Consider the following 113299-nt stretch of genomic DNA (forward strand, 5'->3'; position numbering starts at 1 on the left):
TGGGCCACCCCAGGTGAGAAGATGACCCAGCTCCTGGGTGTTGCAACCACCGGTTGAGCCCGCCGCGCTAACGGAAAGTGTCCAAGATCTGCGGGAGTTCCCATCCCGTTCGCGCCAACCCGGGTGCCAGCGCATCCCGTCACTCCGCCTGACTCGGACGCCCCGCAGCGGTCAAGCTGATCGAGGAGGCGTGCGGGGAGCGGATCGCCCTGGTCGAGCACCGCTCCGACCTCACCTACTGGACCGCGCACGTCCGCCCCACCGACTGAGATGGGTCGTCACGCGTCGTAGTCGACGGTGAGCTTGTCGGTGGTCGGGCTGGACTGGCAGGTCAGCACATAGCCGGCCGCCAGCTCGTCGGGCTCCAGCGCGTAGTTGCGGGCCATCGTGACAGCGCCGTCGACGACCTTTGCCTTGCAGGTCGAACAGACGCCACCCTTGCAGGCGTAGGGCAGCTCGCCCCGCACCTTCAGCGCGGCGTCCAGCACCCGTTCCTCGCGACCCATCGTGAAGCTCGACGACCGGCCGTCCAGCACGATCGTCACCTCCGCCCCGGCGCCCGCCTGGTCGACGGGTCGGCGCACCGGCTCCGGCGGCGTGTCGACGTGGAACAGCTCGGTGTGCACCGCCGACTCGGGCAGCCCGCGTGCGGTCAGCACGTCCCGAACGTCGACCACCATGCCGTACGGGCCGCAGAGGAACCACTCCTCGATCAGGTCGCCCGGCACGATGGTGCCCAGCAACCGGCCCAGCCGCTCGGCGTCGATCCGACCAGAAAGCAGCGGCGACTCGCTCTGCTCTCGGGAGAGGACGTGCACCAGGTGCAGCCGGGTGGGGTGGCGGTCCTTCAGGTCGGCCAACTCCTCGGCGAACATCACCGTGTTCGCCGTGCGGTTGCCGTACACCAGCGTGAAGGTGCTGGCCGGCTCGACGGCCAGGGCGGTCGCGACCAGCCCGAGCACCGGGGTGATGCCGGAGCCGGCGACGACCGCGCCGTAGTGCCGCACCCGGTCCGGCGCGAACGCCGTGGTGAAGGTGCCCAGCGGCGGCAGCACCTCGACGGTGTCGCCACCGCGCAGCGCCCCGCAGGCGAACGCCGAGAAGGCGCCGCCGGGGATCTCGCGCACCCCGATCCGCAACCGGCCGTGCCGGGCCAGGTCGTCGGGGGTGGAGCAGATCGAGTACGACCGGCGCACGTCCGCGCCGTCCGCACCAGCTGAGCTGGTAGGCCCGGCTCCGCCGGGAAGACGGACCGTGAGGTGCTGGCCGGCGCGGAACGCGAAGGTCTCCCGCAGTTCCTCGGGTACGGCGAAGGTCACCGCCACGGAGTCGTCGGTGAGCCGGTCGACGGCGGCGACGGACAACGGGTGGAAGACCGGCCGGCGGCGAACCGGGCGGGTGATGGTGACAGTCACAGCGCCTTCAGGTGGTCGAAGGGTTCGGAGCAGGAACGGCACCGCCACAGGGCCTTGCACGCTGTGGAGCCGAACCGGCTGACCTGCTCGGTCTCCGGCGAGCCGCACTGCGGGCAGCGGACCGCGAGCGTCAGCGACACGACGCCGGCGGCGGGCACCGGGGCCGGCGGGGCGATCCCGGCGGCGGCGAGCTTGGCCCGCCCACCCTCGGAGATCCAGTCGGTGCTCCACGGTGGGCTGTAGACGGTCCGGACTTCCGCCTCCGGGTGGCCGGCGGCGGTGAGCGCGCGGCGGATGTCGGCCCGGATCACGTCCATCGCCGGGCAGCCGGTGTAGGTCGGGGTGATGGTGACGGTGACCCGGCCGCTGGCCGGATCCTCCTCGACCGCCCGCAGGATGCCCAGCTCGTCGATGGTGATGACCCGGATCTCCGGGTCCACGACGCTCGCGGCGGCCTCCCTCGCGTCACTCACCAGTGCGCTCCGGGGTGGGCGCGGTGCAGCACCTGCATCTCGGCGAGCAGGTAGGCCAGGTGCTCGGTGTGCACACCGGCCCGCCCACCAGCGGGGGCCCAGGCGCCCTCCGGCTGGGTGAGCGTCGCCTCGGCCAGCACCGGGCCGACGACCTCGTCGAACGCCGGCCGCAGGGCGGCCGGGTCGACCGGCGCCGCCGGGTCCGCGGCGAACAGCTCGTGGGTGTACGGCCACACCTGGTCGACGGCCGCCTGCATCCGGCGGTGCGACTCCTCGGTGCCGTCACCGAGCCGCTTCACCCACAGCGCGCCGTGGTCCAGGTGGTACGCCGACTCCTTGCGCGCCTTCGCGCCGATCGCGGCCAACCGCTCGTCCGCGCAGCCGACCAGCGCCGTGTACAACGGCAGTTGGTACGCCGACAGGAAGAACAGCTTCGCCATCGTCACCGCGAAGTCGTCGTTGGGCAGCTCGACCAGTAGCGCGTTGCGGAACTCGCGGTCGTCGCGCAGGTACGCCAGCGCGTCCTCGTCGCGGCCGGCGCTCTCCAGCTCGCCCGCGTACGACAGCAGCAGGCGCGCCGCGCCGAGCTGGTCGAGGGCGATGTTGGCCAGCGCGATGTCCTCTTCCATCTCCGGCGCGCGGGTGGTCCACTCGGCCAGCCGCTGGGCCGCGATCAACGCGTCGTCGGCGAGAGCGAGGGTGAAGTCGAAGGGCCCGTTCACGCTGTCACCCCGCTGCGCTCGGCGGCGGCGCGAAGCGCCACGTTGCTGTGCTGGCTGGTTCGCTCGCTCACAGGTGGGCCACCCCGTCCGGCACCTCGTAGAAGGTGGGGTGGCGGTAGACCTTGTCGGCGGCCGGGTCGAAGAAGGCGTCCTTCTCGTCCGGGCTTGACGCGGTGATCGCACCGGCCGGCACCACCCAGATCGACACGCCCTCCTGGCGGCGGGTGTAGAGGTCGCGGGCGTTACGCAGGGCAAGCTCGGCGTCGGGGGCGTGCAGGCTGCCGACGTGGGTGTGCGACAGCCCGCGCCGGGCCCGCACGAAGACCTCCCACAGAGGCGAAGGATTCGTCCTGCTGGGTTGCTCGGCTTGCTCGCTGTGCTCGCTCACGCTGCGACCGTCTCCTTCTGTCCCGCACGCTTCGCGGCGTACGCCGCAGCGGCCTCGCGTACCCAGTTGCCGTCGGCGTGCGCGGCACGGCGGTGGGCCATCCGCTCCCGGTTGCACGGCCCGTTGCCGGAGATCACCTGCATCAGCTCGTCATAGTCCGGCTGGGTGTAGTCGTACGCCTGCCGCTCGTCGTTCCAGCTCAGGTCCTCGTCGGGGATGCGCAGCCCGAGGATCTCGGCCTGCTGGACGCACATGTCGACGAAGCGTTGACGCAGGTCATCGTTCGAGAAGCGCTTGATCTTCCAGGCCATCGACTGGGCGGAGTGCGTGGAGTCGCCGTCCGGCGGGCCGAACATGGCCAGCGACGGGTACCACCAGCGGTCCACAGCGTCCTGGGCCATCGCCTGCTGCGCGGGGGTGCCGTGCGCCAGGGTGTGCAGGATCTCGTAACCCTGCCGCTGGTGGAACGACTCCTCCTTGCAGACCCGGATCATCGCGCGGGCGTACGGGCCGTAGGAGCAGCGGCAGAGCGGCACCTGGTTGACGATCGCCGCGCCGTCCACCAGCCAGCCGATGGCACCAACGTCGGCCCAGCTCAGGGTGGGGTAGTTGAAGATGGAGCTGTACTTCTGGCGGCCGTCGAGCAGCAGTTGGACCAGTTCGTCGCGGCTGATGCCGAGGGTCTCGGCGGCGGCGTAGAGGTAGAGGCCGTGACCCGCCTCGTCCTGCACCTTGGCCAGCAGGATCGCCTTGCGCTTGAGCGACGGCGCCCGACTGATCCAGTTGCCTTCCGGCTGCATGCCGATGATCTCGGAGTGGGCGTGCTGGGCGATCTGCCGGATCAGCGTCCGCCGGTACGCGTCGGGCATCCAGTCGCGGGGCTCGATCTTCTGCTCGGCGTCGACCACCTCGGTGAAGTACGCCGCCAGGTCCTCGTCCGGCGCGGGGCCGCCACGCCGCCCGCGCGCTGCCGCTGCCCGCAGCTCGGCCTCGGCGGCCTCGACCTCGCCCAGCAAACCGCCGGGCGCCTCGTCGGGAGCGCCGTTCGGGGCGGAGAAGTCGTTGCCATACATGAGGCTAAGTGTTACAGCTTGCGCCGCGTTGCACCAGGGGGTGTAACAGGAATCCGAGCATCCCATCTGTGAGCGGATGAGCGCTTTGCGCTACCTGGGCGCCGTTATATCGCCGTGACTTAGGCCACGAAACAAAGGTGAATCACTGCAAAAACCTCATACCGGCCCCATATCCCGCCTTTATCGCAGGTTGCCTGGTGTCGAACCCTGGCGGTCTCCCGGTCCGGACGTAGACTTCTGCCGGACAACCGATCGGCTGCCGACATCGACATCTCCACAGAGGCCACCTCCCCCGGCCTCGGCGATCGCACCCGATTCGTCCCGACGACAAGCCGGTCCCCCCGGCCCTGACACCTGGAGTTCACCCACTCATGCGATCTCGCGTGACCCTGGTGCTCGCCGTCACGGCGGTCGTGCTCGGCGGCGTCCTACTGGTCCCCACCGCGTACGCCCGACTCGCCAGCGACGACAGCGGCGGAGGCGGCGGAGTAGGCACGTCGAGCGTCGCCGCTCCCGCGCCCACCCCACCACCGCCGCCCACCCTGGCCGACGGCCCGGTGTCGGTGAGCTTCCAGGGTGAGTTCTTCTCGTGGGCTCTGCTGGACCGGAAGACGGGCACGATCTCCGGGTCGCCGAACATGACAGCGACCAGCTCCACCGAATCGATGATCAAGGCATGGATCGTCTCCGACTACCTGCGACAGCTCGGCGCCAAGGAGCCGTCCGCAGCAATGAAGGAGATGGCTCGACTCGCCATCGTCGACAGCAACGACGGGGCGGCCAACAAGGTCTACGCCGCCGCGGGTGGCTCCTACAAGGCCTCGACCAGCAGCATCCCCGACCCGGTGATCCAGCGGGCGATCAAGATCTGCGGGCTGACCGACACCAAGCGCGGCAACGTCAAGCCGTACACCGGCTTCTGGAGCTTCACCCGGATGTCCCCCCGCGACGCGGTCCGGGTCGGCGACTGCATCGCCGACGGTAAGGCCGCCGGCCCGAAGTGGACCAAGTGGGTGCTGGACCAGATGAGCAAGGTCAAGGGCACCACCGCGGCCAAGGACCAGCGGCCCTCGTCCGGCGGCGGCCGCTGGGGGATCATCGACGGCCTACCGAAGTCGATCACCGCTCAGGGCCCGGTCAGCATCAAGAACGGTTGGACCCCCATCTACGGCGACGGCGACTGGCACGTCAACTGCCTCGCCGTCACCAGCAAGTGGAGCCTCGCGGTGATGCTGCGCTACCCGATCAGGACCGGTCTGGACTACGGCGCGAAGGTCTGCGCCAGTGTGGCCACCCAACTGGTCACCCCGCAGCCGGGCGCCGCGCTGAAGGTGCCGCAGCAGCCGGTCGGAAAGCTCTGATGGCCGGCAACCGTCGGGTCGTCCGGCGCAACGGCGGCGAGGCCTCACCGGTTCGGCTGATCGCCGTCGCGGTCATCCTCATCGGGTTGGTCCTGGTGTCGCTGCGGCTGCTGCCCGGGTCGCCGTTCGAGTCGGCCGCCGCGGCCAAGTGGGGTGACGCGGGCTCCAGCGCCAGCGACCGCCCCACCGGCGCCGGCACCGACCGCAGCGCCCGCAAGCCGTCCTCGCCGTCACCGAGCCCCAGCCCGTCGCTGGAGCCGCTGCCCTTCGTGGCCAAGGATCTCAATCTGGACATCGAGGGCTGGTACTCCTGGAGCGTCCTCGACCGCCGAACCGGGAAGATCATCGGTTCGAAGAACATGGGCGAGACCAGCACGACCGCCTCGATGATCAAGGCCTGGATCGTCGCCGACTACCTGCGTCGCGCGGCCGACGCCGGCCAGACCCCGAGCGACGCGAAGCTCGCCGACGCTACGCGGATCATCCGGGACAGCGACAACACCCGGGCCGAACAGTTCTACAACCAGGTTGACCGGGACGCCTCGATCAAGCGGCTCATCTCCATGTGCAAGCTGACCGACAGCAGCGTCGCCCCCGACGGCGGCTGGAGCCGGACGGCTCTCTCCCCCCGGGACACCGCCCGGATGGGCAACTGCATCGTCACCGGCACCGCCGCCGGGCCGAAGTGGACCAAGTGGCTGCTCAACGAGATGAAGCAGGTTCGCGGTGCTGGCGACTTCGGTATCCGCAAGGCCTTCCCGGCCGCCGAGCAGAAGACGATCGCCATCAAGAACGGGTGGATCGACCGGACCAAGGAGCAGGAGATGCACATCAACTGCCTGGCCATCGGCGACACCTGGACGATGGGCGTGATGGTCAAGTACCCGATCAACATGGGCTACGACTACGGCATGAAGAACTGCGAGAAGATCACCGAAGCGCTGCTCCGCCCCGGCACCTGAGCCGGTCAGCCGGCGAAGAACTCCGGGCCGCCGTCCGGCAGCGCCGGGGCCTCGCCGATGGCGGCGGCCCGTCGGGCCCACTCGCGCAGCCCGGCGACCTGCCGGTCGCCGAGGGAGAAGTCGAGGGTCCGGAAGTACGTGGCCAGCGTCTCCGCGTCGAAGGTCTCCCAGCGGGCCGCCGCCTCGGCGACCTGGTCCAGCTCCGCCAGGCAGAGGTCCCGCGAGCGCAGGAATGCCTCGTGCACCTCCTTGACCAGGCCCGGGTGGGCGGCGGCGAAGTCCCGGCGGACCGCCCAGACGGCGAAGACCATCGGCAGCCCGGTCCACTCCCGCCACGCCTGCCCGAGGTCGGTGACAGTGAGGCCCCTCTGCGGCGCCTCGTAGTACGCCCGCAGCGCCACGTCACCGATCAGCACGGCGGCGTCGGCCTCCAGCAGCATCTGGGTCAGATCCGGCGGGCAGCGGAAGTACTCGGGCCGCACGTTGTACTGCTCGGCGAGCAGCAGCTGCGCCAGCATCACCCCGGTCCGCGAGGTCGAGCCGAGCGCCACCCGAGCGCCATCCAGCTCGGCGAGCGGCCGGGTGGAGACCATGTTGACCGAGAGCACCGGCCCGTCGCTGCCCACCGCCAGGTCCGGCAGGAGCAGCAGCTCGTCGGCGTGCTTCAGGTACTCCAACAGCGTGATCGGGCCGATGTCGAGGTCGCTGGCGACCAGCGCCGCGCTCAACCGGTCCGGCGAGTCCTTGTGCAGGTCGACGTCGAGCAGGGCCCCGGAGCGCATCAGACCCCAGTAGATCGGCAGGCAGTTCAGGAACTGGATGTGCCCGACCCGCGGGCGTGCGATGCGCTCAGCCATGGCCCGACCGTATCCCCGGCGTCCGGCGCCGGCTCGGCGGGCCGCCCCGGAGTGGCCAAGCCCGCATGTGACGACCGTCGTACCGCGCGGGTCACGACCGGCACGAAGACCAGCACCACCAGCAGCCCGACCACACCGGCACCGGCGATCAGCGGCCGAGGCGGAACGACCACGAGCAACGCCCCACCGATCAGGAAGCCCGCCATCGAGCCACCCTGCACCGCCGCGCCGTAACTGGCGTACGCCCGGGCGCGCATCGCCTCCGGCACCCGCCGCGCGGTGAGCAGGTTGGCGAAGACGTTCTCGCCACCGTTGGCCGCACCACCCACCAGCCAGAGCGGCACCAACACACCTGCCGCCGGCACCGTCGCCGCCAGCAGCACCATCAGACTGCACACGGCCAGAGTGGCCAGCACCCCACGTACCAACGCGCCGTCGTCGTCGAGTCGCCTGGCAAGTCGTACGGCGAGCCAGGTCCCCGGCAGCATGCCGGCCATCCATGCGGCACTGACCAGTCCGTACGTGGTCGCCGAGCCCCCCAACGTCTCCCGGATGAAGAAGACCTCGATCACGTTGATGCCACCGATCGCCGCGATCACCACTGCGGTACTCACCACCATGACGAGCATCAGCGGATCGCGGCGCAGCCGCCACTCGATCTCCGTACCCCCAGGGGTTGGCACGCCGCCCGAGACGGCCGGGCTGCTCGCGGCGGGCGTCTGGCTGGCGGCGGCCCCGCTGCTCGCGGCGGGCCGCCGACCGCCGCGTCGGGTCCGCAGCAGCAGGCCCGCGACCACGAGCGCCAGGTAGGTCGCGGAGTCGAGGAGCAGCGGTACGCGGGTGCCGAACTGCCCCACCAGCAGGCCGGCCAGCACCGGGCCGCCGAGCGCACCGAGCGAGACGGCGGTCTGACTGATCGCGCTGGCCCGCGGCAGGTCGGCCGGGCGGACCATCTTCGGCAGCAGCGCGGCGAGGCAGGGTTGGGTCACCGCGAGCCCGCAGGCCAGCAGGGTGACGAGCCCGATCACCAGGACCGGTTGCTCGACGACGGCGAGCAGCGCGCAGATTGCGGCCTGCGCGAACCCGACGGTCACCAGCAGGGTACGACTGTCCGTCCGGTCGGCGAGTCGGCCCGCGAGTGGGGCGAGCACCACCAGGGGCAGGGTGGCGGCCAGCAGCAGCCCCGACACGGCCAGCCCGCCGGCACCGGCACCCTGTAGGGCCAGCGCCAGCGCTGTCGCGGCGAGGAAGTCGCCGCAGATCGTGGTGCCCCGAGCGGCGGCGACGAGCCAGACGTCCGACCAGCGCGATTCGTCAGTTGTGAAGGACATACTTCGAAAATAGTCCTTCACAACTGATTCATGCAAGCCTGACTATGCCAACGGCACCGTCCGGTACTGCACCGCGACAGTGCGCGCCCCCGGCGGCGGATCACCTTGCCGCCGCCGCGGGTGATACGGCCGGAGCAGCGCCAGCACCGCCTCGTTCAACTCGGCCAGCTCCTCCGCGGTGAGCAGCACCAGAGTGTCGGTGAACAGGGCGGTCTCGTACCACTCGGCCGGCTCGTCCCCGGCGCGCCGCAACCAGTCCCGGGTCCGCTCCATGGCCCGGACCGCATGGGCCTCCACCAGCGCCTGCTCGGCCGCACGCGCCTCAGGCCCGGCATCACGGCCCGCCTCGACCAGCACGCTCACACTCGGCACGCGCCACAGCCGCTCACGCGCGTCCCCCCGGCTCGGCGCGTGCTCGACCAGGCCGAACTTCGCCAGCGCGCGCAGGTGGTAACTGGTTGCGCTCGGCGACAGCCCGACGATCTCGGCACACTCGGTGGCGGTCCCACCGCTCGTGCGACTGTTCAGGTGCTCCATGATCGCGATCCGGGCCGGATGGGCCATCGCCCGCATCACCTGGGGGTCGCTGATCGTCATCCGGCGCGAATCGGAGCGGGCCTCGGTCATAGGCCCATGATCCCGCCAGGCCCCCCAACCTGCCATCACCCCCGCGTCCCCGGTGATCGACTCGGTTCCTGGAAATCGCGGCGTCGCGCCGTCCTGGACACCGCGACCTCATGAAAATTGAGTCGATCAACGGCACCCGACCGGGCAACACGCCGTCTCGGATGGGTGGTCGCGTCGGTAATTCGCTGGATACGGCGGGTTGGGGCGCGTAGGGTTGCAGCCCGCTTGACGGCCGAGGTGAGCTGCACCGGAACGGACGTCTTCGCGCCGGGCGGGCGGCCATCCGCCCCCGGACACGCGAGCGCGCAGCAGATGTGAACGATGGGACGTCAGCATGCCCGCACTTGACCTCGACCTCGACCTCGACGCGGACCTCGACGCCGAACGCGCACACCTCACCACCTCGCGGGCAGCGCTCGGTCGGATGCGGGAGCGGGCCGAGTCTCTCTTCGCCACCGGTGACCAGGTGGCCGGCGACGCGTACGCTGCCGAGACGCTCGGCCGCACCCTGGCCCGCCGGGTCGCCGAACTGGCCGACGACCCGACCACTCCGCTCTTCTTCGGCCGCCTCGACTTCGCCGGCGCCCCGAGCGCCAGCACCACCGACAGCGGCACCACGAACAGCGGCACCACGAGCGGCAGGCACACAGCCGGCAGGCCGACGAACGACCCGGCCGCACCCGACGGGAGCGGTGATCATTACGGGCGGCGGTATCACGTGGGGCGGCGGCATGTCACCGATGAGCGTGGCGAGCCGTTGGTGCTGGACTGGCGGGCGCCGGTCTCCCGCTCGTTCTACCGGGCCAGTGTGCGGGATCCGCAGGGGGTGGCGGTTCGGCGGCGGTTCGGGTTCAGCAATGGTCTGCTGACCAGCTTCGAGGATGAGCGGCTGGATCGGGGCGAAGAGCTCGGTACGACCAGTCGGATCCTCACCGCCGAGATCGAGCGTCCGCGCGTCGGGCCGATGCGGGACATCGTCGCCACGATTCAGCCGGAGCAGGACGAGCTGGTCCGGGCTGACCTCGCCGACTCGATCTGTGTGCAGGGCGCGCCGGGTACGGGGAAGACGGCGGTGGGTCTGCACCGGGCCGCGTACCTGCTCTATCTGCATCGGGAGCGGTTGCGGCGGGCGGGTGTGTTGATCGTCGGGCCGAACCGGGCGTTCCTGTCGTACATCGCGGCGGTGCTGCCGGCGCTCGGTGAGGTCGAGGTCGAGCAGGCCACGGTGGAAGAGTTGATCTCTCGGGTGGCGGTCCGGGCGGTCGAGGCGCCGACGGTGGCCGCGCTCAAACACGACGTACGGATGGCGAGCGTGTTGCGGCGCGCGGTGCAGGCGCAGATCGGCGCCCCGACCGAGTCGATCACCGTGTCGGACGGTTCGTTCCGCTGGCGGATCGGGGTGGAGCCGTTGCACCGGATCGTCGAGGAGACCCGCCGGGAGGGGCTGCCGTACGGCACGGGTCGGGAACGTGTCCAGGCGCGGGTGGTGAGTCTGCTGCAACGGCAGGCCGAGGCGCGGCGTGCGGAGTCGCCCAGCGATGCCTGGCTGCGTCGGATGAGCCGCTGCCGGCCGGTGCTCGATTTCCTGGACGCGGTCTGGCCGGCCCTCACCCCGGAAGGGCTGGTGCACGGCCTCCTCTCCGATCCGGACCGGCTCGCCGCCGCGGCCGACGGGCTGCTCAGCGACGCCGAGCAGGCGCAGCTCGTCTGGGCCAAGCCGGCCCGCACGCCGAAGGCCACCCGCTGGACCGCCGCCGACGCGGTGCTGATCGACGAGGCGACCGGGCTGCTGGAACGGCTCTCCGGGTTCGGGCACGTGGTGGTGGACGAGGCGCAGGATCTCTCGCCGATGCAGTGTCGGGCCATCGCACGGCGCAGCGAGCACGGCTCGGTCACGCTCCTCGGTGACCTCGCCCAGGGCACCGCCCCGTGGGCGGCGACGGACTGGAGGGAATCCCTCGCCCACCTGGGCAAGCCGGACGCGGTGGTGGTGCCGTTGACAGTCGGTTTCCGGGTGCCCGCCGCAGTCGTCGCATTCGCGAACCTGCTGCTCCCGGCGCTCGCTGTGGACGTACCGCCGGCCGAGTCGCTGCGCCACGACGGCGGCCTGGACGTGCGTACGGTGACCGACCTGACCTCGGCGACGGTGGCCGAGTCGCGCGCGGCGCTCGCCCACGACGGCTCCGTCGGTGTGATCGCCGCGGACGACGTGGTCGACGGTTTGCGCGCGGCGCTGGCCGAGGCCGGTGTCGAGACCGCGACCGCCGACGACGTGGCGGCCGCGGAGCGGGTCACGGTGGTGCCGGCGACGCTGGTCAAGGGCCTTGAGTACGACCACGTGGTGGTGGTCGAGCCGGCGGCGATCGTCGCGGCCGAGCCGCGCGGGCTGCACCGGTTGTACGTGGTGCTCACCCGGGCGGTGTCCCGGCTGGCGGTGCTGCACGTGGCGCCGCTGCCTGCCCCGCTCGTCGGCGGGTCAGCCGGCTGACAGGGCCGCCGCGATCTCCCGCAGCGGGCGGCTGGAGTCGGCGAGCGGCACGTGGAACGACAGCCAGGACCCGTCGGCGAAGCCGAGCAGCAGCCGCTGGTCGGTGACCCCCAGCACGAGGTTCCGGAGGCCGGGGCCCTTCGCCGCCACGGTCAGGGCATGGTGCAGCACGGATGCCGATGAACCCGGTTCGCCTCGACCTCCGACACCGAAGAGGAGCCAGTCGACGGCGTTGTCCGCCCGACCGAAGGTGATGTTCGGTGACAGCACGGCGAGCAGGGCACCCAGGAAGCCCGGCCCACCCGTGGCGGGTGGGGCCGACGGTTGCGCGGGCGGCGCCGGGGTCAGGCCGTCGCCCGCTCGGACCTGGGCCACCGCGCGCACCTGCTCCCCGGCCACCAGCAGCCGGGTGATCCCCTCGACGTACCGTGCCCGACTCTCGTCGACAGTCATCAGCGCCCCTCGTGGTCGGTGGGCACGGACCATCCGCTGTGGCCTGTGCGACGGATCAGTCACCACGGTTGACCACCATAGGCACTGCTCGCCGCGATCGGGGGCCTGCCGCAGCCGGTGATGACGGGGTCACCCACCTCGACTTTGTGCCGTAAAGTAGTTTGCGTGGACCCCGACGATGATTCACCACCCACCGACGCCGCAGCGGCGCTCCGGCTGATCCAGGACCAACGGTCCGCGACGGCACGCCGGCTCGATCCCGACGCCCGCCTGCTCTACTGGCCGTGGGGTGTCGCCTGGCTGGTCGGGTTCGGGCTGTTCTTCCTGCGGTTTCCCCCGGGTGACCGGGCGCTGGTCGACCTGCCGAGCTGGCTGCCGCTGACCGTCCTCTTCGTGCTGCTCGCGGCTGCCGGAGCGACCCAGGCGGTGGTCAGCACGCGGGCCTACGGCCAGGTGATCGGCGACTCCGCTCGGCGTGGGCAGTGGTACGGGTACGCCTGGGCCCTCGGTTCGGTGAGCGTCTACGCGGGGCTCGGTCGAATCTCCGAGCACCTGCCGCACGACCTGGCGGCGCTGCTGTGGTCGGCGACCGCCGTCGGGTTGACCGGTGCGCTGCACATGGCCGGCGGGGCGGTCTGGCTGGATCGGGACCTGTTCCGGTTGGGCGTCTGGGTCAGCGTGATCAACCTGATCGGCGCGATCGCCGGGCCGGGCTGGCACGCGCTTGTCGTGGCGGTGGCCGGCGGCGGCGGGATCCTGGTGGTCGGCGCGCTCGCCCGGCGGCGGCAGCGACAGCGGCAGCAGCCGTGACCGAGCTGGATCCGGTCATCCACGCGCAGGCCCGGCTGCGGGTGGTCGCCAGCCTCTCGGCTCTCAACGTCGGCGACAAGATCGCGTTCCCTCGCCTGCAGGAGCTGCTCGCGATGACCGCCGGCAACCTCTCGGTGCACCTGCGCAAGCTTGAGGACGCCGGCTACGTGGAGATCAGCAAGACCCATCGTGGACGCACCCCGGCGACCCTGGTCGGGCTCAGCCGGCGAGGCCGGCTGGCGTTCGAGGAGTACACCGAGGCTATCCGCGCCCTGCTCGACCCCACCCCGTCGAAGGAGCAGTCATGACCCTCGCCCGCGCCGACCAGGCCAGCCGCCGGTACGGCGACGTCCTCGCCCTCGACCGCGTCGACCTGGAAGTCCGGGCCGGTGAGCTGGTCGGCCTGCTCGGGCCGAACGGCGCCGGCAAGAGCACCCTGATGAACCTGCTGGTGGGCCTGCGCCGCCCCAGCTCCGGGCGGGTCGAGCTGTTCGGCGGCGACCCCCGCGACCCGGCGAGCCGCCGGCAGATCGGGGTCACCCCGCAGGAGACCGGCCTGCCCGGCACGCTGCGGGTCGGCGAGGTCGTCGACTTCGTCTCCGCGCACTACCCCGACCCGGTGCCCCGGGCGGAGCTGCTTGACCGCTTCGGTCTCGCCGACCTCGTCCGACGGCAGACCGGTGGGCTCTCCGGCGGGCAGCGCCGCCGGTTGGCGGTGGCGTTGGCGTTCGTCGGCCGGCCCCGGTTGGTGCTGCTCGACGAGCCGACCACGGGCCTGGACGTGGCCGCCCGGCACACCCTGTGGGACGCGATCCGGGCATTCCACGAGGACGGCGGCACCGTGCTGTTGAGCAGCCACTACCTGGAGGAGGTGGAGGCACTCGCCCACCGGGTGGTGGTCATCGGGCAGGGCCGGGTGCTCGCCGACGACACAGTGGACGCGGTGCGCGGCATCGTGGGCGTACGCCGGGTCAGCCTGGTCGCCGACAGCCTGCCCGACCTTCCCGGGGTGGTGCGCACCGAACGGGTCGACGGTCGGCTGCACCTGCTCACCACCGACGCCGACGAGCTGGTCCGAGCGCTGGTCACGGCCCAGACCCCGTTCACCGACCTGGAGGTACGGCCGACCTCGCTGGAGGAGGCGTTCCTCGCCATCACCAGCGGAGAAGCGCCCGGCGGCGACACCGCCAGCGGGGACACGCCCAGCGGCACCGGCCGACCGACCACCGCCGCTGCCGGCGGCCGACCCACCACCGTCTGAGGAGGCCACCGTGCAGCTCGCCCTGGTCCACGCCCGCTACCAACTCCTGGAGATCATCCGGATTCCGGTGGCCGTCTTCGGCAGCGCCTTCTTCCCGGCCGCCGCCATGATCTTCTTCGTGGTGCCCTTCGCCGGTGACGACCCGGTCGGCGCCACCTACGCCACCGCGTCGATGGTCACCTTCTCGGTGATGAGCGCCAACATCTTCCAGTACGGCGTCGGCGTCGCCGAGGACCGCGACCAGCCCTGGAACCCGTACACCCGGACCCTGCCGGCCGGGCCGGCCCCGCGGTTCGCCGGCCGGGTGCTGGCCGGCCTGGCGCTGACCTACCTCTCGCTGATCCCGGTCGTGGTGATCGGCGCGACGCTGACCGCGGCCCAGGTCACCCCGGCGGCGTTCCTGCTGGCCCTCGGCACCGTGGCCGTCATCTCGGTGCCGTTCACGCTGATGGGGCTCGCCATCGGCTACTCGTTGCCGAGCAAGGCGGCGATCGTGGTGGCGCAGGTGCTCTTCCTGCCGCTGGCCTTCGGCGGCGGCCTGCTCTCCGCGCCGGGTGACGCGCCCGGGTTCATCGAGACGATCGCGCCGTACCTGCCCACCCGGGGCGCTGCCGAGCTGATGTGGGCGGCGGCGGCCGACTACGACGTGGAGCCGCTGGCAGTGATCATGCTCGGTGTCTGGGTGGTGCTGCTCGCCGCGCTCGCCGGCTGGGCGTACCGGAGGGACGAGGGTCGCCGGTTCAGCTGACGATTCGTCCGTTTCCGCCCCGGGCCGCAGCGGGACGGTGCCAGGATTCCGGCAGGGGGCCGCCGTGGCCGCCCGGGCCGAGAGGGGTCTTGACGTGAGCACCGTCCCGCCGGGTACGCCCTGCTGGGCCGACCTGGCCACCCCGGACCTGGCCGACGCGCGGCGCTTCTACCCGGAGCTGTTCGGGTGGACCGGCCAGGTCACCCCTGAGCCCGAGGCGGGCGGCTACACGGTCTTCCTGCTCGACGGTAAGCCGGTGGCCGGCGCCGGCCCGCCGGCGATCCCGGACCAGATCCCGATCTGGTCGACCTACCTCGCCACCGACGACGCCGAACTGGTCGCCGGCCGGGTCGAACGGGCCGGCGGGCAGGTCGTGGTACCACCGTTCGAGGTCTTCGACAGGGGTTGGATGGCGGTCTTCGCCGACCCGGCCGGCGCGACCTTCAGCGTCTGGCAGCCGCTGGCCATGGCCGGTGCCGAGGTGTTCAACGTGCCGGGCGCGATGAGCTGGAACGAGCTGGTCACCCCCGACCCCGAGGGCGCGAAGGTCTTCTACGAGCTGGTGTTCGGCTGGCAGCCCGACGACCAGGCGGTGGGCGCGATGACGTACACCGGGTGGCGGCTCGGGACGCAGATCGTCGCCGGGATGATGCCGCCGCTGGCCGACGACTTTCCGGCCGACCTGCCCGCGTACTGGACCGTGTACTTCGCGGTGACCGACGCGGATGCCGCCGCGGCCCGCGCGTCCGAGCTGGGCGGAACGATCCTGGTTCCGCCCCGCGACATCCCGGCGGGCCGCTTCGCCGCCCTGCGCGACCCCCAGGGCGCCCTCTTCTCCGTCATCGACCTGGGCCCCTGACCCAGCGCCTGCGTGCTTCAGGGGCGGGTGGGGCGGACGGGCACCACCAACGGGCCGTGGGCGCCGGGCACCACCCGGACGCTGGCCCGGTAGTGGGTGGCGAGCAGCTCCTCGGTCAGCACCTCGGGTGGAGTTCCGGCGGCCACCACCTGACCGGCGGCGAGCATCACCATCCGGTCGGCGTACTCGCCGGCCAGGGAGAGGTCGTGCATCGTGGCCAGGACGGTCAGGCCGTGCTCGCGGCGTAGCTGGTCGACGACTTCGAGCACGTCCTGCTGGTGGCCGATGTCGAGCGCGCTGGTCGGCTCGTCGAGCAGCAGCAGCGTCGCGCCCTGGGCGAGCGCGCGGGCGAGGAACACCCGCTGCCGTTCGCCGCCGGAGAGGGTGGCCAGTTCACGACGGTGGAAGCCGGCGAGGTCCAACCGCCCCAGCACCTCGTGCACGGCGTCGACGTCGGCTGTCGACTCCCGGCCCAGGGTCGGGATGTACGGGGTGCGGCCGAGCAGCACGTAGTCCAGCACCGACATGCCGGGAGGCACCACCGGGGACTGTGCCACAGTGGCCACTATCCGGGCGCGGTCCCGACGGCGCAGCGCGGCACTCGGCGTACCGAAGAGAGTGATCGCCTTCGGCGCGGGCAGCAGGCCGCCGACGGCGCGCAACAGCGTGGATTTGCCGGCGCCGTTCGGGCCGATCACGGTGACCCATTCGCCGACAGCGACGGTGAGGTCGACGCCGGTCAGGATCGGCGTGCCACCGAGGGCGACGTGCAGCCCGCGCACCTCGACGGCCGGCGTGCCGGCGGCGGGTTCGCGGCTCACGTGAGCATTCGCCGGGCGGTCCGCAGCACGAGGACGAAGAACGGGCCGCCCAGCAGGGCGGTCACCACTCCGATCGGCAGCTCGGACGGAGCGGCGACGGTGCGGGCCACCACGTCGGTGAGCGCCAGGAACGCGCCGCCGAACAGCAGTGACATCGGCAGGATCACCCGGTAGCTGGACCCGGCGAGCAGCCGGACGGTGTGCGGCACGATGATGCCGACGAAGCCGATCAGCCCGGTCGCGGAGACCGCCGCGGCGGTGCCCAGCGAGGCGGCGGCGATCAAGAGGTAGCGGGTGCGCTGCGGGTGCAGGCCCAGACTTCTCGCCTCGTCGTCGCCGACCGCGAGGACGTCCAGTTCGCGGCGGTGCAGCAGCACCACGACCGTGGTCAGCGCGGCGTACGGCAGCACCAGCAGCACGTCGTGCCAACCGGCGGTGGCCAGTCGGCCGAGCAGCCAGGAGTAGACCGGCTGGATGCTGTCGGCGTTTCGTTGCAGGAGGTACGTCTGCCCGGCGGAGAGGAACGCGGAGACCGCCACCCCGGCCAGGATCAGCATGGCCGGTGACCCGCGTCGCCCACCGGCGGCGCCGAGCACGTAGGTCATCGTGACGGCGAGCAGCGAACCGGCGAACGCGGCCAACGGAATGGTCATCGGCAACCCGGAGAGCGTGCCCTCCCGACCGGCGCCGCCGAGGGCGATCGCCGCGGTGACCGCGAGGCCGGCGCCGGCTGCCACACCGAGCAGGTACGGGTCGGCCAGCGGGTTGCGGAACACGCCCTGGTAGCAACCGCCGGCGAGGGCGAGCAGACCGCCGACGAGCAGGCCCAGCACCACCCGGGGCAGGCGCAGCTCGGTGACGATCGCGATCTCACGCTCGGTCAGCCCGCTGTCGAGGTGCACCCCGGGGAACAGGTTGAGCAGCTCGGCGGCGACGCTGCCCGGGGGCAGGCTCACCGGGCCGAGCGACACCCCGACGACGAGCGCGACGAGCACCGCGACCAGGCCCGCGACCAACCACCGCAGGCGCAGCCCGGCGGGCCGGGCCCCGGACGGCAGCCCGGCGGGCCGGGCCGGGGAACGTGGCTCGGCCCGCGGGGACGACGGCGGCGTCTCGGCCGACCGACCGGTTGGTGCCGGATCGGACACCTGTCGCGGCCCGGTCACCGACGGACGACGGTCACGCGGGCACCTTGGCGACCGCGTCGATGATGACCCGGAGCAGGTCCACGACCCGCGGACCCCAGCGGGAGGCGATGTCATCGTCGAGGGCGACGACCTGGTTGTTCTTCACCGCTGTGAGGCCGGCCCAGCCACTGCGTGCCTTGACGGTGTCGGCGCTCTGCTGGCAGCACTTGGCATCGGCCAGGAAGACGAAGTCCGGGTCGGCCTTGACGATGGACTCCTGGGACAGCTGCGGGTAGCCGAAGTTCTTACCGTCCGCGTCGGCCGGGTCGGCGATGTTGGTCAGGCCGACCTGGCTGTAGAGCGAGCCGATGAAGGTCTTGCTGGTGGCGCTGTACAGCTCCGGGCCCAGCTCGTGGAAGTAGGTGAGCTTCTCGGCGCGCTGCGGCAGGTCCTTGACCAGCTTGGCGATGTCGTCCTTCATCCGGGTGGCGACGTCGGTGGCCTGGTCGGCGTGCCCGGTCAGCGTGCCCAGCTCGGTGATCTGCCGGTACGAGTCGTCGAGCGTGACCGCCGCCGGGGTCCGGTACACCGGAATCTTCAGCTTGCCGAGCTGCTCGACGATCTTGTTGCGGTCGTCGGAGAGCACCACGAGGTCAGGGTTCTTGCCGGCGATCGCCTCGGCGTTCGGCTGGAAGGCGGAGAGGTCGGTCTTGGGCACGTCGGCCGGGTAGTTCGACTGGTCGTCGACGGCGGTCACCTGGGGGCCGGCACCGATCGCGAAGAGCATCTCGGTGGCGGTGGGCGACAGCACGACGATCTTCTCGGGGCGCTTGTCGAGGGTGAGCGCGCCGACGGTGACCGGGTAGGCGGCGGCAGCGGTGCCGGCGCTCGGCTTGTCGTCGGCCTTCTCGGCGCAGGCGCCGAGGGCGAGCGCGGTGACCGCGAGGGTCGCCGCGAAGAGCCGAGGGGTGTGTCTGAACATAGGGGCCTCCTGTCGGTCGAGGAGTGTGGTGCTTCGCCGACAGGGACTTTCGTACGCCCGCCCACGAGGCGCCCTTCCTCGAGAGCGCGTTTCGCGACCGATCCGTAGGCGACCTGGCTCGTCCCCACCGAGCGGTGGGGCATCACAGTTGCGGGACAGCGCCGGGATGAGCACCGGCTTCGCTGCGGACTGGTCGCTAAGACGGTAGCGCACCGCCAGGATGTGCCGGATCGATCAAGGGCCGATCAGCCTGGGTCGATCGCCAAGCCGTGGCGCACGAGGCGTTTGTCCCGGATCTGGAGGCTCAGGAGCGGTTGGTGGGGCCCCGCCGGGGCGGGACGGGGCCCCACCCGATCAGGAGGACGTGATGGTGACGTTGTCCACAGCCGCCTCCACCAGGCTGGCCCCGGACGCGTCCGCCGCCTCGACGAGTACGCGGACCGACTGGCCGGCGTACGGGGTGAGGTTCAGGTTGGCGACCGCCCAACTCCCGTTGCGGTTGCTGGCCGCGCCGGCCTGGGTGAGCAGCGCCGTTGTACCGCCGTTGTGCACGACGCTCACCCGCAGGTAGTCCGCCGACGAGGCGTTCGAACCGTGCGCCAGGTACCAGGCGAGCGAGAGGGTCAGCGTGCCGGACGACGGCAGGGTCACCGCCGGGGACCGGGCGCTGGTCACGCCGCCGTCGACGTCGTAGTCACCGGCGGCCGAACCGGCGAGCCGGCCGGTGACCAGGTCGTTGGAGCCGGCGTACGGGGTGAGCTGCTTGGCTCCGGAGGACGTGGTCGCCTGGGCGGCGCCCCGCTCGAACGCGCCGAGGGTGGCGGTGTCGGTGCCGGCCGGGTTGATGGTCCAGCCGGTGGCGGTCTCGAAGGTGTCCGACCAGACAGTGGTGCCGCCACCGCCGCCGCAGAACTGCGCCTGCTTGCCGATGGCCCGGTACGGGCAGTCGGCGTACTCGCTGAGGATCAGCACCGCCTCCCGGTTGCGCGAGGTCTGCGCTCCGATCACCTCGTCGGGCGGGTAGAAGCCGCCGCCGCCGGACGAGCCCGGGTACATCTCGAAGGTGTACGCCCAGATGTTGTGGGTGGCCCACATCCAGTCGAGGCTGTCTCCGTCGGTGATGTAGAGGTCGCTGGACTGCTCCGGGGTGTAGCCGTTGGTGGCCGCCATCTGCTGACCGATGGTGGCGAAGGTGTTGTACTGGTCCGCGTTCATCCCGGTCGCGGTGTTCGCTGTGGTGTAGCCGTACGGCCAGAGCACCAGCTGCGAGTACGTGTGGAAGTCGATGTTGGCCTTGATCTGCTGCACGCCGCCGACCACCCGGCCGTTGACGAAGTTGCGCAGCGCCTGCGTCTCGGGCGCGGAGAACGCCGACGGCCCCCGGTAGGTGTCCGACGAGGTGGTGCCGGACGAGCCGCCGCAGCATCCCCAGTTGTAGGACCAGTTGCGGTTCAGGTCGGTGCCGACGTTGGACGAGCCGCTGTTGGGCTGCCGGTTCTTGCGCCAGGACCGGTACGACCCGGTGGCGATGTCGTACTCGCTGCCGTCCGGGTTGACGGTCGGCACGATCCAGAGCTCCCGGCCGTTGACGATGTTGGTGATCCGGGAGTCGCTGCCGTAGCCGTCGGTGAAGAGATTGAGCAGGTAGATCGCCATCTCGACGGTCAGGTGCTCACGGGCGTGCTGCTGGGAGTTGAACAGGATCTCCGGCTCGTTCTCGTCGGTGCCGACGTTGTCGGAGATCTTCACCGCCATCAGGTCGCGGCCCTCGTACGACGAACCGATGCTGATCTTGCGGGCGATCGCCGGATGGTCGGCGACGACCTGGTTCACGACGGCGGTCAGTTCCGCGTAGTCGTGGTAGTTCGAGTCGGCCGGCGGGAAGGCCTGCGTGTTGAAGTCGCCGGCGCCGCGCTCGGCGTTCGGTGGCGGGGCGAGCGGTTCCAGCCGGAAGCCGAGCTTGCCGATCGCGGCGGCCTCTCCCGCGGTGGCCGAGATGTGCAGCACGCCGTGTTCGGAGTAGTCGATGGCGGCTCCGGTGCGGGCCACCGCGTTGCGGTCGGCGAGGGTCCGGGGCCCGAGCACCCGGTAGCCGGCGGCGGCCGGCTCGGCGGTGCGGTCCGGTGCCGGTCGGGCGGCGACCGGGCCGGCGGCGACGGTGACGATGCCCAGCCCGGTGACGACAGCGAGCACCAGGACACGGCGGAGGGGGATGGGCGTGCGGAGGGCCATGGACTACCTCCTCGATGGGCGGGAGATCCCGCTCGGTGAAGGACACTTCACCACCTGTCACATGGTCATATCAATATTGATCGCTGCGTTGTGCATCCCAGGCGGATCATCATGGTGGCAATGATTTTCCACCTGTCAACATCTGGCGAAACTTCCCTCCAAGCGGAAAACTGACCAGCGACGATGCCCCCTCGACACCGCGGAGCACCCATGGCCAGATCCCGCCTGCGCGCGGCCGCCCTCGCCGGCGTCACCACGCTCACACTGCTCACCAGCGCCGCGCCCGCGCTGGCGGCCCACCCGCCCGCCCCCGCCCACGACGAGCAGATCACCTACCAGGACTGGTCCGGGCCCGCCGACTGGCACCGGGGCAGCCGGGCCGGCACCCGCGTCGTGCCCGGCGCCCGAGCGGGCGTCACCCTGGCCCGCCCGGTCGGCACCATCGAGTACGCGGACCCGCACACCGGCGCCACCCGCACCTGGGAGTACGGCACCTGGACCTCGCCGGTGACCCGGGTCGGGTTCGACGCCACCGAGCTGATCGCCTCGTGGAACGCGGAGACCCCCGCCGGCACCTGGATCCAGGTGGAGATGCAGGGCAGCTACACCAGCGGCGACCAGACCCCGTGGTACGTCCTGGGTCGCTGGGCGTCCGGCGACACCGACATCAAGCGGACCAGTGTCAACCGGCAGGGCGACCCCTTCTCGACGATCTGGACCGACACCTTCAGCATCGACGACGCCGCCGCCGGGGTGCTGCTGCGGTCGTACCAGCTCAAGCTGACCCTCTACCGCGCACCCGGGCAGAGCGCCGCCCCGGTGGTCCGGATGTTGGGCGCGATGAGTTCCACAGTGCCGGACCGGTTCACAGTGCCGCCGAGCGCCGGGCACATCGCCTGGGGCCGGGAGTTGTCGGTGCCGCGCTACTCGCAGAACGTGCACTCCGGGCACTACCCCGAGTACGACGGCGGCGGCGAGGCGTGGTGCTCACCCACCTCCACCGAGATGGTGGTCGAGTACTGGGGTCGCAAGCCCTCGGCGGCCGACACCTCCTGGGTGGACCCGACCTACCCCGACCCGACCGTCAACCACGCCGCCCGGATGACCTACGACTACGCGTACGACGGTGCTGGCAACTGGCCGTTCAACACCGCGTACGCGGCCAGCTTCCCCGGGCTGGAGGGCCGGGTGACCCGGCTGCACTCGCTGGACGAGCTGGAGCGTTTCATCGCCGCCGGCATCCCCGTCGTGACCAGCCAGTCCTTCCTCGCCAGTGAGCTGGACGGGGCGAACTACGGCACCTCCGGGCACCTCTTCGTGGTGGTCGGCTTCACCGCCGACGGCGACGTGATCGTCAACGACCCGGCCTCGTCCAGCAACGACGTGGTGCGCAACGTCTACAAGCGCACGCAGTTCGAGCAGATCTGGCTGCGGACCAAGCGCACCAACGCCAGCGGTGGCGTCTCCGGCGGCTCCGGCGGCATCGCATACCTGATCAAGCCGATCTCGAAGCCCTGGCCCAGGGTCCCCGGCTCCACCAACTGGTAACCCCGGCCCCAGCCCGGCCGGCCCCACCTCCAGCGCGGATGATCATGAAGTTATGCCCGACGACTCGGCGCGTCGTGGCAATAACTTCATGATCAACGCTGGGAGTCGGGGGCCTGGGTGGGGGGGTCGGGGGTGGGGGTTTGGTCTTCGCCGGCCAGGGCGGAGCGGAGGCGTTCCTTCTCGGTGCGGCGGCGCTCGGCTGCTTCAGCGATCTCCCCGGCCATCTCGTCCCGCCAACCACGCAGCAGGAAGAAGGAGAGCGCGGCGGAGAACACCAACGCCAGCATCAGCTTCAGGAACACGTTCATGTCGACCAGCCAGAGGCCCGCCAGCACGGCGACGAACAGCCCGATCCGGCCCAGCGTGTACTTGAGCGCGGCGCTCACCTGCACCACTCCGTTCTCTCCGTCGCCCGCCACTGCCGGCGGAAGGGTCGAGCCGCCCGACGGGCGGTCGTGCTCAGCCGGTCCGGCGGGCCAGCCAGCGGACACCCGGGAACCAGAGGGCCGCGTACGCCACTGTGAACGCCCCCGCCGCCAACGCGCCGGAGAGCAGCGGCGGCAACCCCGCGCCCAGACCGGCGATCAGCAGCCCGGCGAACACCCCGACGGCAGCGGCGACCACCGCCGCCACCACCCGGGCCGCGCCGAACTCCCAGGCCCGGAAGTCGTCCCAGAACAGCCAGGCCGGCAGGATCACCGCCAGCCAACCGTTGGTGTGCCCGAAGTCGCCGGCGCCGATCGAGGCGAACGCCCAGTCGAACAGCACCAACGCGAGCACGCCGATGACCAGGCCGGCAAGGCACACCCCGAGCAGATCGCCCAGGGTACGGATGCGGCCCTCGGCGTCCCGGCGGGGAAACTTGCTCTGCTGCTCGCTCATGACGCTACGAGGGTACGCGAGCAGCAAGCCCAGGCTGCCGCAGCCGCCCCGCGCCGCCGGATCAGCCGCCCGCCCGGCTCAACCAGCGCTCGGCGGTTGCCCGCCGCCGGGCCGCCCAGCGCAGCATGACGCCGCCGCCGACCAGGACCACGCCAGCGAGGAGCAACCCGCCCAGAGCCACTCCGGTACGCGGAAGCGTGCCCCCACCACCCGCCGGGGCGCTGGTCGTGGGGTTCGTCGGCTCTAGAGTGCCGGGCGACGGCGTGGCAGTCGGCGACGGCGTGCCGGGCGTCGGCGTGGCAGTGGGCGACGGCGTGGCAGTGGGCGTCGGCGTGCTGGTCGGGGACGGACTGCCGGTTGGCTTCGGGCCGATCGACACGCCGACCCGCACCGAGACCGGAGCGCCGCCCGACGGGGCGGGCGCGGCCGCGGCGGACGCTCCGGCTGGGCTGCCCGGCCCGGACGCCAGCACGAACGCGACGGCCACCGCCATCCCGACCGACCACCAGCTAAAACCGGCGGTGCCCCCGGCCCCCCGGTTGCCGCTCATCGGGCCGCCCGCTCAGGCTCCCGCGCCGAGGCGGCCGGGTCGTCCGGCAGTTCGTCCAGCCGGCGCGCCCGCCGCAGCCAGAGCCGGTACGCCACCAGGGTCAGGATCAGCACCAGCAGCGCGACGAGCGCCCACGGCACCGCGAGGGTCGAGCCTTCGCTCTCCAACGAGGGCAGCGACTCCTTCGGGGTGTCCGCGTTGAGTACCACCGTGGCGGTCAGCGGACCGGCCGGCAGGACGTGTGCGAACTCCTCGGTCAGCCGGATCTCCGAGTCCGGCAGCACTTCCGGGACGTCGACCAGGTCACCGGTCGCCAGCCGTACCCCGAGAGGGCCGCTGACCTGGACCCGGGCCTTGCCGGAGATCCGGACGTTGCCGGTGTTGGTGATCCGGTAGGTGACCGTCATCCGTCCGCCGGGCAGCGGCACGACCGGATTGTCGTACTCGATCCGCACCGTGCCGACCTCGGCGGCGGGCCGCAGCGGGCCGGCGACCCGCAGGTAGACCCGGGCGCCGATCCGGCGCTCGACGTTCACCCGCTGACCGTCCTTGCCGACCTGTTCCTCGGTCACCGCGGCGATGATGCCGCCGACATGGTCGCCCGGTGCGGTCCCGGCCGGTACGGCCAGCCGGAACGGCATGTCCGCGCGCTTGCCCGGCGGCAGGGTGGTGGACGCCTTCGGCAACCGGATCCAGGAGCCGACCCCGCTGGGGGCCTGACTGCGGGGAAGTAGTGCGAAGCCGCCGTCCAGCGCGGTGAAGGCGTCGGTCGGATAGAGGTCGACCTTGATCGGCCGGTCGCCGAGGTTGCTCACCGAGAACCAGTCGGTGATGTCCTCCTTCGGCGACAACTCGTAGTCGAACTGCTTGCGTCCCTTGGGTCCGCTGGGGCTCGACGGCACCAGCGTCCAGGTCGGGTCGTCGGCCGCGGCGGCGGCGCGGGCCAGCGCCGGCACCGGCGTGAGTAACGCTCCGAGCAGCACGAGCCCAGCGACGACAAGCGCCCCGACGCGTCGCGCGGGGCCGGTCCAGGGTGCGGGTAGGTCGGTCATGCGTGGACTCCGGAAGTGAGGCTGGCATCGGGACGGCGGAGACATCACGGGTGGGTGCCCGCGACGCCTCCGCCGTTGCTCCTCTGGGGCGGGTACGCCCGGCGGATCGGTCAGGCCAGGGTGAGGGTCAGCGTCGCCGAATACTCACCCGGCGGCACGTCGTCCGGGATGGACAGTTTGAGGTCGGCGCCGCAGGTGAAGACGCCGGCGCTCGAGCCGGACGCGGCCGTGCAGAGGGTGCGGGTGTCACCGAGGTCGGCGCCGGCACCCGCCGTCACCGCACCCGAGCCGCTGGTCTTCGCGGCGCTCGGAGTCCAGCTGAGCTTGCTGTTGGCGATGGTGTTCGCGGCCAGCGTGAAGTCCTCGAGCTGACCGGTGAGGGTCCAGCCGACGTTGGTGCCGCGGAGGTCGGTCACCGTGGCGGCCGGCAGAGCACCGGTCGCTGTGCCACCGACGGTGCCGCCCGTCAGCGACGTGGTCGGACTCGCCACGGCGAGGCTGAACGCGCCGGGGGCGATGTCGGTGACGATCTCCACCGGAGCGGTGATGGCACCTTGCGCGGCGGTGATCTGGAAGGAGGTCGCCGTCGAGGTGGACGGCTTGTACGCGGTGGCGTCGGCGGGCGTGAACGCCGCCGACAGGGCGAACGTGCCCACCGGCAGGGCGGTGGTGGCGAAGGTGGCGCTACCGCCGCTGACCGGCGCGGTGCCGAGCACCGAACTGCCACGACGGAACTCGACCGTGCCCGTGGCGGTCGCCGGGGCGACGGTCGCGGTCAGGGCGACCTCGGTGCCCTGGGAGACCGGGCTGGCCGGGTTGACGACGAGGGAGGTGGTGGTGTTCTCCGCCACCGGCACCCGCCAGGTGCTGCCGGTGACCTGGATGGAGGTGCGGAACTCGTCGACGTTGCGACCCTCGGTGAGGCTGTAGCACTCCATGACGACCCACCACTCGCCGGCAGCCGGGGCGCCGCCGATCGCGGTGGAGAACGACCGGTTCGGGCTGATCGTGACCGGCGCCTCGTCGAAACCGCCGCCGCCGAGCGCGACGGCCAGGTTCGAGTACGGGCCACCCGGACGGCCGATACGCAGGTTGGCGTTCTCGCCGAATCCGGTGGGGCACTTGGGGCTGGTCGCGCTGGTGAAGATCGGAGTGGTGGTCACGCTGCCGCTGGTCTGCGACAGGGTGACCTCACCCAGCGAAGCTGCCTGCGCCGGAGCGCCGACCACGACGAGCAGGCCGGCGGAGAGCACGGCGGCGCCGAGGAGAGCGCCGGCGCGGGCAAGCACACGCTTGTTCATGAATCACTTCCTCTCGTGAGGGTGAAACCCGGCTCGGTCCTCGTGGACCGGCCGCGATCAGGCTCCACACGGGCCATGTCCCGGTATGCAGGCCAACGTCTCCGCCGAACGTGCGCAAAGCGAATTCTGGGTGCTCAGGCATCGTCCGAAAGGGCAGCCGGATTGCGCCTTTATCCGAAGCGGCCGTTGACGTAGTCGTGCGTACGCTCGTCCTGCGGATTTTCGAACATCGCGTCGGTCGGGCCGTGTTCGACAATTGCGCCCGGAGTGCCGTGTGAGGCCAGGAAGAATGCGCAGCGATCGGACACCCGCGCGGCCTGCTGCATGTTGTGGGTGACAATGACGATCGTCACCTCTACCGCCAACTCCGCGATCGTCTCCTCGATCCGCCGGGTCGAGGTCGGGTCCAGTGCCGAGCATGGCTCATCCATGAGCAGCACGCGCGGGCGTACTGCGAGCGAACGGGCGATGCAGAGGCGCTGCTGCTGGCCGCCGGAGAGTGCACCACCGGGCTGTCGCAGCCGGTCGCGCACCTCCTTCCACAGGCCCGCCTTGGTGAGCGTCTCCTCGACGAGCGCGTCCTTCGTGCTGCGGGAGGCACGGGTGCCGGTCAGCTTGAGACCAGCCACCACGTTGTCGTAGATCGACATCGTCGGGAACGGGTTCGGCTTCTGAAAGACCATTCCGACCTGGCGGCGAGCGTCGGTGATCCGCCGGTCCGGCGCGTACAGGTCGTGGCCGTCGAGCAGGACCTCACCGGCAAGCGACGCCGACGCGACCAGCTCGTGCATCCGGTTGAGGATGCGCAGGAAGGTGGACTTCCCGCAGCCGGACGGCCCGATCAGGGCGGTCACCTGACCGGCCGGCATGGTCAGCGAGACCCGGTCCAGCACCTTGTGGTCGCCGAACCAGGCGGAGATGGACCGGGCGTCCATTGCCGCCAGGTCGCCGGTCACCTCCCGGGGCGCGGACGCCGGGGGCAGGTCGACCAGGGTGGCTCCGGCGTGCTCCCGGTCGACCGCGCTGGTGCGGCCGAGGGTGTGTGGTGTCACGGTCCGTCCTTCCTCTACTCGTATCGGCGGGGTCACAGCAGGTTGGGCAGCAACCGGACGGCCTGGTCGGCGGTGGCCGCTCCGAGGGCCAGCAGCACGGGTACGCCGACGATCCAGCTCTGCCAACGGCCCCACCGACTCCGCAGCCAGGTGATGCCGAGCACGGCCAGCAACAGCGCCTGTCCCCAGAGCAGCACCGGCGTCCAGGCGTCCGGGTCGCTGGCCATCGCCTGCTCGGCGCCCGGCAGGGCGGCTACCCCGAACCTCCGGGCCGGGGTGGGCTGGGCCGTGCTGGCCAGGGCGGCATCCACCCGCAACACGTCGGTCGGCATGAACTCGGTGCCGAGCGCGGTGACCAGGGTGAGCCGGCCCTGCCCGGGCGCGGAGGCGGGTGCCGGGTCGCCGGTCCGACGCAGCCCGGTCACCACATAGTCGTGGGTGCCCTGGCCCGTGGTCGCACTGATCGTGTCGCCGGGCACCAGCAGGTCCAGGTCGCGGAACGGTCCCCCGTAGGCGGCCCGTCGACCCATGATCACGCTGTTGCCGGCCTGTCCCGGCAGGACGGTGTCCCGGCGGTGCCCGGGACCGGACCGCAGTACGCCGCCGTCGGTGCCCTCACGCACCACAGCACGCAGGCCGACCCGCGGCACGCTCAGCACCGCCACCGGCGAGCCCGGCTCGACCAACCGCTCCGGACCCTCGCCGCCGTCGACGAAGTTGGCGCGGAACTGGCCCACCGGCGCGGTGCCCCGGGCCAGCTCCGCCCGGAAGTCGGCGAACGCGGTCTGCTGTTCCCGCTGATAGGTCAGCTGGGAGAGCAGGAGCAGGTGGCAGACCAGGCCGAATGCGATCGCGGCGAGGATGCTCAACGCGGTCCCGGGCACCTGGAAGGCCGGGGACGTCGCCGGGCGGGTTGGCCCGGCCGGATCCGGCGCCTCCCGCGGACCGGGCGGCTCGATGGTGACCGTCGACATGCTCTCTCTCCTCGTCCTGGAACCCTTGCCGGGCGGTCCGCCCGCTCGGCGTACCGCCCGGTGGACTGTTGAGCTGTCTCAGTGCTCCGGAGTCTCGCCGTCCGGCCAGACCACCGCCGAGGGCTCGGGCCGTCGGCGGCGGGTGAACAGCACCGTGCCGCCACCGGCGCCCACCAGAGTCACGCCGGTCAACCCGATGCCGATCAGGGAAAGGCCGGTCCTCGGCAACTGCCCACCGCCGCCACCGCCGGAACCGTCACCATCGCCGGAACCGTCTCCGTCCCCGGAACCGTCTCCGTCGTTGTCGCCGTCACCGTCGTTGTCACCATCGCCGTTGCCGTTGCCGTTGCCCACCACTGAGAAGTCGAAGACGACCTCGTGGGCGGCGCCGACGAGGGTCAGCCGCGCGGCACCGTCGGGTGCGTCGGCCGGGACGGTCAGGTCGTATCGGACAGTCCCGTTGGTGGCGTTGACGGTCTTCGGCTCGGCACCGGTGAGTGTCACCGTGACGGCCTCGTTGCCGGTGAAACCGCGGGCGGTGACGGTGACCTTCTGACCTGGGCTGAGCGTCGGGTTCGTACCCAGCTTGGTGCCGTCGGCGTCGACGACCTCCAGTGCGTCGACCGGGCTCGGCACGGTGACCTCGACCGTGACGGGCTCCGACGTGGAGGTCGAGAAGTCCACCTCGCGCAGCGGGGTGAACACCGCGGTCAGCCGGTGGCTGCCGGCAACCAACTGAGTCGTCGACAGGGAGGCCGCGCCGCCGCTGACCGACTGGGCGCCGCCGAGAGCGGCCGTACCGTCGAAGAACTGCACGCTGCCCGTCGCGCCGGCCGGGGTCACCCTGGCGGTCAGCGTCCGCGCGGTGCCCTGCGGCTTCGAGCCGCCCGGCGTGACCGACAGTGCGGTCGTGGTCCTCTCCGGGGTGCCGCTCACGAAGCCTTCGCGGGCCGACTCGGCGGGCTGCCACGCGGTGCCGGCCGTGGGAGTGAAGACGGCTTTGAGGTCGTAACTGCCCGCGGGCAGGCCGGGGATGGTCACCGTCGTGACGCCCGAGGTCAGCTCGGCCGTATCGATCGTCACCGAACCGGTGGTCTGCCCGGCCGGGAAGCGGACAAAATCCACCGAACCGGTGGGCGGCTGCTCGCTGGTCGCCTGCGGGATGACCGTCGCCGTCAACGCCAACGAGGTGCCGGGCGCCTGCGGGCTCGACTTGTCGGTGGTCAGCGCGACGGTGACCGAGCCGGCGGGCACCACTGTGAGATCGGCCGGGGTCGAGGTCGAGGGCAGGAACGCGCGCGGGTCAGCGGGCTGGAACGTGGCGGTGAGCTTGTGCGCCTTCGCCGTCTCGGCGCCGGTCGGGCCGGGGAGCTCGGACGTGGTCAGCACGCCCTTGCCTCCGACGACCGGCACGCTGCCGACGTCGGCCGTCTCGGTCCCGGTGGTCCTGCGGAACAGGATCGTGCCGGCCGCCTCGGGCGACACCGTGGCGGTCAACGTGGCCGGTGCGCCCGCGTAGACGGTGCCGGTCGGCGCGACGGTCAACCTGGCGGTGGTCGTCGCGGCGGTGGGACAGGTGGTCTCCACCGTCCAGACGCTGCCGCAGACCTTGATCGGGGTGCGGAACTCGTCGGCGTAACGGCCCTCGGTGAGGCTGTAGCAGTCGACCACCACCCACCAGGCAGACTCTTCGTCGGGGGGCGTGCCCTTGTTCGCCGTGGTGAAGGACCGGTTCGGGTTGATGGTGATGGGCGCTGTGTCGTAGCCGCCGCCGCCGAGCGCGATCGCCAGGTTGGCGTACTGTCCACTGCCGGCCACGCCGATGCGCAGGTTGGCGTTCTCGCCGTACCCGCTTGGGCAGGCCGCAGTGGTCGCGCTGGTGAACATCGGGTTGTCGGTGACGCTGCCACTGGTTTGGGAGAGGGTGACCCTGCCCAACGACGCGGCCTGAGCTGGTCCGCTGAACGTCAGCACCACTCCGGCCACGATCGCGCTCACCGAGAGCACGAGTACCGATGCCGCCGCCGCCACGCGGGCGAAGCCGGGCCTGCTCATTGCGCCGTCCTCTACTGCTCGTCGGCGTCCGCTGACGCCGGTCGGATGGGTGTCGTCGGCGGCCCGGGCGCCGAAAGGCACCCGGGCCGCCGGCACGTGGCTCAGCTGCCGAAACGGAGGTTCGTGTAGCCGCAGTTGGCGTCGAGCGGGGAGATCAGGGCGGTACGGACGCCGAAGCCGAAGAGCTCCACCACCTTGCGCGGGGTGCCGCCGTCGTTGACGGTGGCGGTGCAGGTGGCCGAGGTGGCGCCGACGAACGTGGAGGCGATCGCCGGCACGGTCAGGTCAGCGGTCGGGACCACGTTGTAGACATCCCGGCGGAGCGGGAAGTTGATGTTCAACGTGCCGCCGATGACCGGTTGCTGGACCGCGCCGCCGGTCGGACGGATACCGGAGAGCGCTGCCTCACCCCGCCGGTCGGCCACCGTGACGCCGGTCAGGCTGACGATCTTCGCGGCGTTGCCCTGGGCGATGAACTGTCCGGCGGAGAACGGCACCACCCGGGTGGGGTGACCGGTCAGCGGAGCGCCGTCGTGCTCCTGGGCCCGCTCGATCAGCGGGGCGGCCCCAGTGGCCGGGTTGCCGTCGGTGTCGGCGGCGAGGCACGGGTAGTCACCGAGGTTGATCTCAACCTCGGTGATGCCCACCTTCGAGGACCAGAAGTCCCAGGTACCCGAGCCGGACTGGAGCATCACCGGGTTGACCGGGTTGCCGGCAATGGTGTTGTCGAAGCACCGGTAGACCCTCTGCACCTGGGCGAACGACACGTTGACAGGCAGGTCTCCGTTGACGTTGCGGGCCAGGGTCACCGCGTCCACCCCGAACGGGATGTAGGTGTAGTTGCCGGTGCTGGCCGGCGTGCTGCCGCCGCCGTAGCTCGACGAGCGGGCAAAGTCGACGCAGCCCACCACGTTGGCGTTGGACCAGAAGCCGGGACCGCCCTGGCCGATGTCCTCACCCTCCGAGGCCCGCAGCGCCCGACGGCCGTTGCTGGAACCGTTCGGGCGGGGGAAGTCGCAGTTCGCCGCCCGGGTCTTGACACTGCTGGTGCCCCGGGCGTCCCAGGAGGCGATGACCTTGTTGCCACCACTGGTGATCACATTGCCCAGACCGTTCGTCACGTCCTGGGTGGTGTCCGAGCCGACGCCCGCCAGGGTCCGGTACTCGGTGACGGGCGAAGGGTCGGCCGCGGCGGGCGCGGCCACCAGGCCAGAGACGACCACGGCGGCGAAGCCGACCGCGACCATCTTGCTAATGGATTTGACCTTCATGCTGCTCCCTCTCTACGGGGCATGACATTTCTGCTCACCCGACAGGTGGGCGAGCCGCAGTCATCGTCGCGGCGTCGACGCGTCGGTCGAAACCGCGCCGAGAAAAACGTTTCGGGCGCGCATCTCTCGCCAACACGTGGGCCGGATGAACAACATCCGACAATCGAATCCGATGCGATTCCCGGTCTCATTCCGCGCCGCCCGTGGGCACATTCCGACTGCCGATCCGGCGCAGCACCGGGCCGGCCACTCCGCCAACGAGGCCGATCGCGAAGAGGACGACCAGCACGTACCGGATCGCGCCGACCGGGGTGCCGGGAGTTGCATTGCCGGCCTGGATCACCGAGGGTTGCGGCGACGCTGCCCGGCCACCGGGCGACGGCGGGGCACCGGCGCTGGGCACCGCACCGGGCAGCGGCACGCCGGGCGTGGGCACCGCAGGAGCCCTGGTCGGCACGGACGCCGGCTGCCCGGCCGAGGACGAGGGCGACGGCGAGGGCAGATCCACCTCGAGCAGGGCGGCGACGGCGGCGGTCTGCTGTCGCAACGCCGTCGGCAGCGGCACGTAGCCCTCGGGGAGCATGCCCCGGGCGACGCCTGGCCGCTGCCCCTGGTCCGCGGCGTGCCGCAGCAACGCGGCGTAGTCACGCCGCATCGTGGCGGCCTCGCTGCGGTCGGCGACGGCGTAGGTCAGCAGCGACAACGGGTACGCGCCGGTGGTCGACCATGCCCTGGCCGGGTCGATCACCGACACGCCGGACACCTGGCTGGGCCCGGCCGTGCGAGCCGCCGCGCTGATCGCCTCGCCGGTCGCGCCTCGACAGTCGGCAGCCGTGTACGAGTCGTCCGCGCCCTGCACCGCCTTACAGAGCTTGGCGGTGAAGAGCCCGTACCGGGCCGCCGAGGCGGAGTCGGTGACCGACATGGTGAACCGGAATCCCGGCTGCTCGCGCGGCAGCTTCTCGAACCGCGGCGGGGTCACGTTCTGGTTGAGCGCCTGCGCGTACGCGCCGGTGTCGCCGCGCAGCGTCTGCGCCGCGCCCCGTCCGAACCCACCGGTGTACGGCCGCAGCTCCTGCGAGCAGAGCTGGTAGGTCTCGCCGCCGACCCGTTCCTCGTAGCAGGAGCGGTCGGCCTTGGGGAAGTAGTCCGGAGCCGTGCCGAACAGGCTCCGGTACGCGGGGTTGACCACCATCTCCCCGTCCTTGGCCCCGCCCAGCCACTCCTTCGCGGAGCGGTCGGAGAGGATCCACTGCCAGAGCGTGCGGGCCGCCACCGAGCTGCCGTTGGGTGCCATCAGGCCGTTGAGGGTCACCGACGCCCGCCGGTCCCAGTCGGCGAAGAGCGGGTTCAGCCCGATGAACTCCGGGTCCTGTTTGACGCTGTCGTAGTTCTTCGCCAGCGCGGGCCCACCGCCACCGGGCACGTCCCTCTTGTAGGACTGGGTGAGCAGCTTCGCCACCAGGCGCGGGGTGAGCTTCAGATCACTGAGCGCGGTGCCGCGTAGCTCGGCCACCTTGGGCGGCAGCGGCTTGTCGTCCAGGTTGACGTCGATGTTCAACGCGATGACCACGCCACTCAACGTGACCGGGGCGTGCACCACCGGCGGGTCGCTCGCTGTGGTGGGCACCGGGTCGGAGCTGTAGATCAGGCCGGGCGCGTTCGGCGAGGTGGACAGGAGCTGGCGGGCTGCCTCGTCGTCGCCGATCGGCGAGTAGCTGATCGACGGCCCACCCGCCGCCGCGCAGAGCGCCGGCCGCCAGGCGACGGCCGCCTCGGCGACCAACTCGGTGCCGGCGGTGAGCCGTTCCGCCCGGTCACTCGGGCAGTAACCGGCGACCGGCTCGAACTTCAGCGGCACCACCATCCGGTACTGCCAGTTCGGAACGATCAGCGGCGAGCCCTGGGGCGCGTCGGTGCTCGACACGTCCTCTCCGGTGTACGGGTGATGGTGCCCGCGCGGCACGATCACCAACCAACACGGCCGGGACGGCTGCGCCACACCCTGGGCATCGGTGTACGGGTCGCCGCACCCCAGGTCCGGAGCGAGCGACGAGTTCTGCACCTCGAACGAGATCCGGCCGGTACGGTTCGCCGCCGTCAACGCGTACGGGTACTCGTTCGTCACCGACTTGTTGAAGTACCCGGACAGCACCTCGTCGGCGTACGCCTCACGCTGAGCGCCGGTCTGCGGGTCCGCGATCACCGGGAACGGATGGGCGGTACTGCCGTCCGGGGTGCGGGGCCGCTCGCAGGAGCTGGCGCCGACCGCGCAGGAGACCGGCCGGAAGGGCACCATCTTGGCGTCCTCCGGCAGCGTCTCCTTCGGGTGCTTCACCGGGTAACCGGGCGAGTCGACGCGCAGCTCCCGGGAGTTGGCGTTGGCCGCCGCCGCCGCGTTGACCTCGAATGGCATGACCGGGGTGTCCAGCTTCGCGCCGAACTGGCAGGTCTCCCGAAACGCCAGGCCATCCGGGTCGTTCTTCGCGTGCGGGTCGCCGTAGCACTGCATCACCTGGAGGAAGTCCACCCCGAGCGGGCGGTTGCGTGGAGTCGGCGTGCCGCCGTCCCAGGTGACCACGACGGCCTGGTTGACCAGGGCATCGGTCTGGTTGACGGTCACCCGCAGATCGCTGAAGTCCTCCCCACCGTCCATTTTGACGCCCGCCACGGTCACCGCGGAGCCGCCGGTGTCGTCGGCGTGGGCCGGGGTGGCAGTCGGCGGCACCGGGGCGAGCACCCCGACGACCAGCAGCAGGGTGCTCGCGGCCAACCAGCGACGCGGGCTCACCGGTCGGCCCGGTGGTCGTCGTGGCGAACGCCCTGCAGGGCGTTCGACACCAGTGGTGGCCCGATCACCAGGGCGACCAGCAGCAGCGCCGCGAGGAGCATGACTGTGTGCTGGAGTCGCCAGCCACCCTCGCCCTCCAGGGACACCGGCACGGCGGCAACCTGTTCGCCGCCCGCCGCGCCGCCGTCACCCACAACCTGACCGTTGTCCGGGTCGAACTGCGGACTGGGACCTCCGTCTGGCACACCGAGGGCTCCGGTCGCTCCGGGTGAGGTGCCGCCCGGCGTCGTACCGCCGGGGGTGCCGCCGCCGGTCGTCCCGGTGCCACCGCTGGTGCTGTTTCCACCGCCGCCGCAGCGGGCGACCGGCAGCACCGGGGTGTCCTGGCGGGCACCGGCGGTGCCGGTGGTGGTCTGGGTGGCGCCCCTCCGATCGCAGGGCGACGGCTGCGGGGCGCTCTTCGCCAGCGCGTTGCCACCGTCCGCCGAGACCGTCGGGTTGTTGCACCCGCGCAGCGTCTGCGGGATGTTGCTGATCGGCTCGTGGCCGGGGACCTTCTGGACCTGCTTGAGGCCGGCCTCGACCAGGTTGATCGGCAAGGGCGAGTAGCCGAGCACCTCGGCCTGGCGCTGGCCCTCGCAGAGGAAGTAGTAGGCGAACTTGCTGAGCGTGAACCCGGCGTCGTTGGTGAGGTTGTACTCGACCTTCGTCGGAATGATCATGTACGAGTACGAGGAGAGCGGGTACGTGCGCGGATCGGTGGACCGGTAGACGCCGTCCAGGATCTGCGTGAGGTAGTCCGGTGAGGAGGCGTTGCTGTTGATCTGCGCCCGAGTCAGCGCGACCGCCACGTTGCTGGCCGTCGGCTCGACGTAGTAGCCACCGGCGTTGAGCACCTTCACCACCGGGAACTTCGCGTTGATCGCGTACGAGTACTCGACGTACGTGATCGCGCCCTCGGCGTTCTCCTGCCGGACGTAGCCGGACACCCCGTCGGAGCCGGTCGCCCCGACGAAGCTCGAGCCGGACTGGCGGGGGTAGACCGAGGTGATGCCGCACGGCGCCGGCTTGCTGAACTTCGCGCAGTAGGCGTTCCAGACGGCCGGGTGCTGCTTGCTCATCCACAGGGTGAACTGGGCGGTGGTGCCCGAGCCGTCCTGTCGGACCACCGGGACGATCGAACGCGAAGGCAGGTTCAGCCCTGGGTTGTCGGCCTTGATCGCCGGGTCGTTCCACTTCCGGATCGCACCGGTGAAGATCTTGGAGATCACCTCGCCCGAGAGTCGCAGGTTGGTGACCCGCCGGCCGCCGATCTTCAGGTTGTACATGAACGCCGTGCCACCGGCGACGATCGGCATGTACGCCGATTCCCGTGAGCCCTTGCTGTCGGTGCCACTGAAGATGTCCTTCAGCCCGTACGGAATCTCCGAGACACCGAAGTGCGCCTTGCCCTCCCGGAACTGCACCCGGCCCTGGGTGGACCCGGCGGCCTCGTACTCGACCTGGATGTTGCGGGCCTGGACGTTGCGGGCCCAGGCGCTGATCGCGTTCGCACTCCAGGTCGAGCCGATCCCGACGATCGGCACAAACCGCCCCGCCGCGGACGCGGGCGGCGCCAGGGTCAGCACCAGCGCCACAGCGGCCACAGCGGCCGCGAGCCGCGCCAGGCGGTTCGTCGGGCGGGCCGTCGGGCGGCGACGGCGGAACCGCAGTCTGGACATGTCCTACCTCTGGTTCGGTTGGTCGGGAGAGGAGCCGGTCGCGGCGAGCCGGGCTCGCTGCCGGCGGGCGAAGCGCAGCGCGTCCCGACGCGAGGCCAGCGCGCGACGACGGCGCTGACCACGGCTCAGCTGGCCGGGAGCCCGGCCACCCAGGAGCCGGGCGAGTACGAACAGGAGCAGCACCAGAGCCATCAGAACGGCGGCGGCACCGAAGCCGCGCGCGATCATCAAAGCGTCCGGGCGGCGGATCGCGTCGAACACGAACAACGGCAGGGACACCTGGTTGGCCTGCAACGGATTGACGTTGGTGAACTGGGTGAAGCCGGCCGTCAGCAGCACTGGCGAGGTCTCGCCGATGCCCCGGGCGGTGCCCAGGATGATCGCCGTCATCGCCCCGGACCGGGCCGTCGGCAGCACGATGTGCCAGATGGTCCGCCACTGCGACGCACCCAGTGCCAGGCTCGCCTCGCGCAGCGTGCCGGGCACCAGACGCAGCACCACGTCGGCCGCCCGGATGATGATCGGCAGCATCATCACGCTCAGCGCGAGCGCGGCCGCGACGCCGGACTTCTGCCGCCCGAGCGCCAGGATCACCGTGGCGTAGATGAACAGACCAGCCACGATGGACGGCAGGGCCGTCATCGCCTCGACCACGATGCGTACGAAGCGACTGAACGCGCCGGGCAGTTCACTGAGGAACACCGCGCACAGCAGTCCGAGCGGGATCGTGATGGCCAGGGCGATCGCGATCTGCTCCAGCGTGCCGATGATCGCGTGCCGGATGCCACCCGCGCTCAGCGGATCGAGCGGGCCGGCTGAGCGCATGTCCTCGGTGTAGAAGTTCAGGTAGGCCAAAGGTTCACGGCCCCGGTAGAGGGTGAACACGACGACCACGACCAGCGCCACCAGCATGGTCACCGCCAGGCTGTGCACCAGCACACCCGCCAGGCGGTCCCGGACTACCGGGCCGGACTCGTCGAGCGACACGAGGACCAGGTAGAAGCCCAGGAACAGCAGGTACGCCACGACCAGGAAACCGAGCGCGCCGTCGAACGGGGCCAGTTGCGTGAAGAGCAGCGCGGTCAGGCCGACCGCCGCGACGGCCGCGCCGAGCACCGCGAAGACATCGGTACGCCGCACGGTGCTGACCGTCCTGCGGCGCTCCCCGACCGACGGACCGTCGGGGCGTACCGGAAGGGTGGTCGGGGGTTGGGGTGGCGGTGCCGGCTCCGGCCCGGCCGGCGGCGCGGCCACCTCCTCGACGTACGCGGCAATTCTCGGCGTCACCTGCGGCTCCTCACGCGTCGCTGGCCGCGCCGGAGCGGCTGCGGTTGATGATCAAGCCGGCGCCGAAGTTGACCAGCAGGGTCATGCCGAACAGCACCAGGCCGGCGGCCATCAACCCGGCGATGCCGACCGGATTGGACTCCGCGTACCGCAGCGCGATCAGCGACGAGATCGATCCGCCGCCGATCTGCAGAATGTGCGGCTGGACGACGAAGACGAACGAGATGACCAGGTAGACACCGATCGTCTCGCCGAGGGCCCGGCCGAGACCGAGCATGGTGCCGCCGATCATCCCGCCCCGACCGAACGGAAGCACCACCGAGCGGATCATGCCCCAGCGGGTCGCACCCAGAGCGAACGCGCCCTCGCGCTCGCCGATCGGCGCTTGAGAAAAGACCTCCCGCATCACCGAGGAGGTGATGGGGGTGACCATCATCGCGACGATGATGCCGGCGATGAACGTCGAACTGGTCAGGGAGCTGTTGCTGCCCAAAGGGTCACGCGGGTCGTAGCCGTCCACCCGGAAGAACGGAAGCCAGCCGAGGTAGGTGGCGAGCCAGCGGGGCAGCCCTTCGCCGTGTTCACCGCTCACCAGCAGGTGCGGCTGGAGCAGGTACAGGCCCCAGATGCCGTACACCACGCTGGGCACCGCGGCCATCAGGTCCACCAGATTGACCAGCAGCGGGGCGATCCGCCGCGGGGCGTACTCGGAGATGTAGAGCGCGGTGCCGGTGGCCAGCGGCACCGCGATGGCGATCGCCACCGCGGCGATCAGCACGGTGCCGACGAGGACACCCGCGACGCCGAAGTTGCCGCCCACCGGGTCCCACTCCTGCGCGGTGAGGAACCGCCAGCCCATGGTCCGCAGCGCGGGTAGGGCCCGCAGGGTCAGGAAGACGCCGACCAGCAACATGACGGCCAGCACGATGCTGCCACCGCCCCGGATCACCCCACGGAACACCAGGTCGGCGGGGGTTCGGCGCTGGCGTACCCGGCGCGGGGCGACGGGCGATCCGGCATCCTGCGTCACGTCGGGCGGAGTCACGACGACGGTCATCAGCTCACGTCCCGGGACCACGGCTCAAGCCGGTACGGCGGTCGGACCGCCACCCGCGCCGGCCGGGCCAGGGGCGTGCCGAGCGCCCCGCCGGTGATCGGCGTGCTCGGCTCCGTCGGGCGCCGCCGGTCGCGGCGAACGGCACGGGTGCCGGCGACGACCTCCGCGTGCGGAAGCGCCTCAAGGAACCGACCCAGGTTGTAGTGGCACTCCCGGGCCCGCAGGTACGAGCGGCTGGACAGGGCGACGGTGACGTCCGCGATCTGGATCCGCCAGGTCCACTGGCCGCTGGCCGGAACCGTGCTCTCCTGCGACACGATCCGGTCCACGTTGGCCCGCAGTTCGAGGACCGACTCGTGGCACCGCGCGTAAACCTCGTGCTGGACCGCGCCACGGCCGAGCGGCCTGTTGTTCGGTGACACGAGCATCCACAGGATGCCGTGGATCGTCTGACCCTGGTACGGCCCGGGCATCGGCGCCGCGAGGAACACGAACCGTGAATGCTGCACCTTGACCCCCTCCTCGTTCGGCGCGTTCGCACGCGCTGGCTGCCGCTTCCCCAGGACCTCTGCGCTGCCGTGGATCAGCGTCCGCAGCATCGGTGACTCGGTACGCCGTCATCCGCTCACGCCAGACGTGCAGCACGTGAACAGCGAGTACCGAGGCATCCACCGTTCGGATACGCCGAGACGACGACGGATGGATCAGGGCCCGTCCGACGCCGATCCCGGGCACCGGAACGGCGATGGCCGGCGCACCCGTGGGGTGCGCCGGCCATCGGACGGGCGAGTGGTACGCGTCAGCGGCGGCGGCCAGTTGCCGCCGTGGTGCCCGCCCCACGGCGAGTGGTGAGCCAGGCCGTCCCGACCACACCCAGGCCGCCGAGCAGCGCGAGGATCCACCAGACGTTGGCCAGGGAGGCCCCACCGATCCCGCTGTTACCGGTCAGTCGGCGCGGCACGTCCGCCTCCCCGGGGAGTCCCGCCGTGGCGGTGGTCGTCGGGCTGGAGGGGGTGGCAGCAGCCGGCGGCGCACCAACCGGGGGCGCACCGGCCGCGCCGGTCGAGCCGGGAACCACCAACGGGCCGCCGGCGCCGGGCGTCGTCGTCGGCGCACCCGCCGGCCGGCCGGCGCGCCACTGCCGCCCGGAAACGGTGATCGGGGTGACGAAGCGGTCCGGATGAACTCCCTGCGTCTCGCTGACACACTCGACGACCACCCACCACTCGCCGTCGACCGGCGCGCCGCCCAGCGCGGTGGCGAACGACCGGTTCGGCTGGGCGGTGACCGCCGTCCTGTCGTACCCGCCGGCGGTCAACGGCCGGGCCAGGTTGCTGTACGGACCGCCCGGCGGGCCGACCCGCAGTTGTGCGTTACGCCCGAACCCCGTGGGGCAGGGTGCCGAGGCGGTGGCGCTGGCGAAGACAGGGCCGGCGTCGACGGTTCCGCTGGTCGCCGACAGGCGTACCCCGCCGAGCGGGGCGGCCTGGGCGGGCGCGGGAAGGGTGAGGCTTGCCACCAGGGCGAGCGCGGTCGCGGCGAGAGCAGACAGTTTTCGGGGCACACCGACGGTCTATGCGGACGGTGGAACCGGCCGGGCACGGTCAGCCACGCGCCGGACGGCCAGCAGGTGAACACGGGTCGGTGCGACCCGTGCCCACCCGGCGGTCAGCTCAGGCCCAGACCTGCTGCGGCTCGGCGCGCCGCTCGGCCAGCGACGGGGCCTTGTCGTACTCCCGGACCACGTTGTAACGGGTGTCCCGCTCGACGGGCTGGAAGCCGGCGTCCCAGATCAGGTGCAGCAGGTCGTCCCGGTGCATGGTGTTCGGGGTGCCGTACGAGTCGGCGTCGTGGGTGATCTTGTATTCGACGACGGAGCCGTCCAGGTCGTCCACGCCGAAGTTCAGCGAGAGCTGAGCCACCGACAGCCCGTGCATCACCCAGAAGTTCTTCAGGTGCGGCACGTTGTCGAAGAGCAGCCGGGAAACGGCGAACGTCTTCAGCGACTCGGCCGGCGAGGCCATCGTGGTGCGCGCCTGGATCCGATTACGGATCTTGCCGTCCGCCGAGTCGACGAAGTCGTGCTGGTAGCGCAGCGGGATGAAGACCGCGAAGCCGCCGGTCTCGTCCTGCAACTCGCGCAGCCGCAGCACGTGGTCGACGCGGTGCCGGGGCTCCTCGATGTGGCCGTACAGCATCGTCGCCGGGGTCTTCATGCCCTTGCTGTGCGCCAGGGCGTGGATGCGCGACCAGTCCTCCCAGTGGCAGGCGTGGTCGACGATGTGCTGCCGGACCTCCCAGTCGAAGATCTCCGCGCCACCACCGGTCAGCGACTCCAGGCCGGCGTCCATCAGCTCGTCGAGGATCTCGTCGGCGCTCAGGCCGCTGATCTTCTCGAACCACTGCACCTCGGTCGCCGTGAAGCACTTGAGCTTGACGTTCGGCAGCGCCGCCTTCAGCTCGCGCAGCACCTTCGGGTAGTAACGCCAGGGCAGCGTCGGGTGCAGGCCGTTGACGATGTGCAACTCGGTGAGCTGCTCGTCCTCCATCTCCTTGGCCTTGCGGACCGCCTCGTCGATGCGCATCGTGTACGCGTCCTTCTCGCCCGGCTTGCGCTGGAACGAGCAGTACGCACACGACGCCGAACAGACGTTGGTCAGGTTGAGGTGCCGGTTGACGTTGAACATCACCCGGTCGCCGTTCAGCTCGGTGCGCTTGTGGTGCGCCAGCCGCCCCAGCCAGGTCAGGTCGTCGCTCTCGTAGAGGGCGACCCCGTCCTCCCGGGTCAGCCGCTCACCGGCGTACACCTTCGCTTCGAGCTCACGCTTGAGTCCGGCGTCCATGGCACGTCCCTTCCACCTGCGGTCCGGATCGAGCGTACGTCGCGGCGCCGACGGGCCCGGCGGCACGGTCGCCGGCAGCGACCCACTTCACCAGACTCTCAGCCTCCCGTAACCCGGCAACGCATCGACATGAGTGGCGAGGTGCGGTAGTAACAAGGTGGGGCGGAACACACACACTGGTACCGTCCCGGCGGTCGCGCCCACCGAGCGCGGCGACGAGTGGTTGGACGGGGAGCGGCATGGTCTACAGCGGGCGCGGGCGACGGCAGCGACGACGGAGCCCGGTGATCTCGCCGGTCCTGCGTCCGAAGCTCTGGGCCGCCCTGCTCGGCGCGATCGCCGCAGCCGTGCTGGCCACTCCCGCGTACGCGGAGCCCGGCCTGCCGACCACGGTGCCGGACACCGGCTCGCGCCCGGCGGTCACCGGCTCGCTTCAGCTGCCCGGCGGCGCACCGGTCGCCGGCGTGCCCGCCCCGCCGCTGGTCAACGTCGGCAACGGCCCACTGGCCATCGCGATCTCCACCGGCGAGACTCAGGTCGGCGTGCTCGGCGAGGCGCTGCTGGTGAGCCGGCAGAAACGCGTCGACGCGCAGGCGCAGCTCGACGCGGCCGGCAAGGCGCTGGCGACAGCACAGGACGCCCTGCTCCGGGCCCAGCAGACCGCCGACACCGCCGCCGCCGAGGCCGTCAAGGAAGCCGCCGCGCTGCCGCCGGGCGACTTCGCCGAGGACATCCGTGGGCTCAGCCGCCTCCAGGCGATCACCCGCGGCGAGAAGGTCGACGGCGGCACCACAGGGGTGGCTGGGGAGCTGTCCCGGGCCCGCGCCGGCGAGCAGGCCGCGTACCAGAAGCACAGCGAGGCCAAGGTTCTGCTCACCGCCGCCGAGACGGAGTTCACCACCGGTGAGACGGCGCTCCGCACCGCCGAGGCGAGCCTGCTCAAGCTGCGCCGGGACAACGCCGCCGCGCTGGTCGAGATCGAACGTCAGCAGGAGGCCACCGAGCAGCAGATCGGCGCCGGCTACGTCTCCAACCAGAGCATCAGCGGCATGGCCGCGCACCCCCGGGCACTGGCCGCGGTCCGATACGCGCTCGCCCAGCTCGGCGACCCGTACAAGTGGTCCGAGGAGGGGCCGAACCAGTTCGACTGCTCCGGCCTGATGTGGGCCGCGTACCGGTCCCCCGGCGCCGACTACTTCGACCTGCCCCGGGTCTCCCGCGACCAGTACGCCGCCACCCGGAGCCGGACCGTGCCACAGAGCGCGCTGCTCCCCGGCGACCTGCTCTTCTTCGCCTCGGGCAGCAGCTGGACGTCGATCCACCACGTCGGCATGTACATCGGCAACGGCAAGATGGTGCAGGCGCCCACCACTGGCGACGTCGTCAAGATCTCGGTCGTCCGCTGGTCCCGGTTGTACGCGGCCACCCGGGTGATCGGCGCGGTGCCGGCACCGGTCGTGACCAACCCGACCCCGCCCGTCTCGACCCCGAAGCCCACCCCGTCGCCCACGAAGACCACCAAGCCGACGCCGACGCCGACGCCGACGAAGACCACCACGCCGACGCCGTCGCCGACGAAGACCACCACGCCGACGCCGTCGCCGACTCTGACGACCACCCCGACGCCCACCCCGACCGGCAGCACCACGCCGACGCCGTCGAGGACTCCGACGACAGTGCCCTCGGCACCGACAAACGCGCCGACCAGCGCGTCTCCGACGACCACGCCGAAGGCCAGCACGAGCGCGACGGGCAGCGGCAGCGCGACGGGCAGCCCCAGCGCCACGGGCTGATCCGCCACGACCGGCTCCGGCTGTCCGCTCGGGAAGATCTGTGGCACCGTGACAACCAGGCACATCCGGCTCGACGTCACGGGTCCGGGTGCGAGCATGGCGCGGAGGGCGGAAATGGCCGAGCAGAGAGATCCGGCGGAGACTGTCGACCCCGTGGTCGACCAGGCCGGCCCACCAGGGCCGGACACCGCCGACCCGGTGGCCGCCAGCAACGCCAGCCCGGCTGCCACCAGCTCGACAGGCAGTGACACCGGCTCGGCGGACGCCGGCTCCGCTCACAGCGACGCCGCCCCGGCTGCCAGCGCCCCGGCCGGCAGCGGCACGGCAGCGGTCGTCGCGGGCCCCTCGACTGACGCCGATGACGACGTACCCGCCGACGACGACGAGCGCCAGAGCGTGGCCGCCGCACCGGTACGCGCACGCGCCAGCGTCGTGACCGCCGGCGCTCTCCGCAGTGACCTGCCGGCCAGCGCTCCGGTCACCGCGACCACCTACCGTGCGACCGGCTCGGCCAGCCCGGCCGACGTGTCGTTGCCGGGGCAGCGGAGCGACTCCCCCGCGTCGGCCCGGGCCAGCGCCACGGTTCCGAGCAGCAGCCGGGGCACTGCCAGCGCCCTGGGCACCCCGGACCGTCGCGAGAGCGCGCCCGGCGTCTATCGAGCCGCGCCGGTGGGTGCCGAGCCGGCCCAGCCCTCGACGCCGTCGACTCCGGAACCGGAGCCGGAACCCACGCCGCCCGGCCCGGGGCCGACCCAGCCGTCGCCACCGGAACCGGAGCCCGCGCCGGCCCCGGCTCCGTACCCGCCCGGTCCGGTGCCGACGCCGGGTCCTCGACCCACGCCGCCTGGTCCGGTTCCGCCCGTTCCGGGCCCGCCCATCCCACCGCCCTCGCCGGTGCCGCCCATCCCCGGCCCGCCGACGCCGCCCGTCCCGAGCCCGCCGCTGCCTCCACCCGGTCCGCCGGTGCCGGCACCACCGGCCCCGCCCGGCCCGATGCCGGCACCGCCGTTTCCGCCGCCACCGGCGATGATCGACACGCCCGGGGTACGGGCCAGCGCGTCGGTCTCCGCGCCGCCGGCCGGGTGGCCGTCAACCGGTGGGGCGACCCGCCCGACGTCCGGCGCCGGATGGGCCGGGGCACCCGCCTCCGCGCCGCCGGTGGTGCCCGCACCAGCGCTGCCGAGCTGGCCACCGTCCACCGCCGGGGCCCGTTCGTCGACCAGCAACAGCACCGGAAACTCCCGCGTGACGGTGCCGCCGAGCGGCCCACCGGCTGGTTCGGCCGGACGGGACGCGGCCGGCGCCCGTGGTGGGCGGCACGGCAGTCACACCGACCTGGCCGGCACCGTCTACGGCAACGGCGAGGGGGCCGGCTTCACCACTGTCGCGATACCCGCCAACGCGGTGGAGACCTCCGGCTCGCTGACCGGGCACATCCTGGCCCAGGGGTGGTCCGACACGCCGGCCGAGCGGTCCAGTAACGCCCGGGTGATGATCGTCCTGGCCGCCGCTCTGGGGCTGCTGGTGGCGATCAGTGTCATGGTCGTCCTGCTGGCGGGCGACGCGCTGGACGGTCTGGTGGGCAGCGTGCTCAACGGGTGAGCCAGCGAGCGCCGGCGATGGTGAGTCCGCCCACTACGGTCGGTCAACCGGCTGGCGGCTTCGCCAGACCGCCGTACACTGGCTGAGATCACTGACCCGGCGCGCGTGGTGTGCGCCCCTGGGCGATCTTGCGGGCGATCCGGCGGTACAGCCGCGGCAGGCCATCGCGAAGATGCGCCCCGCTCGAAAGGTTTTTGTTGACCACCTCTGCTGACCCCAGCACCGTTACGTCCGTTTTCAACTCAGTCCCGGCGACCGACGCCGCCCGGGAGCAGCTCGACGTCCCCCTGAGCGAGGCCGGCACCGCGCCGGTGGCGACCGCGCAGGCCGAGCCGACCGAGACCGCCGAACCGATCAGCTTCGCCGCTCTCGGCCTGCCCGAGCCGCTGGTCCGCGCGCTGGCGCAGCAGGGCATCACCAGCCCGTTCGAGATCCAGCGGGCCACCGTTCCGGACGCGCTCGCCGGCCGCGACGTGCTGGGCCGCGGGCAGACCGGTTCGGGCAAGACGCTCGCCTTCGGGCTGCCGATGATCGCCCGGCTGGCCAACCGCAACCGGGCCCGGCCGATGCGTCCGCGCGCCCTGGTTCTGGTGCCCACCCGAGAGCTGGCCATGCAGGTCAACGACGCCCTGATGCCGCTGGGCAAGTCCGTCGGCATCTTCCTCAAGACCGCCGTCGGCGGTGTTCCGTACGACCGTCAGATCGACGCGCTGCGCCGCGGCGTGGAGATCATCGTGGCTACCCCGGGCCGGCTCGGCGACCTCATCGAGCGGGGCATCTGCCAGCTCGACGACGTCGAGGTCACGGTGCTCGACGAGGCCGACCAGATGGCCGACATGGGCTTCCTGCCCGAGGTGACCGACCTGCTGGCGAAGACGCCCGCAGGCGGTCAGCGGCTGCTCTTCTCGGCCACCCTGGACGGTGACGTCGACGCGTTGGTCAAGCGGTTCATGAACGACCCGGTCACCCACTCCACGGCGCCGTCCACCGCCTCGGTGTCCACCATGGACCACCACATGCTGTTGATCCCGCCGCACGAGAAGTTCCCGGTGGCGGCCTCGATCGCCGCCCGGGATGGCCGGACCATGGTCTTCGCCCGCACCCAGCTCGGAGTGGACCGGCTGGTCGAGCAGCTCGCGGCCGTCGGCGTACGCGCCGGTGGGCTGCACGGCGGCAAGACCCAGCGGATGCGCACCAAGACGCTCGCCGAGTTCCGTGAGGGCCGGATGAACGTGCTGGTCGCCACGGACGTGGCGGCCCGGGGCATCCACGTCGACGGGGTCACCCTGGTGCTGCACGTCGACCCGCCGAAGGACCCCAAGGACTACCTGCACCGCGCGGGGCGTACCGCTCGGGCCGGCGAGTCGGGCGCTGTCGCCACGCTGGTGCTGCCCAAGCAGCGCCGTACCACCCTGGCGATGATGGAGAAGGCCGGCGTCGCGCCGGCCGAGACCCGGGTCCGGGTCGGGGACGCGGCGTTGGCCGAGCTGGTCGGCGCCCGCGAGCCCAGTGGCGTCCCGGTCCGCGTCGAGGCCGAGCCCCGGGGCTACGGCGACCGCTCCGGCGGCCCGCGTCGGTTCGGCGACCGCACGGGCGGCGAGCGCCGCTACGGCGACCGTCCGCAGGGCGACCGGCGCTACGGCGACCGGCCCACCGGCGAGCGCCGCTACGGCGATCGCCCGCAGGGTGACCGGGGCTACGGCGACCGCCCCCAGGGTGAGCGCCGCTTCGGCGACCGGCCCACCGGCGACCGTAGCTACGGCGACCGCCCGCAGGGCGACCGGAGCTACGGTGACCGCCCGCAGGGTGAGCGTCGCTTCGGCGACCGGCAGCACAGCGACCGGCCGCAGGGCGACCGGGGGTACGGCGACCGGCCGACGGGCGAGCGGCGTTACGCCGATCGGGACACCCGGGGGTACGGCGACCGGCCGCAGGGCGAGCGTCGGTTCGGCGACCGGCCGCAGTTCGGTGACCGGGACGGTCGGGGCGACCGACCGACCGGCGAGCGGCGCTTCGGTGACCGTCCGCAGGGTGAGCGCCGCTTCGGCGACCGGGACACTCGGGGTGGTTTCCGCCCGGAGAGCCGGGTCCGTGACGACCGGCCCCGTGACGACCGGCCCCGTGACGACCGGCCCCGCGAGGACCGCCCGCGTGACGATCGGCGTGGTTTCGGCGGGCGACCGGCGGCGCGTACCCACTGATTGATCCACCGAACGCCGTCGTGAAGCCCAGGCTTCGCGGCGGCGTTCGCGCATGCCCTGCCGATGTCGGTCCGGTCGCGTAACGTCCGGCTCATGCCGACCATGCCGAAGTCAATCTTCTGGTCCCGGACGGACACCGCCGGCAGCGAGCAGGTCCTGCTCGACGACGGCCACGGGTTGGCGGCCCGAGGCACTCTGCTCGCCGTGGACCCGATCCCATGGACCGCCCGCTACCAGCTGACCACCACGCCGGACTGGGCCACCACCCGGGTCGAGGTCGAGGCCGAGGGTCTCGGCTGGCTGCGCCGAGTGAAGCTGGAGCGGGCCGCGGGCCGTTGGCGGGTGACCACCGCCGAGCAGGGCGACCTGGACGCGGCCCTGGTCGCGGCCGGTCATCGCCGGGCCGGTCTGCCGGGCACGGACGACCCGGACCGGCTGGCCGACGCGCTCGACGTCGACCTGAGCGGTTCGCCGCTGTTCAACACCCTGCCGGTCCACCGGCTTCGGATGGCGGCCGAGCCGGCCGATATGGCACACCGGATCACAGTTGCCTGGGTGCTGCTGCCCGGCCTGGAGGTGGTGCCGGCCGAGCAGATCTACACCGGGCTCGGGCCGGGTCGGGTGCGCTTCGCCAGCGGCACCTTCACGGCCGACATCGATCTGGACGACAGCGGCTACGTGGTGCGCTACCCCGGGCTGGCCGAACGGATCGACCCGCGCTGATCCGGCCCCGGGCGGCGAGGCCCCGGGGCAGGCGAGCCAGACCCCGCCGGGCGGTTCAGGCGGGCCAGGCTCCGCTGGCCAGGAAGCGGTCGATGGTGGCCAGGTGCGGGGCCAGGTCGAGGCCCTGGGCGGCCACCCAGTCGTCGGCATAGTACGTGTCGGCGTACCGGTCGCCCGGGTCGCAGATCAGGGTGACCACCGAGCCCGTCCGGCGCTCGGCGAGCATCGCGGCGATCAGGCCGAACGCGCCCCACAGGTTCGTGCCGGTGGACCCGCCCACCCGGCGGCCGAGCAGCGCCGACCCGGCGCGCATGGCGGCCAGGGACGCCGCGTCCGGCACCTGGACCATCCGGTCCACCACCGAGGGCAGGAACGACGCCTCCACTGTGGGCCGGCCGATCCCCTCGATGCGGGAGCCCTTCCCGGTCCGTACCGACCAGTCGGCGGCCAGCCAGGCCGGGTAGAACGCCGAGTTCTCCGGGTCGACCACGCAGAGCTTGGTGGCGAGCCGGCGGTACCGGGCGTAGCGGCCGATGGTCGCGCTGGTGCCCCCGGTGCCGGCGCCCACCACCACCCAGGCGGGGATCGGGTGTCGCTCCAGCTCCAACTGCGCGTAGATCGACTCAGCGATGTTGTTGTTGCCCCGCCAGTCGGTCGCCCGCTCGGCGTAGGTGAACTGGTCCATGAAGTGCCCGCCGGAGTCCTCGGCGAGCCACCGCGCCTCGACCACCACGCTCGCCGGGTCGTCCACCAGGTGGCACCGGCCGCCCTGGAACTCGATCTGCGTGATCTTCTCCGGCGAGGTGGAGGCGGGCATCACCGCGATGAACGGCAGGCCCAGCATCCGGGCGAAGTACGCCTCGGAGACCGCCGTGGAACCCGACGACGCCTCGACGATCGTGGTGCGCGGCCCGATCCAGCCGTTGCAGAGCCCGTAGAGGAACAACGAGCGGGCCAGCCGGTGCTTCAGCGAGCCGGTGGGGTGTGACGACTCGTCCTTGAGGTAGAGGTCGATCCCCCATTCCCGGGGCAGCGGGAACGGCAGCAGGTGGGTGTCGGCGGACCGGTTCGCGTCTGCCTCGACGGCGGCGATCGCCTCGGTCACCCAGGTTCGGCTGGATTCGTCGCACCTGTCGAGATGAGTCACGCTCGGAAACCTAGCAAGCGGGCCAGCTGAGGTCAGCGCCGGTCCGGCGGCGTTGACCTGCGGAGTTGGCGTCGCTGACCGGCGCGGCCGGCGGCCCGGACGAGCGGGGTCAGTGCGACGGCCAACCTGGGCAGTGCGTCCAACAGGCGCACCTGCGCTCCCCGCCAGCGGGGCAGGCTGACCACCGGACGTGGCCGGCGGGCCAGCCGAACCGCCCGGGCCGCCACCTGCTGCGCGGTCAGCATCGATCCGGTGAACGAGGCCACCGCCCCCGGGTCGTCCAGCCGGTCGTGCAGCATCGGGGTCCAGATGCCGTCCGGGCAGAGGCAGGAGACGTGCACCTGCCGGTACCCGGCCATCCGCAGGTCGGACAGGGTGCCGAGGCTGAACGCCAGCAGGGCGTGCTTGCTGGCCGCGTACACCGTCTCGCCGGGCGCGGCGACCAGCCCGGCCAGCGAGACGACGTTGAGCACGTGGCCGTGGCCCTGCTCGCGCATCAAGGACAGCGCGGCGAGGGTGCCGTTCATGGCGCCGTGGGTGTTCACGTCGAGCAGCCGGCGGCGGGTCGCGGCGTCGTGCTCCCACGACGCCCCGGTGACCAGGATGCCGGCGTTGTTGACCCAGAGGGCGAGGTCGCCCCGGCCTGCCGCGTTCGCGGCGATGGCGGCGCAGGCGTCCTCGTCCCGGACGTCCAGGGCGGCCGACCAACCGCCGAGGGGCGCCGCGGCGCTCTGCGCCGCCGCCGGGTCGAGGTCGGTGAGCAGCACCGACCAACCGTCGGCGTGCAGCGCGGTGGCGATGGCCTGGCCCAGGCCGCCGGCAGCACCGGTCACCACGGCCACGGGACGCGCCGGCGGGGTCATCGGCGCACGCTACCGCCGGCCGCCGGGGCGACACCAGGGGTACGCGGCGGTCAGGCCGCGGGCGGGCCGACCGGCTGGGGGCGGTTCTCCCACTTGGTGGAGAGCGCGATGGCGGTACGGGTGGAGGCCACCCCCGGCGTCCGGTTCAACCGCACGATCAACTGCTCCAGCTCGGCGATCGTGCCGACCCGCGCCTTGAGCAGGAACGACTCCACGCCGGCCATGAAGTAGCAGGATTCGATCTCGGGCAGCACCCGCAGCGACTCGAGCATGTCGTCGGAGTCGGCACCGGAGTCCTCGACGATGCCGATCAGCGCTGTGACACCCAGCCCGATCGACTCCGGGGCCACGTCCGCACGGTAGCCCCGGACCACGCCACTGCTCTCCAGCTTGCCGACCCGCTCGTGCACGGCCGGGGCCGAGAGGCCCACCTGTCGGGCCAACTCGGCGTACGAGAGGCGGGCGTTGCCGCGCAGTAGGTCGACGAGGCTCAGGTCGATGGCATCCACAGAGAGTGACCCTAACCGCTGACACGTAACGTGCGGCCTTCGGCACCCGTTGGACTGAGCGGTGAGTCACTGTTCATAAACCGCCGGTCAGGGCAGAGGTAGCACCAGTAACATTACTAACTCCCCACTCAGTGCATTTTTCGCGTTTGGGCGGACAGGCCATGTCCCTGGTGCTGTAATTGCCATACGTCCCTCATGACGGCTCTGGGCTACGCACCAGCCGGGGGCAGTGTGTTCAGCCGGGGGCTTCGTCGACGCGAGGAGGGGGCTGTGGACACTGGAGATCGCCTGCTGACACCGGGTGAGGTCGCCGCGCTGTTTCGGGTAGACCCGAAAACTGTGACGAGATGGGCGGCGGCCGGCCGGATAGGAAGCATCCGGACTCCAGGCGGGCATCGCCGGTTTCGGGAATCCGAGGTGCGGGCCCTGCTTGAGGGGGAGGGCATGCTGGACGAGGTGGATGAGGTCGGTAAGCCACGCAATGTGGGGCCGGCGGCATCCACGGGGCCGGGTCCGGCCAACGCCGGCATGTACTGAACTGGTGCGGACAACGCCACGCGGACCGGACACCAGTCCGGTCCGCGTCCCGCTTCGGCCGACCACCGGGCGGCAGCACCGCTCGTGCTGAGCAGCACAACCGTGCCCAGCGCGAGCGGACGGCTCAGCATGAACGGGACGGCTCAGCTTCGGGCTGCGCCGAGCTGGCCGGACCACCGCCGGAACAGGGTGTGCGGGACGCCGAGCGCGTCCAGCACCTTGCCGGCCACGAAGTCGACCAGCTGCTGCGCGCTGGCCGCCGCCCCGGCGCCGTAGAAGCCGGGGCTGGCCGGCAGCACCACAGCGCCCGCGTCGTGCAGGGCGATGAGGTGCTCCAGGTGGCTGCGGGTCACCGGTGTCTCCCGGGGGACCAGCACCACGGGACGACGTTCCTTGAGGTTGACCTCGGCGGCGCGCTGCAGGAGATCCTTGGAGAGCCCGATCGCGATGCCCGCGCAGGCGGCCGTGCTGGCCGGGACCACTGCCATCCCGCGTACCCGGTAGGAGCCGCTGCTCGGCCCGGCGGCCAGGTCACCGGCCGGCCAGTGCCGCACGTCCGCAGTGGTCAGGTCCCGGTCGAGCCAGGCGGCGAGATCCTCGGCCCAGTGCCCGTCCCGAAAGGGTCGGCCGGTCTCGTCGAGCACTGTGAGTCGTGCCGCCCGGGACACGATCAGGTCCACCGGCTCGCCCGCGTCGAGCAGGCCGCCGACGACGGCCGCCGCGTACGGCGTGCCGGAGGCACCGGAGACCCCGACCACCCATGGTTCCCGCATGCCCCCCAGCCTGCCTGGTCCGGCTGGTCCGCTGGTGGGCACCCCCGGGTTGGTCCGGTCCGACATGTCCGACGGGTACCTGCGCATCCCGCCGACCTGACATGCTGCCGCTGGCGATTCGCACCGGAACCATCTCGAAGAGGAGGCATCGGTGACGACCGGCGAGATCCTCCGGACGCTGCGTGCCGAATGTCCGATCCCACCCCGGCTTCCACCACCCCACACTGATCGTGTGCAGGCCTGGCTGCTCGGTCTGCTGCCCGAGCTCGGCCACTCACTGGACGACGCCGCGCTGCACCGGCTGTCCCGGGGCGCCTTCGCCCGGTACGCCGGGCGGCTCTACCCGGCGGCGACCGAAGCCGACCTGCGGGTGCTGGCCGCGCTGTTCACCTGGTTCTTCCTGGTCGATGACGCCTGCGACGGGCCGCACCGGTTGACGCCGGAGCAGATCCGGGCGCTGCGCAACGGCACACTGGCGCTGCTGCACGACGGCACCCGGCTGCGGCAGACCGGGCTGTCCGGCCCGCTGCGGCGACTGCTGGTGCTGGCGTGGCGGGAGCCGCGCCGCCGGATGCCGGCCCGGTGGCGGCAGCGTTTCGCCGACGCCGTGGCCCGACACCTCGACGGCACCTGGCAGGAGGCCGTCAACAAGGAGGCCGGCCACCGTCCCGGCGTGGACGAGTACGTCGCGCTACGTCGGTCGACCTCGGCGGCGGAGGTGTCGTACCCGCTGGTGGAGTTCGTCAGCGGCCGGCCGTTGCCCGACCCGGTCTACCACCACCCGCTGCTGCGTCAGATCGCCCGCACCGGCAACGACCTGCTCTCCTGGTACAACGACATGGCCTCGCTGGACGGAGACCGGGTGACCGCCGGCGGGCACAACCTGGTCCTCGCCATCGAGGCAGAGCTGGGCGTGCCGGAGGCGGAGGCGGTCGAACGGGCGGCCGAGCACTGGAGGGAGACGATGCGGCGCTTCGTCGCGTTGCGAGCCGCGGTGCCGTCGTTCGGCCCGGCCCTGGACGAGGCGGTCGCCGACCATCTCGACGGCATCGCGCACGCCGTGCGCGGGACCATCGACTGGACCTTCGAGAGCGCCCGCTACCCCGTCAGCGCCACCCCGCCTGCCTCAGGGCCGTAGGCCGAGCCGGACCCGCCCAGCCTCACGGCCGTAGGCCGAGCCGGATCACCAGGTCGAGCAGGGCGAAGAGGAACAGCGCGATGCCGACGAACCCGTTGGCGGTGAAGAACGCCCGGTTGACCTTGCTGAGGTCGGTCGGGGTGACCACCAGGTGCTGGTAGCCGAACGCCACGGCGGTCAACGCCAGCCCGATCCACCAGAGCCAGCCGAGACCGATCAACGCGCCGAACCAGATGAACAGCGCGAAGGTCACCACGTGCGCGACGGTGGAGGCGTGCAGCGCGAAGCGCCGACCGTACCGGGCCGGCACGCTGTGCACGCCGATCTCCCGGTCGATCTCGGAGTCCTGGCAGGCGTAGATCAGGTCGAAGCCGCCGATCCACAGCCCCACGGCCGCGCCGAGCAGCCAGGCCGGCCCGGAGCCGTCCAGGGTGCCGGTGACCGCCAGCCAGGCGCCGACCGGGCCGACCGCCTGGGCGATCCCGAGGATGGCGTGCGGCCAGTTGGTGAACCGCTTGGCGTAGGGGTAGACGACCAGCGGCACCACGGCGAGCGGCGCGAGCAGCAGGCAGAGCGGGTTGAGCAGGGCTGCGGCGACGAGGAAGACCACGAGTGCGACGGCCGCGCCGGTCCAGGCCGTCCGCACGCTCACCGCTCCGGTGACCAGTTCCCGACCGGCGGTACGCGGGTTCCGCGCGTCGATCTTGCGGTCGAGGATCCGGTTGGCGGCCATCGCGAACGTCCGCGCCCCGACCATCGCCGCGGTGATCAGCAGCAGGTCGAGCCACCGTACGCGCCCGCCGGAACTCTGCATCGCGGCCAGCGCCGAGAGGAACGCGAACGGCAGCGCGAAGACGGAGTGCTCGACGGCGACGAGCTTCAGGAAGGACTTGGTCCGGCCCGGCTTCACCATCGGTGCGTCGATGACGGCCATCAGATGCCGTACTCCTTCCAGCGCTTGTCGACCAGGGCGGTGACCTCCGGGCTCATGGTCATTTCCTCCGGCCAACCACGGGTGTAGCCCTCGGTGGGCAGCTTGCGGGTCGCGTCGACGCCGGCCTTACCGCCCCAGAACTGCTGGTACGACGAGTGGTCGAGGTGGTCCACAGGGCCCTCGGTGAGCAGCAGGTCACGGGCGTAGTCGACGTTGCCGAAGGCCCGGAAGGCGACCTCGTTGTAGTCGTGCACGTCGCAGTCCTCGTCGACGATCACGATCAGCTTGGTCAGCGACATCAGGTGCGCGCCCCAGATCGCGTTCATCACCTTCTGCGCGTGCTTCGGGTAGCGCTTGCGGATCGAGACGATCGCGCAGTTGTGGAAGACGCCGGCGGCCGGCAGGTCGTAGTCGACGATGTCCGGGATCATCAGCTTGAGCAACGGCTGGAAGATCCGCTCGGTGGCCTTGCCGAGGCCGTGGTCCTCCTGCGGCGGCTTCGAGGTGACGATCGAGTGGTAGACCGGCTTGCGCTGCATGGTCATCGCCTCGATGTGCAGCACGGGGAACGGCTCGACCGGCGTGTAGAAGCCGGTGTGGTCGCCGAACGGCCCCTCGGGCAGCCGCTCACCCGGCTCCAGGTAGCCCTCGAGCACGATCTGCGCGTGCGCCGGCACCTGCAACGGCACTGTGAGGCAGTCGACCATCTCCACCCGCTCGCCGCGGAGGAACCCGGCGAACAGGTACTCGTCGATGTCGCTGGGCAGCGGCGCGCTGGCCGCGTACGAGACGACCGGGTCGCAGCCGATCGCGACGGCGACCGGCAGGCGCTGCCCGAGCCGCTCGGCGACCGCGTGGTGCGCCGTCGAGTCCTTGTGGATCTGCCAGTGCATGCCCAGGGTGTTGCGGCCGTGCTGCTGGAGTCGGTACAGGCCGAGGTTGCGCTTGCCGGTCTCCGGGTGCTTGGTGTGGGTCAGCCCGTAGTTGTGGAAGATCCCGCCGTCGTCGGGCCAGACCTGCAACCCCGGCAGCCGGTTGAGGTCGACGTCCTCACCCCGGTAGACGACCTCCTGGCAGGGGGCGGTCTTCACCTTGCGCGGCGGCACCGACTTGAGCTGCATGACCTTGCCGAGGCCCTCGCGGATGCCCGACCAGCCGACCGGCAGCTCCGGCTTGATCAGCGCGCCGATCCGGGCGCCGACCTCGTCCAGTGAGTCGACGCCGAGGGCCATCGCCATCCGCTTCTCGGTGCCGAACAGGTTGATCGCCACCGGCATCTCGCCCCGGGTCGGACGCTCGAAGAGCAGCGCCGGGCCGCCGGCCCGCACCGTGCGGGTGACCACCTCGCTGATCTCCAGGGTCGGATCGACCGGGACGTCGATCCGGCGCAACTCCCCCGCGCGCTCCAGCGCCGCGATGAAGTCCTTGAGATCGGTGTACGGGAAGCCACGAGCCGCCATGTCGCCCAGTCTCCCGCACCGGCTCCCGCACGGCCCAAGCCGGGTGCTGTGACGCGCGTTTCAGGAAACCGCGGTGTCCCAGGCCTCCGGACACCGCGACTTCAAGGAAGGCGAGTGGATCACCGAACCTCGCGGGCATGGCGGGCGGTTGAGCGGGTAGCCGGGCAGGTGGCGGGCGGACGGCAGCGGGCACGGGCGGACGGGCGGACGGAGGCGGTTGTGGGCGGGGAGCGGGTTCCGGCGGGGTTCACTGAGCAACGGGCGCGGGTCGGCCAGATCACCATGAACTACGTCCGTGGGGGTGCCGGCCCGCCACTGGTGTTGCTGCACGGGTATCCGCAGTGCTGGTACATGTGGCGGCACCTGCTGCCCGAGTTGGGGCGCTCTTTCGAGGTGGTCGCCCCCGACCTGCGCGGCTTCGGGGGCAGCGACGCCCCGGACGGCGGGTACGACAAGAAGACTGTCGCCGCCGACCTGCACGGACTACTCGACCAGCTCGGCCTGGACGGTGACCTCCGGCTGGTCGGGCACGACCTGGGGACCATGGTGGCGTACGCGTACGCCGCCGCCCATCCGCAGCGGGTGAGTCGGCTGGTGCTCACCGAGGCGCCGATCCCCGACGAGAGCATCTACACGTTCCCCGCGCTCACCTCGGCCGGGCCCGGCGTGTGGAACTTCGGCTACTTCTCCCTCGGCAACGGGCTCCCGGAGGCATTGGTCGACGGGCGGGAGTCGCTCTGGGTGGACAAGTTCACCGACGCGCTGATGGTGCGCAAGGGCAGCATCGCCGCGCCCGACATCGAGGAGTTCGCCAGCCATCTGCGCGACCCGGCGCATCTGCGGGCCAGCTTCGCCTATTTCCGGGCGTTCGAGCAGGACGTCGCCGACAACGCGGCGTACCGGGGCACGAAGCTGCCCATGCCGGTGCTGGCCGTCGGGGCGGCGGCCAGCCTCGGTGGGCAGGTCGCCGAGCAGGTTCGCCGCTACGCCGACACGGTGCGCGGCGAGGTGATCGAGGACTGCGGGCACTGGCTGTACGAGGAGCGCTCGGACGAGATGCTCGCCCTGCTGCGGGACTTCCTCGGGGCGACCTGAGCCACGGCCCGCAGGCGTCTCCGGTCAGGCCCCGGGCGTCCAGGCGTGGGCGGCCAGGGCTGGGTCGAGCGGCGCCCGGGTGAGCCGGTTGGCGAAGGTGGAGATGGTGTACGCGCCGACGCCGAGCACCACGTCCAGCGCATGCCGGGGCTGGTAGCCGGCGGCCAGGAAGTCGTGCAACTCGTCGTCCGGCACTGCGCCCCGGTGGTCGAGCACGGCCAGTGTGAACCGGCGCAGCGCCTCCAGGCGCGGCTCGGGCAGCGCCGAGCTGGCACGCAGCGCGGTGATCAGCTCGGCGTTCGCTCCGAGTCGGGTGAGCGTGCCGGTGTGCAGGGCGACGCAGACGTGGCACTCGTTGGTGGTGGCGACGGCGAGGACGACCACCTCCCGCTCCAGCGGCGTGAGATCGGTCTGCTCGAAGCCCGCGTTGGCGGTGAGGAAGCCGGCGAGCAACTGCGGTGATTCGGCCATCAGCGCCACCGGGGCGGGCAACCAGCCGAACCGGCCGCGTACGCCCTCGATGGCTCGCTGGGCGGCGGCGGGCGCGGTCTCGGCGGTGTGGGTGGTGAAGACGGGCATGGGTTACCTGCTTTCCACAGCCTGGATCGGGGGACGTTACGATAATCAACGTGGTTGACGAAATAGTAAACGTGGTTGTCGAACGTGGCAACCGATGATCCCGCCCGGCCCGGCTTCCAGCTACCGCTGCTGCTGCTGGCCGGCTTCCGGACGCTGATCGACGACCTGCACGCCGAACTGGCCCGGGAGGGGCATCCGGAGCTGCGGCCGCTGCACGGGTTCGTGCTCCAGGCCGTCGGCGCGGACGGCACCACCGCCACCGAGCTGGGTCAACGGCTGGGAATCTCCAAGCAGGCCGCGGGCAAGACCGTCGACCGGTTGGTCGCCGTCGGCTACCTGGAACGGGTCGACGACCCCTCGGACGCCCGACGTCGGCTGGTCCGGGTGACAGCGCGCGGCGCCGACGGGCTACGCCGCTCGGCCGAGATCTTCGACCGGTTGCGCGCACAGTGGCTCGACACCCTGGGCCCGGAGCGAGTCACCGCCCTGGAGGACGACCTGCGCACGATGGCCTCGGCCAACTGGTTCCGGCTCGACGTGCCCGGCTGGTTCGGCGGCTGATCGCGAGGGATCGTCTGCCGCCACCACAAGATTCACTCGGGTTTCAGGAAGTCGCGGCGTTGCAGGGCGCAGGACACCCCCACTTCCTGAAAGCCGAGTGGATCAACGGCCGACCGGGCGCGGGGCACCGCCACATTGGCGCCCAGGACCGGTCAAGCCCGGCAGACACATCTCACAGTGCCTGGCCGCACGGCGGGACGCGGAAGCAGAGTGAATTCATGTCGGACGCGTACGTCGTCGGCGACCCGGACGGGTTGTCGCCCCTGCTGGTCGAGCTTCGCGACACCGTCGCTCGGGAGCTGCACGCCCAACTGGCGTTGCGCGGCGAGCGGATCGAGCTGGCTGATCTACCGGAGGTGTCCTACCAGGTCACCCGGCAGGTCGAGCGCACGTTGCGGGCCTGGCAACCCACGCGGTAGACGCGGGGCCGGTCACTGACAAATCCGTGACCGGCCCGCACCGCGTTGCCAGGGTCAGTCCAACCCGCCGTACGAGTGCAGGCCGGTGAAGAAGATGTTCACGCCGAACAGGTTCATCAGCATGGTGAGGAAGCCGAGAACCGCGATCCAGGTGGCCACGTTGCGCTTGACGCTGGGCGTCGCGCGGGCGTGCAGGTAGCCGGCGTACACCACCCAGGAGATGAACGCCCAGGTCTCCTTCGGGTCCCAGCCCCACGGCCGACCCCAGGCCGCCTCGGCCCAGATGGCACCGGCGATCACCGCGAAGGTGAAGATCGGGAACGCGAAGGCGTGCAGCGCGAAGGTCAGCCGCTCCAGGCCGACCGCGCCGGGCAGCCGCTTCGCCAGGGTGTACGGGAAACTCCGCTTGCCCTGCTCGTACCCGTTGCGCATCAGGAAGCCGACCGCCGGCACCACGCCGAGCAGGAAGATGCCGGACGCGAAGACGATCGTCGAGACGTGGATGACGAACCAGTACGAGTTCAGCGCCGGCACCAGCGGCACGATCGGCACGTACAGCACCAGCTCGGCGGTGGCGACCAGCAGCACCATCACCAGGGTGAGGAAGAGCCCGAGCTTGCGCAGCGACGGCCGCTTCCAGAGCACCACCAGCCAGGCGGCCACCCCGATGAACGTCACGGTGAGCACGAACTCGTACATGTTGCCCCAGGGCATCCGGTCCGCGGCGAGCCCACGGGTCACCAGCGCCGCCAGGTGCAGCCCGGCGGCGACCGCTGTGGCCCACACCCCGATCAGGCCCGCGAGTCGGGCCCGCCCGGCGGAACGGTCGACCGTGGGCGGCGACGGGACCGGCGCGGGCGGCGTCGGGACGACACCGCCGCCGGCGCCGACCAACTCGCGCGCCGGAGCCGCCGTGGCGACCCGGGTACGCACGTTGCCCAGCGCGTACTCGACGGCGTGGCCGATCATCGCGACCAGGTACGCCAGGATCGCGAAGGTCACCAGATTGTCGGAGAGTGCGGACATCACTCGGCTCCTTCTCGCACGCCGGCCCGATCAGCGGAGTCAGCGCCAGCACCAGCCCGTTCGGCACCGCTGACGGCGGCGACCAGCTGGGTGAACTCGTCGGCGAACCCTGGATAGTCGGTACGCGGCAACCCACCGACCTCCATCAAGCTACTACCGCTCGTCGGAGATCCTTCCCCGGGGTCGGCCGGCACCACCCGGAAGAACACCCGGCGGCGCTTCCCGAACAGCGAACCCATCAGCCCGACCAGCAGCACGCCGCAGCTGACCAGCAGCATCGTCGAGCCCGGGTCGTGCCGGATGGAGAGGGTGACGTACCGCTCGGTGCCCAGGAACTCGACTGTCGTGCCGTCGTCGAGCTTCCAGGTCTCGCCCTTGCGGAGCAGCTTGGTGCCGACCTCCTTGACCTTGCCGGCCCGCACCTGCCGCTGGTCGAGTTGGTAGACCGAGCCGGGGATGCCGGCGTCCAGGCCGAGGTTGCCCCGGTACGCGACGAGGTTCAGCGCCGGGTTGCGCTCGGTCGGGTACTGCGAGCGGACGAACGGCGCCTGCTCGGGCGCTGTGGGCAGGTAGATGCCGGTGAACGCCATCTGCTGATCCGGTGCGCGCTGCCCGGTCGCCGGGTCGACGTTCGCGTCTGGGAAGGCCGCCAGCCCCTCGCTGGTCAGGCCCATGTCGCCGGTGGTCAGGAACGGTTCGTCGCTGATCTGGCTGTTGCCGAACCGGTCGGTGTAGCGGATCACCGGTGCGTACCCGTGGCCGAGCAGGTAGACGCTCGCGTCGTTCAGGCGCAGCGGTGAGTTCACCGAGAAGTCGGCGCTGCGGGTCGGCTCGTCCGGGCCGTCGACGGTGACCGTGGCGTTGAAGAACTCCGGCTGGCCGGACGCCAGGAACCGGGCCTCGAAGTCGTCCAGCCGCAGGCAGAAGCGGGGCAGGTCGGCGCTGTTCACGCGAGGGCCGAGCTTCGCCTCGGCGTACTGCTGGCGGGTGTTGCAGAACGCGTTGTCCGCGCCGGCCACCAGCAGCCGGTTGCCGCTCCAGCCGTACCAGGAGCCCAGCGCCACCCCGATCAGCACAGCGATCAGCGAGGTGTGGAACAGCAGGTTGCCGGTCTCCTTGAGGTAGCCCTTCTCGGCGGAGACCTCGTCGCCGCGCACCTCCACACGCCAGCGGCGCTTGCGCAGCGCCTCGGCGATCGCCGCCGCCCCACCGGGCGGGGCGGGCAGCACTGTGTGCTGCGGCAGCCGGGCCATCCGCTTCGGCGCGGCCGGCGGCCGGGACCGCAGCGTGCGGACGTGGTCGCGGAGCCGGGGCGTGATGCAGCCGATCAGTGAGGTGAACAGCAGCAGGTAGATCGCGGAGAACCAGACCGACCCGAAGACCTCGAACGCGCCGATCCGGTCCAGTCGGGGGGCCCAGTCCGGGTGGTCGACGAAGTATTCGTTGACCTTCTCCGGGCTGATCCCGCGCTGCGGCAGCACCGACCCGGGGATGGCGGCGATCGCGAGCAGGAACAGCAGGATCAGCGCCGTACGCATGCTGGTGAGCTGCCGCCACGAGTTGCGCAGCAGGGCCAGCAGCCGGTTCGGCCGGCGGCGTGGCGCGGGCGCCACGGTCTCCGGTCGGTCGTCGACGACCGTCATCAGATGCTCACCTCGCCCACCCCGACGGTGGTCTGCAACCAGATCACGAAGCTCTGCCATCCGCCGGTGACCAGGGCCAGGCCGATCAGGATGAGCAGGGCGCCGCCGACCCGGGTGACCCAGCGGCTGTTGCGCCGGACGGCGCGGAAGACCCCGAGCAGGCGTTCGAAGCCCAGCCCGAAGACGATGAACGGTATCCCCAACCCCAGGCAGTACGCCACGGCGAGCACCACGGCGCGGTCGCTCTGGCCGCTGGCGGTGGCCATGCCCATGACCGCGCCGAGCGTGGGGCCGGTGCACGGCACCCAACTGAGCGCGAAGACAGCCCCGAAGACCGGTGCGCCGAGCAGCCCGGCCGACGGCAACCGGGAGATCCGGAACTCCCGTTGCAGGGCCGGGATCATCCCGAGGTAGCTCAACCCCGCCACGATGACCAGCACGCCGACGCCGATCTGCAACTCGCGCTTGTAGTCGAAGAACACCCGGCCGATGCTGGCGAAGAGGATCGCGGTGGCCACGAAGACGACTGTGAAGCCGCCGATGAAGAGCAGCGTCCCGGCGAGCACCCGACCCTTGACCGCACCGACTCGCGCGACCCGCTCCTTGACCGCGACACCTCCGCTGGCCGGCGCGGGATCGGCCGCCGGCCGGCGGCCCTCCAGGTCGGCGCCGGCCAGGCCGGTCACGTACGACAGGTAACCGGGGACGAGCGGAAGCACGCACGGGGAGAGGAAGCTGACCAGGCCGGCGAGCGCCGCCGCGCCGATGGCGAGCAGCAGCGGCCCGCCGAGGGCCAACTCCCGGAAGGTGTCGCCCATCAGTTCGGCGCCCGCTTCTCGGCGGCGATCCGTTCGACGATCGGTTGCAGGCCCTCCTGCTTGACGGCGGCCCGGATCACCGCCGCGATCCGGCCGTCGCGGTCGAGCACCACAGTCGCCGGCACGCTGTTCGGCGGGATGTCCAGGGCGAGTGCCGTCTTGCTGGACGGGTCGAACAGGCTCGGATAGGTGACCCGGCCCTTCTCGAACGCCTTGGCCTTGTCCCGCGAATCCTGGACGTTGATGCCGAGGAAGTTCACCCCGGAACCCTTGGTGGCCTGGTAGACGGCTTCCAGGTCGTCCGCCTCGGCGCGGCACGGCGCGCACCAGGAACCCCAGAAGTTGACCACCACGACCTGACCGCGCGCCTCGCTGACGTCGTAGCTGCCGCCGAGCAGCAGCTCACCGGCGACCTTCGGGGGTGCGGAGCGCTGGTCCGGTGCGCACTCGAAGATCCCGTCGGTGGTGGTCGTGCAGGTCTTCTCCTGCGCCTTCGACGACGTGCAGCCGACCAGCGCCACCGCGGCGACGGTGGCGAGCAGACCGGCGGTCCACCTCCGGGCGTTCATCACGCCCCCTTGGCCGTCCGGGCTGTCGCGGAGAGAGCGATCAGGTGCGCGGCCGGCTCGCTGTAGCCGATGCCCACCACCTTCGCGCCGTCGAAGTGCAACGAGGTGAGGCTCGCCAGCCCGCACTGCCGCTTGCGCGGATCGTGCCAGAGCCGCTTGCGCTCCACGTAACGGCGCAACGTCCAGATCGGTAGCTGGTGCGACACCAGCACCGCCTCGCGCCCCTCGGCGGCGACCCGGGCGGCCTGCACGGCGGCGAACATCCGCTCGGCGATCACCCGGTACGCCTCGCCCCAGGACGGGGTCACCGGGTCGCGCAGCACCCACCAGTTACGCGGGTCGCGGAACGACCCGTCACCCGGGGAGACCTTCTTGCCCTCGAACCAGTTGGCGCTCTCGATCAGCCGCTCGTCCACCCCGACCGGCAGCCCGAACTGGGCGGCGATCGGCTCGGCGGTCTGCTGGGCGCGCTCCAGCGGGCTGGCCACCACGTGCACGATCTCCCGCTCGGCCAGGCCCTGCGCGGCGGCCTTGGCCATCTGCACGCCCAGCTCGGAGAGGCGGAAACCGGGCAGCCGGCCGTAGAGGATCTGGTCGGGGTTGTACACCTCGCCGTGCCGAAGCACGTGCACCACCGTCTTGCTCAAGGCTGCGCCCCCTTTGTTCGCGACTGCGGGGCTCGCAAGATCGGCTCACTCCTCGCGCTCACGCTAACCCCCGTGACCAACCGCTGCTGCCGCCGCGTTCGCCGCCGTGGGCAGCGCGTCGGCGATGTGTTCCAGAGCGGCGTCGTCCAGCGCCGCCGACACGAACCACGACTCGAACGCGCTCGGCGGCAGATAGACGCCGGCGGCGAGCATCGCGTGGAAGAACGCCTTGAACGCCGGCACCTGCTGGGTGCGCGCGCTGTCGTAGTCGACCACGTCGGCGTCGGTGAAGAAGACCGAGAACATGCTGCCCGCGTACGACAGCCGGTGCGGGACCCCGGCGGCGGCCAACGCGTCGGACGCCAGCTTGCCCACGACGGCGGCCGTCTCGTCGAGGCGCTGGTACAGCGCGTCGTCGGCGAGCCGCAGCGTCGCCAGGCCGGCGGCGCAGGCGAGCGGGTTACCGGAGAGGGTGCCGGCCTGGTAGACCGGGCCGGCCGGCGCGAGTCGCGCCATGATGTCCGCGCGCCCGCCAAACGCCGCGGCGGGCAGGCCACCACCCATGACCTTGCCGTACGTCCACAGGTCGGCGTCGGAGGCGTCGAGGCCGTGCCACCCGGCGCGGGAGACCCGGAACCCGGTCATCACCTCGTCCATAACGAGCAGGGCGCCGTGTGCGTGCGCGATCCGGGCGAGCTGCTGGTTGAAGCCGTCGCGGGGGGCCACCACGCCCATGTTGCCGGCGGCGGCCTCGGTGATCACCGCGGCGATGTGCTGACCCTCGGCGGCGAACGCCTCCTCGACGGCCCGGATGTCGTTGTACGGAAGCACTATCGTCTCGCTGGCCGCCGCGCCGGTCACGCCGGGCGAGTCGGGCAGGCCCAGGGTGGCCACGCCGGAGCCGGCGGCGGCGAGCAGCGCGTCGACGTGGCCGTGGTAGCAGCCGGCGAACTTGACGATCTTCGAGCGGCCGGTGAAGCCGCGGGCCAGCCGGACCGCCGACATTGTCGCCTCGGTGCCGGAGTTGACCAGGCGAACCTGCTCGACCGGGGTCCGGGCGACGATCTCGGCGGCCAACTCCACCTCACCGGGGGTGGGCGTGCCGAAGCTGGTGCCCCGGGCGGCTGCGGCCTGGACGGCCTCCACCACCTCCGGGTGGGCGTGCCCGAGGATCAGCGGACCCCAGGAGCAGACCAGGTCGACGTAGCGGCGACCGTCGGCGTCGTACAGCCACGGGCCCTCACCACGGACCATGAAACGCGGAGTGCCGCCGACCGCCTGGAAGGCGCGCACAGGGGAGTTCACCCCGCCCGGCACGAGGGCGCGGGCGCGGGCGAACAGGGTCTCGGAGGCCGGCGCGTCGGCTGGATAGCGGCCGGACCCGGCGGGAAAGATGTCGGTCACGATGCCGCCATTGTGACAGCGCCGGACCGTCAACCAGCAGCCACCCCGTTGTGGGGTTACCCGGCTCACCCGAGACCTGCGCCGCTCAACGGCACCGACACGGGGGCCTCGCGGCCTGGACGGGGACGGCTCGCGGCCTCGACAGGCCAGGTCGGTCGGATCGCGCTAGGCTGACCGGGTGGATCGTGCCGAACTGTCCATCACGCTACACCGAACGGGCGACGAAGCAGTCCTGCGCCTGGCCGGTGAGATCGACATGCTCACGGCGGCCCAGCTCTCCACCGTCGTCAACGAGGTGCTGGCCGACCCACCCCCGAAGATCGTGCTCGACCTCGGCGGCGTCACCTTCTGCGACTCGCAGGGCCTGGGCACCCTGGTCGTGCTCAGCCGCAAGGCCAGCCACGCGCAGAGCCTGCTGATGCTGACGCACGTGGGCGACTTCCTGATCCGCGTTCTGGACATCACCGGCCTGCGCAGCGCCCTGATGATCCGCAACGACCAGCCCACCGGCTGAGCCGCCGCGCCGCGTCAGGCGGTGTTGCCCCAGCGGGCCTGTTCCAGCATTCGTACCGCCCGGTCGCGGACCTCCGGGTCGTCCGAGCGGAGCAGCGTGGTCGCCTCGTCGACAGCGTCGGTGAGCCGCCGCCACTGCGTGTCGCGCTCCCGGACCAGATCCGACTGGGCGGCCAACTGCCGGGTCTTCACCCACAGCTCGACGAAGACCGACACCTTGGCCCGGAGCACCCACGGGTCGAACGGCTTGGTGAGGTAGTCCACAGCGCCCACCTGGTAGCCCCGGAGAGCGAGCTGGGCGTCCCGATCGGCGGCGGTGAGGAAGATGATCGGCACGTGCCGGGTCCGTTCGCGGCGCTTGATGTGGCTCGCCGTCTCGAAGCCGTCCATGTCCGGCATCTGCGCGTCCAACAGGATCACCGCGAAGTCGTCCACCAGCAGCTGCTTGAGCGCCGCCTCGCCGCTCTCCACCGCCACGGACTGGACCGGCAGGCCCTGGAGGATCGCCTCCAGGGCCGTCAGATTCTGCCGCCGGTCGTCCACGAGCAGCGCCTTGGCCATCTGGGTCACGAAGTCTCCTCGGTCCGGCTGCCGTTGATCCAGGACGACATCAGTTCGATCAGGTCGTCCAGGTCGACCGGCTTGGTGATGTAGTCGCTGCCCCCGGCAGCGAGCGCCGACTCACGGTCGCCCGGCATCGCCTTCGCGGTCAGGAAGACCACCGGAAGGTCGGCGAACCGGTGGTTGCGGCGAATCTGACGGGTCGTCTCGTAACCGTCCTGGTCGGGCATCATGGCGTCCATCAGCACGATGTCCACCTCCGGGTGCTCGGCCAGCAGGCGGACACCGTCCGCCCCGTTGTCCGAGTACAGCACGGTCATCCCGTGCAGCTCCAACGCGCTGGTCAAGGCGAAGACGTTGCGGACGTCGTCGTCCACGATCAGCACCGTGGCGCCGTCCAGCTGACGGGTGACCGGTGCCTCCGGCCGGTCCGGCAGCAGTTGCAGCGGCGGCATCAGCAACGACGACGGCAGGCCGGCGCGCTGCGGCGACGGCATCTGCGGCGCGACCACGGCGTCCGGGGCCAGCACCTGCGGTACGAACAGGGTGAAGGTCGAGCCCTGACCGGGCGCGGACGAGACGGTGATGGTGCCGCCGATCAGTCGGGCCAGATCGCGGCTGATCGACAGGCCCAGGCCGGTGCCGCCGTACCGGCGACTGGTAGTGCCGTCGGCCTGCTGGAACGCCTCGAAGATGATCGACAGCTTGTCGTCGGAGATGCCGATCCCCGTGTCGATCACGGTGAACGCGATCACCTGCTGGGCGTTCGTCAGCGCCGGGACGTCGAAGACCGCGTTCTCCGCGGCCGGGGCGATCCGCAACGTCACGGCACCGTTGTCGGTGAACTTCACCGCGTTGGAGAGCAGGTTGCGCAGGATCTGCTGCAACCGCTGCGGGTCGGTCACCAACGCCGGCGGCAGATCCCTGCTCACCCGTACCTGGAAGTCCAGGTTCTTCTCCTCGGCCTGCGGCGCGAACGCCTGCTCGACGTAGCCGCGCAGCTCGGTGAAGCGGATCTCGGTCGGCTCGACGTCCATCCGACCCGCCTCGATCTTGGACAGGTCGAGGATGTCGTCGATCAGTCGCAGCAGGTCGGAGCCGGACCCGTGGATGGTCCGGGCGAACTCGATCTGCTTCGGGCTGAGGTTCTGCTCCGAGTTCTCGGCCAGCAGACGGGCCAGCAGCAGCAACGAGTTCAGCGGGGTCCGCAGCTCGTGGCTCATGTTGGCCAGGAACTCCGACTTGTACGCCGACGCCCGGGTCAGCTGCTGCGCCTTCTCCTCCAGGCCCAGCCGCGCCAGCTCGATCTCCCGGTTCTTCGTCTCGATGTTGCCCTTCTGCTCGGACAGCAGCGTGGCCTTCTCCTCCAGCTCGGCGTTGGTGCGCTGCAACTCCGCCGACTGCTCCTGCATCTCGTGCGCCAGCCGCTGCGACTGGGCCAGCAGCTCCTCCGTACGCCGGTTGGCCTGGATGGTGTTGACAGCGATGCCGATGGTGAGCACCAGCCGCTCCAGGAACGACAGGTGCAGCTCCGAGAAGGCCGACACGCTGGCGAACTCGATCACCCCGAGCAGCTCGCCCTCGAACAGGACGGGGAGCACCACCAGGTCGGACGGGGGTGTCTCGGCCAGGCCGGAGCGCACTGTGAGCCGGCTGTTCGGGGAGGCGCTGACCCGGATCGTGCGACGGGAGAGCGCGGTCTGCCCGACCAGGCCCTCACCCGGCCCGAAGGTGACGTCGTGCCCCCGCGCCACGTACCCGTACGAGGAGGTCAGCCGCAGCCGCATGCTGCCGTCGGTGTCGTCGGCCAGGAAGAAGGCGCCGAGTTGGGCGTCGACCAGCGGAGTCACCTCCGTCATGATCATGCGGCAGACCTCGCCGAGGTCGCGCTGGCCCTGCAACAGGCCGCCGATCCGGGCGAGGTTGGAGTCCAGCCAGCCCTGCTCGGCGTTCTTCTTTGTCGTCTCCCGGAGGGTGACGATCATCTGGTTGATGTTGTCCTTCAGCTCGGCGACCTCGCCCTGCGCCTTGACCGCGATCCGCTGGGTCAGGTCGCCCCGGGTCACCGAGGTGGACACCTGGGCGATGGCCCGCAACTGCGTGGTCAGCGTCGAGGCGAGCTGGTTGACGTTCTCGGTGAGGTCGCGCCAGGTGCCGGAGACGCCCTTCACCTGCGCCTGACCACCGAGCTTGCCCTCGATACCGACCTCGCGGGCCACCCGGGTCACCTCGTCGGCGAACGACGACAGCTGGTCGACCATCGTGTTGACTGTCGACTTCAACTCCAGGATCTCGCCCTGGGCGTCCACGGTGATCTTCTGCGAGAGGTCGCCCTTCGCCACGGCGGTGGTCACCGAGGCGATGTTGCGGACCTGGCTGGTCAGGTTCGACGCCATCGAGTTGACGTTGTCGGTCAGGTCCCGCCAGGTGCCGGAGACGCCCTTCACCTGCGCCTGACCACCGAGCTTGCCCTCGGTGCCCACCTCGCGGGCCACCCGGGTCACCTCGTCGGCGAACGACGACAACTGGTCCACCATCGTGTTGACTGTCGACTTCAGCTCCAGGATCTCGCCCCGCGCGTCCACCGTGATCTTCTGCGACAGGTCACCCTTCGCCACCGCCGTGGAGACCTGGGCGATGTTGCGCACCTGGGCGGTCAGGTTGGAGGCCATCGAGTTCACGTTGTCGGTCAGGTCCCGCCAGGTGCCGGCGACTCCGCGCACCTGGGCCTGGCCGCCCAACTTGCCCTCGGTGCCCACCTCACGCGCGACCCGGGTCACCTCGTCGGCGAACGACGACAACTGGTCCACCATCGTGTTGACAGTCGACTTCAACTCCAGGATCTCGCCCCGAGCGTCCACCGTGATCTTCTGCGACAGGTCACCCTTCGCCACGGCGGTGGTCACCGAGGCGATGTTGCGGACCTGACTGGTCAGGTTCGACGCCATCGAGTTGACGTTGTCGGTCAGGTCCCGCCAGGTGCCGGAAACCCCCTTCACCTGCGCCTGACCGCCCAGGTTGCCCTCGGTGCCCACCTCGCGGGCCACCCGGGTCACCTCGTCGGCGAACGACGACAACTGGTCCACCATCGTGTTGACGGTGTTCTTCAGCTCCAGGATCTCGCCCTGGGCGTCCACCGTGATCTTCTGCGACAGATCACCCTTCGCCACGGCGGTGGAGACCTGGGAGATGTTGCGGACCTGGCTGGTCAGGTTGCCGGCCAACTGGTTCACGTTCTCGGTGAGGTCCCGCCAGGTGCCGGAGACACCACGCACCTGGGCCTGGCCGCCCAACTTGCCCTCGATGCCCACCTCACGGGCCACCCGGGTCACCTCGTCGGCGAACGACGACAACTGGTCCACCATCGTGTTGACGGTGTCCTTCAGCTCCAGAATCTCGCCCTGCGCCGCCACCGTGATCTTCTGCGACAGGTCGCCGCGCGCCACCGCCGTGGAGACCTGCGCGATGTTACGGACCTGGGCGGTCAGGTTCGACGCCATCGAGTTGACGCTGTCGGTCAGGTCCTTCCAGGTGCCGGCCACGTTCGGCACCTCGGCCTGGCCGCCCAACTTGCCCTCGGTGCCCACCTCGCGGGCCACCCGCGTCACCTGCTCAGCGAACAGCCGCAGCGTGTCGGTGAGGTAGTTCATCGTGGCGGCCAGCTCGGCCACCTCACCACGCGCGCCGACCGTGATCTTCTGTGACAGGTCGCCCTTGGCCACCGCCGTCGCGACCTGCGAGATCGACCGCACCTGGCCGGTCAGGTTCGACGCCATGGTGTTCACCGAGTCGGTGAGGTCCTTCCAGGTGCCGGCGACGCCCCGCACGTCGGCCTGGCCGCCCAACTTGCCCTCGGTGCCCACCTCGCGGGCCACCCGGGTCACCTCGTTGGAGAACGACGACAGCTGGTCCACCATCGTGTTCACGGTCCGCCCGATGCGCAGGTACTCACCGCGCAGCGGCCGACCGTCGATCTCCAACGCCATGTGCTGGGACAGGTCACCGTCGGCGACCGCCACGATCACCCGGGCGATCTCGGTGGTCGGTCGACCCAGGTCGTCGATCAGCGAGTTGATCGCCCGCTGCCCCTCCGCCCAGGAGCCGTCCAGCCCCTCGTCGTCGAGCCGCTCGGTGAGCCGGCCGTCGCGACCGACGATCCGGCTGATCCGCCGCAGGTCCAGGTACTGCCGCTCCTGGAGCGAGACCACCTCGTTGAAGGCGTCGGCCACCTCGCCGGCCGCGCCGGCCCGGCGGGGAAGCCGGACCTTCAGGTCGCCGCGCCCGATCCGTCGCAGTGCCTCGGCCAACTCACCGAGGAGCGCCTCGTGGTCGGGCGCGGACGGATCCGCCACCGACTGCTTCGACGTGGTCATCATTCCTCGCTCAACTCGGGGACGCCGGTCCGTGCGGACACACCGGCACCCCATATTGTGCCCGCGCGCGCCGTGGTGCCAGGGTGCGCGACCCGCCAGGTGGCATCGATCGCGCGTCGACCCGCCCGATCGGCGTCGAGCCGGCACGGCGTGGCGGAAACCTCGCCCGGCTCCCGCACCGGTCGTTTCTACGCGTCAACCCGCGCGCTGCCACCGGTGCCGCTGACCGACGCGACAGCCCGCGATCGGTGATCGGCTTGGCACCCGGCAGTGCGACGGTGGAGGATATGGGGGTGTCAGCCGAGGCGGGGGCCGCGACGGCCGGGGCCCGGGACGGGGCCGTCCGGCGTGTCCGGCTGCCCGCCGACCGCCGTACGCCGGCCGCAGCCCGCGCCGTGGTCCGCTCGGTGTTGACCGAGTCACACCTGGACGAGCTGGCCAACGAGGCGCTGCTGCTCACCACCGAGCTGACCACCAACGCCGTCGAGCACGCCCGCACCGAGCTGGACATCGAGGTCGTCGCGGACGAGATCGGGCTGACCGTCACCGTCTCCGACTTCGCCCCCGGTTCCGGCGACGAGCTGACAGTCGGCGACCGCAACGACTCCACCGAGATCAACGAGGTCTCCGTGCGGGGCCGGGGCCTGCTGTTGGTCGACCACTTCGCCAGCCGCTGGGGCACCACGTACCTGCCCACCGGGAAGGGCGTCTGGTTCCGGCTGGACCGCCCCGGCGCCGACCAGACCTCCACTGGCGCCATCGGCGAGTCGACGCCGGCCAACGCCGGCCTCCGGACGAGCGCCGACGGGTCCGCGCCGAGCGCCAGCGCGATGAGCGAACTCATGCAGACCGCCCCCGACCTGTACGGGGACGACCCGTTGCCCGACTTCGCCACCAGCCTGCTCAACCGGGTCGGCGAGATGGTGGGCGCGGCCGGCGGCACGATCCGCCTGGACCGGGGCGACGGGCAGGGCCGCCAGGTGCTGGCCCGCTTCGGTCGGCCGGCCCGCCCCGGCAGCGAGCTGCTCCGGGTGCCACTGACTGTGCACCGCCCGTACGCCGGTGAGTTGGAGTTGGACGCCGCGCCGTCGGCGTACGCCCAACCGTTGGCGGTGCTCACCGCCGAGCGGCTGTCGCTGCACCTGGAGAACGACCGGCTGCGCCGGGCCGACGTCCGCCGACAGGTGTGGCTGACGTTCCTGGCCGAGGCGAGCGAACTGCTGGCCCAGTCGTTGGACGTCGACCTGACGATGGCGCTGGTGCCGCAGTTGGTGGTGCCGCGACTCGGTCAGTGGTGCGCTGTGCACACCACCGACGAGTGGGGCCGGCTCCGGCTGGCGGCGGCCAGCCACGCCGACGAGTCGATGCTTCCGCAGTTGCACAAGGTGCTGGCGGAGACCGGACCGGACTCGATCCAGGCCCGCCTGCACGAGGCGTCCCGCAGCGCGGCGCAGATCCCCCTGGGCGGGCCGATGGAGGGTTTCGCGGTCCCGCTGATCGCCCGCGGGCAGCGGCTCGGGACCCTGGCGGTGGGGCGGCACCAGCGGCACCGGCACGACCCCGACGAGGTGGCCGTGTTGGAGGACGTGGCCCGGCGGGCCGCGCTGGCCATCGAGAACGCCCGGATCCACGCCGAACGCCGTCGGGTGGCGCAGACGCTCCAACAGTCACTGCTGCCGCCGGTGCTGCCGGTGGTGGACGGGATCGGTTTCGCCGCCGAGTACGTCCCGACCGGCGACGACGCCGAGGTGGGCGGCGACTTCTACGATGTGGTGCCGCTGCCCGACGGGCGCTGGCTGGTGGTGATCGGCGACGTCTCCGGCAAGGGTGTGCAGGCCGCCGCTGTGACCGGGCTGGTCCGGGACGTGATCCGGGTGCTGGTCGGCGACGGCAAGCCGTTGCCGGAGGCGTTGGCGCGGCTCAACGAGACGCTTGTCGAGCGCGGTGGTGGCCGCTACTGCACGCTGGCGCTGGCAGCGGTGGGGCCGGGCGAGGGTGACCAGTTGGACGTGTCGCTGCACCTCGCCGGGCACGACCGGCCGGTGCTGCTGGCCGGTGCGGGCGGCGCCGAGTTCGTCGGCACCGGCGGCACCGCGCTCGGCCTGCTCGACACGATCACCTCGCCGACGGCGCAGATCACGCTCGCACCGGGCGATTCGCTGATCTTCTACACCGATGGCGTCACCGAGCGGCGGCGTGGCCGGGAGCTGTTCGGCACCGACCGACTGCGGGACGCCGCCGCGCCCCTGGCCGGCTATTCGGCCGACGTGGTGGCCGCCCGGCTGCGCGCCGCGGCGATCAACTTCTCGGTCGAGCCGCCCCGGGACGACATCGCCATCCTGGTGCTGCGCAACGACGCCACCTGACCGACGCGCACCCCCGGGTCTCGGTTCCGCTCGGTAGATTGACGGTCATGTCGACTGTTGCGCAGGCCACGCCGTACCCCCGGCTGGCGGTCCGGGCGCTGATCACCGCGCAACTGGCGATCATCGGCGCGTTCCTCGCCGTGCTGCTGCTCTACCTGGGGCGGATGACAGCCGCTGGCGTCGGCCCGGCCGAGATGCTGACCGGCGCGTACGACCCCAAGGACGTGATCCCGTTCGGGGACCATGCGGTGAATCCGTTCTTCTGGCTCTACGCGGTGGTGGCGGTGCTCTACCTGGTGGGCGCGGTGCTCGGGCCGCTGCTGGCAATCGTCGCGACGGTGCTGGCCGCCCGGGAGCGCGAGACCCTGCCCCGGGCGGCCAGAGCGCTGCTGCTGGCCGGCGCGGCGGGCACCCTGCTGGTGCTGGTAGCCCGTCTTACCCCGCCACTGCTGGACATGCACAAGTGGTGGATGGACTGACGCACCCGCGGCGGCGTCACAGGCCGCCGGGGAGGCGCCCGGGGGCGAGCCGGTGCTCCGGATCCAGGTGCCGCTTCGCGGCCCGCAACTGGGCCAGGCCGGCCAGCTCGCCCCAGAGGTCGACCGCCTGGCGCACCGCCGCCGGAGCGGAGACCACCACGCAGCGGCCCTGCCGGGCCAGCAGCACCCCTCGGACAGCGGCCAGAATGGATGCCACCCGATCGGCCGCCAGCGCCCCGGGCAGCGCCGCGTGCACCACGCCCAGCCCGGCGGACCCGCGCACCGGCACCGGCGCTCCCGCCGCGTCGCGTAGCGCGTAGACGGCGGCGTGCAGGTCGCCGATCGGGACTTCCAGGCGCAGCGCCGTGTCACCTGGCGCGAACGGGTAGCGGCGCCACCACGTCGGCGCGGAGTGGGCGATCGTCGCCTCCCCGTGCAGCAGGCCGACCAACCGCTCGGCACGCTCGGTGACGTCGGCGGGGCCGCCCTCCAGCAGCACCACCAGGCTGCCGGCCCGGGACGGGGCGCCGGCCCGGCCGGACATCGACGGGTGACGCTCCCGGGCGGTGGCCGCCGGGTGACCGGGCGGGTACGGCGTACGCGGGCGGGGGGTGCCTCCGGGCAGGTCCAGCTCGATGGCCGACGGCTCCAGCCGAGCGGCGAGGATCGTCCGGACCAGGTCGTGCACCTCCAACGGCGTCCACACCGGGCGGGACACCCAGAGCCTGCTCGCCGGCACCGGCTGCACCCGCAGGCTCGCCGACACCAGCACGCCGAGCGCGCCCTGCGAGCCGCAGAGCAGGCGGGCCAGGTCGAGCCCGGGCGCGCCACCGCCGACGCTGATCAGCTCGCCGTCGGCGGCGAGGTAACGCACACCGAGCAGTTGGTCGCAGGGGCTGCCGTGGCGGTGGCGCAGCGGACCGGCCTCGCCGGCGGCGAGCACGCCGCCCACTGTCGCGCCGGGTGAGGGGGCGTCCATCGCGAGCCGCTGCCCGGTGCGCTCCAGGGTGGCCTGCACCGCCCGCAGTGGAGTGCCGGCACCCACGTCGGTCACCAGCGAGTCGACCGGCTCGTGGCCGATGCCGGCGAGCCGGCCGGTGTCGAGCAGGATGTCGACCTGCACGGGGGCGGCACCCCAGTCGATCTTCGTGCCCGCGCCTCGGGGCACCACCGCCAGGTCGTGCGCGGCGGCCAGCCGCAGCACCTCGGCGGCGGCGTGCGGGCCGCCGGGAACGGCCACCCAGCGCGCCGGTCGCCCCGCCACCTCGTCGGCGGGCCCGGCCAGCCGGGAGAACGGTGGACCGCAGATCGCCGCCAACCGCCGGGTGATCTCGAGGGCTCCGGACCGGCCGAGGGAACTCGCTGCTGCCGCCATGCCGGCCATCGTACATGTGTTCGAATGCCGTGGTGGCGAGTATCGGGATGCCGCTGGTCCGGCGCGCTGCGGCTGCTGGCCGGTAACGTGGCCGCCGTGACCACCGAGACTGCCCCGCCCGCGGCGAAGCGGGTGCCCAGCGAGCGCACCCACCACGGCGACACCGTCGTCGACGAGTACGCCTGGCTCGCCGCCAAGGACGACCCGGAGACGATCGCCTACCTGACCGCCGAGAACGAGTACACCGACGCGCGTACGGCACACCTGGCCGACCTGCGCGCCGACCTGTTCGAGGAGACTCGCCGACGCACCCAGGAAACCGACCTGTCCGTGCCGACCCGCAAGGGCGGGCACTGGTACTACACCCGCACGGTCGAGGGGCAACAGTACGGAGTGCAGTGCCGCCGGGCGGTCCGCGACGGTGAGACCGACCCGCCGGTCAGCGCGGACGGCGCCCCGCTCGACGGCGAGGAGGTGCTGCTCGACGGCAACCTGCTGGCCGAGGGGCACGACTTCTTCTCGCTCGGCGCGTTCGACGTCAGCCCTGACGGTCGCTGGCTGGCCTACTCCACCGACTTCTCCGGCGACGAGCGGTTCACCCTGCGGGTGAAGGACCTGACCACCGGCGAACTGCTGCCGGACGAGGTGCCGGACACGTTCTACGGCACCGCCTGGTCGGCCGACGCCTCGGTGCTGTTCTACGTGACTGTGGACGACGCCTGGCGGCCGAACCGGGTCTGGCGGCACACCCTCGGCTCCGCCGCCGCCGACGACGTGGTGGTCCACCAGGAGGACGACGAGCGGTTCTGGGTGGGGGTGGAGCTGACCCGGTCGGAGAAGTTCATCCTCATCGACGTGCACAGCAAGGTGACCAGTGAGGTGCTGGTGATCCCCGCCGGCAACCCGACCGGCGCGCCGGCCGTGATCGCTCCCCGCCGACAGGGCGTCGAATACACGGTGGAGCACCACGGCCACCGCTTCCTGATCCTGCACAACGACGGCGCTGAGGACTTCGCGCTGGCGTTCACCTCGGCGGACGTACCGGGCGACTGGGTGCCGCTGATCGAGCACACCCCCGGCACCCGGCTGGAGGCCGTCGACGCCTTCGCCAACCACCTGGTGGTGTCGCTGCGCACCGACGGGCTCACCGGGCTGCGGGTGCTGCCGGTGGGCAGCGACGACGGGTACGACATCGACTTCCCCGAGCCGCTGTACAGCGTCGGGTTGGACGCCAACCCGGAGTACCGCACCGGCCAGGTCCGGCTGCGCTACTCGTCGCTGATCACCCCCGACTCGGTGTACGACTACGACCTGGTCACCCGGCAGATGGTGCTGCTCAAGCAGAAGCCGGTGCTGCCCGGGCCGGACGGGCGGCCGTACGACCCGGCCGAGTACGAGCAGCACCGCGACTGGGCGCTCGCCGACGACGGCACCCGGGTGCCGATCTCACTGGTCTGCCGGGTGGGCACCCCCCGGGACGGCTCGGCGCCCTGCGAGCTGTACGGCTACGGCTCGTACGAGGCCAGCATGGACCCGTGGTTCTCGGTGGCCCGACTGTCTCTGTTGGACCGGGGCGTGGTCTTCGCTGTGGCGCACATCCGGGGCGGCGGTGAGCTGGGCCGACGGTGGTACGACCAGGGCAAGTTGCTGGCCAAGAAGAACACCTTCACCGACTTCGTGGCGTGCGCCCGGCACCTCGTCAAGGCCGGCTGGACGACCAGCGACCAGTTGGTCGCCCGGGGCGCCTCTGCCGGTGGCCTGCTGATGGGCGCGGTGGCCAACCTCGCGCCGGACGCGTTCACCGGGATCGTGGCGCAGGTGCCGTTCGTGGACGCGCTCACCTCGATCCTCGACCCGTCGCTGCCGCTGACCGTCACCGAGTGGGAGGAGTGGGGCAACCCTCTCGACGACCCGGAGGTGTACGCGTACATGAAGTCCTACACGCCGTACGAGAACGTGACCGCCGTGGACTATCCCGCGATCCTCGCGGTGACCAGTCTCAACGACACCCGGGTGCTCTATTCGGAACCGGCGAAGTGGATCGCCCGGCTGCGGGCGGTGGCCCCGAGCGGCGAATACCTGCTGAAGACCGAGATGGGTGCCGGGCACGGCGGCCCGAGCGGTCGCTACGACTCCTGGCGCGAGGAGGCGTTCATCAACGCCTGGGTCCTGGACCGCATCGGCCGCGCCTGACCCGTCGGGCCAGGTCGTGTGTGCGCGGGCCTCCCGCGCCGCACGGCCTGGCCTTTCCCTGTCGCGGCGGGAGTCGCGGCCTAGACTTCCGGGGTGACCGGGGCTACGGATGGTGACGGCGACGCCGCCGAGGACGCGCGCCGACCGAGCTTGGCGACGGTGGCGCGGGACCGCCGGGTCTGGCTGATCCTCGCTGTGGTCGCCGGCCTGCTGGTCTGCTGTTGTTCGGCAGTGGTCGGCACCCTGATCGCACTCTCCTCCGGCCTGCTCGCCGCCTGACCCGGCCGCGCGGATCGGGCCGGCCGACGGGGGCAGTTCGGTTCAGGTCGTCCGCAGCTCGTCCAGGGCGGTGCTGGCGCGCAGGAAGAGCAGGCCGACACCGATCGTCACCAGCACCGCCGCCAACGCGCCGGCGCCGAGCCACGCCAGGTGCTCCAGAGGTACGGGAACGGCTCGCTGCACCTCGGGAATGTGCACGATCCGGTTGTACTGTGCGCTGGTGGCAGGGTCCTCACAGAGCGCCACGGTGGCCTCGCAGATCGTCGCCATCCCGCCGCCCCCTGACACCTCCTCCTCGGCAAGCCCTCGGCCGAGCAGCGTGCCCACTGTGAGCGCGAGCAGGATCGCCGGCACGGCCGGCGCCAACGCCTGCCAGGCCACCGAACGGCTCAGCGTGGCGCGGGGCACCCCGGTGGCGACCAACGCGGCGTAGGCGCGTCGGCGGGCGACGATCCCCTCGACCAGCGCGACGATCAGCCCGCCCGTTGCGATCAGGATGGCCACGGCGATCGCGCCATCGACGTAATTCATAGTGGACAGATAGAAGGGGTCGGTGCCACCGTCCAACCCGGCGAACCGGCTCTGCTCCCGCTCAAGCTGGTCCTTGGTCCCGAAGTAGGCCCGCTGGGCGGCCGCGCCCCCGCCGAAGATCAGGGCGGCGAGCAGCGCCGCGAAGGTGCGGCTGCCGGCCCACGGGTCGGCCATCAGCCGGCCCGCCGCGAGCAGGGCAGCCGGACCGCGGGCGTGCCGACGCAACAACCGCCCGCAGTGGTACGAGAGCCAGCCGGTGCCGATCACCACCCCGATCATCGCCGCGAGCGCGCCCACCGCGAACAACACCGGCACCAGCCAGGCCATCAACTCCTCGTCGTCGGCGAACCGGTAGACCACCGGGCGGATCACCGCGAACGAGGCCACGCCGAACCCGATCAGGAGCCCCGCCCACGGACCCGGACCACGCTCGCGGGGCGCCTTGCGGCTCACCCCGAGCGGGCTGGTGGTGACCGTACGCAGCATCAGGGCGGTGGCCAGCGCCGCCACGACCGGCAGAGCGAGCACCACGCCGGCCAGCGCGCCGGGCGACGGCAGCACGTCGGTCGGCAGGGCCAGTTGACCTTGCGCGTCCGGTCGGTGCAGGAGATCGCGGCCGACCAGGTAGACACCCACCCCGACCAGCGTGCCGAGCAGAGCGGCCACGCCGGTCTCCAGCACCACCAACCGGGTGACCTGCCCGGGAGTGGCGCCGGCCAACCGGAGCGCTGCCAACCGGCGGTCCCGTGCCGGCGCGCCGAGCCGGGCGCACTGACCGGCCAGCGCCAACACCGGGATCATCAGCATCAGCAGCGCGAACGCCGTGCCGCCGCGCAACCCGGGCTCGCGCAGCAGCGCGTTACGGTACTGCTCGGACTGCTCCCAGGCGTCACCGGCGGGTTTCTCGATGGCCGACACGGTGAGCGCCGCGAGCCCGACCACTGTCGCCAGCAGGGCGCTGAGCGCGGTGAGCACCACCCGGGCGGTGTCGGTGCGGGTGCCCGCGAGCGCGAGGCGGAGCAGCGTCGCCGGTCTCATCGGGCGCCGCCGGCCAGCGGCACGTCGAGCCCCAGGCCGGTGTGGTCCACCAGGCCGTCCCGCAGCACGATCTCCCGATCGGCGTACGCGGCGATCCGCGGCTCGTGGGTGACCAGCACGACGGCGGTGCGCTGCTCACGGGCGAGCCGGACCAACTGGGTGAGGACCTGCTCGCCGGTGAGCGTGTCCAGTGCGCCGGTCGGCTCATCGGCGAAGAGCACCCGAGGCTCGGTCACCAGCGCCCGCGCCGTGGCGCAGCGCTGCTGCTGACCCCCGGACATCTCACCCGGCCGCACGTCGGCCACCTCGGCCACCCCGAACCGTTCCAGCCAGGTGAGCGCCGCCGTCCGTGCCTCTCGCCGCCCCGTGCCGGCGAGGAGCAGGGGCAGGGCGACGTTCTCGGCGGCGGTCAACTCGGCCACCAGCTGACCGAACTGGAACAGCACCCCGAACTCGGTGCGCCGCAGCCGCGACCGGGCCGCCTCCGACCAGGTGTCGATGCGGTGCCCGCGCCAGGTGACCTCGCCGGCGTCCGGCCGGAGGATCCCGGCCAGGCAGTGCAGCAGGGTGGACTTGCCGCAGCCACTCGGCCCGGTGACGGCGACGATCTCCCCCTCGGCCACCTCGAGCGTCACGCCGCGCAGCGCGGGCGTCGGGCCGTACGCCCGAACCACGCCGCGAGCCTGAAGTTGCGTCACGGATGCACCTCCCGGTGCCAGTCGGCGACCCGGCCCAGCGTGGCGTGCAGCCACCGCAGGTCCGCGTCGAGGTGGGCGATCGCGAAGTCGGCCGCGACCACATCACTGAGGGTGGCGGCACTGTCGGCCTTGACCGCGGTCAGCTCACGCAGCCGTGCGGTGTGCGCGGCGCGCTGGGCGATCAGGTACGACCGGGCCCGACCGGCATCGGCGACCAGCAGCGCCACCACGACCTTGGCGAAGAGCGTGCTGGCCACGTACGGCATGGGTGCTTCCACTGTGGACAGCCACTGGTCCAGCGTGTTCCACCCCTGGTCGGTCAGCGCGTACGCGGTGCGATCCGGCCCGCCCACCCGATCCTGCCCGGCGGCAGCCACCAGGCCGTCGCGTTCGAGGCGACCGAGAGTGGCGTAGACCTGCCCGAAGGCCAACGGCCGAGCCCGTGGCAGCCGCTCGTCGTGCGCACGCTTCAGCTCATACCCGTGCCGGCTGCCCCCAGCGAGCAACCCGAGCAGAACATGCGGCGTGGACACCCCGCCCACTATTCACCCAGCGAATACCCAAGTCAACAACCCACCACCCCTCACCCCACCCCACGCCGACCCCCGTCGATCATGAAGTTATTGCCCCCGACACGCCGCGACGGATGGCAGTAACTTCATGATCAACGGAACGAGGGGCCGGTGGCGTTAGGGGGTTTGGGGCCAGGTGGGGGTGCGGCCGGTTTGCGTCAGGAGATGGGTGAGGTCGTTGGGGGTGGGGGTGGGGGTGGGTAGGGGGTCGGCGAAGACACCCATCTTGCGGGCGGTGGGGCCCAACTGCTCCACCAGCCCGTGCAGCTCGGCCACCGCCTCCGGGGCCGGGTGGTACGGCTGGCCGGTGGCGACCGCGAGGTCCCAGCCGTGCACTGTCAGGTCCAGCAGGGCCATCCCGCCGATGACCGGCTGCGGCATGCCCATGCCCGGCGACACACCCTTTAGGGTGGACGGATCCGACCAGGCCGCGACCAACCGGCCGGTCTCCGCCTCGAAGCGGTCCCGCCAGCCGTCGCCCAGGTGGTCGGGCTTCTCGGCCCACTCCACCTGTCGCTTCTCGGCCAGGTCCTGAAAGTTGACCACCACCTGAAAGAGGTGGTTGAGCAGATCACGGACCAGGTAGTCGCTGCACGGGGTGGGCAGGTCCAGTTGGTCGTCGGAGACACCCCGTACGACGTCGACGGTTCGCGGCGCGGCGGCCGCCAGCAGCTCGCTAGTCTGAGTGGACATAGGGCCAGCGTATGAGGGCGGTCTTGAACAAATGCGACAGCGACCGCGTGGCGACAGCCGGGGAATTCTCGACCCCGGGCGTCTGCTGCGCGAGGTGCGCTTCCGTCGACACCTGCCGACGGAGTCGCTGCGCCAGTGGGTCGAGCACTACTGGTTGATCGACTGGGTGTTGGGTGCGCCGTTCGAGCAGCGGGTCGTGCCGCACCCGGCGGTGAACGTGGTGTTCCGCCGGGACCACGGCGGCCCCGAGTCCGGCGAGGTGGCCGGGGTGGGCCGCGACCTGTTCCGGATCACGCTCAACGGCACTGGCCGGGTGTCCGGCGTGCAGTTCCGCCCCGGCGGCTTCCACCCGTTCTGGCGGGGCGCGGTCAGTGAGCTGACCGGCCGCAGGGTGCCGCTGCCCGCCGGCCGGCTGACTTACCCGGACGTCCCGGTGGACGCGGGCACGTCCCTGGCAGCACCCACCTCGGCAGCCGGCGACGACGAGCGCTGCCGGGCGCTGGACACCCTCCTCACCGCCTGGCAGCCGGAGCCGGACCCGATGGCCGAGGAGGCCGTCCGACTGGCCGAGGCGATCCGTACCGACCGGACGGTGCTGCGCGTCGACGACTTCGCCGCGCGGCACGACGTTCCGGTCCGCCGGTTGCAGCGGCTCTTCATGGAGTACGTGGGAGTCGGGCCGAAGTGGGTGATCCGCCGCTACCGGCTCCAGGAGGCGGTCGAACAGGCCGCCGGTGGCCCACTGAGCTGGGCCGACCTCGCCGCCGACCTCGGCTACAGCGACCAGGCCCACCTGGTCCGTGACTTCACCGCAGTGGCCGGGGTGTCCCCCGCCGCGTACGCCCGTTCCGTGCGGTGAGGAGCCGCCAGAGCCGGCAGATCAGCGGCGCCGCAGGACGACCACGGCGACGTCGTCCTGGATCTCCGGTGGCGCCAGTTCCACCAGCAGTCGCGCGCAGAACTGGTCCAGGTCACCGTCGACAGTCGCGGCGCTCGATGCCAGCGCGGCCAGCCCCTCGTCGATGGTGGCGTCGCGTCGCTCGATCAGCCCGTCGGTGTAGAAGACCAGCGTGGCCCCGGCCGGCACCACGAACTCCAGGTCGGCCGGGCGCGGGGCGCGGACGCCGAGCAGCGGCGCGGAGTGCTGCACGAACTCGACCTTGCCGTCCATGACCAGCAGTGGTGGAAGGTGCCCGGCACTGGCCAGCCGGACCCGCCCGGTCGGCGGGTGCATCAGCAGCACGCAGAGCGTCGCCAGCTCGTCCGGCAGCAGGGTGCGCATCAGCTCGTTGACCCGGTGCAGGATCTCGCCGGGCTGGTGGCCCTCGACCGCGTACGCCCGCACCGCGTGCCGCAACTCGGCCATCACGGTCGCCGCGTGCAGCGAGTGGCCGGCGACGTCCCCGATCGCGAGCAGGAGGTGCCCGTCGAGCATCACCAGCTCGTAGAAGTCGCCGCCCACCTCGGTCTGTGCACTGGCCGGCTCGTACCGCACCGCGAGGTCCAGGCCGGCCACCGTGGGCAGCCCACGCGGGAGCAGGCTGCGTTGGAGGGTGACAGCGATCCGGTGCTCCTCGTCGAAGGAGCGCTGCCCCTCCACTGCCGCCGCCACCGCCTGAGCCAGCTGCTTGAGCACCGGGGTCCGCGCGGTCTGGGTGGCGGTCGGGACCGCCACGTACAGCGGGGCCCGGTCCTCGCGCAGTCGGGCGGCGGCGACGGTCACCGTGTCGTCCGTCGGCCAGTCGACGAGCGCCCAGTTCGCCGGGGCCTCCACCCGGACCGTGGCGCCGGTGGGCACCCCGGTGTCGTCGACGACCCACGGCACGACGGCGGCCACCGCGCCGGGGCCGGAGCAGACGCCGGCGAGGCAGTCACCGTCGAAGGTTTCGGCGATCACCGCCGCCGGGCTCTTGAAGATCTGGGCGGCGCCCTCGGCTGCGGCCTCCAGCAGACGCGCGAAGGTCGGCGCCGCGTGCACCGCGAATGTCGTGTCGGCCAACCCGAGCAGCCGCTCGGCGAGCAGTTCGGCGCGCTGCCGGGCCTGGTAGTAGCGCAGCACCGCCCGGGTGGTGGCGATCAGTTCCTCGGGCTCGATCGGCTCGGTCAGGTACGCGTCCGCGCCCCGGGTCAGCCCCTGGGCGCGGTCGGCCACGTCCACGGCGTGCGCCGACACGTGGATGACCGGCATCGCCGGATGCCGTGCCTTGATCTGCTCGCAGACCTCGTAGCCGCTCAGGTCGGGCAGCCGGACGTCGAGGACCACCAGGTCGATCCGGTCCACCTCGACCCGAGCCAACGCCTCGGCGCCGTTCTCGGCCTCCAGCACTGTGAACCCGGCGCGGGTCAGCCAGCTGACCAGCAGGTAACGCTTGGTACGACTGTCGTCGACCACCAGGATGGTTGCCGGCATGCCGTCCACGCCGTCACGCCCCGCCTGTGGGCAGGGAGACGGTGAACGTGCTGCCTCCACCCTGCGCGCTGGTCAGCTCCAGCGTCCCGCCGAGCAGCGTCACCAACCGCCGGGCGTACGGCAGACCGAGGCCGGTGCCGCCGACCCTTGTGGCGCCGGGGATCTGGTAGAACTCCTCGAAGATCCGGTCGTGCAGCTCGGGAGCGATGCCCGGCCCGGTGTCGCTGACCTCGAACTGCCAACGGTCGCCGTTGCGACTGGCCCGCAGCCGCACCTCGCCGCGCTCGGTGAACTTCAACCCGTTGTGCAGCAGGTTGCGCAACACCTGACCGAGCAGCACCTCGTCGGTGCGCAGGAGAGCCGGCCCGCTGAGCTCCTCCACGACCAGCTCCACCCCGGGGCGGGTGGCCAGCGCGCGCAGGGTGCCGCGCAGTTGACCGAAGACCGGCCGCAGGTCGACATCGGCCAGGTCCGGCTCGATCCGGCCGGATTCCGCCTTGGCCAGGTCGAGGAGTTCGTTGACCAGGTTGAGCAGGTCCGCCGCCGAGGAGCGGATCAGATCGACCTGGCGGCCCTGCTCGTCGGTGAGCGGGTCGGAGGCGGAGTCGGTGAGCAGCCGCCCCAGGCCGATGATCGCGGTGACCGGGGCGCGCAGCTCGTGGCTCACGTTGGCCAGGAACCGGCTCTTCGACTCACTCGCCGCACGGAGCTGGGCCGACTTCTCGTCCAGCTCGGCGTAGAGGGCGACGACGCCGCGGTTGGTCTCCTCCAACTCCTCGGTGAGCTGGTTGTAGAGCGCCAGCACGCCGCTGTTGGTCTCGGCCAGCTCCTCGTTCAGCACGGCCAGCTCGTCGCGCTGACTGCGCACCTCGTCCAGTGCGGCGATGAGCTGCCCGTTCTGCACCGTCAACTCGTCCAGCGCGCTGGCCGGCGCGGTTCGGCCGAGTTCGGTACGGAACTCGGCGAGCCGCTCCGGGGTCGGCGTCGGCGCGTTGGCCGGGACTCGTCGGGACATCCGTACGACCGTAACCCCCTCGACGGTCGACACGCTCAACGTGTCGACCAGTCGGGACACCGCGCCGGACTGCGGCTGGTAGCGGCCGTCCGGGAGCGGGGACACCGGGGCCAGGTCGGCGCGCAGGTGGAACCGACCGTCGGCACCCGCGTCGACGTGGAACGAGACGTCCGCTCCGCCGGTCGTCCGCAGCAGATCCCGGGCCACCTCGCTGAGCGCGGTGGCGATCCGGACCTGGTCCTGGTGTTCGAGGCCGACCACAGCGGCCACCTCGCGACCCCGCTGACGGATCACGAAGATGTCCTGCTCCACCCGCAGCGCCATCTGCAGCAGCGGCAGCGCGGCCGGCTCGCCGGTCATGTCCAGGACCTCGCGACCAGTACGCAGGCGTCGTCGCGCCGCACACCCGCGTCGCGCAGGAGGGTTGCCGCCATCACCAGCGGGGACCGCTCCACCAGACCCGGGTAGTCGGCCAACCGCCAACGGTCGACCACCCCGTCGCTGTGCATCACCAGTCGGGCGTCGGGACCGAACGGGTAGTCGTACTCCCGGATTGTCGGTCGCTGGTGGCCGGCGATGCCGGGCAGTGACACCAGCCCTCGTCGTTTGCCGTCGCCCTCGACGACCACGCCGGAGATGTTGCCCAGGCCGGCGTAGCGCAGCACACCGGCCGCCGATGCCAGCTCGGCGACCGCGAGCGCGGCGCCCCGGGTGTGCGACATGCTCCGGTGCAGGTGACCGACCACCGTCGCCGGTGGGCCGGCCGGCGCGTTCCGGAACGCCGCCAGCGCCGCGTCGGTGGCGGCGCCGGCCAGCGGGCCGTGCCCCAACCCGTCGCTGACCAGCACCTGGTGGCGCCCGTCGGCGACCCGGACGGCGTACCCGTCACCGCTGACCGTTTCTCCGGTGATCGGTCGGGTGAGGGCGCCAGCCCAGGATGGCTGAGCCGCCTCCGCCGGCCAGACCTGCACGGCGAGGACGGTGCCCTTGCCGGGCAGCGAGTATCCGTCGAACCAGCTGGCCTGCCGGACGATGGCACCCAGACCGATGCCGAGCGTGCCGGTGGTGGAGTGCCCGTCCCGAAACGAGATGGTCAGGTCGGCCATGCCGGGACCGGAGTCGATGGCGATCAGCTCCACCCCGGCCTGCCCGGCGCGGCGTACCGGCCGGAGCAGCAGGACGCCGTCGTCGGCGTGCTTGACCAGGTTGCTGGTCAGCTCGGCGGCGACGATGGCCAGGTCGGCGATGCGCCCCGCACCCATCTCCACCTGAGCGCCGAGGCGTTCGGCGGCGCGCCGGACGGCGCTGGCGGCACTGCTGGCCTCCACCCGGAACCAGATGCCACTGTCGGTGACCGCGTCGGCGTTCACCGGGACCACTTGGTGACCGTGATCCGCGTGCCGGTCTCCGCTGAGGTCTCAATCTGGAACTCGTCGACCAGGCGTCGCGACCCACTGAGCCCGAGGCCGAGGCCACCGCCGCTGGTGTAGCCGTCGGTCATGGCCAGGTCGAGGTCGGCGATACCCGGCCCGGAGTCGGCGAAGACGATCTGCACGCCCTTGCGTCGGCCGTTGTCCACGACCGTCACCTCGACCGAACCGCCGCCGCCGTACACCAGGGTGTTGCGGGCCAGCTCGCTCGCCGCGGTGACCACCTTGGTCTGGTCGACGAGGGACAGCTTGACGGCCACCGCCACGGTACGGATCAACTGCCGGACGCGCACCACGTCCTGATCGCTCTGGATCGACTGCGCCTGCGGGTGGCCCAGGTCGACGCCCGCGGTCACGGCGTGGCCGTCTCGGCGTCCGGATCGTCGTCGAGCTGGTATTCGAGCTCGTCGGCGTGGGCCGCCGCGATCAGTTCCATGCCGCGCTCGACGTTCAGTGCGGTACGGATGCCGTTCAGCGACAGCCCGAGTTCGACAAGGGTGATGGCGACGGCCGGACGCATGCCGACCACCACCGTCTCCGCGTCCAGCACCTTGGAGATCGACGCGATGGTGGAGAGCATCCGCCCGACGAAGGAGTCGACGATGTCCAGCGCGGTGATGTCGATGATGACGCCGTGGCAGCCGGTGTCCACGATCCGCTCGGCCAGATCCTCCTGGAGCGCGACCGCCGTCTGGTCGGACATGTCGAGCTGGATGGAGACGAGCAGGATGTCGCCGATCTTGAGGATCGGTACGCGTTCCATCAGACGACCCGACGCGGCTGGCGGCGGGCGGTCTCCACCCCGGTGAGTCGCAGCACGTGGCGCAGCGCGTCGGCGAGGCTCGCCTTGGTGGCGATGTCGCCGAACTCGATGCCGAGCGCCACGATGGTCTGCGCGATCTGCGGACGGATGCCGGAGATGATGCAGTCGGCGCCCATCAGCCGGGCGGCCACCACTGTCTTCAGGATGTGCTGGGCGACCTGGGTGTCCACCGCCGGTACGCCGGTGATGTCGATGATCGCGTACGGCGAGCCGGTGTCGACGAGGGTCTGGAGCAGACGCTCCATGACGACCTGGGCCCGGGCCGAGTCGAGGGTGCCGACCAGCGGTACGGCGACAACGCCCTCCCAGAGCTTGACCACCGGCGTGGAGAGCTCGAGGAGCTGCTCGGCCTGGTCGGCGATCAGGCTCTCCCGGGTGCGGACGAAGCTCTCGAAGGTGAACAGGCCCATCTCGTCGACAAGCTTCGAGAAGGCGACGTAGTCCTGGAGCGCGTTCGGGCCGCCGCTCTCCTGCACCAGCTCGGCCAGCACGTCCTTCAGCGCGAAGACGCTGATCGTGGTCTCGGTGGCGGAGAAGCCCTGCCGGGCCCGGCCACGGGACAGCTCGGAGAGCGCGGCGCGCAGTTCGGCGGCGTTGTCGGCGGACAGGTCGATGGTGCCCTGCTTGCTGGTGGTGATGATGGCGCGGTGCAGGTCCTGGACCTGTCGGCGCAGCTCTGCCTGGCTCAGCCGGCCTCGCAACGAACTGGTGACGATCTCGGTCCACCGACTCGTGACCCGTTCGTCCTGCCCGCTGAGCAGCGCGGCGAGCCGATCACTTTCTTCGGTGCTCAACGCCATTTCGAACCCCCTTGACCTGGACCGGGCGGACTCTATCACCGGGGCCTGACCAACTACTTGCCCCGTAGCAACGGAATGACGATGGCCACCGGATCACGGCTCCCGTCCTACCTCCGACCGTGGTGGTGGGATACCGTTCCCCCGATAACAGGAGGTCTGGCGAATGTCGTTGACGGTGCACACGGAACAACGCGGCGACGTGGTCGTCGTGGCGGTCGCGGGCGAGCTGGACATGGCCACCGCACCGCAGCTACAGGACCAGATCACCGACCTGCTCGACAAGGGCCGCAACCGGCTGGTGTTCGACCTGGCGGACGTCTCGTTCTGCGACTCGACCGGTCTGTCGGTCTTCGTCCGCGCCAAGAACAGCTGCGACGAGGCTGGCGGCGTGGTCCGGCTGGCCGCCCCGCAGCGCGGCGTGCTGCGCATCCTTGAGGTGAGCGGGCTGGTCGAGGTGCTGCACACCTACCCGACGGTGGATGAGGCAGTCGCTGGCGAACCGACGCCGGCTTCCTCCTGACCGTCAGCGTGCGTCACTCGTCCTCGACATAACGGGGACGAGCGATCGCCATGCCCGCCGTCGTCTGCACGGCCAGAGCGCCCAGCAGGAACCCGATCGGCGCGGTCCAGCCGCCGGTGGCCTCGTAGAGGATGCCGACCATCAGCGGGCCGAGGGCGGCGATAACGTACCCGGTGCTCTGCGCGAACGCGGAGAGCGCGACAGTGCCCTCGGCGGTGCGGGCGCGCAGGCCGATGGCGGTCAGGATCATCGGGAACGCCCCCTGACCGATCGCCAGCAGGGCGACCCAGAGCAGCGCGGCACCGTGCGGTGCGAGCGCCAACCCCAGGTAGGCCAGCGCCGACGCGGTGGTCAGCCCGAACACCAGCGGTCGCAGGCTGCCGAGTCGACCGGCCAGGGTGGGCATCAGCAACGCGATCGGCACGCCGAGCGCTGTCACACCGGCGAGCAGCAGCCCGGCCGACTCCGGCTGGTAACCGGCGTCGCGGAACAGCTGGGCCAGCCAGCCCATGATCGCGTACCCACTGAGCGACTGCGCCCCGAAGTAGACGGCCATCGCCCAGCCGAGCCGGGTCCGCGCCGGCCGGACCCGCACCGGTGTGGCGACGACCGCCGTCGGGGTCGCCCGCCGCGCCGCGGCCCGGGTCCGCAGCGCCAGCGGCACCCACGGGAGTACGGCCACCGCGGCCATCGCGGCCCAGACGCCGAGCCCGGCCCGCCACGATCCGAAGGCGTGCGCGATCGGCACCGCGGAGGCGGCGGCCACTGTCGTGCCCACCGTCAACGCCATCGTGTACGCCCCGGTGACCAGGCCGGTGCGGTGCGGGAAGTGCTGCTTGACGAGCATCGGCAGCAGGATGTTGGCGACCGCGATGCCGGACAGCGCCAGCGCGCTGGTCAGCACGAAGATCAAGGCCGAGTCGGTGGCGACCCGGAGCACCTGGCCGACGGCGAGGGCGAGCATGGCGACCACCAGCACGCGGGCCGGCGCCACCCGGCGGACCAGCCACGGGGTGAGCGCGCCGAGGCCGGCGAACGCGATGGTCGGCAGGGTGGTGACCAGACCGGCGGTGACGCCGGAGAGGCCCAGCCCGTCGCGGACCTCGTCGAGCAGTGCGCCGAGGCTGGTCACCACGGCACGCAGGTTGAGCGCGACCAGAAGCATCCCGACCAGCACCAGCGCGCCACCGGTCGCCGGGTGCGTCCGCCGGCCGGCACCGGGGTCCCGCGTCGGGCGAGGGTCGACGGCGGCGGGGGCGGGCAGCGCCGGAGCGGCGGTTGGTGGCGGGGTCATGACCTCTAACCTACAATCATGGGATGAATTTGGGACCGGTGATGTAACCAGTGCCACCGTCGGTTGATTTCCCCTCCGCGCCGCCGGTGCCGCCCAGCGGTCAGCCCGCCGTGCCGCCCCGCGGCCACCGGGTCCGGCAGACCACCGAGCAACTCCGCGCCCGGATCCTCGGCGGCGAGTGGCCCGTCGGCGGGCGCATTCCCACCGAGCCGCAACTGGTCGCCGCGCTGGGCGTCGGGCGCAACACGGTCCGCGAGGCGGTCCGCGCCCTGGTGCACGCCGGGGTGCTGGAGTGCCGGCAGGGCTCGGGCACCTACGTGCTGTCCACCGACGAACTGGCACCGGTGGTCGCCCGCCGGCTCGGCGACGACCGGATGACCGAGGTCATTGAGGTACGCCGCGCCTTCGAGGTGGAGGCCGCCCGGCTCGCCGCGCTGAGGCGTACGCCGGAAGACCTGGCGGCGCTCGACGGCGCGCTCGCCCAGCGCGAGGCCGCCTGGCACGGCGGCCGGGTCGACGCGTTCGTCGAGGCCGACGCGGCACTGCACACGGCGGTGGTCGCCGCCGCGCACAACACCATGCTCGCCGAGCTGTACGCCTCGGTGGGCACCGCCCTGCGCAGCACTGTCGCCCAGGCCATGGGTGGGGCGCTCACCCCCGAGCGCTACGTCGACCACACCCGGTTGGTCGAGGCGATCCGGGCCGGCGATCCCGGCCGGGCGGCGCTCGAAGCCGGCGCTTTTCTGGAACCCGCCGAACGGGCATAGGTTGTGCCCGACAGAAAAGCGGACACCTCGGGAGTACGAATGCTCAAGGGCTTCAAAGACTTCATCATGCGCGGCAACGTCGTCGACCTGGCGGTCGGTGTCGTCATCGGCGCCGCGTTCACGGGCGTGGTCACCCAGCTCACCAAGTCGTTCCTCGAACCGCTCGTTCGAGTGATCATCGCGCTGATGACCGGCAGCAAGGACGGGCTCAGCGGCTCCACGCCGAAGTTCCGCGGGATTCCGTTCGACTGGGTGGCGTTCGTCAACGCGACGATCACCTTCCTGCTGACCGCGCTGGCGCTCTACTTCCTGGTCGTCTACCCGATGAACCGGTTGGCCGAGCGGCGCAAGCGGGGCGAGGAGCCGCCGCCCTCGGCACCGAGCGAGGAGGTCAAGCTGCTCACCGAGATCCGGGACGCCTTGGTCTCCGCCGGCCACACCACCCCGGGCCAGCAGCGCGGGGCACTGGACGACGTGCTGGGCCGCCGTCCCGAGCCGCCGACGCAGCGCTGACCCGAACGGATGCACATCGGCCCCTGTGGGATTCCCGCAGGGGCCGCACCTTCTCGTACGTGTGTTCGATAGAGTCCCGCCATGGAGCAGCGAAAGCACTGGTGGAACGGGAAGTGGGGGCGGCTGGCCCGGCGGGACGTCTTCCTGCGGGTGGACGCCGACCGGTGGCACGTCGAGCAGCGGGCCGGCGGTGCCGAGGGCATCTCCCGCTTCTACGAGTACGGCAGTGCGGACGAGGCCGAGGACACTGTCCGGGCACTGCTCGACGGCCCGGACACCTGGCGGGAGCTGTCCCCCCGCCCGCCCAGCGGCTGGACCCTCCCGAAGAGCTGAGGAGTTGGACGCGCTCCGACGACCGACGACCGACCGCCACCGCGTGGCCTGGCGGCGGTAGCGCTTTCGACGGTGATGACTCTGAGGCATATTGATGCCGCACAGTCATCACGCCCTCCGGGGTGGCCACGCCGACGGCGACGGCGACGTCACCCTCGCGCGAGGGGCGGGTCGGTCGGCGGCGGCGTTTAGCGGCGCGCCGCCCTGGGAACCGCAGCGGGATGGACCAGCAGGACGAGCAGCAGGCGACCATCTCGCGGATCACCACCGGGATGCCGGTGATCGACTCAGCTGGCACCGAGGTCGGGACCGTGGACCTCGTCCAGCGGGGTGACCCGAACGCGGTGACCGTCCAGACACCGACCGCCGACCCGGGCAGCAGCCTGGACGAGCTGATCGAGGCGACTGCGGTCGAGGAACCAGACGTCCCGGCCGATCTGGCGGCGCGGCTGCTGCACAGCGGCTACCTGAAGGTGTCGACCGACCTGACCCGCACCGGCGCGGTCTACGTACCGGCGGACCGGATCGGGTCGGTGGCCGACGGCCGGGTCCTCCTGGCCGTCGGGGTGGCCGACCTACCGCCCGAGGAGTGACCCCCGAGTGGATCTTCCCGGCGCGGCGGGGGCGGGCTGCTCCGGCGCGACCGGCTGGTCCGGCGCCGGCGCGGTGGGCTGGCGGCGGTGGAAGAGCAGCAGCATCAGACAGCCCGCGACCAGGCCCCAGAACGCGCCGCCCACGCCGATCAGCGTCACCCCGGACGCGGTCACCACGAAGGTGACCACGGCGGCCTCGCGGGTCGCCGGGTCGGTCACCGCCGAGGCGAGCGCGGTGGCGAGGGCGCCCAGTAGCGCCAGCCCGGCGACCGCCTCGATGAGGATCGGTGGGGCGACCGCCACCAGCGTGGTGGCCACCCCGGCACCCAGGCCGAGCACCGCCAGCCCAGCGCCCGCGATGACCGAGGCGATCCACCGGCGCTCCGGGTCGGGGTGCGCGTCGGGGCCGGCGGCCAGCGCGGCGGTGATCGCCGCGAGGTTCACCGCGTGCCCGCCGGCCGGGGCGGCGAGCAGACTGGCCAGACCGGTGGTCCGCAGCGCCGCGCCGAACGGCGGCCGGTAGCCGTAGCCGACCAGCACCGCCATGCCGGGTACGTTCTGCGCGGCCATGGTGACCAGGAACAGCGGCACTGCCAACCCGACCAGTGCGGACGCGTTCCAGGCCGGCGCGGTCAGCGTGACCGACGGGATCAGCGCGGCACCGGTCAGGCCAGCCGGCGGTGCGGTCAGTGCGATCGCCGCCACCGCCACCACCAGCGCACCGGGCACCGCCCAGCGACGGGCGAACCGGTGCAGCAGCAGCCAGCCGACCACCACCGGCCCGGCCACCACCGGCAGCTCGACCAGCGCCCGGACCGGGGCGGTGCACAGCGGCAGCAGCACCCCGGCGAGCATCGCGCCGGCCACCGGCTTGGGGATGGCGGCCACCGCACGGCCGAGTGGCGGGAACAACCCGGCCGCGACGATCAGCGCGCCGGAGACGAGGAAGGCGCCCACCGCCACCGGCCATCCGCCCGGCGGCGACCCGGTCGCCACCAGCAGCGCCGCGCCCGGAGTGGACCAGGCCGCGCTCATCGGGATCCGGTACCGCCAGCCCAGCCAGACGGCGACGAACCCACTCGCCACGCAGAGAGCGAGCAGGCCGGAGGCGGCCTGCGCGTCCGACGCGCCCGCCGCTTTGAGCCCGGCCAGCACGACGGTGAACGAGCTGGCGAAGCCCACCAGCGCGGTCACCACCCCCGCCAGCACTGGTTGTACGCGTCCGGCCACCCCATCCTCCCGACTGTTCCGTTTACGGAACGGAAGCGTGTAGCACGATAGCCGGGTGCCGCACCCACCACCAGCCCCGCGCCCGGGCCTCGACGTGGACCCCGCCGTCGTCGGGCGCCGGGTTCGCGCCCTGCGCGAGGAGCAGGGGATCTCGCTGTCCACACTCGCCCGGCTCGCCGGCGTCGGAAAGGCCACCCTCTCCGGCCTGGAGCACGGCACCCGCAACCCGACCCTGGAGACGCTCTGGGCGGTCACCGCGCAACTCGGCGTACCGCTGACGGCGGTGCTGGCGGAGCCGGCCGCCGGGCCCACAGTGCACGGCACCGCTGTCACCGCGACCCTGCTGGAGGTCTTCACCGACACCGACGCGACCTACGAGCTGTACCGGATGCGGGTCGCGCCCGGCCCCGGCCAGCTCTCCCCCGCCCACCCGACGGGAGTCACCGAGCACGTCACCGTCTTCGCCGGGGTGCTGCGCGCCGGGCCGGCCGACGCGCCGCTGACCGCCCCGGCCGGCGGTCACCTCCGCTGGGTGTCGGACGTGCCACACAGCTACGCGGCGGTGGGTGACGAGGAGGTCGCCGCCAGCCTGCTCCTGCGCTATCCGCGCCGCTGAGACCCCGCCGATCGGTCACGGACCGTCGGCCCGGTCGACGAAAATCGCAATCATTTCTCGACCTAGGTAGGAGGCGTAGAGACGAATGCGGGTTGTTCTTGGCAAGCTTGACCCCATGACGCTGATCCTCCGCTCGGTCATCCTCAACGACATCGGCTTGGTGCGCACCAACAACGAGGACTCCGCCCTCGCCGGTGACCGCCTGATCGCCGTCGCCGACGGCATGGGTGGGCTGCCTGCGGGCGAGGTGGCGAGCGAGATCGTGATCCGGATCCTGGACGAACTGGCTCCGCCCACCGACCCCGACGGCGCCGCCGACGCGCTGCGTGCCGTGGTCAGCACCGCCAACCAGCGCATCCACGCCGCCATCACCGTCGACCCGAGCCGGGACGGCATGGGTACGACGCTCACCGCGGCGCTGCTGGCCGGGGAGACGCTGGTGCTGGCCCAGGTGGGCGACTCCCGCTGCTACCTGCTGCGCGAGGGCGAGCTGACCCAGCTCACCCGGGACGACACGTTCGTGCAGGCACTTGTGGATCAGGGCACCCTCTCTCCCGAGCAGGCCCGCCACCACCCGCAGCGGTCCCTGGTGACCCGGGCCGTGCAGGGCGCCGACACCCCACCCGCGGTCGGGGTGCTCACCGTCGTCCCCGGCGACCGGCTGCTGCTGTGCAGCGACGGGCTCTCCGACTACGTCGAGGAGGAGGCCATCGCCACGGCCCTGGGCATGTACGCCGACCGTCAGCAGTGCGGTGAACAGTTGGTGAAGCTGGCCCACCACGCCGGCGCGCCGGACAACGTCACAGTCGTGGTCTCCGACGTCGTCGCCCGCTGACCCGTACGGCCCGGTCACCACTGCGCGGATCGGGCCAATCCGGTTGCTGCGACCCGCGCGGCGGGTTGAGATGGGCGAATGACCATCCGCCGGGTGACCGACGACGACCGTCTCACCACCAGCTTCCCCCTGGCCGCGTACGCCTTCGAGTCCTCGCCGCTCAATGCTGCCCGCACCGCCGAGTTCCGCGACTACCTGCCCTACAACCAGGGCAACCGGACGCTGATCGCCGAGGAGGGCGGCACCACGTTGGCCGCCGTCTCGGCCATTCCGATGCGACAGAACCTGCGCGGGGTGGTGCTGCCGATGGCCGGTGTCGCCGGGGTGGCAACCCATCCGCTGGCCCGCCGGCAGGGGCACGTCCGGACGCTGCTGCACCAACTCCTCGACGAGATGCGCGACGAGGGCCATCCGCTCAGCGCGCTCTATCCGTTCCGGCCCAGCTTCTACGCCCGATTCGGCTACGTCGGGCTGCCCAAGCCGCGCCGGGTCACCTTCACGCCGGCCAACCTGGCCGCGCTGCTCCGGGTGGACCTGCCCGGCGAGGTCGGCTGGGAACGCGTCGCCGCCGGCTATCCAACGTGGCGGGCGTTCACCGAGCGCAACCTCCAGGAACGACACGGCTTCGCGATCTTCCCGGACTACCGGGCGGTCGGTATGCGTGACCGTGACGAGTACTGGCTGCTCACCGCCCGGGTGGGCGGGGAGGTCACCGGCGCGGTGACGTACCGGATCGACGAACACGGCGGCACGCTGCACGGCAACGAGCTGCTGGTCACCGACCCGCTCGCGCGGGCGCTGCTGTTGCAGTTCTTCGCCCGGCACGTCGACCAGATCGAGCGGATCACCGTCCAGGTTCCGCCCGACGAGTTGCCCGAGCTGTGGCTGACCGACCTGGACGTGCACGTCGAGGCCCGCACGGCCGTGCCGGGTTCGTCCGCGCCGATGGCCCGGCTGCTGTCGCTGGACGCGTTGAGCGGGCTGCCCGCCGGCCCGGGCCGGGTGCGGATCGAGCTGACCGGGGACCGTTGGTTGGCCGGCACCCACCTGCTCGACGGCACGACCGGCGCGCTGGAACGTGTCGACGACACCACCGGCCGCGCGCCGACCGCCACGCTCACCGCCGCCGGGCTCTCCGCCCTCGCGTACGGGGTGCTGGACCCGGCCGAGCTGCCGCTGCGCGGTCTGGGCGAGGTGCCGGCGGACGCCGCCACGGAACTGCGCGGCCTCTTCCCCCGCCGGGTGCCGTATCTCTTCGCCGACTTCTGAGCCCTCCTCACAATCGGGTTTCCCGCCTCGGCGACAGTGGGTACGGTCCCGCGCATGCCGGAGTGGTTACAGGCGGGTGGTTGGGGGCTGCTGGCCGGATCGGCGCTGCTGATCGGGGCGGCGGTCGGCTGGTTCGCCCAGGTGCCGCAGCGCGTCATCGCGTCGATCATGGCGTTCGGCGCGGGGGTTCTGCTCTCCGCCGTGTCGTTCGAGTTGATCGCCGAGGCGCACGCGCAGGGCGGGCTGCTGCCCACCGTTCTCGGCGCTGCCGTCGGCGCTGTGGTCTACACAGTTGCCAACCTGGTTCTCGCTCGGCGCGGCGCCCGGCACCGGAAGCGGTCCGGCGACCAGCAGCCCTCCGAGGGCGAGCAGCCCGGCTCCGGGTCGGCGCTCGCCGTCGGCGCGCTGCTCGACGGCGTACCGGAATCGGTGGTGATCGGCGCCAGCCTGCTCAGCGGCGGCGCGGTCAGCCTGGTCACTGTGGCGGCGGTGTTCCTCAGCAACGTGCCGGAGGGGCTGTCCAGCGCCGCCGGCATGCGCCAGGCCGGCCGCACCCGACGGTACGTTTTCCTGCTCTGGGCCGGGATCGCGCTGATCAGTGGCGTCGCCGCGCTGGTCGGCAACACCCTGCTGGGTGGCGCGCCGCCGGAGGTGCTGGCCGCCATCACCGCGTTGGCCGCCGGGGCGATCCTCGCCATGATCACCGACACCATGGTCCCGGAGGCGTTCGAAAACGCGCACCTACTGGTCGGGCTGGTCACGGTCGCCGGCTTCCTGACCGCCTTCGCCCTCTCCCACACCTGATGATGGCGTCTTAGCTGTGCATTAAACCGGCCCGGCGGATTCGTCGCGATGCCGTCGCGGCTCCTAGCATCACGTGGTGCGCATGACGTCGCTTGCCGTTCTCCTCGTCCTCGGTGTCGCCACCGCGACCCTGCCCGCCTGCGCGCCCGACGACCCGGCCCCCGCCTTCGAGGCCGGCTCGACCGTCGCGCCGACGGCGCCGCCGACCGGCGGTCAGAGCGAAGCGCCGGGTGCCCGCGACGGCCTCGGCGGCCCGGGGGCCAGCGCCAGCCCGAAGCCCGCCAACAAGGTGCTCGCCGCCGGCAACCCGAACGGCAGGGCCTCCGTGCCGGCCGAGGCGCAGGCGGTGGACACCTCGAAGCCGACCCGGACCATCGGCACCGGCACCCCGGCGAGCTGCACCTCCGCGGCGGTCGTGAAGGCCGTCGCGGCCGGCGGTGTCATCACGTTCAACTGTGGACCGGCCCCGGTGACGATCAAGATGGCCGCCACCGCGAAGGTCCGCAACGCCAACGGCCCGAAGATCGTGCTGGACGGCGGCGGCACTGTCACGCTGAGCGGCCAGGGGCAGCGCCGCATCCTCTACATGAACACCTGCGACGAGGCCCAGGGCTTCACCACCTCGCACTGCCAGAACCAGGATCACCCGCAGCTCACGGTGCAGAACCTCACCTTCGCCGAGGGCAACTCCACCGGCGAGAAGGCCGAGGGTGGCGGCGGTGGGGCGATCTTCGTCCGCGGTGGGCGGCTGAAGGTGGTCAACTCACGCTTCGTCCGCAACCGCTGCGACCGCACCGGCCCCGACCTGGGTGGCGCGGCCGTCCGGGTGCTGAGTCAGTACGAGAACAAGCCGGTGTACGTGGTGGGCAGCACCTTCGACGGCGGTTCCTGCTCCAACGGAGGGGCGCTGAGCAGCATCGGCGTGTCGTGGGTGGTGCTGAACAGCCTGCTCAGGAACAACGAGGCGATCGGCAGCGGCGCCAACCCGGCCAAGTCCGGCACGCCCGGCGGCGGCAGCGGCGGCGCGATCTACTGCGACGGCAACGAGTTCACCGTACGGATCGCCGGCACGATCATCGAGAACAACAAGGCCAACGAGGGCGGCGGCGCGATCTTCTTCGTGAGCAACAACCGCACCGGCACGATGAAGATCGAAAACTCGACCCTGCGCCGCAACCCCAGCGCCAAGTTCGAGACGCGCGGCTTCCCCGGCATCTTCTTCCTGGGCGCCCGCAACCCCACTGTGACGGGCTCCAAACTGAGCTGAGGCCGCGTAGCTCAGTAGGGGTTTCCTTCGCCCGGGGGACGGGCGCGGAGGAGGGCGGCGGGGCGGCCGGGCAGGTCCCGTGCGCCGGACATCGGCGGGCTTGCCGTGTGGTCGCCCTCGGCCATTCCGGCGAAGAGTTCCCTGAGCGCCGTCAGCGCACTGATCTTGGGCTGCCAACCCAGCTCGGTCTCCGCGCGCTCACTGGACATCAGCGGGGCGTTCAGACCCAGCTCCACCCAGCCCGCGTCGACCGGTTGCAGCCGCGCCCGCCAGGTCAGCGCCGCCGCCGCCCGCAGCACCGGCGCGGCGACCGGCACCGTCCAACCATGGAAGTGCCGGGCCACCAGCTCCGGAGTGAGCACCGGGTCCGCGGCGACATTGAAGGCGCCGCGCGCATCACCCAACACCGCCCGGGCGTACGCGTCAGCCACGTCATCGGCGTGCACCGCCTGCATCCGCAACCGGCGGTTCGTCGGCACCAGCGGGATCCGGCCGAAGCGCAGCAGCCGCACCGGCGCCAGCGGGCCGAGGAAGTAACGCGTGATCTCCGCACCGGCGGCCCGTTGGAAGATCAACCCGGGTCGCATCCGCACCACCCGCAGCGTCGGGTGGTCCCTTTCGAGCCCGTCCAGCAGCGCCTCGACCTCAGCCTTGTGCTCGCTGTACGACGACCCGGGCACACCTGTGGCCGGCCACCGCTCGCTGATCGGGTGGTCCTTCGGGCCGGGCGCGTAGGTGCCGACCGACGAGGCGTACACCAGAGCCGGAACACCGGCCTGGACCACCGCGTTGATCACCGCCCGGCTGCCCTCGACGTTGGTCCGGCGCAGCACCCGCTGGTCGTGGCTGGGCTGGATCTGCCAGGCCAGGTGCACCACCGCGTCCGCACCCGCGAACACCTCGGCGAGCTGCCCGGCCGCGCCCGGCGCGCCGATGTCGCAGGAGTGCCACTCCACCTGGTCGTACGGCTCGCCGGCATCCGGGCCGGGCAACCGCCGAACGACACCGGCCAGCTCCACGCCCCGTTCCCGGCGCAGCCGCCGCAGCACCGCCGTACCGACGTTGCCGCTCGCCCCCACCACCACGATCCGCATGCCCGACCCCGTACCCGCCCAGCAGCAGCTCAACCACCCCCCAGCCCGCCGCCCGCGCGGCTTGATCCACTCGACTTCCTGCAAGTCGCGGCATCCGCGCGCCCAGCACAGCCCGACTTCCGGGATCCCGAGCTGATCCCGCCGAAGTCAGGTCCCTGTCATCGCAGTCGAGCGGTGTCCGCAGGTCGGGCAGGCGTCGTCGAGCACTCGTCGACGTACGGTCCGGTGTCGGGCGGCCTGGCCGGCGAGGGCCGCTGCCAGCAGGGCCGCGCCGACGAGGAGGATCGACCCGGCGGTGACGGCAAAGGCCGTCGGGGTGGGTCCGCCTCCGCTGGTACCCCAGGTCGCCTGGCTGAGCTGGTCGGCGCCGAAGAGGCCGGCCGGGGCGGCCAGCAGCAGGGTCGCCCAGAGGCCGACGTCGTCGGCTCGCAGGGCGCGACCGAGGCCGACGAGCAGGACCAGTGCGAACATCAACCCCCCGGCCATCGCCAGCAGTTCGGGGGTCGAGCCGTACGAGGTGAACATGTTCCCGCCGTTCTCGGCGGCGCTGAATGCCACCGATGCGGCCGTCACACAACCGGCCGTGAGCGGCGGCAGGCTACGCGCGACCCACCCGGGATGGGAGGGCAGCGCGAGCGTGGCCAAGCCGAGCGCGACGGCGGGGACCAGCACGAACAGCGGTGGCCCAGGTTGTCCGGTGACGGCGGCCACTGGTGGCACGGCGACGGTCAGTAGGAGGCCACCGGCTGCGACGGTTCGGGCCCAGTAACCGGGCAGCGCCATGGCGGTGAGGCCGACGACCAGCCAGCCCAGCCAGATGACAGCGCCGAGGGTCTGGAACGGACCAACCGGGTCCAGCCTGGCGAAGCGGGGGTCTTCGAACTCGACCTGCAGGAGCAGGAAGGTCGCGACCGCGACGAGGGTGTTCAGCGCCGCGGTCGCGGTCAACGGAAGAGCCGCAACCAGCCCGAGAGCGCCGTACCCGCGCAGTCGCTCCCGGAGCCCGGCGCCGAGCAGATCGACGGCGTCGTGTGGGGATGGCCAGCGCCGCCCCGGACCGACGGTGTCGAGGTATGTCCCGACGATCTCGTCGCCCCGCTCGGCCTGGTAGTCACCCGGGTAGGCCCACAGCAGCCGCCGGTAGCGGGACTCCAGCGGCGACCCGGCCTGTTCCTGCGCGTGGTTGGGCCGGTTCATGCCGGGCCTCCGGTCGGTCGAAGGATGGGATGGGCGGCCGTGCCGGGGATGTTGAGAGGGCCGCGTGAGGTGCCGTCGGCGGTGCGGGTGCCCGCCGGTCGGGCACGTAACCGCTGCGTGGCGGCCTCAACGTTGCGGCGCAGCCGTTCGGCCTCGGCGCTGAGCACGGAACGGCCGGCTTCGGTGAGCCGGTAGTAGCGGCGCAGCCGCCCCTCGACGACCTCCTCGTGGTCCCGCTCGACCAGCCCTTCGTCGGTGAGGCGGTCGAGTGCGCCGTAGAGGGTGCCGGGCCGCAGCGCCAACCGCCCACCGGAGAGGGCCGCCACGTCGCTGACGATGCCGTAGCCATGCATGGGTTCCCGCGCCAGGGCGGTGAGGATCAGGAAGGTGGGTTCCCGCAGCGGCGCCGGTGTAGCCATGGCGTCAATATATCGGCGATGAAGCTATACCGGTGACAAAGCGGTGCCGAAGTTTGCCCAAGGTGTGCCCACACCGTCGCGGGCGTAGATCGGCATCGCTCCTCTGGAGCGGGGGCGGACATCAGCCGGGGCGCAGACGGTCGGGTAACCTGAGCGCGCGGGCCGCTAGCTCAATGGCAGAGCTGTGGACTTTTAATTTCCAGGGGCGCTCTTTGTCCCCGCCACTTACCGTAACGCGTTTTCGTCCGGACCCTTGCGCCCGTGTCCAGGAAAATGCCGCCACGTATCAGCAGGTCAGCTCGGTCGTTACCCATTGTGTTCGCCAGGTCTGCGATTGCTCGTGGTCGAAATCCAGACTCTAGGCTTGTAATCCCTCCAGGGCCGCTGGCATCCGATCACCCATGGAACACCCATGGCCCCGCCATCCACCCTGCCTGATAGCTCAGGGGGTAGCGATCTGGCAACTCTCGGACTTAGCTCACGTGTCGGCCGAATTCCGCCGCTGAGCCTGGCATGCTCGTTCCTCTTCCGCCACCCTCTCTTCTGCGGCAGAGAGGGCTTTTATCGCTCGTTCGGCGACTCGACGGATCCCGGAGAGAAACATAGCGCCCGTGTCATCCGTATGGCCGTCTCGCCTAATTGCGGCGGGGATAGCGACTTCCAGCATGCCTAAGAGGAAAGTAGTGGCAAGCTGTGCTGGTACAACCAGCCCCAGATTAGTGGGGCCGCATGCCAGCGCAACTTCATCACCACGAGTAACGAAGTTCTCGTGCCAACCTTGCGAGCCGCCGTGGATGTGACTGCTGGACAGACCGTAGAAATAGTTCAGCTTCGTTGTCACCAATCCGGAGAGCCGTGCCATAGAGATAGGCTTATCGTCGGGAAATAGTGGCCCGGCCCATCCGAACATGGACTTGAATCGTTTCCCGTAGCGCCCGATAAGCTCGTCGCGCTTAGCGTCGAGCGCCGCCAAGGTGTCAGCATCGAAATACTTCTCCGGGTCCAATGCTCCGGTGGCAGTCAGCTCGTCGGCGACCGACCGGATAAACACTTCATGGTGTCGAACGTACATCTCCACCAGCTCAGGATGATCGGCTCCCGGACTTGCGTGTTCGGCCAGCACGGATGCGATGATGACCAACTCCTGCATGGTGCGAACGCGAGTGAGAGCTCCGCTGGGATAGCCACCCCGCAGCAGCCACGTCACCTCGTCGAACGCGAGCATGGTTCGGGCAAAGAGTCCCCGGACAACCTCATAGTAGTTAGCAAATTCAAGGCGGTCGGGATCGTCCTTCGAGGCGCTTTCGATGGCACCGTGTGCCCATTCGGCAGCCTCAAAAGCACACACGTGGAGCATCACCATCGCATCCAGGCCCGGCTGGTAGCGCTCGCCCAACCGATCGCGAAACGCTGAGCGCTGCTCCGTGTTGGCGGCAAGGCTCTCACTCCACGTTAAATCCAGACGGGCACGGAAGCGCCTTAGGCGTTCTTCGTCGACGGCCTCCTCGGTAGTGCCGAAGGCGAACTCCACGTCATGCACTGGCTCATTATCCCGGCGCGGACAGCCCTGCCCAAGTCCATAATCCTCGGAAGGCACCTTCGAGGGTCAAGGTTGATCCGGCGTGGGCGATGCCGACGTGGATGCGTTGAGCGGCGATGACCAGGGCTCCGCGGCAGCTGACACGGCGTTGAACCCGGATCGGTTCGGGTGTCGGGGTTGGTGGTGGTCCGGCGGGGCGGGCGGCGCGGATGCGGGCGATCTCGGCCGGTGCCAGCGGGTTGGGCAGGCTGCGTAGTAGGACGCCGTCGGCGGTGATCTGCTACCACCCGCAGCGCACTCGAATTAGGGGCGAGGGATACCAGATCTTTTGTCGCTTTTTCGCTGGCGTGGCGCAGTTGCGCTTCCGACCTTACCTAGCGAATTCATCTGCTCGAACAAGGTGATCGCCTCAGCGACCCGCCCCTCCGACCGATAAGCGACAGCCAGCTCGTTGACCGTGGTCAACGTGTCGGGATGATCGTCGCCGAGGACCCGCCGACGGTTGGACAGCACCTGCTCGAACAAGTTGATCGCCTCAGCGACCCGCCCCACCGACCGATAAGCGACAGCAAGCTCGTTGACCGTGGTCAACGTGTCGGGGTAGTCGTCGCCGAGGACCCGCCGATAGTCGGCTAGAACCTGCTCGAACAAGGCGATCGCCTCAGCGACCCGCCCCACCGACCGATAAGCGCCAGCCAATTTGCTGACCGAGGTCAGGGTGTCGGGATGATTGTCCCCGAGGACCCGCCGACGGTCAGCCAGAACCTGCTCGAACAAGGCGATCGCCTCAGCGACCCGCCCCACCGACCGATAAGCGCCAGCCAGGTTGCTGACCGAGGTCAGGGTGTCGGGATGATTGTCCCCGAGGACCCGCCGACGGTCAGCCAGAACCTGCTCGAACAAGGCGATCGCCTCAGCGACCCGCCCCACCGACCGATAGGCGCCAGCCAGGTTGCTGACCGAGGTCAGGGTGTCGGGATGATTGTCCCCGAGGACCCGCAGGTCGTCGGTTACCGCCTGCTCGAACAAGGTGATGGCCTCAGCGACCCGCCCCAGGGACTTGTAGGCGTAGGCCAGGTTGTTGACGGAGGTCAGGGTATCTGGGTGGTCGTGCCCAAGGACCCGCCGACGGTTGGCTAGCACCTGCTCGAATAAGGTAATCGCCTCAGCGACCCGCCCCACCATCAAGTAACCGCCAGCCAACTCGTTGACCGAGGTCAGCGTGTCAGGGTGATCGTGCCCGAGGATCCGCCGACGGTTGGCTAGCACCTGCTCGAACAAGGTAATCGCCTCAGCGACCCGCCCCACTGACTCGTAGGCGTAAGCGGCCTTGCTGACCGTGGCCAGCGTGTCTGGATGGTCGTCCCCGAGGACCCGCCGACGGTTGGCTAGCACCTGCTCGAACAAGTCGATTGCCTCAGCGCCTCGCCCCACCGACACGTAGGCGTAAGCCACGGTGCTGAGCGAGGTCAAGGTATCTGGGTGATCGTCCCCGAGGACTCGCCGGTCGTCGGTCACCACCTGCTCGAACAAGGTGATCGCCTCAGCGACCCGTCCCTTCGATCGGTAGGCGTTAGCCAGGTTGCTAGCCGAGGTCAGGGTGTTGGGATGATCGTCCCCGAGGGCCCGCTCGTCGTCGGCAACCACCTGCTCGATCGATGTAGTCGTCTCAGCGGCCGGATCGCGTACCTGCAGCCGAGAAGATTCTCGGGCATCCGGCAATAGCCGCGGCGCGGAAGTTCTTGCGACGGCGCGGAGGAGGTTTATGGCCAGCCCGCTTCTCGCAGTAACACCTATCGAGTAAGCCGGGGTGTCTCTAGCCAGCGCAGCAACGAGGTAGCGAGCGAAGGAAGTCATGCCGGCTCACCGCCTGGACCAACAGTGCTCTGACTCGTTGCTGCGGTCTCGGGCGCAGGCTGTCTCGGCTGGTGAGGTATGAATGTCTGCCCAGCAGCGTCTGGGGACGCCAAGGCTGGAAATTGGCGCGCTAGCTGTTCGACGATCAAAGGGGCAGCAACCCCGGCTGCGAAGGCACCGAAGGTTCCATTCACCACCTCTGCCTCGACAGCTATGGTGGCAACCCCGCTGCTCACCCCTAGGCGGATGACCACTGAAGTGATGAAGGGACCGAACGGTGGCTCCCCGCGGCGGCGCCAAGGCCAGTTCTTGCAACGTCTGACTGCTGCAGCGAATTGAAGCCCTTCCACTGCAAACCCACCGAAGCATCCGACAGCAGCGGCGAGATACCAGACCATACGCGAGAGACTACAGTCCCCCTCCCAGGATTGGAGTCGATAGATCGACGCCCGCGTGCCATCCCGTATGCCGTCGACCCGCCCTCCTGGGGAGCGGGTCGCCGCCCGAGCCGCCACGTCAAGCGGATCTTGACGGCTCGTTCACGCGCTGGCGGCTCGGGCGGGGTTCTGCTCGGCCTGGCAGGGTCGATGGCAGGCGGGTTGGCTGGTTGATTTTGATCGTTCGCCGCTCCGAGCCGGCTCCTTAGCCATCCCGTTGGCCTTCGTCCGCAGACTGCGGAGTCGGTGGGACCTGCCCGGTCAAGGTGGAGCAAACCACTGTCTGAAAGACCTTGACGGGGCGGCCCCGGTTGCGCAATCGGCGGAGCGGAGCCGCGTGGTGGCGGTCCCCGCGGTGTCGGGCTCGACGAGCGTCCGGAAAGTAAAGCTGCCGGTCGATCAGCGCGTGGCCCTTCGCTGACTGGTAGGCCACGAACGCCCCGACCTGGCAGTTCTCCGTCCGCCCGCCGGTGCCCGAATACTGGCGCTGCAACCCCGCCGACCGGCTGTCCTTCTTCAGGAACCCGGGTGTCATCGGCGACCAACACACCGTCCGAATCACCGAGGTGCTCAACGACGTAGTCCCGCACATCGTCAAGGACCGCGTCGACGTCCCAGTCCGCCCACCGCAACAACCTCTACATCCCGTCCGGCGACACATCCCGGCCTGCTCAGCAAGGGCCCAGCCGTTCTTGCGCCCCAAACCCGAGACCAGCCCACACAAGTAGCGACGCACCCGCCGCCGTGGTTCCGACCGGCGAAACCGAGGCCCGATCCGGGCATGCCACCGGTCGAACTCGCCATGCCACTGATCGATATCCAGGTCCGTCGCAGCAAGACCAACGAACGCAAGTTGAACTCGATTCGCCTACTGCCGTTGCAGTATTAGTTCGCGGGGAATAGCCGACCTGTCTCCGCACCCTGGGCGTCGAGGAGCACTAGGACCTGACCGTCGAAACCTGCTCGTCTGGCCGTCACGAGCCATCCTCCGACCGACGCACTGCCTGTGCAAAACATGAGCGTGACTCCTCGTGCGGTGGTGAGTAGTGTTCCGCTGGCAGCGGTGATCCACCGACCGCTCTCGTCGTTGCAGCCGTCGGATCCGCGCCATTCACCGTCGGCCGTGAACTTCACGTACGCCGCTTTGTGCCCGGTGCGGGGTACCCAGCGACCTGTCAGCCGGGTTCGGTCCACCGGCACCAGTGTCGCCGGTAGGGCGACCGCTGGTCTCAGTTCCCGGCGGGCGTCGTCGGTGACCACCGGTGGTTCCAACAGGTCGTCGGCCTTGTCGGGCTCGGGGGTCGGTGTCGCCCCGGGGATCAGCCGGGCGACCGGTTGCGCTCGTGCGTCCAGGAGTACGGGTAGCCCTGCGCCGTCGAACTGGTAGGCGGTGACGCGGCGCAGCCATTCGGGGGTTTCTTGACTGGCCTTCGCACAGCCGGGGATGCCTTCGACCGCGGCAGTGGAAGCCGTGAAGATGTCCGCGAGGAAGGTGCCGTCGCTACTGGCCCGCCAGGATCCGCCCACAGTGCCGCAGCGGCTGCCGATCAGGTCCAGATCGCCGTCCGCGAGGCGCAGGATCGTGCCCGCGCCGGGTTCGGCAACGTCGACGATCGTCCAGGATCCGATCAGTGATTCCGGCGCTAACGGCACCACAGGCCCGCTAGTTTTCGAGATCGGCCGCGGGTTCGCGGGCTCCGGCTGGCTCTGCCGGCTGCATCCGGCGAGCAGCACACCCATCACGACCAGCGTCGCGAGGCAACCCCGTCGCGCCACCTCGGCTCCTCCGTTCGGGCTCGGGCCAGGTTCTGGGTCTCGCGTAGCGAGTTACCGAACCGCCTGCTCCCATTAACGGCCAGAAGGGACATCGGGTGCGCCCGGAAGTCGTCGAAACCCCGGTACGCCGACGTCGGCGCGAAGACTTAGGTGCACCGCTGTGGTGGACTTGGCCGGCACGACGGCTAGGGCGGGCGCGCTCGCCCAAGACTCGCTCGCCTCGCGCCCAGAGGCGAGGAGTCCTCACAATCTCGGCGCGTGTCGATAGCGCTCGGTCGCGCCTCGACGTTCCTCGGCCCCGCTACCGTAAGGGAGGTGGAGCCGCAACCGCGCGTACTGCCGACCGCCGACCTGCAAGCGATCTTCGGCGTTCTTGTCACCGTGCACAGCCGCCTGCTGGCCGACCAGTTGCCCGCAGACCTGACGGCTGCCCTTATGCAGCGGCTCATCAGGCACGGGCCGCTGGCCGAGGGAGCATCGGCCGGCGAGATGAACGCCCTGCTGGCTGACCTCTGTCAGCGTATGCACTGGGCGATGTCAGAGGGTTATGGCGACTACCCGGAGTCGATGCCGCGGCGAACCATCTACGTCGTGGAAGTGCCCGAGGAAGCGGTCGACGGCTGCATGACCGCTCTTGTTGGGCAGGGTGGCCAAGAAGTTGCGCTCCGGCGGGTGGACGAAACCGAGATTCCTCCGAACATCAGACAGATTTCGGCGACCTTCGCGGACCTCCCACCGGATCCTGGCCACCAGGTCCGAGTAGATCATCTCTCGGTACTTGCCCAGCGCTATGGGGGCCGATTCGCTGGCTTTGGCGGATGACCCAGCAATTCCGTCAGCGTTGACCGATACACAATTGACGTGAGCCACGCCGTAGGCGGAAGGGAAAGGCGTTCTTCGGCTGCAGCTACCGCCGGTGTCGCCAATAGGCCGGGTCGAGAGAGCAAGCGCGTGCCCCTGCCGCTGAGGTCGCCGAGAATCCGAGATCACCCCGCGCGCTCGATTGCGGGCGTGGCCGATGATGACGGTCGTGCCGGTGATGAGCTGCGATCGCGTCAAAGGGCGAGCCGGCGCGCCTACCCCTTCGAGTAGTCCTGTCAGCTAGCGCATGCGTGACCGTGTAGTCGTCTACAGCTCGCCCAGGATGCGCGTGCGTTGCTCGGCGTACTCGCCATCGCTGATCAATCCCTGCTGGTAGACGGTTGCGACCTGGCGGAGGCGATCGGCGATCGGGCTGGACGGTGCAGTTGTCGGGTCGGGGTATGACTGCGCGACAGGGTTGTCGGGATCCAACCCGACAACGTGCTCGACGATCGGCGCGCTGCCTGGAGATCTCGTGGGGTCGACGGTGCCGGCGATGCTCCAGAAGTGTTCGTCGAGGGCGGTGGCGCTGCTAGCCGCCCCGATGAGGTGGCGCAAGGTGTCGGGTTCGCAGTCCAGCACGGTGGTCAGTCGAGTGGCGTGGGCGGGGGTGGGTAAGAGGCGCCCAGCGAGGACGTCCATCGTCACCGTGGTGGCGATGTCGGTCCTGCTGGCCAGCTCGGTGGGAGAGATGCCGGTGAGCTCGGCGTAGACACACAGATAGCGGGCCAGCGCGCGGCGCGCCGGTGGCGCCTGCGTGTCGATCCCGGCGACGAGAAGCCCGAATCGGACCCGACGGCGGGTGGTGGGCAGTTCTGGCAGGTCGATGACCGGCGTTGAGCGCAGGCCGGGTGCGGCCACCAGTTCGAGCGCGACGCACTGGCGTGCGTACTCCTCGCGGATCGTCGCGACCTCCGCGGCGATGGTACGAACGCGCAGCAGTTCCTCCCGTGTCTGGTGGAACTGCACTTCGAGTTGGTCGGCGTGGCGGACCGCTTGGTTGCGGGCGTTCTCCGAGGTCCGCAGGTTGCTGACGTGGCGCTCGCTCTCCGCCCTGAGCCGTTCCTGCAGGCGGGCGACTCGGCGTTGCAAGACCGGAATGACGGGTTCGCTTTCCGGAACGTTGCGCTGGCCTGGCTTGCCCGGAGGGCGGCTTACCGGACCGTTATAGCCGTCAGGGAGCTGGCCGCGGGCGCACTGGTACCAGCCCGCAGCGAGGGCCCGGATGCCAGCGGTGTCGCAGCTGTCGGGCAGGCAGGCGATGATCAGCTCGGTCATCTCCCAGGTCGGGCCAAGGCGGTAGCGGCTGAGCTGCTCGGACAGCTTCTGCCGGTTGAGACCGGGGTAGTGCAGCCCCCTGTTGCGGGCGTGACCGAGGATCTTCGCCTGCCCGCCGACGCCCAGGTAGGCGTCGATGAGCCCGCGCACGTAGAGGGTGTACTCGGCGGCGTCGGGGTTGGCGCACCGCTGGCGGATCGTGGGCTCGTCGACGGCGTACGGGCGGGCGTTGCGGCGCGGCGCGGGGTGCTGGCCGGTGCTCATGCGGTCGTCCTTGATGCACGAGGGTGGCCCGACAGCGGTCCATGTTGTCGGGAGTTGGTCCGGACTCCTTTCCCGACATTAGGGACGTCGAGGAAAGTTATCCGCGCCGATCGGTGCTGACTGGCTGGTCGGTCAGGGTGCTCCGTGCTGCTTGGTTGAGCGCCGGGTTAGCGCGGAGCACACGCCATCTATACATCATGCGAGAAGGCGGTGACAGAGTGCAGCCCTCAACGAGCATTCGGCGGGTTACGGCCAGCCTTGGCGCACTAGTCGTGCGGGCATGGCAACGCCAAGCCGGCGGAACCAGTCGTCCAACCCGACCGGCGCGTCATCATCCCAAGCACCGTCGTCCACGTCCCTGGCCGCGGCATCCACGACGGCGACGTCCCTAGGCGCGGCAGGGTCGTCGAGCCACCGCGTTAACCACCGGTGACGTGCGCCGCCTCGGCGATCGCGAGGCCCGAACGTCTCGCGTCCAGCGTCGAGGGCGGCGCGCCCAGCGAAGCAGCTATGGGCGGTAGCCGAACCGGATCTCGCGCCCATCCGCCGATCATGCGGTTCGGTCTCCGTCAACTGCCAGGCCTTCCATAGGGCTCGCCTGCCCCAGTCGTACTGTGAACTCAGGCCCTCGACGTCGGGTGAAGGGGACAGCGATATGACGGCAGTACGCGCGGCGATGGGCTACCGCGCCTGGTGCGGAGATCCGGGCGCCGTCACCTAGTAGCGGACCCGGCCCATCAGGCGCGAGCGCTCAGAATGGCCGTCTGCGCACTCGTGCGACTGCATCGCAGACGGCAGCAGGGAGGGTGGGAGAAGTCAGTTGGGTACCGACTACAGGGGCGGCGACGGCCAAGAGATGGGTGCCGCCGAACGGGCAGCGCAGGACGCGTTCGCTCAGTTCGTGCGCCACGCCGTTGACGCCGCCCATGACGAGCATGACTGGTCGATCACGCACGTGGCGGCACGTAGCGGCGTCGGACGCTCCACCATCTTCCGGTGGCTCTCCGGTGACTGGCAACATCACCCAGAGCTACCCAAGGTGCGGGCGTTCTGCGCGGCCTTGGACCTCCCGCTCGGCGCTGCCCTGCGGGCCCTCACCCCGCTGACCTACAAGACACCGCCGTTACCAGAGATGCCCGCGGCGACGGCGATGGAGGTGCTTCTTATCGCCGTGCGCGACCGGTTTATCGACCCCGGCACCACCTCCGCGGAGAAAGAGCACATTCTCGCCGCCTTGCACCAACTCGCGCGTCGGACAACCTCGCGCGCCGGATGACGACACACCGATGAACTCCCATCCTGAGGAGTGGCTGGACCGACGTCGCGCAGTCACGCGCACCAGCCGGCTTCGACTCACGCTGAGCCGCGGACTGATTTCTGACTCTTTCGGGCGCATTCACGTGCGGCGGCGGTGTGATCTCCTGATCGGCATGTGGAACACGCTGCAGGTGAATGTGTCGTTGGACGACTTGCTGGCCCGACCGGCAATCGGTCCCGGCTACCGCACCCGCGATGAGGCGCACGCCCAGGTGCAGCAGTTCCTCGACGCCGATCCGGCGTTGGGCCGCGCCGCCGGGCAGTGGCGGATGGATGTGCAGCGCGTCCGGGTGGGCTCGCAGACGTGGACGATCTACGAGTACGACGACGAGCCGCAGAAGGCGGCCTTGACTTGGCTCAATGAGTACCTTAGGAGTTTCCGTGAGGCTGGCGTCAGCATCCGCGTGGCGACCTTGAGCAGCTGATCGCCCTGGCGCAGCGAGCACAGGTCGTGACGTTCTCGGCATGTCACGCGACCCCATCAGCGGTGCAAGACCCGAGGTCGTCGAGGGTCCGTTCGCCGTTGTGCCCGAACGGTGGGTGCCCGAGGTCGTGGGCCAGGCAGGCCGTCTCGACGAGGTCCGGGTCAGCGCCGAGCGGGCCGGCGATAGAACGGCCGACTTTCGCGACGGCCACGGAGTGGGTCAGCCGGTTCAGCGGGTGTGGGATGGCGTCGGGTTCGAGGGATTGTGTTTTGCCGCGAAGGGCACGTAGAGCCGCGCTGCGCAGCAGCCGGTCCTTGTCCCGCGATGCCCACCCCGCGTCGCCGTTGGCGTCGGCGGGATGGCGTGCTGTCGTTGTCTGGCATGGTCGTCGTATCCGGCGTTCATGCGCGTGTCCTACCGCTCGTTCCGGGTCGGTGAGGTGGGTCAGGTGCCGGGGGGTTCACCGGCCGCGCCGCTGGCAGTGATCAGCGCGGTGATGTCCTCCTGGGTGAGGTAGCGGGTGTAGACGGGATCGCGGACCAACTCCGCGCGGGTGCGGCCTTGCCAGCGGGATTCCAGGAACATCATCCGGCCCAGCAGCAGGGCGTGAATGACGTATCGGTCGAGGCGGACCGACTGCCCGGCGTGGTGCCGCCGCCGGAGTCCAGAGCCACCCTCGCAACCGATCGGCGTGACTCGATCCCGGTCGCAATTCGATCTAGTGTCCATCCCGGTGATCATCGAATCACCGGCTGGTCGGGTCCATGCCCGTTGCGATCCTGGGCCATCGAGCCCTCAAGCGAGACCGTGCGCCCGACCAGCACCACCACGCCCCTTCTCTGAACTGGACAATCTTGAAGTATTACGCGGGCCTGGACTGGGGCGAGAGTCATCATGACGTGGCCGTCATCGACGAGCATGGTCAGCTCCTCACCCACCTACGTGTGGCTGACGACGTTCACGGTCTGGCTCAAATCCTGGCCGCCCTCGCCGCGGTGCGGCGCAACCGACGCTCGATTCCGATCGGAATCGAGACTGGTCGTGGTCTGATGGTCGCCGGCCTGCGTAAGGCGGGTCAGCCGGTCGTCGTGCTCAACCCGACGCAGGTAGCCAACTACCGCAGCCGCCTCGCTGCCCAGCGTAAGAAGTCCGACCGGGGCGACGCCCACCTCCTCGCGCACGTCCTACGGGTTGACGGAGACGCCCACCGACCCGCACCAGCGGCATCGCCTCAGGCCGCCGCGCTGCGAGAGCTGACCCGCGCCCACCGACAGGCGCTGCACACCGCCAGCCTGTTGGCGCGGCGGCTCCGATCGGTGTTGCGCGACTACTACCCCGCAGGGGCGACTGCTTGGGCGCATCTGCCCGGAGGCCTCACCAGGCCGGAGGCCCGGACCGTCCTCACCGCCGCTCCCACCCCAACGCGCGCGGCCCGGCTCACCCACCGACGTCTGGAAACGCTACTGACCACGTCCGGACGGACCCGGCTCATCACCGCCGAGGCCAGCCGACTGCATGAGCTGCTCCACACCCGCGCACTGCGCCAACCCGCCGACGTCGAAACCGCGATGGGACACACCACCACCGCCCTGCTGACCCAGCTCAACGCTGCCATCGCCTCGGCGCAGACCCTGTGGACACAGATCGACGCCCTGGCAGAGCAGCACCCGCACACCGCGATCTACCGCAGCTTCCCCGGCATGGGCCCGCTCCTCGCCGCCCGACTGCTCGCCGAACTCGGCGACGACCCACAACGATTCCCCACCGCCCGCAACCTGCGGGCATTCTGCGCGGCCACACCAATCACCTGGGCCAGCGGCACCTCCCACAAGGTCAGCCACCGCCGCAAAGCCAACCCGATCCTGGCCGAAACCGGCCACCTCTGGGCCTTCGCCACCCTCACCCGCTCCCCAGGCGCCCGAGCCCTCTACGACCACCGCCGCGCCACCGGCGACCGCCACCCCGCCGCCCTACGGCGCATCTACGCCCGACTCCTCGGCAGCCTGCACCACTGCCTACGCACCGGCACCCTCTACAACGAGGACCTCGCCTTCCCAGCCCCACCCGACTCCGCGGCGGAGAAGGGGACGTAAGCCGGGAGCCGGGGCAACGCCCAGGATCACCCTGGGCCCACGAGCCCTCGCGCGGGTACGGCGTGCCCCGGCTCCCCCTGCCCCGAGTCCACGTGATCAGCCAAGGCGGCACCACTTGTCCGTCTTGTGCTGCCACGAGGGAAGCCTTCAGCGGCCGTGCAGGACGCAGACGACCTTCCCGAGAAGCTGCGCGCTGTCAGCCGGGATCACGCGATAGCGGGGATTGCGCGGAACGAGTTCGACGACCCCATCTCGGACTCGGTACTGCTTGACGGTGGCCTCGTCACCGATCAGCGCCGCGACGATATCCCCGGAGTCAGCCACCGGCTGTTGACGGACGACAATCACGTCCCCGTCAGCGATGCCCGCCTCGATCATCGATTCGCCGCGCACCCGCAGCGCGAACAGCGTGCCCCTGCCGACAAGATCAGCGGGCAGGTGAAGAACATCCTCGACCTGCTCCTCGGCGAGGATCGGCACACCCGCAGCGATGGCCCCCAGCAGCGGAACAGTCACTGCCCCCTTCCGGTTAGGTGCCGCGGCGGCTGCCGGGCGTGCGTCGAGCGCGCGCGGTCCACCCGGGGTGCGGCGGATCAGACCGTGCCGCTGCAGGATCTTCAAGTGATGCGCCACCGACGACGGCGAACACAGGCCCACCGCGGCCCCGATCTCCCGCACGGTCGGCGGGTAGCCATGCTGATCCACCCAACCCTGAATCACAGCGAGGATCCGTCGCTGTCGAGGCGTCAGCGTCCGTAGCGACTCGTCGACTGTCACACCCGCCACCCTACCGCCGGATTAGCTCACTTGTGCTAATCCGGCGGTGTGTCGACTCCAAGGGCAGTGGCTCGGCCGGCCAACTGACGGGCGTGAGGAACACCTCAGCTTGTCGCGCCCGGCACTACACGGCGCCCGTTGCACCCTAGCGCCGACGGGTGGATCGACATGCGGCCATCCGACCGAAATCGCTCGCCATGTGAATCCCCCGCTCGTGGGGTGGGCCGACGCATCGCCACTACAAAGAATAGGGCAGGCAGGCTGAATCCTCGGCGCAGTCACGTGACCCCACATCGGCTCAGCGTCCGGGCCGCCGCCTGGTTGTACTCCATCGGCGGTTGTCTCTACGCTGCCACGGTTCGGTGTGATCCTGAGCCGGAGGGTGGCGCGATGTCGCTGACGGACACCATTGGTGTTGATGTGCAGGCGATGGCGGCGGGTGTGGACCGGGCGCAGCAGGAGGCTTCGGCCGTCGACCATGGGATCGAGCAAATCGCTGTCCGGGCGGTAGCCTCCGGCTTTGCTGGCGTCTCGGTGGGGTTGGCTCGAGTACGAGAAGTGCTCGGGCGGGCTCGGTCTGACCTGGCGGAGGCCGGTGGCGTCTTGGGTGAGGCGTCGCGGTCGCTGGGTGCCGTGGCGCAGCAGCCGTCGCCGCAGGAGACGATCGCCGCGCTCACGCCGGTGGTGGCCGCGCTGACCGCCGTCGACGGCCACGTCGCGGCGGCGGTCTCTGCGGTCGATGACGCGCGACGGTTGGTCACGGCCACCTTGCAGGGAGGACAGCCTGGTCCGACGTTGGCGCGGTTGCAGCAGGTGCTGCAGGTCCTGGTGACTGTCCGGGCACGCGGAACGGGGGCCCGGCAGCATGTCGATACAGCGCTGGCCCAGGCTCGGCAGGTCGGTGACCTGGGAAACTGATCACGGGCGGTGGTGGCGACACCGGCCGACCGCCCGCCACACGCGACACGGCTACGAGTGCAACAGACGAGCCGGCGCCGACTGAGCCATTGCCCGAATGGCTGATGGATGCCGCTCGTGACCTGCCTCGACGGCAAGCGAAGGACCCGACCTCCGGCGTGGCGCTGATCGGTGATGAGCGCATACCCATGAGGTCTGGCCGCGACCCGGCCGCCGCCGCCGACCTGAAGCCGGCCTACAAGCTCATCGCCACCACAACCGACCATCTGGAGGCCAAACTTGCCGCCCGGATGCGCCGCGACCGCATCCCACAGGCGGCTGTGGTGACGAACAATCGGCCCTGCGACTACACGCCCTACGGCTGCGAGAAGATTCTCTCCCGGCTCTTGCCGGCCGGCACGCGGCTGGCCGTCTACGTACGCGACGATGACGGGCAGGTACGCCACTGGCGTACCTACACCGGCAACGGAAAGGCGATCGCATGAAGGTGACCTGGACCTACGACCGGGGCGAGCAGCGCGACAACCACGAGGTTGAACTGACCGACCCCAACGCCTTCGAAGCTCTCCTCCGAGAAGTCCAGCAGGCCGGCGAACCCGTTGTGCTGAGCCTGGTCAGCGACACCACCGACGACCCCGACGACCTGCCACCCGGCATGCAGATCGGGCTCGGTCACCCCACCCACGCCTTCGCGGTACACATCGCCGACGACGGCGCCTACCTCAACGACCCCACAGCGCAAATCCCGGCCGACGGAGTGGCATTTGACCTCGGTGGGGTGCCCACCGAGTACCAGGCCGAGGACCTGCAACTCCGGCCCGAAACGGCAATCCAACTGGCAGTCACCTTCCTCAAGACCGGCGGCGAACCGCCGGAACTGACGGCGATCGTTGAATGATCGAGTAGCGGACTCTTAGATGGACGGTCGAACGTCGTCCACGGGTCAGAGGGGCCTGGCATGAGAATCGTATGGCTGAACGGCGCGTTCGGTGCTGGCAAGACGACGCTGGCGAAGCGGCTGCTCGCCGATGATTCCCGGCT

109 protein-coding genes and 1 pseudogene (1 of these 110 cut by a window edge) are annotated in these 113299 nt (G+C 71.0%); 42 read left to right on the top strand and 68 right to left on the bottom strand.

What is annotated here, in order from left to right:
• Window positions 1-278 precede the first annotated feature (278 nt).
• From paaE to paaA, 5 genes are all read right to left on the bottom strand, one after another.
• Window positions 279-1415: a 1,2-phenylacetyl-CoA epoxidase subunit PaaE gene (gene paaE, locus ABZS40_RS22775; protein ID WP_354945347.1), complete on the bottom strand. Its 1137-nt coding sequence runs from the start codon at window positions 1413-1415 to the stop codon at window positions 279-281.
• Window positions 1412-1888: a 1,2-phenylacetyl-CoA epoxidase subunit PaaD gene (gene paaD / locus ABZS40_RS22780; RefSeq protein ID WP_354945348.1), complete on the bottom strand. Its 477-nt coding sequence runs from the start codon at window positions 1886-1888 to the stop codon at window positions 1412-1414. The genes paaE and paaD overlap by 4 nt, the downstream gene beginning before the upstream one ends.
• Complete coding sequence (gene paaC / locus ABZS40_RS22785; protein WP_354945349.1) at window positions 1885-2610, bottom strand: 1,2-phenylacetyl-CoA epoxidase subunit PaaC; 726 nt, start codon at window positions 2608-2610, stop codon at window positions 1885-1887. The genes paaD and paaC overlap by 4 nt, the downstream gene beginning before the upstream one ends.
• 67 nt (window positions 2611-2677) lie before the next feature.
• Entirely contained in the window at window positions 2678-2998 is a 321-nt protein-coding gene (gene paaB, locus ABZS40_RS22790) for a 1,2-phenylacetyl-CoA epoxidase subunit PaaB (RefSeq protein WP_354945350.1), read from the bottom strand.
• A complete protein-coding gene (gene paaA, locus ABZS40_RS22795) occupies window positions 2995-4071 on the bottom strand; it encodes a 1,2-phenylacetyl-CoA epoxidase subunit PaaA (RefSeq protein WP_354945351.1) in 1077 nt (358 codons plus the stop codon). The genes paaB and paaA overlap by 4 nt, the downstream gene beginning before the upstream one ends.
• Window positions 4072-4442: 371 nt before the next feature.
• Here paaA and ABZS40_RS22800 point away from each other — a divergent pair, with 371 nt between their 5' ends.
• Complete coding sequence (locus tag ABZS40_RS22800; protein ID WP_354945352.1) at window positions 4443-5432, top strand: hypothetical protein; 990 nt, start codon at window positions 4443-4445, stop codon at window positions 5430-5432.
• Entirely contained in the window at window positions 5432-6394 is a 963-nt protein-coding gene (locus ABZS40_RS22805) for a hypothetical protein (protein WP_354945353.1), read from the top strand. Before ABZS40_RS22800 ends, ABZS40_RS22805 begins: the two co-directional genes overlap by 1 nt.
• A 5-nt stretch (window positions 6395-6399) precedes the next feature.
• Here the strand turns inward: ABZS40_RS22805 and ABZS40_RS22810 are convergent, their stop codons facing one another.
• Genes ABZS40_RS22810 through ABZS40_RS22820 form a run of 3 tightly spaced genes read right to left on the bottom strand, consistent with a single transcriptional unit; the run spans window position 6400 to window position 9209 of the window.
• Window positions 6400-7251 carry a menaquinone biosynthesis protein gene (locus ABZS40_RS22810; RefSeq protein ID WP_354945354.1) on the bottom strand — a complete coding sequence of 284 codons (852 nt, stop codon included), beginning with the start codon at window positions 7249-7251 and terminating at the stop codon, window positions 6400-6402.
• Window positions 7203-8582, bottom strand: coding sequence for an MFS transporter (locus ABZS40_RS22815; protein WP_354945355.1), 1380 nt, complete (start codon window positions 8580-8582; stop codon window positions 7203-7205). Before ABZS40_RS22815 ends, ABZS40_RS22810 begins: the two co-directional genes overlap by 49 nt.
• Before the next feature lie 42 nt (window positions 8583-8624).
• The gene (locus ABZS40_RS22820; RefSeq protein WP_354945356.1) at window positions 8625-9209 is read right to left on the bottom strand and encodes a winged helix-turn-helix domain-containing protein; all 585 of its coding nucleotides are present in this window, start codon (window positions 9207-9209) and stop codon (window positions 8625-8627) included.
• A 334-nt stretch (window positions 9210-9543) separates the two neighbouring features.
• Between ABZS40_RS22820 and ABZS40_RS22825 the strand changes: the two genes are divergently transcribed.
• Window positions 9544-11697 carry an AAA family ATPase gene (locus ABZS40_RS22825; protein WP_354945358.1) on the top strand — a complete coding sequence of 718 codons (2154 nt, stop codon included), beginning with the start codon at window positions 9544-9546 and terminating at the stop codon, window positions 11695-11697.
• Here the strand turns inward: ABZS40_RS22825 and ABZS40_RS22830 are convergent.
• Window positions 11686-12150 (bottom strand): hypothetical protein, encoded by a 465-nt coding sequence (locus ABZS40_RS22830; protein WP_354945359.1) that lies wholly within the window; start codon window positions 12148-12150, stop codon window positions 11686-11688. The two genes, ABZS40_RS22825 and ABZS40_RS22830, sit on opposite strands and share 12 nt — an antisense overlap.
• A 165-nt stretch (window positions 12151-12315) precedes the next feature.
• On the opposite strand from ABZS40_RS22830, the gene ABZS40_RS22835 reads away from it, so the two are divergent.
• From ABZS40_RS22835 to ABZS40_RS22855, 5 genes are all read left to right on the top strand, one after another.
• The gene (locus ABZS40_RS22835; RefSeq protein ID WP_354945360.1) at window positions 12316-12960 is read left to right on the top strand and encodes a transporter; all 645 of its coding nucleotides are present in this window, start codon (window positions 12316-12318) and stop codon (window positions 12958-12960) included.
• Window positions 12957-13268: a transcriptional regulator gene (locus ABZS40_RS22840; protein ID WP_354945361.1), complete on the top strand. Its 312-nt coding sequence runs from the start codon at window positions 12957-12959 to the stop codon at window positions 13266-13268. The genes ABZS40_RS22835 and ABZS40_RS22840 overlap by 4 nt, the downstream gene beginning before the upstream one ends.
• The gene (locus tag ABZS40_RS22845; RefSeq protein WP_354945362.1) at window positions 13265-14221 is read left to right on the top strand and encodes an ABC transporter ATP-binding protein; all 957 of its coding nucleotides are present in this window, start codon (window positions 13265-13267) and stop codon (window positions 14219-14221) included. The genes ABZS40_RS22840 and ABZS40_RS22845 overlap by 4 nt, the downstream gene beginning before the upstream one ends.
• A 10-nt stretch (window positions 14222-14231) precedes the next feature.
• Entirely contained in the window at window positions 14232-14969 is a 738-nt protein-coding gene (locus ABZS40_RS22850; RefSeq protein ID WP_238679917.1) for an ABC transporter permease, read from the top strand.
• Window positions 14970-15063: 94 nt separating this feature from the next.
• Window positions 15064-15828: a VOC family protein gene (locus ABZS40_RS22855; protein ID WP_354945363.1), complete on the top strand. Its 765-nt coding sequence runs from the start codon at window positions 15064-15066 to the stop codon at window positions 15826-15828.
• 17 nt (window positions 15829-15845) lie between these two features.
• On the opposite strand, the gene ABZS40_RS22860 is transcribed toward ABZS40_RS22855, so the two are convergent.
• The 4 genes from ABZS40_RS22860 to ABZS40_RS22875 form a co-directional block, all read right to left on the bottom strand.
• Window positions 15846-16649, bottom strand: a complete 804-nt coding sequence (locus ABZS40_RS22860) for an ABC transporter ATP-binding protein (RefSeq protein ID WP_210785271.1) — start codon at window positions 16647-16649, stop codon at window positions 15846-15848.
• The gene (locus ABZS40_RS22865; protein ID WP_354945471.1) at window positions 16646-17707 is read right to left on the bottom strand and encodes an iron ABC transporter permease; all 1062 of its coding nucleotides are present in this window, start codon (window positions 17705-17707) and stop codon (window positions 16646-16648) included. The genes ABZS40_RS22860 and ABZS40_RS22865 overlap by 4 nt, the downstream gene beginning before the upstream one ends.
• A 121-nt stretch (window positions 17708-17828) precedes the next feature.
• Window positions 17829-18758 carry an ABC transporter substrate-binding protein gene (locus tag ABZS40_RS22870; protein WP_354945364.1) on the bottom strand — a complete coding sequence of 310 codons (930 nt, stop codon included), beginning with the start codon at window positions 18756-18758 and terminating at the stop codon, window positions 17829-17831.
• Window positions 18759-19112: 354 nt separating this feature from the next.
• Complete coding sequence (locus ABZS40_RS22875) at window positions 19113-20990, bottom strand: M14 family metallopeptidase (RefSeq protein WP_354945365.1); 1878 nt, start codon at window positions 20988-20990, stop codon at window positions 19113-19115.
• 210 nt (window positions 20991-21200) lie between these two features.
• Here ABZS40_RS22875 and ABZS40_RS22880 point away from each other — a divergent pair, with 210 nt between their 5' ends.
• Window positions 21201-22538, top strand: a complete 1338-nt coding sequence (locus tag ABZS40_RS22880) for a C39 family peptidase (RefSeq protein WP_354945367.1) — start codon at window positions 21201-21203, stop codon at window positions 22536-22538.
• Window positions 22539-22630: 92 nt separating this feature from the next.
• Here the strand turns inward: ABZS40_RS22880 and ABZS40_RS22885 are convergent, their stop codons facing one another.
• The 16 genes from ABZS40_RS22885 to mqnE all read right to left on the bottom strand — a co-directional run bounded on the left by ABZS40_RS22885 (window position 22631) and on the right by mqnE (window position 41374).
• A complete protein-coding gene (locus ABZS40_RS22885; RefSeq protein WP_354945368.1) occupies window positions 22631-22924 on the bottom strand; it encodes a DUF4229 domain-containing protein in 294 nt (97 codons plus the stop codon).
• A 73-nt stretch (window positions 22925-22997) separates the two neighbouring features.
• Complete coding sequence (locus ABZS40_RS22890) at window positions 22998-23420, bottom strand: hypothetical protein (protein ID WP_354945369.1); 423 nt, start codon at window positions 23418-23420, stop codon at window positions 22998-23000.
• Between the two features lie 61 nt (window positions 23421-23481).
• On the bottom strand, window positions 23482-23970 hold the full coding sequence (locus ABZS40_RS22895; protein ID WP_354945370.1) for a hypothetical protein: 489 nt from the start codon (window positions 23968-23970) through the stop codon (window positions 23482-23484).
• The gene (locus tag ABZS40_RS22900; protein ID WP_354945371.1) at window positions 23967-25022 is read right to left on the bottom strand and encodes a DUF916 domain-containing protein; all 1056 of its coding nucleotides are present in this window, start codon (window positions 25020-25022) and stop codon (window positions 23967-23969) included. The genes ABZS40_RS22895 and ABZS40_RS22900 overlap by 4 nt, the downstream gene beginning before the upstream one ends.
• Window positions 25023-25132: 110 nt before the next feature.
• Entirely contained in the window at window positions 25133-26323 is a 1191-nt protein-coding gene (locus ABZS40_RS22905; RefSeq protein ID WP_354945372.1) for an Ig-like domain repeat protein, read from the bottom strand.
• 170 nt (window positions 26324-26493) lie between these two features.
• Window positions 26494-27258, bottom strand: a complete 765-nt coding sequence (locus tag ABZS40_RS22910; RefSeq protein ID WP_354945472.1) for a phosphate ABC transporter ATP-binding protein — start codon at window positions 27256-27258, stop codon at window positions 26494-26496.
• Window positions 27259-27407: 149 nt separating this feature from the next.
• The gene (locus ABZS40_RS22915; protein ID WP_354945373.1) at window positions 27408-28349 is read right to left on the bottom strand and encodes a sortase; all 942 of its coding nucleotides are present in this window, start codon (window positions 28347-28349) and stop codon (window positions 27408-27410) included.
• Window positions 28350-28427: 78 nt separating this feature from the next.
• Window positions 28428-30404, bottom strand: a complete 1977-nt coding sequence (locus ABZS40_RS22920; RefSeq protein WP_354945374.1) for an Ig-like domain repeat protein — start codon at window positions 30402-30404, stop codon at window positions 28428-28430.
• Between the two features lie 101 nt (window positions 30405-30505).
• The gene (locus ABZS40_RS22925; RefSeq protein ID WP_354945375.1) at window positions 30506-31675 is read right to left on the bottom strand and encodes a hypothetical protein; all 1170 of its coding nucleotides are present in this window, start codon (window positions 31673-31675) and stop codon (window positions 30506-30508) included.
• A gap of 187 nt (window positions 31676-31862) precedes the next feature.
• The gene (locus ABZS40_RS22930) at window positions 31863-34466 is read right to left on the bottom strand and encodes a hypothetical protein (RefSeq protein ID WP_354945377.1); all 2604 of its coding nucleotides are present in this window, start codon (window positions 34464-34466) and stop codon (window positions 31863-31865) included.
• Window positions 34463-36187, bottom strand: coding sequence for a phosphate ABC transporter substrate-binding protein PstS (locus ABZS40_RS22935; RefSeq protein WP_354945378.1), 1725 nt, complete (start codon window positions 36185-36187; stop codon window positions 34463-34465). The genes ABZS40_RS22930 and ABZS40_RS22935 overlap by 4 nt, the downstream gene beginning before the upstream one ends.
• A 3-nt stretch (window positions 36188-36190) precedes the next feature.
• Complete coding sequence (gene pstA, locus ABZS40_RS22940) at window positions 36191-37474, bottom strand: phosphate ABC transporter permease PstA (RefSeq protein ID WP_354945380.1); 1284 nt, start codon at window positions 37472-37474, stop codon at window positions 36191-36193.
• Between the two features lie 10 nt (window positions 37475-37484).
• On the bottom strand, window positions 37485-38531 hold the full coding sequence (gene pstC / locus ABZS40_RS22945) for a phosphate ABC transporter permease subunit PstC (RefSeq protein WP_354945382.1): 1047 nt from the start codon (window positions 38529-38531) through the stop codon (window positions 37485-37487).
• The gene (locus tag ABZS40_RS22950; protein ID WP_354945383.1) at window positions 38531-39040 is read right to left on the bottom strand and encodes a hypothetical protein; all 510 of its coding nucleotides are present in this window, start codon (window positions 39038-39040) and stop codon (window positions 38531-38533) included. The genes pstC and ABZS40_RS22950 overlap by 1 nt, the downstream gene beginning before the upstream one ends.
• Before the next feature lie 290 nt (window positions 39041-39330).
• Window positions 39331-40095: a hypothetical protein gene (locus ABZS40_RS22955; RefSeq protein WP_354945385.1), complete on the bottom strand. Its 765-nt coding sequence runs from the start codon at window positions 40093-40095 to the stop codon at window positions 39331-39333.
• Window positions 40096-40204: 109 nt separating this feature from the next.
• Window positions 40205-41374: an aminofutalosine synthase MqnE gene (gene mqnE / locus ABZS40_RS22960; protein WP_124815231.1), complete on the bottom strand. Its 1170-nt coding sequence runs from the start codon at window positions 41372-41374 to the stop codon at window positions 40205-40207.
• A 239-nt stretch (window positions 41375-41613) separates the two neighbouring features.
• On the opposite strand from mqnE, the gene ABZS40_RS22965 reads away from it, so the two are divergent.
• The 4 genes from ABZS40_RS22965 (at window position 41614) to ABZS40_RS22980 (ending at window position 47693) form a co-directional block, all read left to right on the top strand.
• Window positions 41614-43167 carry a C40 family peptidase gene (locus ABZS40_RS22965; protein WP_354945387.1) on the top strand — a complete coding sequence of 518 codons (1554 nt, stop codon included), beginning with the start codon at window positions 41614-41616 and terminating at the stop codon, window positions 43165-43167.
• A gap of 114 nt (window positions 43168-43281) precedes the next feature.
• Window positions 43282-44769, top strand: a complete 1488-nt coding sequence (locus ABZS40_RS22970; protein WP_354945388.1) for a hypothetical protein — start codon at window positions 43282-43284, stop codon at window positions 44767-44769.
• Window positions 44770-45080: 311 nt separating this feature from the next.
• Window positions 45081-46970 carry a DEAD/DEAH box helicase gene (locus ABZS40_RS22975; protein ID WP_354945473.1) on the top strand — a complete coding sequence of 630 codons (1890 nt, stop codon included), beginning with the start codon at window positions 45081-45083 and terminating at the stop codon, window positions 46968-46970.
• Window positions 46971-47063: 93 nt separating this feature from the next.
• Complete coding sequence (locus ABZS40_RS22980) at window positions 47064-47693, top strand: putative glycolipid-binding domain-containing protein (protein ID WP_354945390.1); 630 nt, start codon at window positions 47064-47066, stop codon at window positions 47691-47693.
• A 55-nt stretch (window positions 47694-47748) separates the two neighbouring features.
• Here the strand turns inward: ABZS40_RS22980 and ABZS40_RS22985 are convergent, their stop codons facing one another.
• From ABZS40_RS22985 to ABZS40_RS22995, 3 genes are read right to left on the bottom strand one after another with little or no spacing between them, the layout of a single operon-like run.
• Window positions 47749-48840 carry a PLP-dependent cysteine synthase family protein gene (locus ABZS40_RS22985; protein WP_354945392.1) on the bottom strand — a complete coding sequence of 364 codons (1092 nt, stop codon included), beginning with the start codon at window positions 48838-48840 and terminating at the stop codon, window positions 47749-47751.
• A 32-nt stretch (window positions 48841-48872) separates the two neighbouring features.
• Window positions 48873-49703 carry an SDR family oxidoreductase gene (locus ABZS40_RS22990; protein WP_354945394.1) on the bottom strand — a complete coding sequence of 277 codons (831 nt, stop codon included), beginning with the start codon at window positions 49701-49703 and terminating at the stop codon, window positions 48873-48875.
• A 50-nt stretch (window positions 49704-49753) separates the two neighbouring features.
• Window positions 49754-50212, bottom strand: a complete 459-nt coding sequence (locus ABZS40_RS22995) for an Lrp/AsnC family transcriptional regulator (RefSeq protein WP_091395696.1) — start codon at window positions 50210-50212, stop codon at window positions 49754-49756.
• A 270-nt stretch (window positions 50213-50482) separates the two neighbouring features.
• Between ABZS40_RS22995 and ABZS40_RS23000 the strand changes: the two genes are divergently transcribed.
• Window positions 50483-50749 (top strand): BldC family transcriptional regulator, encoded by a 267-nt coding sequence (locus ABZS40_RS23000; protein WP_007454516.1) that lies wholly within the window; start codon window positions 50483-50485, stop codon window positions 50747-50749.
• Between the two features lie 143 nt (window positions 50750-50892).
• On the opposite strand, the gene ABZS40_RS23005 is transcribed toward ABZS40_RS23000, so the two are convergent.
• On the bottom strand, window positions 50893-51522 hold the full coding sequence (locus ABZS40_RS23005; RefSeq protein ID WP_112680847.1) for a UbiX family flavin prenyltransferase: 630 nt from the start codon (window positions 51520-51522) through the stop codon (window positions 50893-50895).
• Between the two features lie 232 nt (window positions 51523-51754).
• On the opposite strand from ABZS40_RS23005, the gene ABZS40_RS23010 reads away from it, so the two are divergent.
• Entirely contained in the window at window positions 51755-52660 is a 906-nt protein-coding gene (locus ABZS40_RS23010; RefSeq protein ID WP_354945396.1) for a terpene synthase family protein, read from the top strand.
• 22 nt (window positions 52661-52682) lie between these two features.
• Here ABZS40_RS23010 and mqnP read toward each other — a convergent pair whose 3' ends face one another.
• A complete protein-coding gene (gene mqnP / locus ABZS40_RS23015; protein ID WP_354945398.1) occupies window positions 52683-53594 on the bottom strand; it encodes a menaquinone biosynthesis prenyltransferase MqnP in 912 nt (303 codons plus the stop codon).
• Entirely contained in the window at window positions 53594-55054 is a 1461-nt protein-coding gene (locus ABZS40_RS23020) for a menaquinone biosynthesis decarboxylase (protein WP_354945399.1), read from the bottom strand. The genes mqnP and ABZS40_RS23020 overlap by 1 nt, the downstream gene beginning before the upstream one ends.
• 114 nt (window positions 55055-55168) lie before the next feature.
• Between ABZS40_RS23020 and ABZS40_RS23025 the strand changes: the two genes are divergently transcribed.
• Complete coding sequence (locus ABZS40_RS23025; RefSeq protein ID WP_354945401.1) at window positions 55169-56149, top strand: alpha/beta hydrolase; 981 nt, start codon at window positions 55169-55171, stop codon at window positions 56147-56149.
• Between the two features lie 24 nt (window positions 56150-56173).
• Here ABZS40_RS23025 and ABZS40_RS23030 read toward each other — a convergent pair whose 3' ends face one another.
• The gene (locus ABZS40_RS23030; RefSeq protein ID WP_354945403.1) at window positions 56174-56728 is read right to left on the bottom strand and encodes a carboxymuconolactone decarboxylase family protein; all 555 of its coding nucleotides are present in this window, start codon (window positions 56726-56728) and stop codon (window positions 56174-56176) included.
• Between the two features lie 84 nt (window positions 56729-56812).
• On the opposite strand from ABZS40_RS23030, the gene ABZS40_RS23035 reads away from it, so the two are divergent.
• Together ABZS40_RS23035 and ABZS40_RS23040 are read left to right on the top strand one after the other, a co-directional pair.
• Window positions 56813-57289, top strand: coding sequence for a MarR family winged helix-turn-helix transcriptional regulator (locus ABZS40_RS23035; RefSeq protein ID WP_354945405.1), 477 nt, complete (start codon window positions 56813-56815; stop codon window positions 57287-57289).
• A 218-nt stretch (window positions 57290-57507) separates the two neighbouring features.
• Window positions 57508-57708 carry a hypothetical protein gene (locus ABZS40_RS23040; protein ID WP_354945406.1) on the top strand — a complete coding sequence of 67 codons (201 nt, stop codon included), beginning with the start codon at window positions 57508-57510 and terminating at the stop codon, window positions 57706-57708.
• 54 nt (window positions 57709-57762) lie between these two features.
• Here ABZS40_RS23040 and ccsB read toward each other — a convergent pair whose 3' ends face one another.
• The 6 genes from ccsB to hemL all read right to left on the bottom strand — a co-directional run bounded on the left by ccsB (window position 57763) and on the right by hemL (window position 63815).
• Window positions 57763-58734 (bottom strand): c-type cytochrome biogenesis protein CcsB, encoded by a 972-nt coding sequence (gene ccsB, locus ABZS40_RS23045; RefSeq protein ID WP_354945407.1) that lies wholly within the window; start codon window positions 58732-58734, stop codon window positions 57763-57765.
• Window positions 58734-60377: a cytochrome c biogenesis protein ResB gene (locus tag ABZS40_RS23050; RefSeq protein WP_354945409.1), complete on the bottom strand. Its 1644-nt coding sequence runs from the start codon at window positions 60375-60377 to the stop codon at window positions 58734-58736. The genes ccsB and ABZS40_RS23050 overlap by 1 nt, the downstream gene beginning before the upstream one ends.
• The gene (locus tag ABZS40_RS23055; protein ID WP_354945410.1) at window positions 60377-61195 is read right to left on the bottom strand and encodes a cytochrome c biogenesis protein CcdA; all 819 of its coding nucleotides are present in this window, start codon (window positions 61193-61195) and stop codon (window positions 60377-60379) included. Before ABZS40_RS23055 ends, ABZS40_RS23050 begins: the two co-directional genes overlap by 1 nt.
• The gene (locus ABZS40_RS23060) at window positions 61195-61764 is read right to left on the bottom strand and encodes a TlpA disulfide reductase family protein (RefSeq protein ID WP_354945411.1); all 570 of its coding nucleotides are present in this window, start codon (window positions 61762-61764) and stop codon (window positions 61195-61197) included. The genes ABZS40_RS23055 and ABZS40_RS23060 overlap by 1 nt, the downstream gene beginning before the upstream one ends.
• Window positions 61764-62411, bottom strand: coding sequence for a histidine phosphatase family protein (locus ABZS40_RS23065; RefSeq protein WP_354945412.1), 648 nt, complete (start codon window positions 62409-62411; stop codon window positions 61764-61766). Before ABZS40_RS23065 ends, ABZS40_RS23060 begins: the two co-directional genes overlap by 1 nt.
• A 63-nt stretch (window positions 62412-62474) precedes the next feature.
• Window positions 62475-63815: a glutamate-1-semialdehyde 2,1-aminomutase gene (hemL, locus tag ABZS40_RS23070; protein WP_354945413.1), complete on the bottom strand. Its 1341-nt coding sequence runs from the start codon at window positions 63813-63815 to the stop codon at window positions 62475-62477.
• A gap of 178 nt (window positions 63816-63993) precedes the next feature.
• Here hemL and ABZS40_RS23075 point away from each other — a divergent pair, with 178 nt between their 5' ends.
• The gene (locus ABZS40_RS23075; protein WP_088951070.1) at window positions 63994-64329 is read left to right on the top strand and encodes an STAS domain-containing protein; all 336 of its coding nucleotides are present in this window, start codon (window positions 63994-63996) and stop codon (window positions 64327-64329) included.
• A 14-nt stretch (window positions 64330-64343) separates the two neighbouring features.
• Here ABZS40_RS23075 and ABZS40_RS23080 read toward each other — a convergent pair whose 3' ends face one another.
• Together ABZS40_RS23080 and ABZS40_RS23085 are read right to left on the bottom strand one after the other, a co-directional pair.
• A complete protein-coding gene (locus tag ABZS40_RS23080; RefSeq protein WP_354945414.1) occupies window positions 64344-64898 on the bottom strand; it encodes a response regulator in 555 nt (184 codons plus the stop codon).
• Window positions 64895-69262, bottom strand: a complete 4368-nt coding sequence (locus ABZS40_RS23085; protein WP_354945415.1) for a HAMP domain-containing protein — start codon at window positions 69260-69262, stop codon at window positions 64895-64897. Before ABZS40_RS23085 ends, ABZS40_RS23080 begins: the two co-directional genes overlap by 4 nt.
• Window positions 69263-69549: 287 nt before the next feature.
• Here ABZS40_RS23085 and ABZS40_RS23090 point away from each other — a divergent pair, with 287 nt between their 5' ends.
• Together ABZS40_RS23090 and ABZS40_RS23095 are read left to right on the top strand one after the other, a co-directional pair.
• A complete protein-coding gene (locus ABZS40_RS23090) occupies window positions 69550-71628 on the top strand; it encodes a SpoIIE family protein phosphatase (RefSeq protein WP_354945417.1) in 2079 nt (692 codons plus the stop codon).
• Between the two features lie 47 nt (window positions 71629-71675).
• Window positions 71676-72107 carry a hypothetical protein gene (locus tag ABZS40_RS23095; RefSeq protein ID WP_354945419.1) on the top strand — a complete coding sequence of 144 codons (432 nt, stop codon included), beginning with the start codon at window positions 71676-71678 and terminating at the stop codon, window positions 72105-72107.
• Between the two features lie 16 nt (window positions 72108-72123).
• On the opposite strand, the gene ABZS40_RS23100 is transcribed toward ABZS40_RS23095, so the two are convergent.
• Window positions 72124-73482, bottom strand: a complete 1359-nt coding sequence (locus ABZS40_RS23100) for an FAD-binding oxidoreductase (RefSeq protein WP_354945420.1) — start codon at window positions 73480-73482, stop codon at window positions 72124-72126.
• 96 nt (window positions 73483-73578) lie between these two features.
• Here ABZS40_RS23100 and ABZS40_RS23105 point away from each other — a divergent pair, with 96 nt between their 5' ends.
• Window positions 73579-75675 carry a S9 family peptidase gene (locus ABZS40_RS23105; RefSeq protein ID WP_354945421.1) on the top strand — a complete coding sequence of 699 codons (2097 nt, stop codon included), beginning with the start codon at window positions 73579-73581 and terminating at the stop codon, window positions 75673-75675.
• A gap of 93 nt (window positions 75676-75768) precedes the next feature.
• A complete protein-coding gene (locus tag ABZS40_RS23110; RefSeq protein ID WP_354945422.1) occupies window positions 75769-75954 on the top strand; it encodes a hypothetical protein in 186 nt (61 codons plus the stop codon).
• A gap of 42 nt (window positions 75955-75996) precedes the next feature.
• Here the strand turns inward: ABZS40_RS23110 and ABZS40_RS23115 are convergent, their stop codons facing one another.
• The 4 genes from ABZS40_RS23115 to ABZS40_RS23130 all read right to left on the bottom strand — a co-directional run bounded on the left by ABZS40_RS23115 (window position 75997) and on the right by ABZS40_RS23130 (window position 79486).
• Window positions 75997-77523, bottom strand: a complete 1527-nt coding sequence (locus tag ABZS40_RS23115; protein WP_354945423.1) for an FtsX-like permease family protein — start codon at window positions 77521-77523, stop codon at window positions 75997-75999.
• Window positions 77520-78221, bottom strand: a complete 702-nt coding sequence (locus ABZS40_RS23120) for an ABC transporter ATP-binding protein (RefSeq protein ID WP_238678678.1) — start codon at window positions 78219-78221, stop codon at window positions 77520-77522. The genes ABZS40_RS23115 and ABZS40_RS23120 overlap by 4 nt, the downstream gene beginning before the upstream one ends.
• A complete protein-coding gene (locus ABZS40_RS23125; RefSeq protein WP_354945424.1) occupies window positions 78218-78754 on the bottom strand; it encodes a PadR family transcriptional regulator in 537 nt (178 codons plus the stop codon). The genes ABZS40_RS23120 and ABZS40_RS23125 overlap by 4 nt, the downstream gene beginning before the upstream one ends.
• Before the next feature lie 156 nt (window positions 78755-78910).
• Entirely contained in the window at window positions 78911-79486 is a 576-nt protein-coding gene (locus tag ABZS40_RS23130; RefSeq protein ID WP_354945425.1) for a TIGR03086 family metal-binding protein, read from the bottom strand.
• Between the two features lie 31 nt (window positions 79487-79517).
• Here ABZS40_RS23130 and ABZS40_RS23135 point away from each other — a divergent pair, with 31 nt between their 5' ends.
• A complete protein-coding gene (locus ABZS40_RS23135) occupies window positions 79518-80345 on the top strand; it encodes an AraC family transcriptional regulator (RefSeq protein ID WP_354945426.1) in 828 nt (275 codons plus the stop codon).
• Between the two features lie 21 nt (window positions 80346-80366).
• On the opposite strand, the gene ABZS40_RS23140 is transcribed toward ABZS40_RS23135, so the two are convergent.
• The 6 genes from ABZS40_RS23140 to ABZS40_RS23165 are packed head-to-tail and all read right to left on the bottom strand — an operon-like array spanning window position 80367 to window position 85964.
• Window positions 80367-81896, bottom strand: coding sequence for a SpoIIE family protein phosphatase (locus tag ABZS40_RS23140; RefSeq protein ID WP_354945427.1), 1530 nt, complete (start codon window positions 81894-81896; stop codon window positions 80367-80369).
• A gap of 13 nt (window positions 81897-81909) precedes the next feature.
• Window positions 81910-83271 (bottom strand): ATP-binding protein, encoded by a 1362-nt coding sequence (locus ABZS40_RS23145; protein ID WP_354945429.1) that lies wholly within the window; start codon window positions 83269-83271, stop codon window positions 81910-81912.
• Complete coding sequence (locus ABZS40_RS23150; RefSeq protein ID WP_354945474.1) at window positions 83268-84281, bottom strand: SpoIIE family protein phosphatase; 1014 nt, start codon at window positions 84279-84281, stop codon at window positions 83268-83270. The genes ABZS40_RS23145 and ABZS40_RS23150 overlap by 4 nt, the downstream gene beginning before the upstream one ends.
• The gene (locus ABZS40_RS23155) at window positions 84278-84697 is read right to left on the bottom strand and encodes an anti-sigma regulatory factor (protein ID WP_354945430.1); all 420 of its coding nucleotides are present in this window, start codon (window positions 84695-84697) and stop codon (window positions 84278-84280) included. The genes ABZS40_RS23150 and ABZS40_RS23155 overlap by 4 nt, the downstream gene beginning before the upstream one ends.
• Window positions 84694-85104, bottom strand: coding sequence for an STAS domain-containing protein (locus ABZS40_RS23160; protein WP_354945431.1), 411 nt, complete (start codon window positions 85102-85104; stop codon window positions 84694-84696). Before ABZS40_RS23160 ends, ABZS40_RS23155 begins: the two co-directional genes overlap by 4 nt.
• Window positions 85104-85964, bottom strand: a complete 861-nt coding sequence (locus ABZS40_RS23165) for an STAS domain-containing protein (protein WP_354945432.1) — start codon at window positions 85962-85964, stop codon at window positions 85104-85106. The genes ABZS40_RS23160 and ABZS40_RS23165 overlap by 1 nt, the downstream gene beginning before the upstream one ends.
• Window positions 85965-86127: 163 nt before the next feature.
• Between ABZS40_RS23165 and ABZS40_RS23170 the strand changes: the two genes are divergently transcribed.
• Window positions 86128-86484, top strand: a complete 357-nt coding sequence (locus tag ABZS40_RS23170; protein WP_030332365.1) for an STAS domain-containing protein — start codon at window positions 86128-86130, stop codon at window positions 86482-86484.
• Window positions 86485-86497: 13 nt separating this feature from the next.
• Here the strand turns inward: ABZS40_RS23170 and ABZS40_RS23175 are convergent, their stop codons facing one another.
• Window positions 86498-87649, bottom strand: a complete 1152-nt coding sequence (locus ABZS40_RS23175) for an MFS transporter (protein ID WP_354945475.1) — start codon at window positions 87647-87649, stop codon at window positions 86498-86500.
• 215 nt (window positions 87650-87864) lie between these two features.
• Between ABZS40_RS23175 and ABZS40_RS23180 the strand changes: the two genes are divergently transcribed.
• The 4 genes from ABZS40_RS23180 to ABZS40_RS23195 all read left to right on the top strand — a co-directional run bounded on the left by ABZS40_RS23180 (window position 87865) and on the right by ABZS40_RS23195 (window position 89984).
• On the top strand, window positions 87865-88545 hold the full coding sequence (locus ABZS40_RS23180; protein WP_354945476.1) for a FadR/GntR family transcriptional regulator: 681 nt from the start codon (window positions 87865-87867) through the stop codon (window positions 88543-88545).
• 39 nt (window positions 88546-88584) lie between these two features.
• Window positions 88585-89058 (top strand): large conductance mechanosensitive channel protein MscL, encoded by a 474-nt coding sequence (gene mscL / locus ABZS40_RS23185; RefSeq protein ID WP_354945434.1) that lies wholly within the window; start codon window positions 88585-88587, stop codon window positions 89056-89058.
• An 81-nt stretch (window positions 89059-89139) separates the two neighbouring features.
• Window positions 89140-89391 carry a hypothetical protein gene (locus tag ABZS40_RS23190; RefSeq protein ID WP_354945435.1) on the top strand — a complete coding sequence of 84 codons (252 nt, stop codon included), beginning with the start codon at window positions 89140-89142 and terminating at the stop codon, window positions 89389-89391.
• 221 nt (window positions 89392-89612) lie between these two features.
• Window positions 89613-89984 (top strand): hypothetical protein, encoded by a 372-nt coding sequence (locus tag ABZS40_RS23195; protein ID WP_091395802.1) that lies wholly within the window; start codon window positions 89613-89615, stop codon window positions 89982-89984.
• Here ABZS40_RS23195 and ABZS40_RS23200 read toward each other — a convergent pair.
• Entirely contained in the window at window positions 89967-91214 is a 1248-nt protein-coding gene (locus tag ABZS40_RS23200; RefSeq protein WP_354945437.1) for a benzoate/H(+) symporter BenE family transporter, read from the bottom strand. The genes ABZS40_RS23195 and ABZS40_RS23200 overlap by 18 nt on opposite strands.
• A gap of 55 nt (window positions 91215-91269) precedes the next feature.
• Between ABZS40_RS23200 and ABZS40_RS23205 the strand changes: the two genes are divergently transcribed.
• The 5 genes from ABZS40_RS23205 to ABZS40_RS23225 all read left to right on the top strand — a co-directional run bounded on the left by ABZS40_RS23205 (window position 91270) and on the right by ABZS40_RS23225 (window position 96005).
• Entirely contained in the window at window positions 91270-91830 is a 561-nt protein-coding gene (locus ABZS40_RS23205) for an XRE family transcriptional regulator (protein ID WP_354945438.1), read from the top strand.
• Between the two features lie 115 nt (window positions 91831-91945).
• On the top strand, window positions 91946-92665 hold the full coding sequence (locus ABZS40_RS23210) for a protein phosphatase 2C domain-containing protein (protein WP_354945440.1): 720 nt from the start codon (window positions 91946-91948) through the stop codon (window positions 92663-92665).
• A gap of 78 nt (window positions 92666-92743) precedes the next feature.
• Window positions 92744-93934, top strand: a complete 1191-nt coding sequence (locus ABZS40_RS23215) for a GNAT family N-acetyltransferase (RefSeq protein WP_354945442.1) — start codon at window positions 92744-92746, stop codon at window positions 93932-93934.
• A 54-nt stretch (window positions 93935-93988) separates the two neighbouring features.
• The gene (locus tag ABZS40_RS23220; protein WP_354945443.1) at window positions 93989-94738 is read left to right on the top strand and encodes a ZIP family zinc transporter; all 750 of its coding nucleotides are present in this window, start codon (window positions 93989-93991) and stop codon (window positions 94736-94738) included.
• Window positions 94739-94820: 82 nt separating this feature from the next.
• On the top strand, window positions 94821-96005 hold the full coding sequence (locus ABZS40_RS23225) for a hypothetical protein (RefSeq protein WP_354945477.1): 1185 nt from the start codon (window positions 94821-94823) through the stop codon (window positions 96003-96005).
• A gap of 11 nt (window positions 96006-96016) precedes the next feature.
• Here ABZS40_RS23225 and ABZS40_RS23230 read toward each other — a convergent pair whose 3' ends face one another.
• The 7 genes and pseudogenes from ABZS40_RS23230 to ABZS40_RS23260 all read right to left on the bottom strand — a co-directional run bounded on the left by ABZS40_RS23230 (window position 96017) and on the right by ABZS40_RS23260 (window position 104325).
• Window positions 96017-97099, bottom strand: a complete 1083-nt coding sequence (locus ABZS40_RS23230) for an NAD-dependent epimerase/dehydratase family protein (RefSeq protein ID WP_354945444.1) — start codon at window positions 97097-97099, stop codon at window positions 96017-96019.
• 147 nt (window positions 97100-97246) lie between these two features.
• Window positions 97247-98296, bottom strand: a complete 1050-nt coding sequence (locus ABZS40_RS23235; protein WP_354945445.1) for a GlsB/YeaQ/YmgE family stress response membrane protein — start codon at window positions 98294-98296, stop codon at window positions 97247-97249.
• On the bottom strand, window positions 98293-98715 hold the full coding sequence (locus ABZS40_RS23240) for a helix-turn-helix transcriptional regulator (protein ID WP_354945446.1): 423 nt from the start codon (window positions 98713-98715) through the stop codon (window positions 98293-98295). Before ABZS40_RS23240 ends, ABZS40_RS23235 begins: the two co-directional genes overlap by 4 nt.
• A gap of 478 nt (window positions 98716-99193) precedes the next feature.
• Window positions 99194-100255 (bottom strand): DUF5677 domain-containing protein, encoded by a 1062-nt coding sequence (locus ABZS40_RS23245; RefSeq protein WP_354945447.1) that lies wholly within the window; start codon window positions 100253-100255, stop codon window positions 99194-99196.
• Window positions 100256-100558: 303 nt separating this feature from the next.
• A complete protein-coding gene (locus ABZS40_RS23250) occupies window positions 100559-101902 on the bottom strand; it encodes a tetratricopeptide repeat protein (RefSeq protein ID WP_354945448.1) in 1344 nt (447 codons plus the stop codon).
• 1023 nt (window positions 101903-102925) lie between these two features.
• Window positions 102926-103372 (bottom strand): annotated as a pseudogene (locus tag ABZS40_RS23255) (transposase); the annotation flags it as partial.
• A gap of 62 nt (window positions 103373-103434) precedes the next feature.
• Entirely contained in the window at window positions 103435-104325 is an 891-nt protein-coding gene (locus ABZS40_RS23260) for an META domain-containing protein (RefSeq protein ID WP_354945449.1), read from the bottom strand.
• Window positions 104326-104640: 315 nt separating this feature from the next.
• Here ABZS40_RS23260 and ABZS40_RS23265 point away from each other — a divergent pair, with 315 nt between their 5' ends.
• Entirely contained in the window at window positions 104641-105147 is a 507-nt protein-coding gene (locus ABZS40_RS23265) for a hypothetical protein (RefSeq protein ID WP_354945450.1), read from the top strand.
• A gap of 306 nt (window positions 105148-105453) precedes the next feature.
• On the opposite strand, the gene ABZS40_RS23270 is transcribed toward ABZS40_RS23265, so the two are convergent.
• Complete coding sequence (locus ABZS40_RS23270) at window positions 105454-106728, bottom strand: hypothetical protein (protein WP_354945451.1); 1275 nt, start codon at window positions 106726-106728, stop codon at window positions 105454-105456.
• An 820-nt stretch (window positions 106729-107548) separates the two neighbouring features.
• Between ABZS40_RS23270 and ABZS40_RS23275 the strand changes: the two genes are divergently transcribed.
• Window positions 107549-108004: a helix-turn-helix transcriptional regulator gene (locus ABZS40_RS23275; RefSeq protein WP_354945452.1), complete on the top strand. Its 456-nt coding sequence runs from the start codon at window positions 107549-107551 to the stop codon at window positions 108002-108004.
• A gap of 10 nt (window positions 108005-108014) precedes the next feature.
• Entirely contained in the window at window positions 108015-108470 is a 456-nt protein-coding gene (locus tag ABZS40_RS23280; RefSeq protein ID WP_354945453.1) for a hypothetical protein, read from the top strand.
• Window positions 108471-108513: 43 nt separating this feature from the next.
• Here the strand turns inward: ABZS40_RS23280 and ABZS40_RS23285 are convergent, their stop codons facing one another.
• Together ABZS40_RS23285 and ABZS40_RS23290 are read right to left on the bottom strand one after the other, a co-directional pair.
• Complete coding sequence (locus tag ABZS40_RS23285) at window positions 108514-108681, bottom strand: HD domain-containing protein (RefSeq protein WP_354945454.1); 168 nt, start codon at window positions 108679-108681, stop codon at window positions 108514-108516.
• Between the two features lie 233 nt (window positions 108682-108914).
• Window positions 108915-109199: a hypothetical protein gene (locus tag ABZS40_RS23290; protein WP_354945455.1), complete on the bottom strand. Its 285-nt coding sequence runs from the start codon at window positions 109197-109199 to the stop codon at window positions 108915-108917.
• Window positions 109200-109324: 125 nt separating this feature from the next.
• Here ABZS40_RS23290 and ABZS40_RS23295 point away from each other — a divergent pair, with 125 nt between their 5' ends.
• A complete protein-coding gene (locus ABZS40_RS23295; protein WP_354945456.1) occupies window positions 109325-110563 on the top strand; it encodes an IS110 family transposase in 1239 nt (412 codons plus the stop codon).
• A gap of 147 nt (window positions 110564-110710) precedes the next feature.
• Here the strand turns inward: ABZS40_RS23295 and lexA are convergent, their stop codons facing one another.
• Window positions 110711-111340: a transcriptional repressor LexA gene (gene lexA, locus ABZS40_RS23300; RefSeq protein ID WP_354945457.1), complete on the bottom strand. Its 630-nt coding sequence runs from the start codon at window positions 111338-111340 to the stop codon at window positions 110711-110713.
• A 390-nt stretch (window positions 111341-111730) separates the two neighbouring features.
• Between lexA and ABZS40_RS23305 the strand changes: the two genes are divergently transcribed.
• The 4 genes from ABZS40_RS23305 to ABZS40_RS23320 all read left to right on the top strand — a co-directional run.
• A complete protein-coding gene (locus ABZS40_RS23305) occupies window positions 111731-112258 on the top strand; it encodes a DUF6244 family protein (RefSeq protein WP_354945458.1) in 528 nt (175 codons plus the stop codon).
• An 89-nt stretch (window positions 112259-112347) separates the two neighbouring features.
• Entirely contained in the window at window positions 112348-112743 is a 396-nt protein-coding gene (locus tag ABZS40_RS23310) for a DddA-like double-stranded DNA deaminase toxin (RefSeq protein ID WP_354945459.1), read from the top strand.
• The gene (locus ABZS40_RS23315; RefSeq protein WP_354945460.1) at window positions 112740-113156 is read left to right on the top strand and encodes an Imm1 family immunity protein; all 417 of its coding nucleotides are present in this window, start codon (window positions 112740-112742) and stop codon (window positions 113154-113156) included. Before ABZS40_RS23310 ends, ABZS40_RS23315 begins: the two co-directional genes overlap by 4 nt.
• A 60-nt stretch (window positions 113157-113216) precedes the next feature.
• Window positions 113217-113299, top strand: partial view of an AAA family ATPase gene (locus tag ABZS40_RS23320; protein ID WP_354945461.1) — the beginning only. 466 nt of this gene lie beyond the right edge of the window; 83 of the gene's 549 nt are visible here — the first part of the coding sequence; it begins with the start codon at window positions 113217-113219; the stop codon falls past the right edge of the window.

The sequence above is a fragment of the Micromonospora sp. NPDC005324 genome (assembly GCF_040607155.1).
In the GTDB taxonomy this organism is placed as follows: Bacteria; Actinomycetota; Actinomycetes; order Mycobacteriales; family Micromonosporaceae; genus Micromonospora; species Micromonospora trifolii.

Bases quoted from the DNA above. Each gene is read 5' to 3' on its own strand.
- ABZS40_RS22895 (WP_354945370.1), bottom strand. From the start codon at position 23,970: ATGAGCGGCAACCGGGGGGCCGGGGGCACCGCCGGTTTTAGCTGGTGG.
- ABZS40_RS23145 (WP_354945429.1), bottom strand. From the start codon at position 83,271: ATGACCGGCGAGCCGGCCGCGCTGCCGCTGCTGCAGATGGCGCTGCGG.
- ABZS40_RS22905 (WP_354945372.1), bottom strand. From the start codon at position 26,323: ATGAACAAGCGTGTGCTTGCCCGCGCCGGCGCTCTCCTCGGCGCCGCC.
- ABZS40_RS23270 (WP_354945451.1), bottom strand. From the start codon at position 106,728: ATGAGCACCGGCCAGCACCCCGCGCCGCGCCGCAACGCCCGCCCGTAC.
- ABZS40_RS23085 (WP_354945415.1), bottom strand. From the start codon at position 69,262: ATGACCACGTCGAAGCAGTCGGTGGCGGATCCGTCCGCGCCCGACCAC.
- ABZS40_RS23095 (WP_354945419.1), top strand. From the start codon at position 71,676: ATGTCGACTGTTGCGCAGGCCACGCCGTACCCCCGGCTGGCGGTCCGG.
- ABZS40_RS22815 (WP_354945355.1), bottom strand. From the start codon at position 8,582: ATGTCCTTCACAACTGACGAATCGCGCTGGTCGGACGTCTGGCTCGTC.
- ABZS40_RS23020 (WP_354945399.1), bottom strand. From the start codon at position 55,054: ATGGCGGCTCGTGGCTTCCCGTACACCGATCTCAAGGACTTCATCGCG.
- ccsB (WP_354945407.1), bottom strand. From the start codon at position 58,734: ATGTCCGCACTCTCCGACAATCTGGTGACCTTCGCGATCCTGGCGTAC.
- ABZS40_RS22820 (WP_354945356.1), bottom strand. From the start codon at position 9,209: ATGACCGAGGCCCGCTCCGATTCGCGCCGGATGACGATCAGCGACCCC.
- ABZS40_RS23030 (WP_354945403.1), bottom strand. From the start codon at position 56,728: ATGCCCGTCTTCACCACCCACACCGCCGAGACCGCGCCCGCCGCCGCC.
- ABZS40_RS22875 (WP_354945365.1), bottom strand. From the start codon at position 20,990: ATGGCCCTCCGCACGCCCATCCCCCTCCGCCGTGTCCTGGTGCTCGCT.
- ABZS40_RS22965 (WP_354945387.1), top strand. From the start codon at position 41,614: ATGGTCTACAGCGGGCGCGGGCGACGGCAGCGACGACGGAGCCCGGTG.
- ABZS40_RS23215 (WP_354945442.1), top strand. From the start codon at position 92,744: ATGACCATCCGCCGGGTGACCGACGACGACCGTCTCACCACCAGCTTC.
- ABZS40_RS23060 (WP_354945411.1), bottom strand. From the start codon at position 61,764: ATGAACGCCCGGAGGTGGACCGCCGGTCTGCTCGCCACCGTCGCCGCG.
- ABZS40_RS23315 (WP_354945460.1), top strand. From the start codon at position 112,740: ATGAAGGTGACCTGGACCTACGACCGGGGCGAGCAGCGCGACAACCAC.
- ABZS40_RS22935 (WP_354945378.1), bottom strand. From the start codon at position 36,187: ATGTCCAGACTGCGGTTCCGCCGTCGCCGCCCGACGGCCCGCCCGACG.
- ABZS40_RS23290 (WP_354945455.1), bottom strand. From the start codon at position 109,199: ATGGACACTAGATCGAATTGCGACCGGGATCGAGTCACGCCGATCGGT.
- paaA (WP_354945351.1), bottom strand. From the start codon at position 4,071: ATGTATGGCAACGACTTCTCCGCCCCGAACGGCGCTCCCGACGAGGCG.
- mscL (WP_354945434.1), top strand. From the start codon at position 88,585: ATGCTCAAGGGCTTCAAAGACTTCATCATGCGCGGCAACGTCGTCGAC.
- ABZS40_RS22805 (WP_354945353.1), top strand. From the start codon at position 5,432: ATGGCCGGCAACCGTCGGGTCGTCCGGCGCAACGGCGGCGAGGCCTCA.
- ABZS40_RS23235 (WP_354945445.1), bottom strand. From the start codon at position 98,296: ATGAACCGGCCCAACCACGCGCAGGAACAGGCCGGGTCGCCGCTGGAG.
- ABZS40_RS23210 (WP_354945440.1), top strand. From the start codon at position 91,946: ATGACGCTGATCCTCCGCTCGGTCATCCTCAACGACATCGGCTTGGTG.
- ABZS40_RS22845 (WP_354945362.1), top strand. From the start codon at position 13,265: ATGACCCTCGCCCGCGCCGACCAGGCCAGCCGCCGGTACGGCGACGTC.
- ABZS40_RS23195 (WP_091395802.1), top strand. From the start codon at position 89,613: ATGGACCAGCAGGACGAGCAGCAGGCGACCATCTCGCGGATCACCACC.
- ABZS40_RS23280 (WP_354945453.1), top strand. From the start codon at position 108,015: ATGAACTCCCATCCTGAGGAGTGGCTGGACCGACGTCGCGCAGTCACG.
- ABZS40_RS23175 (WP_354945475.1), bottom strand. From the start codon at position 87,649: ATGCTTCTGGTCGCGCTCAACCTGCGTGCCGTGGTGACCAGCCTCGGC.
- ABZS40_RS23170 (WP_030332365.1), top strand. From the start codon at position 86,128: ATGTCGTTGACGGTGCACACGGAACAACGCGGCGACGTGGTCGTCGTG.
- ABZS40_RS22870 (WP_354945364.1), bottom strand. From the start codon at position 18,758: ATGTTCAGACACACCCCTCGGCTCTTCGCGGCGACCCTCGCGGTCACC.
- ABZS40_RS23130 (WP_354945425.1), bottom strand. From the start codon at position 79,486: ATGTCCACTCAGACTAGCGAGCTGCTGGCGGCCGCCGCGCCGCGAACC.
- ABZS40_RS23135 (WP_354945426.1), top strand. From the start codon at position 79,518: ATGCGACAGCGACCGCGTGGCGACAGCCGGGGAATTCTCGACCCCGGG.
- ABZS40_RS22990 (WP_354945394.1), bottom strand. From the start codon at position 49,703: ATGACCCCGCCGGCGCGTCCCGTGGCCGTGGTGACCGGTGCTGCCGGC.
- ABZS40_RS23220 (WP_354945443.1), top strand. From the start codon at position 93,989: ATGCCGGAGTGGTTACAGGCGGGTGGTTGGGGGCTGCTGGCCGGATCG.
- ABZS40_RS23050 (WP_354945409.1), bottom strand. From the start codon at position 60,377: ATGACGGTCGTCGACGACCGACCGGAGACCGTGGCGCCCGCGCCACGC.
- ABZS40_RS23090 (WP_354945417.1), top strand. From the start codon at position 69,550: ATGGGGGTGTCAGCCGAGGCGGGGGCCGCGACGGCCGGGGCCCGGGAC.
- ABZS40_RS23230 (WP_354945444.1), bottom strand. From the start codon at position 97,099: ATGCGGATCGTGGTGGTGGGGGCGAGCGGCAACGTCGGTACGGCGGTG.
- ABZS40_RS22970 (WP_354945388.1), top strand. From the start codon at position 43,282: ATGGCCGAGCAGAGAGATCCGGCGGAGACTGTCGACCCCGTGGTCGAC.
- ABZS40_RS22915 (WP_354945373.1), bottom strand. From the start codon at position 28,349: ATGTCGACGGTCACCATCGAGCCGCCCGGTCCGCGGGAGGCGCCGGAT.
- ABZS40_RS22980 (WP_354945390.1), top strand. From the start codon at position 47,064: ATGCCGACCATGCCGAAGTCAATCTTCTGGTCCCGGACGGACACCGCC.
- ABZS40_RS23305 (WP_354945458.1), top strand. From the start codon at position 111,731: ATGTCGCTGACGGACACCATTGGTGTTGATGTGCAGGCGATGGCGGCG.
- ABZS40_RS22920 (WP_354945374.1), bottom strand. From the start codon at position 30,404: ATGAGCAGGCCCGGCTTCGCCCGCGTGGCGGCGGCGGCATCGGTACTC.
- ABZS40_RS23100 (WP_354945420.1), bottom strand. From the start codon at position 73,482: ATGGCGGCAGCAGCGAGTTCCCTCGGCCGGTCCGGAGCCCTCGAGATC.
- ABZS40_RS22910 (WP_354945472.1), bottom strand. From the start codon at position 27,258: ATGGACGCCCGGTCCATCTCCGCCTGGTTCGGCGACCACAAGGTGCTG.
- ABZS40_RS23140 (WP_354945427.1), bottom strand. From the start codon at position 81,896: ATGCCGGCAACCATCCTGGTGGTCGACGACAGTCGTACCAAGCGTTAC.
- ABZS40_RS22830 (WP_354945359.1), bottom strand. From the start codon at position 12,150: ATGACTGTCGACGAGAGTCGGGCACGGTACGTCGAGGGGATCACCCGG.
- ABZS40_RS22900 (WP_354945371.1), bottom strand. From the start codon at position 25,022: ATGACCGACCTACCCGCACCCTGGACCGGCCCCGCGCGACGCGTCGGG.
- ABZS40_RS23040 (WP_354945406.1), top strand. From the start codon at position 57,508: ATGTCGGACGCGTACGTCGTCGGCGACCCGGACGGGTTGTCGCCCCTG.
- ABZS40_RS23190 (WP_354945435.1), top strand. From the start codon at position 89,140: ATGGAGCAGCGAAAGCACTGGTGGAACGGGAAGTGGGGGCGGCTGGCC.
- ABZS40_RS23055 (WP_354945410.1), bottom strand. From the start codon at position 61,195: ATGGGCGACACCTTCCGGGAGTTGGCCCTCGGCGGGCCGCTGCTGCTC.
- ABZS40_RS23115 (WP_354945423.1), bottom strand. From the start codon at position 77,523: ATGAGACCGGCGACGCTGCTCCGCCTCGCGCTCGCGGGCACCCGCACC.
- ABZS40_RS23240 (WP_354945446.1), bottom strand. From the start codon at position 98,715: ATGGCTACACCGGCGCCGCTGCGGGAACCCACCTTCCTGATCCTCACC.
- ABZS40_RS22810 (WP_354945354.1), bottom strand. From the start codon at position 7,251: ATGGCTGAGCGCATCGCACGCCCGCGGGTCGGGCACATCCAGTTCCTG.
- ABZS40_RS22890 (WP_354945369.1), bottom strand. From the start codon at position 23,420: ATGAGCGAGCAGCAGAGCAAGTTTCCCCGCCGGGACGCCGAGGGCCGC.
- ABZS40_RS22925 (WP_354945375.1), bottom strand. From the start codon at position 31,675: ATGAAGGTCAAATCCATTAGCAAGATGGTCGCGGTCGGCTTCGCCGCC.
- ABZS40_RS23165 (WP_354945432.1), bottom strand. From the start codon at position 85,964: ATGGCGTTGAGCACCGAAGAAAGTGATCGGCTCGCCGCGCTGCTCAGC.
- mqnE (WP_124815231.1), bottom strand. From the start codon at position 41,374: ATGGACGCCGGACTCAAGCGTGAGCTCGAAGCGAAGGTGTACGCCGGT.
- ABZS40_RS22880 (WP_354945367.1), top strand. From the start codon at position 21,201: ATGGCCAGATCCCGCCTGCGCGCGGCCGCCCTCGCCGGCGTCACCACG.
- ABZS40_RS23225 (WP_354945477.1), top strand. From the start codon at position 94,821: ATGACGTCGCTTGCCGTTCTCCTCGTCCTCGGTGTCGCCACCGCGACC.
- pstC (WP_354945382.1), bottom strand. From the start codon at position 38,531: ATGACCGTCGTCGTGACTCCGCCCGACGTGACGCAGGATGCCGGATCG.
- ABZS40_RS23160 (WP_354945431.1), bottom strand. From the start codon at position 85,104: ATGGAACGCGTACCGATCCTCAAGATCGGCGACATCCTGCTCGTCTCC.
- ABZS40_RS22825 (WP_354945358.1), top strand. From the start codon at position 9,544: ATGCCCGCACTTGACCTCGACCTCGACCTCGACGCGGACCTCGACGCC.
- ABZS40_RS22800 (WP_354945352.1), top strand. From the start codon at position 4,443: ATGCGATCTCGCGTGACCCTGGTGCTCGCCGTCACGGCGGTCGTGCTC.
- ABZS40_RS23005 (WP_112680847.1), bottom strand. From the start codon at position 51,522: ATGCGGGAACCATGGGTGGTCGGGGTCTCCGGTGCCTCCGGCACGCCG.
- mqnP (WP_354945398.1), bottom strand. From the start codon at position 53,594: ATGGCCGTCATCGACGCACCGATGGTGAAGCCGGGCCGGACCAAGTCC.